This window comes from Campylobacter sp. RM16188, from assembly GCF_012978795.1.
Lineage (GTDB): Bacteria > Campylobacterota > Campylobacteria > Campylobacterales > Campylobacteraceae > Campylobacter_A > Campylobacter_A canis.
In genome coordinates, this window is the sequence record NZ_LIWQ01000003.1 from 1 (window position 1) to 115343 (window position 115343).

Here is a 115343-nt window from a genome sequence, read left to right on the forward strand (position 1 = left end):
GCATACGAGATGATAACAATCCTAAAAGCCAAACAGGAGCGTCGTAAATAACACCGCAAGCATTTGAGACTATCTCGTCATCATAAACTATACCCATAGGTACATAAATTCTATTTTCTGATGAGACACGCGGAATAATAATATTTATAGCATCATCTTTTGTTTTACTTGGTAACTTACAATGCAATCTTGTCATTCTTGTTACAAAATAATATGGTTTATCTGCATATTTTTTTGTTTGTTTATCGCTGCTTTTTAAACGTTTTTGCTTTACTCCTAAAAGTCGTGGTTTAATAAATTCATGATTAGCAAACTGTTCTATATTCTCATCATCAATCCAAACACAATACCTAGGAATAGAATTTAAAAACTCATCTGAACCAATATATCTTTTGAATATCTTTGCTAACTCTGGATAGTATTTAATAGCATTTAAGTATTCGCTATAAGTTAAAAGTAAATATCCACCATCTATTGGCTTATTTCCACCATACATTATAGGTAAATTTTTATTTATTTGCACAGAAGCAAACTTGACAATCACATTTTTAGCATTTGCCAAATATGGATTTATATTAAAAGCTTCAAGCCTATCATTATTTATAAATATGGTTTTATTAAATTTTTTATTAAGTGATTTTAGACCAATAATAATAACAGTTACTCCAGCATTATTAGCAGCGCTATTTTGCCATTTAAAAGAGGTATAAGCAAAGCTAATTTCAGCATTTTCTAAAACTGGTTTCCATAGATAAGCCACCTGTTCACCCTGGGTAATTGAGTTTGTGCTAACAAAAGCCAAAAGTGAGTTAGAATTTTTTACATATTTTCCACCTAAATAAAACCAAGCAGAAATATAATCAAGCTCGCCTATTCCATAAATATTCCCCATGATGTTCTTTAAATCAGTTTTTTGCTCTTTATCTTGTCTTCTTGCCCCTAAATACGGAGGATTACCAAAAACAAAAACTTCGTCTTCATCACTTTTAGGGCAAACTTCATTCCAATCGACTCTTAAAGCGTTAGCACAAATTATGCCGCCGATTTTTTGAAGAGGTAAGGTTTGACGGGATGCATTTGGAATTTTACTATTTAACTCGGTATTCATCTGGTGATCGCTTATCCATAAAGATAGCATTGCTATTTCGTGAGCGAAGTCATCTATCTCAATACCGTAAAACTGACTAAGTAAAACTATAGGATCGTAAAATAGCATCGTAGAGTTTTCATCAAGCTTGATCTTGGCTTCATAAATTCGCATTTCAAGTCGCCTAAGCTCTTTATATGCAATGATAAGAAAATTTCCCGATCCGCAAGCCGGATCAAAAAATTTCATATCGCGAATTCTGGCTAGCAAAGAATTTAGATTTAAAATTTTAGTTTCATTTTTAAAGTTTGATGACAAAATACGATCAATTTCGGCTTCTAGTTCGTCTAAAAATAGCGGTCTGATGACTTTCATAATATTTTCAACACTAGTATAGTGCATACCTAAGCTTGACCTTACTCTTTTATTTGAAGCTGTTTGAAGCATGGAACCTAAAATATCCGGGTTGATTTGTGACCAGTTTAGCATCGTTCCGGCTTCAATGATAAGATTTTTAGCCTTTGAGCTAAAATTTAAATGAGTATGCGGATCTTTAAAAAGATTACCATTGACATATGGGTATGCTTTTAACCAAGCCGGATCATTTACAAGCTCTTTACGAGAAAGTTTATCAAAAATTTGCGATATTGGAGTATTTAGATCGGCATTTGACATTTGGCTAAAACGTTTAATATCGGATGTAAAAATATCTTTTGCAAAGATGCCGGTATCTTCCGCAAATAGACAAAATAAAAGTCTAATCAAAAATAAATTTAAAATTTTATTATCAACATTTGCATTTAAAGCAATCAATTCATCATAAACACGCAAAAACCGTAAAGCCGCCTTTTGATCTAACGGATTTTCTTTGTCGTATTCAACTTTTTCAATACCCATAAGAGGCAAGAAAAAGTCAAAATACAAAGCCAATTCATTAAAATTTATATTAAGCGTATCGCCGGTCTTTGTGTCTTTTGCATTTATATTTACAAAATCTGTCACAAAAATAAACCTAGTCTGAGTATTGTCCATTACGGAAAGATAACGCTCAAGAATAGTGCCTTCTAGAGCCTGAATAAATAAAAGCTTGTTTCTAAACTGCTTTGTATCTTTATCACTACTACTTTGTTTTAGCTTGGTTATGGTTGCCTTTGGCACTCTAAAAATTGCTAAAAAATCATAAATAAACTCTGCAGGGTTTGGATTTTTAGTTAACTCTTCTAATTTGTCTTCTAATTCTAATGCGTGCATTTGTTGGCCTAAATTACTATCTAAAATGAAAATTATATCTATTTAGGCTAAGAATGCTATAAAAATTACTGTTAAACTCTCATGTATTGTCGGAAAAATTAGAATTCCAACTCATATGATTGTGATGGTTTGACTTCACTTTCAAGCTCAGGTAAGTAAGCACTGATTAAGTCTGAAATTTTAAATTTTTGGGCTACTTTTTTAATGAAATTTATTAGGTTTTCTTTTGTTGTTTCTAAAAGACTGTTTTTAATTTTTAAGTTTTGGTTTTCTGTGGCTAGGATTAAATTTGTGTTTTTTTCAGAATTTAAACTGTTTTGCATCTTTGTGATTTGATCACTTTGTTCAATAATTTTGTTATTTAATTTTATGTTTATTTCATTTTGAATTTTTAATTTATTTTTAGTATCTGATAAGCATGTTTTTAAGTCGTTAGCTTCAGATTGTAAATTCTTAATTTGTTTAGTTGCGTCGGCTAAATTTTTATTTATTTTCTCTTTATCTTTTCTTTCAGTTTCTAATTCATTGATAAGCTCAACACTATCTTTTACTTGTTCAAGAATTGTTTTCATTTCTTTGTTTTGAGCTGAGAGTGTTTGTAATTGTGTAGCTTGCGTGGTTGTTTTTTGGATCAAATTTGATATTGTTATAGCTTGTTCTTTAGTAGTTTTACGAATTTCTAACAAATTCTGCTCTAAAGACTGATTTTCTGTTTTAAGCTCGTCATTTTCACTCATAATAGCCAAATTTTGAGTTTTAATTTTATCTTGATCTAACAATTCTTTCGTTAATTGCTCGACTTTTGCATGTAGCTTTGTATCTGAATAAAGATAAATTTTATCTGCAAATTCTTCCTTTGCTGCTTTAAAAATTGTATCCATAAGAGGTATGACATTCTTTTTTTCAAATCTATAAAATTCCTCTCCAAAAAATGGTTTTTCTTTGGTAAAAAACTTACCGATCAAACTTTTTATTTTCTTTTTTAATGAATTTTCAAACTCTTTTTCTTGCTTGTACTCTCGCTCGGTCTGGTGCATTTCTTGTAAAGTTTTGTGCTTACTCTTGGTGCCATTGACACCGCGTATAGCAATACCGGAAAAAGCCTGAGCTAATAAATCCTGCAAACTAGAACCAAATTTTGACATTTCTTTTTTGCCACTAAAACGCAAATTTGCATGTTTTTCCATGTCATAGTTTGTAAAAATAATTTGGAAATGCTTAGTCTTTTCATCATTGTGTTCAGCTACAAGCAAACAATCAACTTTATATTTTGCTGAGTACATGTTAATAAATCTAGTAATTTCTTGGGTAAAATCATGATTGTTTATTACATTAATTTCAGCTTGGCTTAACCCCTCTTTTGCATCTTTTCTTCTTTCACTTCCAAAGCTGACTACTATCTCACTAAATGGTGTCATATCCTTTCGCCAAGATTTTTTCTTAACATTTCCGTTTTTAGTAGTATAAGTTTGCTTTTCATAGTCGGTTTTAATGTTTTCAAAATAATAATCAACTACTTCATTTATGTGTTTTTCATTGCTATAAATTTGATGGTTAAACTCTTTGCTATTTTTACTCAATAAAGACATAACCCCATAAGGCTCCGTGCGAACCCAATATCGATTAAATTTAGGTTCATGTCTTAAATATCTTATGTTTTTTAGTTGATTACTTTCACGGATATTATGACGATACCTTTCACATGCTTTTTCTTTTGTAAGAAAGTCACATCTGCCGCATAAATTAATATTAAAACCGTTAACAACTAGCATTTTTAATCTCTGTTATAGTTGGTACCGTATGAGCTTCAAGCCATGCATCAAGCAGCATCCTGTCATATCTTATTATACGGTTGATTTTTACATATGGTATTATGCCTTTCATTCGATATTTTGCTTGAGTGTTTATAGCTATTCCATATTCGTCTACAACATCTGTTGGACTTAGCCAACGTTTAGTTTTTTCAATATTAGCCATCTGATATCCTTTGTATTTTATTTGCGGATATCTTACTAAATATGAAAAAATTAAAAGCACAAATTTATATCTAAAATCTAAAGTATTTTGTGAAAAATATTAGTTTGGATAAATTAGTATTTCCTTGCATTATGATAAATTATTATCATCAAAAGTATACTCTATTGCGCTATTGAGTGCTACTATATATGAGTTTCGCTTGATTTGTTGAGAAATTTTTAAATTTCTAAAATTTGATATTGTATCAAGACTTTCATTTATATTTTTTATGTGCTTATTGTAATGTTTAGAAAAACAATCTTTATACTTTTCCTCTACATAATTGAAAGGAAAATCTTGTTTTTTAAGTATTTCAAGCGAATCAAAAAACTTTTTAAATTCCATATTCTTACTATACAACATACTATTAAGTTTTGTGGTTATATATAAAAATGTATGAAAAGCTAAATCGAGAATAAATATATCTTCATTATTAAAGTCGGGTGCGAATTTTAATATTTCAATATCTCCGTCAAATAAGCCTTTGATCTTATTTATTTTTTCGGCATTTGCAACTTTGCTATGTTGTATAACTTCTACAACACCGGTATGCATATCCATGCTTAAGCTTGGAGTAATAATATCAAGAAATTTATCTTTATCAAAATCAATTATCGCAAAGTTTTTAAATAAATCTAGTATATATTCTTTAGCATTATTTATAACTTGATTAGCATAAAAAGCGCTTATGAAAAATTTTTCATTAATATAAAACTCGCAAATATGCATAGATATTTCAATCCTTATTTGATCAAACGCTTTATGTGGATCATAAACAGCCAGTAAGACATCTTCAATCGATATGGTTTTCATTGATTTTTCCTATATTGTCTAACATCTCAAGTGCCTTGCAACTATTATTATAAGTATCGTATGTGACGTAGTGTTTGTATGTCACGCCGTCTCTTTTGTGCGTTAAATGATCTTTAATTGTATCGCTGTTTGCTCCTAATTCCTCAAGCGCAGAACTGCTTATATGTCTTGTCCCATGCAATTTAAAGTCATCAAAACCTACAAATTTATCAAGTTTAGCCTTTTGTCTATCTGTATTCTGAATAGGTTCGCCGGTTTTAGGATTTCCAAATACAAGACCGTGTTTATCGGCTGGTATTTGCAAAATAGCCTCTTTTACGAGTTGCGGAAGCGGCTTTTTATAGTCATTTCCATTTTTAGTATCCAGCAGATAATATACATCATTTTGCAAATCAACGTTTTCCCACTTAAGACTAGTTACTTCGCCTTTTCTGCGACCATACAAACAAAACAGGAAAAATCCTCTCCAAAAAGGATCATCTTTATATAGTTCCATAATCGCCATTTTTAGCTTATAGAATTTGTCAACTGCATCTTTTATTATCATTTTTTTTGTTTGTGAAGTTACTTTCGTAAGTAAGCTGCAAGGGTTTACTGCTATTAGCTGATTTCTCAGTGCTATATCAAACATTTCTCCCAAAATTCGTCTTGTGTTGTCATATGCGGTGCGTTTTGACGATATTTGTATTTTTCCTATTGCTTGATTAAATTTTCCTACATGCATTAAATTATATATGATTTCATCTATCTGTGCAGCTATAACGTCTACAACAATCTCTTTACCAATACCATCTTGTAAATAATGCAATATCACTAGCGACTGACTTTTTGCTGCTATCCTTTTTGCTTTTCCATATCTCAAATAGATCATTGACTATGGTAGTGTCTTTAAATTTTAGACCTTTTGCTTGCTTATTTATATTTTCAAACCACTTTACAAGCTCTTTTTTGGCTTCATTCTTATACTCTCGTTTGCTCCATCCGCCACGCAAATCCAAAATAAGTACTTTCGTAAAGTATTTGCCATTTATAACTTTTCTCAGCAAAAATACATTTGGTCTTGCTTTATGTATAAATAAGCAAGTTTCGACTTTTTCGTAATCATGTTTATTAATCGCCATTTTAACACCTAATACAATAATCCAAACAGCCAAAGCGGTATCTTATTACCGCTTCCAACCTCTATCTCATCGGTAGCTATATATGAGTTTGCAATATCCTTTATCTGATCAAATCCTTTATTTTTCCCACCAACTTCAAATATAAATTTGTCATCTACGATAAAGTCTCCTTGTTTTGGGATATTTAGTCTATGTTTTACTTTTAGTTGATTAGCAAAAAAAGTTTCTCTTATAGTGCCTACCTTACAATCATTGCCGTAAGCATAAATTAAATTTGTGTTATTCATATATATTTTTGCAGGTTTTACTAACTTACTAAGTCCTCTGCTTTGCTCATCTATCATATTGACTAATCTTGCATCGTTTAAATAGGCAATATAATCATATAGTTTAGCTCTACTTATCTCAGCAAGAGCTGCGATTTTAGTATAGTTCACTTCAAATGGCTCGCTTTGGCAAACTACTTCAAGCAGTTTTTTAAGCTTATAAGTATATTTTTGCTCAACCAGTCCTAAAGATGTTAGATCGACATCTATGCTTAGGTTAATAGTATTTAACAAACTTTCATAGTATGAACTTTGTTTATTAAAGTAAAATGGATAATAGCCAAATTTTAGATATTTTTTAAATTGATTTAGCTTTATTTTTAAGTCATTCGCGATTACCTGATGATCTTTTAGTATAGTTTCTAAACTAAATTTATCTATTGTCATACCGCTTTCAAGCTCTAAAAACTCTCTAAGACTAAGACCTTCTAGACTAAATACACTAACTCTACGCGATAAATCACTCTTTGCATTTAGTATGCTTACTGCTGAAGAACCCGTAAAAATTACGCTCAAAGGACTCATGTCGTATATGGTTTTTAAGTGTGCAGCAAAATCTTCGTATTTATGTACTTCATCCAACAAAAGATATTCTCCGCCGCTGTCTACAAACTCAAAGGCAAGTTCACTGAGGCTAGTAGAGCCTAAAAACGGATAGTCAAGACTTATGTATAGAGCTTTTTTGTTTTGAGCTTTTAATTCAAGTAGCCTTTGAAAAAGCATTGTGGTCTTACCTGTGCCACGGGCTCCTACTACACCGATAAGCTTTTCGCTAAAATCAATTTCACTATATAAATAACGCTTGTATGTCGTATTAAAATTCTTAAGAAATCTATCTTGATACTGCTCTATTAAATTTAACATTTTTATCCTTTTATGTAATCGTCTATAAGTGTAGACAATATTAAGGCATGGTAGCATGAAAATTTTAAATTGTCAACGTCTATGAACGTTTATGATATAGTATTTTATTTAAAAATTTATGCTTAAAATTTAATATGTGATGTAATACGGTTATATTATAAAAATATATGTAATAAAATACAATGAAAGCTATTTTTAAATATAAAAAATTATGTTATTTGAAATGGCTATATATTTATACTTAGAAGCATATCAATGCATTTTATAGTTGTCAATGATTATAAACAGATACAATATGCTTATTTCAGATTAGCAATTTCAGACAATATGATATTCAATTTCATTTTTTAAACTTGAAAATCTTATAATCAATACTTTATTTTAACAGAGCCTTTAAAAAATATAAACATACAGATTTAAAATCTGCATGTCGAAATAAAACACACAGATATACAATTTAAAATGGGTGCCATATTGGGTGCCATTTATTTAAGCATTTTTAGCAATTATTATAAATTAATATAAACATAATACCTTGTATTTTAGGGCTATATACAACATTATAAACTTTAAGAAATACTCAATAATTCGATTCTGCCTCTAACCACCATTTTCTTTTTAATCCCTTTATCTTTATACCTCAAAACTTGAAATTTTAGTCATACACTCTTTTAAATATGGTTTGTATATTTAAACAATTTTTTCTAATTATGGTTATCTTATTTGAAAGAATCTATGTTAGCTAACTTACCTTGCATATAAATTTAGGCAAGGTAAGTTAAAGATGATAGTTAAAATTTATTTTTCTTTACATCGGCAAGAATGTGTTTAGACATATTTTCAACTTCGATAGTGATAGAGTTTGTGTTGTTCACTATCTCGACATTTTGTTTTGTCAAGTTATCCACATTTACAACGGCTTCATTTATCTGATTTATAGCATCGGTTTGCTCTTTTATACTCTCACTCATCTCGTTTATGCCTTGAGCTAGCACATTTGTATTTGCCTCTATCTCGCCAAGACTCTTTTGAGTTCGCTCGGCTAGCTTTCTAACCTCATCTGCAACAACCGCAAAGCCTCTTCCGTGCTCTCCTGCTCTGGCCGCTTCTATGGCTGCATTTAGTGCGAGTAAATTTGTCTGATCGGCGATGTCACGGATGATAACGATGATATTTTTTATATCTTCGCTTTGTCTTATTACATCTTGTGTCTTTTGAGATATTGCAGACATTGACGAGCTCATCTGCTCTACCGCGGCTGCACTCTCTTGCAGGCTGTTTGCTTGCGATCTTGCACTTTTATTTAGAGTATCGACATACTCTTTAAGAGTATTTGATTTTTGCTGCAATAGATCAGATTGATTAAGATTAGAGCTAAGCATTTTTGAAATTTCGTCTCCAAGATGGTTGATTTTATCTATCATCTCTTTTGTGTCGCCGACTAACTCGCTACTATCTAATCTTTTTGTAAAGTCGTTAGTGCTATATGTATTAAGGGTATCTACTATGCGGTTTATATTTTTAGCAAGTCCTTCCAGCATAGCGTTAAGAAGCGATTTCAGCTCGTCTAATTTTGGATCGTTTGCATTGGCTTTGATAAGCCCTCCTAAAAGTCCGCTCTTAACCTCTTTAACGATCTTAGAAACATCCTCCGTAAAGACCGCATCCTGCCTAATTCCCGCCTCAATGGTTTTGATATTATCATTAATCATATCGGACATAGCGCCAAATTCATCTTTGGATTTTATGCCTATAGTCTCAACCTTGTCTGTTTTATGATTGATAAATTTGAAAAATTCCTCAAGACCTTTTTCGATAACGCTAAGCGGTTTTAGCTGATTTTTTGTATAAAACCAGATAAGAACTAAACATACTACAATGATTGGAAATACGATAGATAGTATAGATGTCATTATGTCAGTCGCCAATGCAGTGATATTTTCTTGTGGAGTTACAAGACCAAGCGTCCAGCCTGTTTCTTGCATTTTTAAAAGCGTTATACTGCTTTTATTTTTTAGTATCTCGTCATTATTAACCGAGACATTCGCGATATCTTGCAAATTTAATACATGTGGTTTTATCTGCTCTAAAAATTTAAATTTACTAGCTAGCGTATCAAAATTTATCAGCTCTTTATCCGCTAAATTTGGAAAATACAAGACATTATTGTCGCTATCAAGCATAAAAAGATAGGCTATTTTAGACTCAGTTCCGCTTGTTAAATACCCCTGCTTAGCTAAAAAATCCTCTATGCCGACCAATGAGTAATCAACAGTAACCACACCCTCAAAATTCGAGTTTTTAAAATAAGCAACACTACAAGTTACCATATTTACTTTTGAGACAGGGTCTTGATAAGCGCTTGACCATGTGCATTTGTTTTGCCTAACGTTTACCACATCTTTATACCAGTCATCATTATGATAATCCGGAGTCTGATCGCTATTATAGCCCTCGTCATAATCCAGCTTATTTCCGTTTCTAACCCAGAAAAAGCTTCGTTTTTTCTCGCTAGGGCTAAATTTATATGGCTCAGGCCAAATTCCTCCTCCTGCTATAGCTAAATTTCCGTCATTGTTTATTACATTTTCTCCGACTAGTTTAAATGTATCTATATCATGAGGGAGTTTTTCGACGGCTTTTGCAAGATTTGTCGTCACCCCTTCGATATTTTTTAAAGATAGAGCGATATCGCCGATTGTCGATCTACCTATCTCGTTTATGAGGTTCAGACTCTCTTTTTGCACCTTCGGAACAGCAACAAGCTGTATGATAAGCACGATACTAATGGCAATTGCTATCAAAGTAGTAGCAATCGCTACGCTTAGTTTATTAAATACACTAAATTTCATAAATACCCTTTTTATAACAAATATCAAATTTTACGTGATTCCTAATTATAGCAGATAAATAAAAAAAGAGTTAGGCTGTTGCTATTATATTATTTTTACCATCTTTTATCGTATTATTCTTGAACCCTAAAATACGGGTTATATTTATTTCATACTGTATATTTTTTAAAATTTATTTTAAATTTATATTTAATTTTTAAAAATTATTTTTAAATCAAATTTAGTAAAAATTTACAGTTAATTAAGAAATAAAGAGTTAGAATTAACTTAATATTTAATATTCATTATTAAAAGAAAATTTCATGAAAATTTCAACAAAAATAATGATGCTATTTGTTGTATCAATGGCTATTATTAGCACGGTTTTGTCGGTGTTAAATGCTAAATTTTCATCAGATTTGACATCGTTTTTTACTCAAAATCATATAACGACATGATGCAGGCTAAGAGAGATTGGCTAAAAGATACGGTTCATACGATAAATAAGATTATGCATGAAATTTATAACGACGGCAAACAAAAAAACTTAAGCGATAGCGAGATAAAAGCCGAAATAATTAAAACCGTCGATCGCATTAGATTTCTTGAAAATAAAACAGGATATATATTTTTATACGAACAAGATGGAACCGTCGTCATAGTGCCCGGAGCTCCTTCGCTGAGCGGTAAGAACCTCACGCAAAACAAAGATAGCAACGGCGTATTTTACGTTCAAGAACTTTTAGACAACGCCAAAAAGGGAGGAGATTTCGTTGGGTATTTCTTTCCTAAAAAAGAGGGGGAGCCACCGCTTGAAAAGCTGGCTTACTCAATGGTTTTTGCGCCATACAACTGGATGATGGGAAGCGGAATTTACGTAGATGATCTTCAAGAAGAGTTAGAAAAAACAAGAAGCGTCTTAAACGATACGAATTCAAAAAACAGCCTTGCTTTTATAGGGGTTTGTGCGATATTTACGGCGGTATTTATCTTGCTAGTTCTTGGTGTATTAAACAAAATCATAATCAAGCCAATGAGGAATATCTCTGAAATTTTGCATAAAATGTCAAGCGAAATCAAATCAGGCAGAGGAGATCTCACGACAAAATTGCAGACAAAAGGACGTGATGAGATAGCTCAAATTTCAATATCCATAAATGATCTTACGAGCGAATTTAGAGCCGTTATAGAAAAAGCCAAAGAGCTATCAAACGAAAATTCATCCATAGCCCAAGAGCTATCTTCTACATCGATTGAGACAGGCAAAAGAGTTGATAATTCAACCCAGATTATAAACGAAACTACAAAGATGGCTAAAGACATAGGCGCAGAGATCAAAGACTCTCTTGAAGAGGCGAAAACAAGCAGGCAAAATTTAGAAAAAACCGCATCTTATATCAGCGAGGTTGCAAGCTCGGTACTAGAGCTTAGCCACCACATAAATATCAATGCTCAAACCGAGATTGAGATGGCTCAGGGCATGCAAACTCTCTCAAAAGATACAGAAAACGTAAGAGAAATCCTAAATGTCATTAACGATATCGCCGATCAGACAAATTCACTCGCACTAAATGCCGCTATAGAAGCAGCCAGAGCGGGAGAACACGGGCGAGGTTTTGCGGTTGTCGCAGATGAGGTTAGAAAACTAGCCGAGCGAACTCAAAAGAGTCTAACCGAGATAAACGCTACCATAAATGTCATAGTTCAGGGCATATCGGATTCAAGCGAGCATATCAGCGAAAATGCCGACAAAGCTCAAAATTTGATAAAAATTTCAAGCGGAATAGAAGAAAAGATATCGCACATGAACGAACTTATGAGCGATACAATGTCGCTTAGCAAAGTAGCTACGCAACACTACATAAAGACTGCGGGCGGACTTGAAGCGATGGTAAAAAGCATAACAAACATAGATTTAATCTCATCCCAAAACGCAAAAAGCGTAGAAGAGATAGCATCATCGGCGGCTCATCTGAATAAAATGACGGAAAATCTAAATCAAAATTTAAGCAGATTTCGCACTTAAGAAACTTAAATTTGCTAGATAAACTCTAGCAAATTTAGTCTTTATCTAGGCAAAATTTAAGATCAAATTTATAGCTTTAAATTCTAAAATTAAAAAGCAGAAATTTAAGCCATCAAGCTACTACTACACCCTACTCCACTCTATCTTCTTGCCAAAGCCAAGTGCGTTGTTGGTAAATTTTATCCAGTTTAAATTTATAGCGTAAATTTGCGGATTCATAGCAAGTGCATAAGGAAATCGCTTGAAATAAATTTTGCGCTCATCTTCGCTTGCTTTACTCATCACACCCTTAAATTGCACGCCTTTTATATTGCCCACTATCTTCGTATCAAGTGCAATGGTGCCTGCAACTTCACTTGAAATTTCAAGTGCTTTTATGTGCGTAGTTTTATCATCTCCGGCTACGATAAGGCTAAAATTCTCTCTATCAAAGGCATAAAAACAGCTTGCTGCGTAGGGTTTAGCATCGCTTATCACCGCAAGGCTAAGCAGGTGCATCCTACTTATAAATTTTAAAATTCTCTCATCCATTAGCTTAAAAATCCCGCAAAAAATGCCGAAACTTGAGTGAAATTTAGCGTTATGTAAGATACGATCAATATCCAAAAAGCAAGTAAAACAAGCTCAATTTTTAAGAAATTTCCATCAAATTTTTTAAATACTAAAGTCGCAGCCAGTCCGGCTAAAACGCCGCCGATTAGCGAAAAATAATGAATCGCGGAAGGCTTTACAAATTTAGGCAAAAGATCTTTAAAAAATAGCGCAAACATAACAAACGCAAGCAAATTTGCAAGCAGTAGATAATAAGCGATAACCGGAATTTGCGGATAGAATTTATGCAGGATAAAACTCAGACAAGTTATCGCAATAAGTGCAAAAACTCTCGCTCCAAAGCAGCACATTTTAAGCCTTTTTTGTTTAATTTTACAAAAATCGCTATTAAGTTTGGTTGAGATTTGACGATTTAAAAAACAAAAAGGATTTTTATGCAGATTAATTCAAGTTACGCGAATTTCAACAATTTCGACTTTAGCTTTAAAACTAGCAGCGGAGATGAGATCAAATTTTCGATGTACGACAATAAAAGCGTTGAATACGAAAGCTCTCGCTCCTCAAACGCACAAAGTCGCTCTTTAACGCTAACGCACGAGTATGGATATAGCTTTTCTTATGTCGGAAACGGGCTTGATGAAAACGATAAAAAAGAGCTAGCCAAGGCGCTTGAAAGTATTGCTCCTAAAATAGACGAGTTTATGAAAAATGTAAAAGCGGGCGAAACTCCTGCATTTACCAAACTCACAAACCTTGCAAACAGCCTTAAAAAAGAGCTTCCTACCATCAAAGATATAAATCACAAAAATTTCGTCAGCGAAGGCACTCTAAGGCTATTTGACGAACTGCTAAAGCAAAACAAAGCTGACTTAAACCTGCTTGAAACTTCCAAAAAGCTGTTTGATAATTTAATCGAGCAACTTGATAGCTTCAAACTATACGTTTAGTCTAAATTTAGCATTTTGCAATGTAGCTGTTATTAAATTTTAGTTATAATCTCGCAATTTGAAAATAAGGAAATTCTTATGAATGCGCAAGAGATGATAACTCAAATGCTAAATTTACAGCAAATTTTAAACGACGAAACCAACGGCATAGGCTGGGAAGAAGGCATAAATAAAAACGGCAAGCTTATAAACTGGAGACGCTGCATATATATGGAGTGCGCCGAGCTCATAGACAGTTTTGCATGGAAGCACTGGAAAGACATAAACGCGCCTACGAACAAAGAAAATTTACGCGTTGAAGTTGTTGATATATGGCACTTCTTGATGAGCCTTATGCTTGAACAATACAAGATAAAAAATTTAGGAGATATAACTAAGCTAAGCGAAGATATCTGCGCTTCAAGCGGATTTAACGAATTTTGTAAAGACGCTTACAATATCGAAGACGAAAGCATTTATGAAGTGATGAACGATATAGAGATGCTCATACACAAATCAAGCGGATTTGAATTTCAGCTGTTTGACCTGCTTAAAGTGTATTTTGCGATGAGCCTAAAATGCGGCGTAAATTTACACTCGCTATATGAATGCTACATCGGCAAAAACGTGCTCAATCGCTTCCGCCAAAACAACGGTTATAAAGACGGCACTTACAAAAAAGTCTGGAACGGCAAGGAAGATAATGTCGTCATGAGCGAAATTTTAAAGCTAAATTTAAACGGCATAGACGAGATATATGAAGCCCTTGAAACAGGGTATAAAAAAGTAAAATGATAAAGAATTTTAACCTCGCCGTTAAGGACTTTTTAACGGCTAAATTTCTTATCCTTTCGACACTGCCGCTTGTGCTTAGCATTATCATTTTAGGTGCGCTTATGATATTTGGCGGCAAGGAAATTTACACAGCCTTAAGCATGGGTGCCGCAAGCGGGGATTTTAGCTTTTTAGACGAAAGTGCTCATCCTTATATCACCGCGATTTTATCATACGGCGTTACGAAGTGGGTAGTTTCTGCTCTCTTTTATCTTACAGGTACATTTTTCGTGCTTATACTTTCGGTTTTTATAGCGCTCATCGTGGCCGGGTTTTTAACTCCGGTAGTAACTGACGAGATAAACAAAAGGCACTACAAACTGCCCAAATTTGAAACCATATCACTAGCCAGATCACTAAAACTTATGGCAATTGCGATAGGCAAATTTAGCCTGCTTTTTCTCATAAGCCTCCCGCTTTTATTTGTGCCGGTCTTAAATTTATTCATCATAAACGTGCCGTTTTTTTATCTTTACTATTCGCTTTTATTTATCGATATCGGCTCAAACACGCTTAGTAAAAATCGCTTTGAGATAGCTCTGCTTGACATGGGAGGATACGAGTATAAATTTACCGCTCTTATATTTTATCTGCTTTGTTTGATACCGCTTGTCGGGCTGTTTTTGCAAATTTTCTTTGTGATTTACTTTTCGCACTTTTTCTTTCAAAAAGAGCAAATTCATCTTTAAATTTGCTACAATTTGAATTGACTTAAGTCATCTTGGCTTTTTAAATTTCAAGTTAAAATAAGCAAAATTTCAAAAAGGATTTATAATGAAAATAAACGGAATGTATGTGTGTAACGTCTGCGGAATAACCAGCGAAGAAAACTCAAACGCCGTATTTATCCATGCCCACAAAAACGGTCAAGAAGTTGAAATTTGCGCTGCTTGCATTCCAAGCGTAGTGCATGGCTCAGGAGTAGTCGTTAAGTCAAACGAAGAGTTGCTTGACGATATGGATTAATTTTAGGATGAAAGATGGCAACTTGCACTACCACCTCAAAGATAAACTGCGATATCAAAAGAGTTTGGGCAAGTTGTCACCTCTTTTAAAGAGTGTGCGTGGCGCAGCGATCTAAAAGAGACTAAAATTTTAGATGAAACTCACTTTGTAGAAATTTCAAAAAACTCTCGCTGAACAAATTTTAAAATCACTCTTTTTAAGCCTCACGAAAGGCTTGAGCTTAAGATAGAAAATGAGAGTATAAAGGGAACCTGGATCGAAATTTTCAAGGAAGAAAACTCGCAAACCATCTTAAATTTCACAGAAAACATAAAACCTAAAAATATACTTCTAGCACCGATTTTACATCTTTATCTAAAAAGACAGCAAAATTTGTATATTTAAGACTTAAAAAGAGCTTTAAACTGCTAGAATTTGGCTTTTAAATTTAAAGCGGATAAGTTAAGCAACAACTTCGCTTTACGCTCTCAACAAAGCTCACATCAAGCGCAGTATCGTAAAGCCGGCTTAAATTTTCGCTTTTGATTATCTTATTTACACACCCGCACTCGACCTCTCCGCCGTTTTTCACAAGGGCAACAACTCCGCCAAGCAAGATAGCAAAGTCGGGATTATGCGTGGTTAGGATTATCGTGTAACCCTTTTCAAGTAGCCATTTTGCCATCTTTAAAAACTTATACTGGTTGCCAAAATCAAGCGCTGACGTAGGCTCATCAAATATGATGAGTTCAGGCTCGGCCGTAAGAGCTCTAGCAATAGAACTCATCTGTTTTTCTCCTCCGCTCATTTGAGTTATAAATTTGCTCTCAAGATGACCGATACCAAGCATTTGGATATATTTTTTAGCCGTTTCGTAGTCCTCTTTTGCAGGCTTAGCAAAAATTCCAAGATGAGCCGCCCGCCCCATTGTGATGTATTCAAGTGCGCTGTATTCGTACTCGCAAACCTCGCTTTGCGCCACATACGCCATGAACTTGGCTCGCTCTTTGTTGCTCATATCAAGCACGTTTCGTCCATTGAGCATAACCTTGCCCGAATTTGGCTTAAGAGCGCCACTCATGAGACCAAGCATAGTTGATTTGCCAGCACCATTTTTACCAAGCACGGTTAAAATTTCACCTTTTTTAAGGCTTAAATTTACGTTTTTAAGACGCCCTGCACCGTTTGGATAGGCAAAATTTAGATCGATTATCTCAAGCATCAAACAACCCTTTTGTTTTTAAAAAGCACCCAGATAAAAAAGGTAGTGCCGATAAAGCCCGTAAGCACGCCAAGCGGCACTTCGCTAACACTCATCGTGCGAGCCAAAGTATCAACGATAACCAAAAAAATTGCGCTCATAAATATGCTTGCCGGTATGCTTCTTGAGTTATCGGCACCTACTAGCATGCGCGCAAGATGAGGCATCAAAAGCCCTATCCAAGCCACTATACCGCTTATGCAAACGCTACTTGCGGTAAGCAACGTCGCGCAAACTATGATGATGCCTCGCTCAAGTGCGACATTTACACCAAGCCTAGCCGCGCCAAGATCGCCAAGCGAGAGCAAATTTATCCGCCAGCTCATAAGCATGAGCAAGATCACGCAAACTACCATGACAGGAGCAAGCACGTATAAATTTGACACATCTACCTTAGCCAGGCTTCCAAGCTGCCAATAAACGATGTCGGCTAGCTTAGTTTCTGGATCTGCGATGTATTTTAAAAAGCCGATTATCGACATCATGAGCCCGCTTACGATAACGCCTGAAAGCACGAGCATCAAGGTGCTTGCTCGACCCATAAGCTTTGGTATGCTTAGCGTCATGCCAACGGCGATCAGCCCACAGACAAACGCCATAGCCTGAATACCAAGCAGTGAAAAATCAAGTAGTATCGCACTGGCTGCACCTACGCAAGCGCCAGCCGAGACACCAAGTAGATCGGGGCTTACAAGCTGGTTTCTAAAAACTCCTTGATACGCGGTGCCGCTTACTCCGAGCGCAGCTCCTACTAAAATCGCCGCAATGATGCGAGGAAGGCGAATTTGCGTAACGACGTTGTAAATATTTTGAGGTATCTCAAGCTCAAATCCAAGCAAAGCCAGCATAGAACGCGCCACATCGCTAAAGCCTACGCTAAATCTACCTATACCAAGTGCTAAAATAGCCGTTATAAAAGTAAGTGCGACAAGCAAGATGAGAGTAAATTTAAAAGAAGTTCGCTTTTTCGTAATATTTAAATTCACGGCTAGCCTTTTAAAGCAAATTTAGCAAATCGAATTTGAAAAACACTAACAGCAAACATAGGCAGTGCAAGTAGTGCAAAAAGCCATGCAAAGTCATACACCATACTTCTTTCATTCAATACAAAGCAGAGTAAAACGACTATCATAAGCTCGCCAAAAGGCATTATGAAAAGATTATAAAAAACTTTTATATCCGTTTTAAAATGAGTAAATTTCAAATATAAAAACGACACGATAGAAGGAGTAAAAAATAGAGCAAACAATAATAAATTTTTGTTCAAACCAAAATAAAAATTCAATAAATTTAAATTTTCAGAGCTATAAAATAAAGAAGTCATACAAGATAGCACTACCGCTAAAATAGCTCCGCCGATTATGAAATATTTAAAAGCCGGCTTTTCGTAACCAAATTCTCGCATAAGCTTCTCATTTTTATAAATTAGGTTAAATTTGAACTATTTGCCCTCAGGACTTAGCCCTTTTAAGATGTAGCCAAACTCCTCGTCGCTTAGTTCGTAGTCCATAAATTTCTTATAAAATTTCTTCGTTTCAGCCATTATGTCGATATTTTGAAACTTCTCAGGATGCAAGGTTTTAGCCGCCCAAAGTATCTGAAGAGCACCTTCTGAGCCGTATCTATCCCAGCTAAAAACTCCGCTTGGATTTCCATAAACTCGCTTATCTTTAACCGCTTTTAGACCTGAAAATACTACGTCTTTATAGATTTTTTCAACCGCCTGCTCGTTTTTAACCCCTCCAACGATGATCACATCAGGATCTGCTTTGATGATCTCTTCAGCAGTTATTTCTATCATGTTGCCCTCTTTTTTAATAGCGTTAACTCCGCCTGCAAGCTCGATCCACTCGTTTATGATAGTCTTTTTGCCATCAACTTTTAACAAATTTGTGCCGTTTAGTATGTGAAGCACTTTTGGACGATCGGTAGCTGAAATCTTACTCGTGATATCATTTACTAGCTTAAAATTTGCGTCAAAATAGTCGTTAAACTCTTTAGCTTTTTTAACTGCTTCATCGCCGATTATCTCAGCAGTCATCATCACGCTTTTTTTCATATCGTCATAGTTTGTAAAAAGTGCGTAAAATACGTTAAATCCATGCTTTACCAGCTCTTCGCGGTAGTTTTTGTTTGAAACGATGATAGCATCAGGAGCTAGTTTTACGAGCTCTTCTATCTGGATATCGTTGCCGTTTAGTGAAGCGGGAATTTGCGCGATAGGCTTATAGATGTGGGCAAACCACTTGTTTTGCTTGATTTTGTCGGTAGTTGCTATGATCTTGTCCGCACCGCCTACCGTTAGGATCATCTGGTTGTTTGCGTGCCAAAGAGCGGCGATTTTTTTAGTTACGGCAGGAATTTTTACCTCATTTCCAGCCATATCTTTTACGCTTCTAAATTCGCTTGCATTTAGGCTTAAAAGCCCTAAAATAAGTAGAAAAACTAAGCTTATTTTTTTCATAATATCTCCTTTATATAATTCAAGATATAAAGAAATATTACAAAAATGCATATTAAAATTAGCTGTAAATTTAAAACCCGTGCAGCCTCTTTAACTCTTCATCAATCGGCTTTTTAACTCCGTCTTTTGTCACGCTTACATAGGTTGCGATCGCGCTTGTTACGTGTATGCACTCACGAAAGCCGTCTTTATTTAGCCTTTGAGCCGTTACTTCTATCTGCGTTTTTATCGATGTCTTTCCCACTGCAAGAATTTTAGCGTAGCAGCTAACCACATCACCGATAAAAACAGGCTCTTTAAAAATAACCTCTTGCATAGATATCGTCACAACTCTCTCAGGCGCTACCTCACGAGCAGCCGTAGCTCCCGCAAGGTCGATTTGACTCATTATCCAACCGCCAAATATATTGCCCGCAGAGTTTGTATCCTTTGGTAGCGCGACTACTTTTATGCGCGGTTCTCCCATAGCCTCTATCACACACACTCCTTTTTGTATATTTCGTTCGCTCTTTCTTGCCATCTTTCCCACTCGCCGCTATTATCGATCTCATTGCCGATTTTTTGGTACAAATCAAAGTAAAATTTTACAAATTCTCTTACATTTTCATCTTTTGGCAGATAGCTTTGTCCGTCAGGTTCGCAAAATTTAGCCAAAAACTCGCCCGCTTCAGCCTTTTTAACATAATGAGTTGCTAAATCCTCATAGTTTTTCATACAAATTTCTTTGAATTTCTCGTAGCTTTGCAAGCTAAAATTCACGCTTAATTTCTCATCTTTAAAGCCAAGCACACCCGCTTTAAAAAGCAAGCTAAGATGGATAAGTCCTTCGCAATAATACGCCCTGACGTCATCAACCTCACGCCAAGCTATAAGCCCCACGCAGCGCGCTATGAGCTCGTGAAATACGGGCAGCTTATACATTTCTTCTTCGTGCAAAAAGAAATTCACAAGCCCGCCGGTTGTTGCCTTATACTCTTCTATAAATTTAAACACGCCACCAGTATTCATCTCTTTTTCGCTATCTTCGCTAACAAAAAGCACGTGTCCGAATTCATGTCCGATCGTTGAAATTTCATAAACTCTTCTCCAAACTTCAGGCTTGGTAAACAAAATTTCTCTTCCGAAATTTAAAAAATCTTTATCAAAAATTTCGCTTGAAAGGCTCATGAACGGTCTTGCTTTAGCGCTTTCATAGACGTGATTTACAAAAGCAAAAATTTTCTTACCGCATTTTTTGCTTACGAATTCGTCATTTGGAACGACTTGCGCCGAAAATAGTCCGTTAAGCTCGGCACCGTAATAAATCATAGGATTTGAGATATAAAGCTGAGTTTTATTTATGTTTGAAAGCACCAATTCATGCATTTTCAGGCTATTAGCAACTACTTGTTTGTAAATTTTTTCAAAGCTATCTTTTATATCTTGCTTAAATTTATCCTCGTTAAATTCACTTACTTCAGCAAGCCTGATATCCCATTCAAGCGCGACTGCATGGGTATAAGCATCCTCATAGTATTCAAGCGGATGTCCGACTTGAAGAGGCGAGCGCACGTCCATCCATGCTATCTCCGCCTCTTGCCATGCAGAGATTACTTTGGAATTTTCTCTTTGGCAAAACGCCTCTTTAAGCTTTATAAAATAGTTTATATAAGCGCTTTGCTCCTCGTTGGTAGCTATTTTTTTAAGAGCGGCGATCATCTCGTCAAATTTGCTCTCAAGCCTATTAATGTCACTTTCAAACACTGCCGCATAAGGCTTAAACTCAAATTTTTCGACGTTTTTAACGACTGCACCGTAAGTCCTATCGCAAACTTCGCCGTTGGTATCAAGCTGAAAAAGCCCGTTTTGCGATATAAAATCTCGCGCCTCGTTCATATCCTTAAATTTAGTCTCAAATTCTTTATTTATCCCGTCTATTATATGAGCCTGCCACGACTTTTGCATATCGTTTATCACTACTCCGACGTTATGTACGCCATTAATAAGCTCAAGATAAAACTCGTCTAAAATTTGCTCTTCTTTTATCTTTTCTATAAGTTCAGTATGCAAATTTTCATGAATTTCTCTTGTGTAGTCATACATCTTTTCGCGAATTTCAAGGATCTCTTCTTCATTTCGTCCAAGCTTTTTAAGCTCATTTATCAAAGGATCAACCTTAAGATCTACAATTCGTCTTAAGATAGCTGTTTTTTCACTCTGGCTTCCTTGAAATTTAGCTATCTCAAGTCCTCTTTTTACAAGCTCGTTATCATAGTCTTTATAAAGGGAATTTAGCTTGCTTTTAAGCTCTTTATTTAACTCGTTTAATCTTTTAAAATCATTCATACATTTCCTTTTAAAAGGCTAATTTTATCACATAAGTGTTAAATGAAAATAATATAACAAGATAATATAATAAGAAATTTTAGCCCGAAAAATTCGGGCTAAAATTGTTAAAGAGATTGAAGTATGACAGGTTTTGAAAACGCCTTAATAGGCTTAATCTCACCTTTAAATTTCTCAATTTGTGCCAAAGTCGTGTGAGCGGTGTTGCTTTGAGCAAGCTTACTTGTGCCTTTATCTATAGTTAAGACGTTTACGCAACCATGTTGGCAAAGGCTCTTTTCTCCCCAAACCTCAGGATCATACCAAGCGCCTTCGCATATAGCCGCTACTTTTTCTTGGATAAGATCAGTTACTAAAACGCCTGCTAAAATTTCGCCACGGTCATTAAATACTCTTACGATGTCACCTGTTGCAAGGCCGCGATCTTTAGCGTCTTTTGGATTCATCAAGATAGGCTCTCTGCCGCTAACTTCGGCAAAGCTTCTGATGATAGAGTTGTTTAGCTGAGAGTGTAAGCGATATCTTGAGTGAGGGCTTACGATGTGAATCGGATACTTAGCCGTCTTTTTTGCATCCCCCAACCATTCGATAGGCTCGATCCAAGTAACGTGACCAGGGCAGTCTGCATAGCCGAATTTCGCTATCGTAGGTGAGTAAATTTCTATCTTACCGGACGGCGTTCCAAGGCGATTTTTAGTAGGATTTTCCCTAAAAGCTTCAAGTCTGGTGTAAAGCTCGGTCTCTTTTTTATCTTGTTCAAATCTCACAAAGCCTTTTTCCCAAAATTCTTCAAATTTAGGCATAGATACATTTAGTCCTTTTGCTTGCGCCATAGCGTCTTCATATAGCTCTTTTGCCCATCCTAGCTCGTCTTTGCCTTCTGTAAACACCTCTGCCATGCCCCAGCGTTTGCAAATTTGCTCGCAAATCCAAAAGTCGCTCTTGCTCTCGCCCATTGGCTCTACAAGCGGTCTATATGCTACGATATATTCGCCGTTTGGAGCGGTTTGGTTGATATCGTTTCTCTCAACTTCAATAGCCACAGGGAAAACTATATCAGACATCTTTGCAGTGCTGGTCCAATAAGGCTCTGCAGTGATAACGGTCTCAAATTTCTTCCATTGTTTAACGATATTATTTACGTCTTGATGGCGTGTAAACATAGAGCCTGACGCGTTAAAGGCCACTCTCATGTGCGGAAGCTTGATCTTTTTGCCATTATAATCAATCTCTTTGCCCGGGTGCTCAAGAGCCTCGATAGAGCGTGATGAAGGAATGGTTACGTTTTTAAATTTCTTCCAAGGAGCGTCAGGAGTTTCGTATTTTTCGCTAATTCTTGTGCTTAGTCCTTTTAAGATAGGAGCTATCTTATCGCCTGCACCTGCTGAGTTATAACCAAGGCTAAACTCAAAGCCAAGTCCTTGTTTGCCCACATGTCCAAGCATCGCACTAAGAGTTACTAAAGCCCAGAAAATTTGCTCTCCGTGATCTGCTCTTTGAAGTGCGCGACCTATTACGATAGTGCTTGGCTCTTTTGCCAGTTTTTCTGCAAATTTAGCGATATATTCGGGGTTAACGCCACAAATTTTACTCGCCCAATTTACATCTTTTACTACCTTATCTTCAGTTCCTAGGAAATAATCTTTAAATTTATTAAAGCCGACGGTATAAGTTTTGATAAATTCCTCATCATAAAGCTTATTTTCATATAGATAGTGGCACATTCCGATTATCATTGCGGTATCGGTATTTGGCTTAACGATGACGTTTTCAGAGCCAAGATATCTTGAAGTGTCGTTAATCATGACGTTTACGCTATAGGTTTTAATACCTGATTTTTTAAGATCCATAACGCCAAGATAGTTATCGTGTGTCGGAGGAACGGAGGCGATTTGGTTTGTAACTATCGGATCGGTACCCCAAAATACTACGTTTTTAGCGTTTTTAACGATAGCTTTCCACTTAGTAGGCGTATCATAAACCGCACTTCCGCCAACAACGTGAGGCATGATGACAAGCCCTGCACCCGTTGAATAATCCCCGCTTTCTTCAACATATCCGCCAAGAATTTTTAGCATTCTATGCACTACGGTTCTACCCCAGCTTACCTTACCGCTACCGCCCCACCAGTAGCACTCGCCGTAAATACTCTCAGGGCCGTATTTGTCGAAATTTTCTTTTAGCGCTTTTGCCGCCAAATCAAGCGCAACGTCCCAACTAACACGCACGAACTCATCCTTACCTCTTAGTTCGCTTTTTGAAGGACCTTTGGCTTTTAGATAGCTTTTTCTAACCATCGGGTAAAGCACTCTGTTTTCGTTTTGTATAACGTCAGGAAGCGAGTAGTTCATAGTATTTGGGAACTTATCGCCCTCGAATTTATCTACGGAAACAATTTGTCCCGAATTGATATTTGCCCAAAACGGACCGAATCTATTTGCGCCAAACAGCTTTTTGTTATCAAAAATCGTTTGCGTTACGCCTTCGATCCTGCTTGCGCTTAGCGTACTAGCGCCCAAAATTGCTGAAGTCTTTATAAAGTCTCGTCTCTTCACCTTTTCTCCTTTATTAAAATTGATTAGCTTTTTCAAGTAAAGAACAGTATAAAATTTGATTTTTGTGGTTGCAAACTTTATATTTTTCTATTTTTAAAAATTTATTTAAAAATAGTTTATTGAAATTTTATAGATTTTGTACTTAAAGTTATATTGGTATATTTTAAAATTTTTTTATGGGTGTCTTTAGAATTATTAATTTAAATTGTAATTTTAGCTTTGTTTTTTGAGTATAAATAAAAGCTCGTTTACATGCAAGCTTCGGCTTTTTAGATTTCTACTTCCGCGAAAAGTATTATACTTCTGCTCTTTTAATTCTACCTTGCCAAATTTCTTAAGATTTTTTTCAAAGCTCTCTTTTGAGATAAATCCTTCGGAGTTAAAAGATATGATCACAAATTTAGCCTTGAGCTTGCCAATGAGATCAAAAAACGCTTCAGCAGTGTTTGCTTTTTGATTATAAACGGAGCGATTCCAATCTTTAGCTATGCCTGAAACTTTTGAAATTTCACTTGGACGCTCGTATTTGGCAATCAAATTCAGCATAAAGTAGTTTGAGCCGTAAGGGTGCTGGTTATAAGGAGGATCAAGATATGCCAAATCGATCTTGCCAATCTCGCTTGCCAGTAAATTTGCGTCCTTTTGCATAACTTCAAATTCAACGTTAAAATTAGAAAAAACAGGCATTTTAAGCTCGATAGGAGCTAGAATTCTTTTTAGCGCATTTTTTCCTTCACCGCCAAACTGCCCTATTCTGTCTTTATTTTTATAAAAGCCCTTAAAAACACCGCTCGTATTTGCATGCACGCTGGCAGAATGCAGAAGCGGGGCTAGGAAAAACGGCCTTATCTCTTCATCCAAAAGCTCAATGCTAGCTCTTGCGGTATCGATATAGCGCGCATTATAAGGTGTGTAAAAAACCCTATCGTTTGGTTTGATACTAGCTTCATCTTTTGGAGAGTAAAGCTCTGTTATAAAGCCGCTTTTAAAATCGCTTTTTATCTCTTTTTTAAGTTTTGCTAAAGTGGTTTTGAGTTTGGCTTTAAGCTCGGGTGTTAAATTTGCAAGGTAGCATTCGTTGGTAATTTTAGAATATAGCTCAAGATCGTTTGCAATGATAAAATTTGCATGTCGCTTTAAAAATCTGGCCACAATTCCCGAACCCGAAAAGACATCCGCACAACTTAACTTATCTCGCCCCAACTCGTTTTTAGCGTGCAATACGCCCTGCTCTATAAATCCGAGCAAGGAGCGCTTATTGCCAAGATAGGTTAAAATTTGCTCGGTTAGAAAAGCCTTATTTTCGCTTGGAATTTCAGGCTTTACATCGCTAATCATCTGCGTCAAATTTAACTCACAAGCCCATAGCTTTTAGATCAAGTCTTATCTCGTCGTTGTTAATGATGCCAAGTCCGCTTTTTAAAATTTTATTTGCGATTGCATGCGCCTCTTCAAGCGAATGCATCTTGTAGGTGCCGCACTGATACTCGTTAAGCTCCGGAATTTCGCTTTGGTTTTTTACGTTTAAGACATCGCTCATTGATTTAAGCCAAGCTTGCTTTACGGCTTCTTCGCTAGGAGTTCCTATCAAACTCATATAAAACCCCGTTCTGCAACCCATCGGCGAGATATCGATGATTTCAACTCCGTTGCCGTTTAGATGATCTCTCATAAAGCCCGCAAACAAATGCTCAAGAGTGTGAATTCCTTTTTCAGGCAAAATTTCCTCGTTTGGCTTGCAAAATCTAAGATCAAACACGCTTATATCATCGCCTTTTGGCGTTTTCATCGTTTTAGCCAACCTAACTCCCGGGGCGTTCATCTTTACGTGATCTACGCAAAAACTATCAAGCAATGGCATCATATCTCCTTTTTTCCTGAGATTGTAGCGAAAATTTAATAAAATACAAAAGTTTTTAAGCTAAATTTGAAGCTAAAAACGCCCAAATTTAGCCATCTTTTTGGCTATTAAAAATTCCATCGGGAATAATATTTAAGATGAAAATATAAAGAAAATTTAAAGCAATTAAAGCCTGATAAATAGTAATTTCACTAAGCTCTTTGTATGTGCCGTCAAAGCCTGTAAGGAGGTTAAGCACGATACAAAAATCAACCATAAATATCGCAACAAAAAGCGTCAAAGCCCAAAAATAAAATCTCTTAAAAAATGTAAAAATCTTGATAAAAATATAAATAGCAAGAGCGAAAAAAGCAAATTTCATTGCCTCGCTAGACTTTGCAAATCCGCCTGAAGCAAAATCAAATTTTAGATCTATCATAGCTATCAAAGCTAAAATCATACTTGATAAAACAGCCAAAAACAAAGCCGATTTAAGCTCTTTAGTACTTATAAAATCCCTTAAATTTCTAAACATCTCTATCCAAATTTTAAATTTTAAAAGATTTTATAGATTTTGAAGTTAAATTTTTATGAATTTTAAAAAAGAGAGGCAAATTCCCCAAAAAGGGGAAAGATGTGTTATGCAAATTGAGGTTTTATCTGCTCAATCCAAGCAAGAATTCTCGGCTCTGTTTGATCGCTTTCATTATCCGCATCAAGCGCAAGTCCTACAAATTTGCCGTCGCGAACAGAATCGGAACTATCAAAGCTATATCCGTCTGTTGATACGCTACCTACGACTTTTCCACCTTGTTTTACGACATGATCGTAAAGCTTGCCCATAGCATTGCAAAACTCGTCGCTATAGCTCTCGCTGTCGCCCATTCCAAATACCGCAACAGTTTTGCCGCTAAGCTCAAGACCTTCGAAATCAAACGCATCCCAATCATCTTGCAAATCGCCACTTCCCCATGTAGAAGTTCCAAGGATCAGCTTATCAAAGCTGTTTATCTTGTCTGCATCACAATCGCTTACATTCAAAAGCTCGTTTTCAAGCCCTAAATTTTCAGACAAAAATTTTGCCGCCTCTTCAGTATTTCCCATACTGCTTCCAAAAATTATTCCTATCATAAACTTTCCTTAAATTAAAATACGTTATGAACGATGGTGTAAGGAACGAGCTTAAGCCTAGCCTCACCGCCATAGTTTCCGCAACAAGTATTAACCTCTATGTGTTTTAAGAAGTTTGTGTTGCGCGGAAAAACAACAAACATCCTATCAAATCCGTTCTCGTCAAGAGCTTTAAAAGCCCTTGCGATTTCGTAATTTGCAAGATGAAACCTATCTTTTGAAATCTCTTTAAAGCTAGGCAAAACTCCAAAAATTTTTCTGCCGTTATGCTCCGCAAAGATTATGCCGTCTTGAAAATAAACATTTTTATCAAGATGTTTTTTACGGATTTTATCATAAACAAACTGAGAAAACATTATATCCGCATCAAAACAAATTCCGTTTTGTGATTTAAGTAGCATGAGCAGCTTTGCGGCAGGGTGTTTAGGAGTGCCTGCGATAACGGAAATTTCATCTAAATTTCCATTTTTAAAAGCATGGATTATAGCGTTTGAAGCCACACAAAAGCTAGTTGGTTTTTTAAAGCTTTGATGTTTAAATTTGCATAACTCATGAACTCTTTTCAAAAAGATATTTTGCAAACTAAGCCCGAATTTATAATAATTTTTAGGGATTTTTAGCTCATCTTCTACGCATGAGTTATACAAATTTATAAAAATTTTTGCTTTTTTTACCCTATCAAGCTTTGAAAAAATATTTGGAGTTATTTCTCCAATATCTGATAAAAAGCCGAATTTCATTTAGCAATCTTTTGATTTGCATTTGAATTCCTTGTCTAGCCCAAAGACTTTGCAGTATTCGCAAAATACGCAACTAACGCTTCTTTTTGCACATACTATAGGGATATTTCGCTTTTTGGCTTGAGTTTTGATAGTTTTCATCGTATTGTGATTTAAAAAGCTCGTTAGCATCACTACGCATTTAGTATCTTGAGGGATTGGTTTGCGATTTACTCTGTTTTCGTTTCTTGCGTCCCAGTGCTCTATCTTCTCTGCGCCCAAATCTTTCAAAACCGCTCTTATCGGCGTTATCTCGTCGGCTCCGATTACTAAAACTGACATTATGAACTCCTAGCTTTTTATTTGTTTTGATATCGATTATTATAAACTATCTTTGCTAAATTATTTCTTAGTCTTGATATCTATTATCAGTTTAGTGTAAATTTGTAACATAAATTTAAGCTTTGAAATTTTAGAAATATTCTTAAGAATTTATATTTGGATTTAGCTGTTGATTTAAGCGATGTAAGCAAAACAAAAGGCCAAATTTAGCTAGTATGATAATAGCCAATTTAGTCTTCTAATTTAAACCAGTTTGTTTAATAAGTCCTCATAAGCTTTTACTCTTTTAAGTTCGACATCAAGTTCATCGCTTGATCTGGTCTGATCTTGCATCTGTTTTGATATCTTTTCGCCAGAATTTACTAAATTTTTCATTGCTTCAGATACATTTTGGGAATTTTGAGATATCTCTAGCATCTGAGCGCTAATATCTTTAGTATTTTCGCTTATAGAATTTACAAGCTCAGATACGTATTTAACAGAATTCGTAGTCTCTCCTAGTGACTTTTGCGTCCTTTCGGCAAGTTTTCTAACCTCATCTGCAACCACAGCAAAGCCTCTGCCGTATTCTCCTGCGCGCGCAGCTTCTATAGCGGCGTTTAAAGCGAGCAAATTCGTCTGATCGGCGATCTCTGAAATGATCTCAAAAATGCCGTTTAAATCATTTATGCTATTTAAAAGCTGAGAAATTTCATTTTCGATATTCATCTTTTCGCCACTAGACGCAAGCCAAATTTCAAGCTGCTTTAAGACCGTATTTACCTTATCTATATCGCTTTTAACCTCTTCAAAGTCTTTTGAAGTGTTTTTAAGAGCCAAACTTGCGCCATCTATAATCGGAAAACTTGCCTCCAGCTGGAGTAGCATGGTTTTATTTATAAGATTAATAAGCTCTAGTCTTTGTACTCTTTTCATTAAAAAATAGGCTTTAAATTCGCTATATTTATTGATAAATGAATTTACATAATCATCGCTAAACTGACCTTGTGTCTTGTAAAAAAATATAGCCGTAAGGGTTTCGTTGATATTTATACCCAAAAGCTCACCAAAAGTAGAAAACCCGACCGCAGGAAAATCGTTAAAAATTTTAACGCCGCTAAGCTCGCTTGCATTATTTAGTCTTCTTAGAATACAATCATTCAGTATCGCTCCGATGGGCTTTGGCTTGCCGCTGCTAAATTTATTGTAATTATCCACAGTTGAGCTTATAAAATCTGTTTTTTTAAGTAGATAAAGCTCTTCGGCGCTGTCTATATCGCAATACATCTGCATTAATTTGTTTTCTAAATCAAAATTTGCAACCGAGCGCACGTAAATTTCATTATTTATTTTTATGCCGAATGTGTATTGGCTCATTTTTGATCTTAACTCTGCAGGCGAGCATTTAAAAGTATCGCAAAGCGCGTCTATGCAGTTAACTCGGCTTTTTGTATTGATATCTACAAATTCTCTTACGACTCTGGTCTTTATATCAGCGGATAAAACTGTAAATTTAGTAGACGTGGCTTCAAAATTTTGAGATTTAAAGACGCCGAAACGATAGCCTTCATTAAGCTTTATATAAGCTATTACTGCACTGTCTTGGACTATCCTTGAGTTGTCATAGATGTATGTATTTTGAAAATCAAGCTTTCCACCGGCACTTCCTCCAACATACAGACACGGGTTTTTGCCAGAATTATAAATAGCCTCCATGAAAAAGCTCTCGCTCGCGCTCAGTCCGTCTATAAGAGTGTATGCTAAAGTATCTTCGTAATCTACTTTAAAAGGAACTTTTATACTTGAAATTTCTCTTTGGATCTTTTCTATCTGTTCTTTGGTTTCTTTTGTATTAGCATGCAAATTTACGGTTACTACGTACGTATCCTTGATCATATTTTTAGAAAATAGCATCAAAGCTACACCGTCGCCATCCATACCCTCTCCGTAAATTTTATCTTTGGATTTAAAGCCGTCTATACTACACAAAAGGCCTGAAGAGCTGGCTAAAATCAAAATACAATCCGAAGGCAATATGTTTTTTAGGCGATTGCTGATATTTGAAAAATCGGAATTTGGCATCACATAACCAAGAGCCAACTTGATTGGCATTTTAACGGCGCTAATTTTATTTTCTATATCGCTTGAAGATAAATATAAGCTAAGCAGGTCGTTTTCATTGACGGACACATCCGAATTTTTACTTTTTTTATTAAAAAACCCAAACATAAATCATTCCTATACAATCAATAAAATTGATTAAATTTTTTAGCATTTTAGACATAATTATCTAAATTTTTAATAAGTAAAATAATTTAATTTACAAAGAGTAACGAAAGTATCTATTTTAGGTGCTTAAGAGAGTAAATTTGACTGTACAAAAGCACAGTCAAATTTATGGATTGTTAATTTTCTGTTTGGTTTTCTTCTTTAACTTCAACCTCATCGCTAAAATCAGCCACAGATAGGCGTTTTAGCTGGCGATAGCGACGCTTAGCGTCATCTTCGTTTTTCTTTAAAAGCGCATCTGCGTGCTGTGGATTTGTCTTTTTAAGAGCGCTATATCTAACTTCGTTTAATAAAAACTCCTCATAAAGACTCCAATCAGGCTCTTTAGATGTCATCTTAAGCGGATTTTTACCCTCCTTCATTAGTCTTGGATCATAGACATAAGTTGGCCAGTAACCGCATTTTGTAGCAAGTTCGGCCTGATTGCCGGAGTAGCTAAGTCCGCCTTTGATACCGTGAGCGATACAAGGCGAGTAAGCTATCACAAGACTTGGTCCGTCATACGCTTCAGCCGCCAAAATCGCTTTTATCGTGTTTGCTTGGCTTGCGTTTGAGTTGATCTGTGCTACAAATATATTACCATAAGTCATCGCGATATAGCCAAGGTCTTTTTTCTGAGCAGGCTTGCCTGAGGCGGTAAATTGCGCGATAGAACCCGCACGGCTTGCTTTTGAGCTTTGCCCGCCCGTATTTGAATAAACTTCCGTATCAAGCACAAGCACATTGACATTCTCGCCGCTTGCAAGCACGTGGTCAAGTCCGCCAAAGCCGATATCATAAGCCCAACCGTCGCCTCCGATGATCCATTGAGATTTTCTAATGAGGTATTTTTTAAGGCTTAAAATTTCTTTTACACCTTTAACTTGCGAATTTTGCTCTAAAATCGGCACTAAAATTTTAGCTATCTCTTTGGTTTTAGCACTATCGTTTTTAAATTCACACCAGTCGGTATAAAGCGCGCTAAGTGCGTTTGGCACGATATCTTTTGTGCGAAGCATTATATCTTCTATGCGGTGACGAATAGTTTGCGTAGCTACTTCCATACCCATACCAAATTCGGCATTGTCTTCAAAAAGAGAATTCGCCCAAGCCACACCGTGTCCGTCTTTATTTGTGGTGTATGGCGTAGAAGGCGCGCTTCCTCCGTAAATCGAGCTACAACCTGTCGCATTCGCCACTATCATATGATCGCCAAACAACCTTGTGATAAGTCCTAGATAAGGAGTTTCACCGCATCCCGGACAAGCCGCATGGAACTCAAAAAGAGGCTGAGCAAAGCTTGAGCCTTTGACGCTTTCTTTACTCATGAGATCATCTTTATAAGTTACATTTTTAAATAGATAATCGGCATTTACCTGCTCATTTTTCTCTTGCTCCTCCTCAAAAGGCACCATTACAAGAGATTTTTCCTTGCTAGGGCAGTTTTGCGCACACAGCTCACAGCCGGTGCAGTCTAGAATACTAACTTGAATTTTATATTTTAGCCCTTTTAGCTCCTTGCCTTTTGCATCTAGGACATGATCTTTTACGGTTTGAGGAGCCGCTTCAAGCTCGTTATCATCTATCAAAAACGGTCTTATAACGGCATGCGGACATACGAATGCGCATTGGTTACACTGGATACAATTTTCCTCTATCCATTTTGGCACCATCACACCCACTCCGCGCTTTTCATAAGCCGTTGTTCCTGACTCGAAGTGTCCGTCTTCATAGCCCAAAAACGCAGATACCGGCAAGCTATCACCCTTAGCCGCATTTATCGGTTTTACTACCTTTTCGACAAAATCGGTTCCGATATATTGTTCTTTCGTATCGCTCTCATCGCTTAAATTTGCCCAAGCAGGGTCTACTGGTACTTTTACAAGCTCACCGGCACCCATATCGATAGCCTTATAGTTCATCTCAACTATCGCTTCGCCCTTTTTGGAGTATGCTTTGTGAGCGTATTCTTTCATGTATTTTTGCGCATCTTCAAAAGGTATGATGTCTGCAAGCTTAAAAAAGGCTGACTGCATAATAGTATTTGTGCGGTTTTTAAGCCCGATATCATGAGCCAGCTTAGTAGCGTTTATGATGTAGAAATTTACGTTTTTGCGAGCCAAAATTCTCTTAACTCTGTTTGGAATTTTAGCCAAAGTCTCCTCTGCATCCCAGATTGAGTTTAATAAAAACGTTCCGTTTTGTCTTATGCCGTCTATAACCTCGTAAAGTTCAAGATACGCCGCGACCGAGCAAGCTACAAAATGCGGGTTTGAGACAAGATATGTCGAGCGGATAGGATTTTTGCCAAATCTTAAATGCGAGCGTGTGTATCCGCCTGATTTTTTACTATCGTATGCGAAATAAGCCTGAGCGTAAAGGTCGGTCTTATCGCCGATGATCTTAATGGAGTTTTTATTGGCTCCAACAGTTCCGTCTGCGCCAAGTCCATAAAACAAACACTCTTTTACACTATCGTCACTTAATGAAATTTTCTCGCCCACATCAAGAGATGTGAAAGTTACGTCATCTACGATTCCTACGGTAAAGCCATTTTTAGGCTCATTTAGTTTTAAATTTTCAAATACGGCTATCATCTGAGCAGGATCGACGTCTTTTGAGCTAAGTCCGTATCTGCCGCCGACTATGACAGGCTTTAATTCGCTTTCATAAAATGCAGCTTTTATGTCAAGATATAGCGGTTCGCCCAAGCTTCCGGGCTCTTTTGTGCGGTCTAAAACGGCGATTTTCTTAACACTCTTTGGCATAACGTCAAACAGGTATTTTAAGCTAAAAGGACGGTAAAGATGAACTTTGATAATGCCTACTTTTTCGCCCTTTGCTCTTAAGTGATCAACAACCTCTTCAAGGGTTTGAGTTACCGAGCCCATAGCTATTATAATTCGCTCCGCCTGCGGATCTCCATAGTAGTTAAACGGCTTATAATCGCGTCCTGTTATCTTTGAAATTTCAGCCAAATAATCAGCAACTATATCAGGAACCGCGTCATAAAAGCGGTTGGTTAGTTCTCTGGTTTGAAAGTAAATATCATCGTTTTGAGCAGTACCTCTAGTCTTTGGACTCTCAGGGTTTAGCGCCTCGTCTCTAAATTTTTGAACCGCCTCTCTATCCAAAAGTCTATCAAAATGAGAATAATCCATAACTTCAATCTTTTGAATTTCGTGGCTTGTTCTAAATCCGTCAAAGAAGTGCAAAAACGGCACGCGACCCTTAATAGCCGCCAAATGCGCAACACCTGCGATATCCATAACCTCTTGAACAGAACCGCTTGCCAGCATCGCAAATCCCGTTTGGCGACAGGCATAGATATCTTGATGATCGCCAAATATAGACAAAGCTTGAGCGGCGATAGAGCGAGCGCTCACATGAATAACTCCGGGAAGAAGCTGCCCTGCGATCTTATACATATTAGGAATTTTTAAAAGCAGACCTTGAGAAGCCGTGTAAGTAGTGGTAAGCGCGCCTACTTGAAGTGAGCCGTGAACCGTTCCTGCCGCGCCTCCTTCGCTTTGCATTTCAACAACTTTAACGGGCATTCCAAATAAATTTTTCTTTCCTGCCGCAGCCCAAGCGTCAGTGTAATCAGCCATCGGAGAACTCGGAGTAATAGGATAAATTCCCGCAACCTCCGTAAATGCGTAAGAAGCGTAAGCCGTCGCCTCGTTACCGTCCATAGTTTTCATAATTTTGCTCATATTTTTCCTTGAATTTCTTTCAATTATACAATTTTTTTAATTATAAAACGAAATTTCAAAATAGATGTTTAATGCAATTAACTAATAATTATTTTAAATTTGGTTCAAATTTTCTCTATTTTACGATAAATTAAATATATTTATAAAAATAGAAAAATTAAAACAAAAATTAAATATACTTTGTTTAATTAAAACTAAAGATTTTGAATATACCTAACAGCTTCAAGAGAGTTACTAAAAATTTTATCAGAGCAAGTTTGTAAAACATCAAGCGTGCCATAACCGCAAAGTAGTGCTAAGCCATTCACTTTAGCCGCTCTTGCAGCGCCCATATCCATACAGGTATCACCTATCATAAAAGTATTAGCTCTATCTTGGAAACCATCTTTGCCAAGCCTTGCTAAAGCTAAATTTATAGGTTCAGGATTTGGCTTTGGATTTGCCACATCATTTCTTCCGATAAGAGTTTTAACATACTGCATAATGTCAAGATGCTCAAGCAATATCGCCGAAAATTTAGAAGTCTTAGTAGTAACTACACCCACATCTGCTATCTGGGAAGCTAGCTTAACTGCCTCTTTGGCAAATTTTAAAAGCGTAGTTTGATCTAAATAGATTTCCTGATATCTAGCCTTATAAGCTTCTATATAGCTATCTATGAGTTCGTTATTTACGCCTAATCTAGCAAACATAACATCAAGAGGATGTCCTATAAGCGATTTTATATCTTGGCTATTTGGCTGAAAAGCACCGTGCGCTCTAAAAGCCTGATTAAAGCCGTCTAAAATAGCAGGAGTTGAATCAATAAGAGTTCCGTCAAGATCAAAGAGTATAGTTTTATTCACTCTGCTTCTTTTGCGGATAGTGGATATTAAGTTGAGGGAAAGGTATAGAGATGCCTTGATTATCAAACTCTAATTTTACAGCTTCAAGCATACTAAACTGAACATCCATAAAATCTCCACTCAAACACCAAAGTCTAGCAGCTAAATTTACGCTATTGTCTCCAAGACTACTTACACCTACGAAAGGGGTCGGGTTTTTTAAAACTTTTGGATTTTCATTAGCTATTTTTAAAATAATCTCTTTAGCAAGCTTTAAATCATCGTTATAATCAATGCCAAATACTATTTCAACGCGTCTTGTGCCCTCTTTTGAGTAATTTATAATATTATCGTTGATGATCTGACCATTTGGAACGATAATAGTTTTATTGTCTCCTGTTTTTAAGATAGTGCTAAATATGCTTATTTCGCTAACTACTCCTAAAACACCTGAAACTTCAACGGTATCGCCGATCTTAAATGGTCTAAAAAATACTATCAAAATACCCGCGCCGATATTAGAAAAAGTATCCTTAAATGCCATGCCTACAGCAAGACCAAGGGCTCCAAATGCTGCTACAAACATAGAAGTTTCTATGCCCAAATTTGATATAGCAGCTATGATTACAAAGACTATTAGAAGAGTTTTTATTACATTAAGTATAAATCTTGAAAGAGTTTCATCGAATTTTGAAACAGTTATAACTTTAGAAAGCAGTTTAGAAACTCTATCAACAAGCCACTTGCCTATAAGCAAGATTGCGATAGAGCCTAAAATTTTAAGCGAGTATGAGGATATCAAAGACCAAATAGCATCAAAATTAATATCGCTCATACTCATAATTTCATTTAATTATTTATTAAATCTAGCTTCAACACGTCTGTTTTCAGCTCTACCTTGTTTTGTTTTATTGTCAGCTATAGGCTTAAGCTCACCATAACCGATAGTTGTGATTTTGCTTGCGCTTACACCAAGACCCTCAAGAGCTTTAGCAACGGCATTAGCTCTTTTTTCAGATAGTTTTTGGTTATAAGCCTCAGCGCCTGTGCTATCAGTATGTCCTTCTAATACAACGCGGTAGCTTGGATTTTCGCTCATAAACATAGCTACTTTTTTGATCTCCTCAAGATATTCAGGAGTTACTTTATAGCTATCAAATGCAAAATTTACACCGATATCTCTAAGAACGATAACTTTCTCACAACCTGTCTCATCAACTACAACGCCTGCCGGTGTATTAGGGCATTTATCAACGTCATTTAAAACGCCGTCGTTGTCATCATCAAGATTTACAGGTTTTGGCATCATTGGTTTTGGTTCTGGAGCAGCAGCAACTACCGGAGCATTCTTCTCGCCAAATCCTACAGCAAAACCGAGTGTATAGAACAGGTTGTGATCTCCGTGCTCAAATTTGATAGCATCAACAGCTTCTGCACGAAGTGCAAAGTTTTCTGTAACTTTATATTTTAGACCTAAGCCGTACTGACCAAATCCACCATCTTCATTGTCGACAAATTTAGCAGACACATCTTCCCAACCGGCACCAAGTAGTCCGTATAGAGATAGGTTGTTTGTAAGACCAAAATCCTTAATAACATTTACAAAATATCTTGTAGCGTTACCTTTTACACCAAATTCTTTAATATTGTTTGAATAGTTGAAGCCTAATTCAACTTGATCAAGGAAGAAATTCTCAAGATTTCTGCCAACTCTTAAACCGATAGCAGCATGATCGTTTGTTCCAAGATTTCCTTCAGGGTGAACTCCTCCGATAGTTGGAGTCAACTCATAGTTATATGCTGAATCAGCAGCAAAAAGTGCGGTAGCAGCAACTAAAGCAATAGCAATCTTTTTCATAGAATATCCTTTCTTTGCATATTTTTAAATGCAAGTCAAAATGTTATCACAAATTTTATAAATGTTATTTAAACACTTTGTTTAATATTATACAAAAAAATAATTTATAATACAAATTTACTATTTTTATCAAAAAATTAAAAATATAAAAAGTGTATTTGTAGAGTCAAATTGTATTAAAAAGAGTAAATTCAAAGCCCCAAAAAGGAGCTTTGAGAAGTATAAATATTGATTAACGTTTAGAGAATTGTGGGCTTCTTCTAGCTTTTCTTCTACCGAATTTTTTACGCTCAACAACACGTGAATCACGAGTTAGCAAGCCTTTTGGTTTAAGAGTAGCCCTGAAATCCGCATCCATCTCTGCCAAAGCTTTTGAAATTCCGTGTCTTAAAGCCTCGGCTTGTGCTGAGTATCCACCGCCAAGAGTTGTAGCGGTTACGTCTATGCTGCCATCTTGCTTTGTTAGAAGAAGTGGTTGAACAACTTTTAGTTTAATTGCCTCATGCCCACCAAGCCAAGTATTAAGGTCCATTCCATTTACTATTATTTTACCGCTTCCAGATTTTATCCAAACCTTGGCCACAGCAGTTTTTCTTTTACCAGTTGCATAAACTTTCGCCATAATTATTTTCCTTCTTTAGCAATTTGAGCTGTATGAGGATGTTCGCTACCCGCATAAACTTTTAATTTCTTAATCATCTCTTTACCAAGCTTTGTCTTTGGAAGCATTCCGCGAACGGCAAGCTTAAATAGTTTTTCCGGTTTATTTGCAAGCAAATCACCGAATTTCTCGCTCTTTACGCTACCAAAATATCCGGAATGTCTGTGATAAAGCTTATCTTCGGCTTTATTGTTGCCTGTAAATTCTACCTTTGAAGCGTTTATTATGATAACATAGTCGCCACAATCAACGTTTGGAGTGAAATTTGGCTTATTTTTACCGCGAAGTATAGTTGCAACTTCGGTTAATAATCTACCAAAACGCTTGCCGGACGCATCAAGCAAAATCCAATCGCGCTTAACTTCGTTTGGCTTTGTTATTTTTGTCATTTTCTTACCTTTGCCAATAATTTTAGAGTGTGATTGTATTTAAAAATAGCTTATATTAACCTTAATTTAAGTAATATTTAAATTTCAATCCACTCTATCTTATCCTTAAAGGCGTAAAACAGTGCGGCTCTAACATTAAAATTCGGGTAAAACTGCCCTATAGCGTCTTTATAATGCGTTATTTGAGCGATATTTTCTTCAGTATTTTTCTTTGAAGTTTTATAATCAATTATACAAATTTCATCATCTTTAAAACATAGTAAATCAATCTGTCTAAGAGAGTTTTGAAATCTAATAGGCTGCTCTTTAAACACAAATTTAGAATTTGTAAATTCTTTAAATTTCTCATCTTTAATCAAATTTAAAGCGCTCTTATAAACATCATCAAGCTCGTTTTGCGTAAGAAATTTACTAAATCTATTTTGCATTGAAATTTTAGCTATCTCAAGCTCATTTTCATCAAATTTAGCCGTCATTTCAAGCAGATAGTGAAGCGCCAGCCCGACATAAATAGCATGTAAATTCTTGCTACTTTGCCTTTGGGATTCATCAACTTCTTGCTTTGAAATTTTAACTATATCAATATGATCGTGTGATATTTTCTCATTCGCACTTTCACTTTTACTATGCAAAATTTTTCCAAAACTAAAGTCATTTAAATTTAGATACTCTACACTTTTTCCGCTTGATTCATACGCGCTAAAAAAGCTAGGATTTTTGCCGTTTGCTTCCAGTTTTTTTACAACCACAAGCGAACAAATAGCGCGTGTAAAAGCGACATAGAGTTTATTTATATCCTCTGCGTATTCAAGCTCTTTAACTCTTTGTTTAAGACTTGCAAATTCATCATCAAAACTCTCTTTTTTAACATTATGCTTTATCTGCCAACCGCTATTTATATCGTATTCGGTGATAAAATTTGAACTATCGTTTTTATCTCCGCCTATCTTATCGCATACTATCACATGCTCGAACTGAAGCCCTTTTGACTTATGCACGGTCATTATTTTTACGCCGTTTTTACTTTTTGAACTAGCTTTTTCTTGGGTTCTTTCAAGATTAAATATAAAATTAGCCAAATTTCCAAACTCTTGCGCCATCTCATAAAGCCTTAAAACATCGCTATTATCGCTACTTACTCCAAGTTTATCTGCTAAGTATTTTAAGCTTTGAAACGCCGGTTTAGCTTCATCTATTTTTAGCCTTACGGCTTTTACGTCCAAAATCGCTTCCGTATTTAGCTTGTAAATTTCATCGCCAAATAGGCAAAATTTAGCATATTCCAAGAGTGCGCCCACATAAGAGCTTTTGATTAGCTCGGTAGCTCCTTCACCTAGACTTTTTATGCCGCTAGATTCAAGTGCTAGACTAAGGCGATCTATGTCTTCGTTTTTCCAGCAAAGTATCGTTATATCATCTTCTTTTACTCCGTTTGCAAGCAGGTTTTTAGTCTGCTCTACCGCCTCGCTTACGATATCTTCACTGCTTACTACACGCAAAAATCCATGATCATTAGACTCGCTTTTAAAATACTCGCACTCATCCAAAACCTGCACGCCATCTATACGCTCATCATTTTTTACAGATGCTTTTTGCTCTATAAAATTTGCGATCTTATCCTTAAAAACCGCATTTGAAAATTTCACAAGAGCCTTAAAACTTCGGTAATTAGTATCTAAATTTTCATTTTCTATCTGGATAAAATCGCTCTTTAACTTATCAAAAAGCTCCTTTTTCCCACCGCGAAATCGGTAAATACTCTGCTTGGTATCACCCACATAAAAAAAGCTTCCAAGACCGTTTTGTCCGTATCCTGAGACTATTTCGGCAATTAATGGCTTCATAATCTCATACTGCGTTACGTTTGTGTCTTGAAATTCATCGATCAATAGGTGATTTATCCTGCCGTCAAGCCTAAAATAAAGCATCTGGTTATCAAGCTTGCCGCAAAGCAGCTCATAAACAAGTGCGTTTATATCGCTAAAAGTAAGGGTATTTAGCTTTTGATTAAGCTCAAGTTTTACTCGTTTATATATTTCTAAAAACCGACCAAGCTCATTTATCTTATAAGCTTCAAGTTCGTCAAAATAGCTCTTTAGCTCATTTTTAAGCTCAAAAAACAGCTCGTCAAGCTTAGGTGTATAAATTTTAGAGTAAGTGCGGTATTCAAGGCTTTCTTTGCTTACAAAAGAGCGCTTTATAAGCTCTATGGGCTCAGCCTCGCTAAAGGAATCAACCGCCGTTTTTGAACCGCCATTATTTTCAGCATATTCGCGCAAATTTAAAAGGACTTTTTCGACTTTATCAGGTCTTGGGAATTTAGCATTTTCGTCCCGTTTTAGCGAGCTAAAATTCTCATAAAACATCTCAAGCGTTTCAAAGAAGTTGTTTTGGCTCTTTTGTGCAGTTGCGATTGAAGCGGCAAGCGCTTTTAAAAGCGTGCTGTTTTTTGAAATTTGAGCTATAAATTCTGCCCTTTGAAGCTCTTTTAAATTTGAGCTTATATCAAAATCGGAGCTTAACCCCAAATTTAAGCTAAACTGCCTTAAGATGCTAGCAAAAAACGAATCAAAAGTGCCTATTTTAAGATTTGATTCTAAAAATTTAGCCTTTTGCTTGTCGCGCATTTTTAAAATTTCTTCTTCGCTTTTTTTAAGCATTTTTGATAGTTCGGCAAGCTCCGCTACGTGAGTTTCAAGAGCTAAAAAAGTCTTGATGATACGCTCTTTCATCTCGTTTGCAGCTTTTTTAGTAAATGTAAGCGCAACTATCTCGTTTGGGCTTGCTCCGTTTAAAATCGTAGCGATAAATCTCACGCTAAGCGCAAATGTCTTGCCGCTTCCCGCACTTGCTTCAAGGGCTAAAAACGGCTTCATAGTTCGCCCTTGCAAATAGTTTTAAACTCACAGTATCTACACTCTGCGGAGATATTTTGAGCGAAATTTATATGAATATTATTTATGCTTTTTAGATTTTCCATCTCTGCTTGAAGTTCGTCTAAATTTGAGCTATTTTCAACCAAATTCATCTCGTTTTTAAGGTCATAATACCTTGTTTCGCATTCTTTGCCGATAAGCGCTTGATAAAATGGAAGCTGTAAGGACTTTTTTTCTATCAAGCCGCTTTTATAATCAATGAGCATCATCTGCTCATTTTTAACGTCAATCCTATCTATAACGCCGATTATATGCACGCCACAAAACGTATTTTCAAGCCTCTTTTCACACTCCAAAACTCGCCAACCCTCTTTAAATCTAGCCTCCTCAACCTCGCTAAATTTTTCAAATTTAACCATCAAAATTTCAAAATCAAGCGGGCTGATATCTTTTTGCAAAAGGATATTTTTAAATTTGCTTAAATCAAATTCCTTAAAATTTTGATAATACTCGCAAAGTGCGGCATGAAGCTTTAATCCTACTTCAAAGCCTCTTTTTTCATAAGGCATATTAGCAGTCTTAATGCCCTTAATATAAGCATAATAATACTTTCTGGCGCACTTTAAAAATGTGTTAAGTCTTGAAAAAGAAAGCGGTCTAGCAAAAAAATCATGCCTTAAAACAACCTCTTCATCAAAGCCCTTAAGAGTAGCCGAATTTGAACCGCCAAGCAGTTTCATATAGCTTTCGTCAATAAATTTAACGTCCTCAACCACACTAAATTCGTTTAAAAATCTCGAAGCTATCTTTTCTTCGTTTAAGACATAACCGATCGCTACTTTTTTGGCTGAATTTATAAGACTTTCATAATAAAACCTCTGCAAATTTTCACGCTCGGCGTAGCTTATAAGACCTGCTTTTTCTCTAACGCGAGAGTTTAAAAACATCTCATTTACACTTCTTTTTGGTATCAAATCATCGTTAAAATCAAGCAGTATGACGCCCTCAAATTTCATACCGCGACTTTCAAGAACGCCGATCACGCTAACCTTTCCGCCGCCTACGTCATCAAGGCTAAGCGCTCTTAGACGCATTAAAAATATCTCACAAATTTGCCTTAAACTAAAGCTAAAATAGCGCGATAAATTCTGCACGAAAAAGAGCTCTTCAAGTACCTTTTCTTCTACTCTAGTATCATTTTGCAAGGCTAAAATTTCATCTATCAGCTCTTTAAATTTTTCAAACGAACAAGCACTTTCATAGCCGTTTTTAAATTTATTAAAAAGCTCGTCGCTAACGCCAAATGAGTTTAGCACAAACTCGAATTCACTAAATTTTAGGCTGTTTTCGGGACTTAAATTTATGCTTTTTTTATCGTTTATCGCGTCGTTTATATAGCTTAGCGTCTGAAAAATTTTAGTATGCGTAAAGCTCTCGCCCATTGCGAAGTTAAACAGCCTGTTAAAATCATGCAGTTTTAAAATCTCGCTAAAGCCCTCATCAGGTAGTATGACAGCTATCTTTTCAGGTGCTATACCTTCGCGCACAAACTCGCTAACTTTAGCCATAGCGTAAGCGCACTGCAAGCTTCTAACACTAAACGAGCGAGCCTCTATAGCTTTTTTTCGCTCTATTTTTTCAAGACTTTTGAGGCTTTTTGCGCTGAGATTTAGCTCAAATTTTGTATAAGGGGTGAAATTTTCTATCTCGATGCTTGAAATTTGAGCTATCTTCTCAATAAGTTTTTTATTAAATTTACTTGTTTGAAAGATGATTTTTAGAGTTGTTAAATTTGAAATTTTACCGATGAGCTCCCATTCAAATTCGCTTAAAAATCCGTCTATTTCAATTATAATTTCACTATAAGAGCTTATAAACCGAGTATTTAGTTCATAAATTTCACTCAAAGTTATCTCATCGTATAAATTCTCGGCTTCAAGCAGAGCTTTATACTCTTTAAAAACCGCTTCAAGAATATCAAGGTGCTCCTCAAAATCAGCGTATATATCGCTAAATTTGATGTCTGAGATAGCTCTTTTTTGAATAGCAAGCTCTTTAAAAAAGCTAAAAAGATAGTCGTTATTTTTTAAAAAAGCAAAAAATTCATTCGGGATTTTTAGCTTTAAATTTGCTTCTTTTACGCTTGATGTGGCTCTTTGCATCAAAACAAGCAGATAAGTAGGATCAGCCTCAAATTTATCTCTTACAAAAACCGCCTTTTTCTCAAATTCGGATATTGTAAGAGCTTTTGGTATGAGTTGATTTTCAAAATTTGAGTTAAATTCGCGAATTTTTCGTGAGTTTGTAAATACAAAAAGCGAATTTTGTCTATCTATCACGCGCAACCCTTTTTAAATCTAAAAAGCGCAGTTAGCTATCTAGTGGCGTTTATATCGAATTTATAAAATCCCGTATCCGCACCGTCATTTATCTTAAGCAAAATTTGCCATCTGCCCTCTTTGGCTAATTTTACCTTGGCTGTTTTTAAAACTTCCTTTTGTTGGGTGAGGCTTAGCTCCTCGTTAAATTCGTTCGTTTCAGGTTTAGTAAGTAAAATTTGTGTTTTAAAATTTGGCACTTCGGCGCTTTTAGGAGTGATTTTAAACTCAAATTCGCCTTCTAAAGCTCTTGGGTTTGGATTATCAAACGCAACTGCGTATTTGGCTTCAAAGCGTTTGTGAGCATCTCTTATCTCGTTTATGTTTTCATCGACATTTTGGTATCTATCCATATAAAAGTTATCCATCTGCACCGGGTTTTTAAGCGCTATGACGATGGTTGCGATACAAGCGAACACGATAGCGATGATGGAAAGCACTATCGCGTGAGGCCAAAACGTCTTTGTGTTATTTTGCATTTTTTCTCCTAAATTTAGCAAACATTATCACGCCTATAACCAAAATAACCGACCCGTAAACGGCAAATCTTAAAATATCAAGCGTGATTTTATTTGAGCTACCGATAGCATTTTCTAGTTTAATGCCTTTTGATTTTGCGATCTGCTCGGCTATATCGGCATAACCATTTAACATAGAAGCGTTATAAATATCCTTGCCGTTTTTTGAAGTAAGTATCGGAAGTATCGATCCACGAGCTGGATAAGGGCTTAAAATTTGCTCTTTATCAAAAAGCTTTAGCGTATCTTCATCGGCAAAAATTTCAAGCTTATGCTCGCTCTTTGCAAGCATTAAAAATGCATACGGCGGCTTTAAATTTAGCTCTTTAAATTTCTCGTTTATGCTTTTACCGCCCAAATTTTCAAAAATTCCAAGCCCGACATAAATGCCGGTTTTTTCGCGTAACTCCTCACCGATAGTTGCAATTTTACTCTCAACTTTATCGCTTAGGATGTTTTGGTTAATAAGGACGATTTTATTTGCAAAAATAGGTGATAAAAAGAGGATAAGGGCGAAGAAAACGCCCTTAAAATTTAAAATTTTCATCCTACGAATAGATGATTTGGAGTTAGAACCGACCACGCGCAAATCGCCGCTGCGACGATAAGCAAAACAAGTATAGCTTTTTCTAAAATTGCAGACATAACCTACTCCTTAATCTTCACGTGCTTGGCGTTTTCAACGCTTTTCATCTGAATACCGCTTGGGTTTTCTAAGACATAAGGTTTTTGTGCGACCTCTTTTTGAGCCGAAATTCCAAGACAAGTAAGCACCGCCAAGATAGTAAGCAAAAGCACCGTGGCTATAAGCATACCAGTTACGCCATTTAGCGCAAAAACATTTCGATTTGTATTTTCCACTTGCCGCCTCCTTATTTGCTAAGCGAGAGTATATACTCGCCTACAGCTTTTTGCTGAATATCGTTTAGCCTACCGTCGTCAAATTTAGGCATAGCACCGATCGCGCCTTTTTTGCCACGTCTTAACACGTCCATCACAAACTCGCTCGTGCCGTATTTTGTAAGATCGGGACTCATGCCGTCCATTCCTTTGCCGTCATCTCCATGGCATGACGCACAGACCGCAAACTGCGCTCTGCCGACCTCGACTAAATCTTCGTTAGATGTTTTTTTAATACCCGAAAGCTCTTTGGCTATGTAAGCTGCGATAGCTTTTGCACCCTCTTCATCGGACATTCCTCCGGGCATTTCACCCATAGGATAGTCAAGTCCTTTTGAGCCATTCAGTATCACATCGACAAGTGCTTTTTCACTTCCCCATACAGTTAGATCAGCTGCTTTGCCGTTAATACCGTCAGCTGTTATACCGTGACACGCAGAGCACTGGACTAGATAGATACTCTCGCCCATTGCGTGAAGAGTTTTTAGATCAGGATTTGCCCACTCTTTTTCAAATTTGGCGTTCATAGTCTTAACCTCTTCGTTGTACTCGCCGATTTGAGAATACGAGTTAAGCGGATAACCCACCAAATAGTACCAAATCGCCCACACAAGAGTAAGCACAAACATCACCGCCCAACCTATAGGAAGAGGGTTTTTATACTCGCCTATGCCGTCCCAATTATGCTCGCTAAGCTCTCCTTCGGATTTGCTCTCTTTCATCTGTTTCATATATTTGCCAACCACAAAAACGGTAAGCAAGATGATAGCCAATGCGCCGATGAGAGAGAGGAGATTGATATTGTCTTCTAAATTAAACCATTGCATTTTAACTTTCCTTTTTTGTATTATCCGAGGATACAGACTCTAAAATTTCGCTATCAAGGTTGTCGTTAAGTGCTAAATTTGAGTATTTTTCATAGTTTCTTCTGCCCGTTTTTTCCGATTTATAAAGATGATAATAATAGCTATAAAGCACGATTACCAAAAAAACCGTAAAGAAGAAAAATCCATAGCCTTGAAGCTCTCTTATAGTCTGCATATCCATCGTTTTTCCTATTTCAAGCTGTTTAAGTATGCGATTATTGCGACGATTTCTTTGATCTCGCCTCTTGCAAACGCATCTTTTACGCCTTGATCTTTCATCTCATCAACTATAGCCTGAGCCTCTTCTTTTACGATTGCTTGAGTCTCTTCCCAAGAACCAAGTTTAGGCATGCCTTCAGTATCATAAGGAACTCCAAATACTTTTTTTATAGTAACCGCTTCGCCGTAAGCCGTTTCTATGTCGGCATTGTTTTTAAACATATGCTTATAAGCAGGCATGATAGAGCCCGGAACTACGGATGTAGGATCTAGCATATGGTTTTCATGCCAATCGGTAGTGCGGTAGTTACCTACGCGTTTTAGATCAGGTCCTGTTCTTTTTGAACCCCAAAGATGAGGACGATCATAAGCGTACTCACCGCTTAGAGAATACATACCGTATCTATCTGTTTCAGACTTAAACGGACGGATCATCTGTGTATGGCAGGCGTTACAGCTGTCTTTCATGTAGATATGCTTGCCTGCAAGCTGAAGCACCGTAGGGGGCTTAACTCCATCAAGTGGTCTTGCACGATTTGCAAAATCAGGCAAAATTTCGATAATGCCCGCATAAGCGATAACTATAAAAACAGCAACAGCAAAAAAGAATGGATTTTTTTCTAACCAACTAAACATTTTTTGCCTCCTTTACGCCACAGCAAATTCCTGCCGGGCTTGCATTCGCAGGCTCTTTATCAAGCACTCTTGCAGACATGGATTTGTAGATATTGTAAGTAAATATAAAAAATCCTATCAAGTAAAGTAGTCCGCCAACCGCTCTAATCCAATAATAAGGGATAAGAACCGTAACCGTATCTATAAATGAATAGGCTAAATTTCCAAACTGATCGGTTGCTCTCCACATCATACCCTGAGTGATACCTGCTACCCACATTGACGCGAAATATAGCACGATACCCGTAGTTTGGATCCAGAACTGAACTTCCATCAAGGATTTTGAGTAAATTTCACGCTTTATAATGCGCGGAGTCATATGATAAAGTGCCGCCATAGTCATAAACCCAACCCATCCAAGAGTACCGTCATGAACGTGTCCCGGGATCCAGTCAGTAAAGTGAGCAAGAGCGTTTACCGATTTGATAGAAAGGATCGGTCCTTCAAGCGTTGAGAACATATAAAACGTAGAAGCTAAAATCATAAATTTGATTAATGGATTTTCGCGAAGCTGAACCCACTCGCCCTTCATCGTAAGAAGCATGTTTATCGCAGAGCCCCAAGACGGAAGGATAAGAACGATAGAAAATATCGATCCCATAGTCTGCATCCAGTCAGGAACGGTCGAGTAAATAAGGTGGTGTCCGCCCGCCCAAAGATAGACAAACATAAGTCCCCAAAATGCAAAAAGCGATAATTTATATGAAAATACAGGCTGCCCGCTCTCTTTTGGAAGGAAGTAATAAATTTGAGCGATTATCGCAACGGTAAATACGAAAGCAACCGCGTTGTGCCCGTACCACCACTGAACCAAAGCGTCGTTTGTGCCTGCATACATGGAAACCGAATGCCACCAGTCGCCGTATCCTGAAATAAATTTCGTAGGAACCGCCATGTTGTTAAACAGATACAGCATAGCAACACCAAGAAATGTCGCTATATAATACCAAAGCGAGATATAAAGCGTCTTTTCGCGGCGAATTCCGATAAGTCCAAATATACTAACACCCCAAAGAACCCACACGACAACTACACCTATATCAAGCGGCCACTCAAGCTCGGCATACTCTTTTGATGTGCTAACGCCTGCAAAAAGGCTAATCACTGCAACTATCATCAAAACCATATAGAGCCAAAAATGAAGCTTGCCGATAAACATCAAAAACGGCGATTCGTTCATAGAGACCTTTAAAACTCTTTGTCCGATGTAGTACCAGGTCGCAAAAATTCCCGAGAGCATAAATCCAAAGATAACGCCCGAGGTATGAAGCGGTCTAAGACGGCTGAAAGTTCCATATTCACCCGCCAAGTAGTTTAGGTCAGGATATGCCATCTGAAACGCTATAATCACGCCGATAGCCATACCGATGATACCAAACAATATGGTTGCAAACATAAAATACTTAGCTACCGTGTAATCGTAGTTTAATGCATTTGATGGTCGCATTAAAAACCTCCTTTTCAAATTTATCACTTTAACGTAATTTTATAGTGATATTTTAAAGTAAATAATATATAAATATTCTTAAATTAAGCAAATTTTTATAAATTTATTTCAGATCTATCTTATATCCAAGTCCAGGGATGTTTTTGATAAATTCGGCTCCAACTTTATCTCTAACACGCTTTACAAAGGTTCTTATAGCAGCTTCGCTTACTTTTTCGCCAACCCAAACGACATTTTTTATCTCTTCAATCAAAACAAGAGTGCCAAGACGCTTAACAAGCAAAGATATAAATGCAAGCTCTTTTTTCGTAAGGGCTATCTCCACTCCGTCTTTAACTAAAACCCTTTTGGTCTGATTGAAAAAATATCCATCCGCAATATCTATCAAATTTGCGCTTTCTATCTTTGATTTTGCTATGTTTTCAAGCACTGTAAAAAGCTCATCCATATCAATAGGCTTCATCAAATACTTATCTATGCCCACATCTATGGCTTTTAGCAGTCTTTCTTTCTCGCTAAATGCGCTTAGAACGATTATAGGAGTATTTTTAGAAATTTCTTTTATCTCTTTTGACATATCAAGCCCGTCCGTGATAGGCATGGCGATATCCGTTACCACGATATCAGGACTAAATTTCTTAAATTTCTTAAGTCCCTCATCTCCGTTGCCAGCAGTTATTACCTTCTTAAATTCACTTGCAAAAACCTCGCCCATAGACTCTCTTACTCTATGTTCATCCTCTACCAAAAGTATTGTTAGATCTTTTAAATTTCCCATTATCCCTCTTTCTTAATTATCTTCGTCTGCAATAGGTAATCTTATCTCAAAGCAAGCTCCAAAGGGTTCGTTTCGCACACTTATACTTCCACACATGTTCTCAACTATAGTCTTAAGCATATATAGTCCTATACCTGTTCCTGCGCTTGGATGCTTAGTAGTAAAATAAGGCTCAAAAATTTTATCTATAATCTCATCTTTGATGCCGCCGCCGTTATCCAAAACCTGAATTATTACAAATTTATCCTCTATATTTATTGAAATGGTAACAACTTTATCATAATTTTTATCCTTCATCGCATCTTTTGCATTACTAAGCAAGATGATTATAGCTTGAGCAAGTTGCGAGTGAAAGCCTAAAATTTCAGCTTCATTTTCCAAATTTAACTTTAGCTCAATGCCCTCTTTTTGATAGGTCTTTTCAACCATCTGCATAGCGTTTTTAACCGAAATCGAAGGCAAAAAAAGCTCCTTATCCCTATCCACATTAAAGAAATTTCTAAACTCTTCAATAGTATGAGACATATCCTTAATAATCCGCTTTGAGTGCTCATAGCCACTCTTAAACTTCTCATCATCCTTGCCCGCAGCCTCTTTGAGTTTAAAAAGCGTGATGCTGAGCTCATTTAGCGGCTGCCTCCACTGATGGGCTATGTTTGAAAGCATCTCTCCCATACTCGCAAGACGAGATTGCACTATAAGCATCTTGGTTTTTTCTTCGTTTTTCTTTATCTCTTCTTGCACGAGTCGCTCTAAATTTTCATTTAGATTTAAAAGCTCTTTGGTCTGTTCTTTTACCCTTTTTTCAAGCGTTTTATTAAGATCCTCAAGCTCTTGTTTGGTCTTTAAAAGCTCGTTATTTAAATTTATCGTATCGGTTATATCATGGCGAATCGCGACAAACTCCTCTATTTCACCATTTAAATCCAAAATAGGAATTATAGTCGTATTTAGATAGACGTCTTTGCCGTCTTTAGTGCGGTTTCTGACGATAGCTTTATGAACTTTTTTGGCTAAAATCGTATTCCAAAGCTTTTTAAATGCACTTTCATCAACTTCGGGATGGCGAACTATGTTGTGATTTGCGCCGATAAGCTCCTCTCTTGAAAAGCCCGAAATTTTACAAAATTCATCATTTACAAAGGTAATAATGCCGTTTATATCGGTCTTTGATACGATATTACTAGCCTCTATCGCCTCTTGATACTGCTTGAATTTCTTTTCTATTTTATTCATACCCTTAAACTCTACTTTAATTTACTTCGTCGCCATAAATCCCAAAAACGCCAAATAAATGCCGTATCCTACTATCAAAACACCGGATACGTAAAGCATAAAATTCCTAAATTTATCACTTAGCAGTTTAAACAAAAGAGCATACGTACCCATCATAACCAAACTAACAGCGCCAAAAAGCCCCATCACAAGAGCTCCTTTTATCGCACTTCCTGAAGCTATAGCAAGCGCTAGGAAATAATACACCACGCCGCAAGGCAAAAAACCGTTTAAAAACCCAAGTATCAAAAAGCCAAATTTGCTCTTCTTGGATATCACAGCTCGTATATTTGAGTTTATAAACTTATAAAACGGCGAATTTGCTTCGATGAAATTTAAAATTTTCCCGCGACGAATAAGCGCAACCCCTAAAATAACTAAAAAAACTCCAATGGCAAAAAACAGATATCCTCTTGCATTTAAAGAGAGTACAAACACTCCTCCAAACGCACCAAAAATAGCACCTTGCAGGATATATGCGCTAACTCTTGAAGCATTATAGCCTATAATGACAAATATATTTTTTACTGATTTTTTTTGATCTAAAAAGCTTGAAAGTGCGATTATAAAGCCTCCGCACATTCCTGTGCAGTGAGCCAGTGAGCCAGATAGCGCAACGGTTATGATCGAAAAAACAGTCGCACTATCCATAAATTTTATAAAATTTCAACAAATTGCTTAAATATATACTTGCTCTCATTTGGTCCTGAACTAGCTTCAGGGTGATGCTGGACAGAAAATACGGGATAGTCTTTGTATTTAACCCCTTCGATAGTGCCGTCAAATAAATTCTTGTGAGTTATTTCGGCAACCTCGCAAATGTTTTCCGGCACGTTGTAGTTGTGATTTTGCGCGGTAATTTCAACGCTTTTTGTGTCTAAATTTATAACAGGGTGATTTGCGCCGTGCTGTCCGAATTTAAGCTTGTAAGTCTCATAACCAAAAGCATTGCTAAGCAGCTGATGTCCAAGGCAAATTCCAAATATCGGCATTTTAGCTTCAACTAAAATTTTTATCTGTTCTATCTCGGTTTTTAAGCTCTTTGGCTCGCCCGGTCCGTTTGATAAAAATACGCCGTGAATTTCGCCTTTTTTAAACTTGTCTATTAAAATTTCAGCCTTCGTATCATAAGGATAAACCTCGACATCAAGACCAACCTCACAAAGCTCGTTTAGTATATTTCTTTTAACGCCAAAATCAATCACCGCGACTTTTTTGCCGATATTTTTTGAAGACTTAAAAGGTTTTTGTCCGTATTTGCAAGGTGATTTTTCATAAGAGTAAATTTCTTTTGTGCTAACCTCTTTGACATAGTTTATTTCGGATATATCAGGTGACGCTTCAAGGCGTCTTTTAAGCTCGTCTTTATCGCTAATTTCAGTTGATATGAAGGCTCTAATATTGCCGTTATCTCTTAAAATTTTAGTAAGATAGCGAGTATCCACGTCATAAACGCCGAATTTGCCTTTTGACTCGAAAAATTCGGCTAAATTCTTTTGAGAGCGGAAATTTGAGGTCATCTCGTTATAGCTTCTCATGATAACGCCGCTTGCATAAATATGAGAGCTTTCCATATCGTCGTCATTTGCGCCGACTATGCCGATTTCAGGCATGGTAAATACTATAAACTGCCCGGCATAGCTTGGATCGCTCATTATCTCTTGATAACCGCTCATGGATGTGTTAAAGACTAGTTCGCCAAATACGCTTCCGCCCTTACCAAAAGCTTTAGCTTCTAAAAATACGCCGTTTTCAAGATAGATATAGGCTTTCATTAAAACATTCCTTTTTTTCTTAGCTCTTCTTCATAAAGCTTTTCAAACACGATATCATACTCTTCGGTACCCGGTATCAGCTTGCGCTTATAGTTATCAATCTTTGCGATAACCTCATCTTCAAGCTTTTCGTAGGTTTTAATATAGTTTTCTATCGAACCGTAAATTATGTTTTTAATTCTATTTTCAGAAACGGTATAGTCCATCAGGCTTTTTTTCCAAGCGGCCTCAAGGATAAGGTGAGCAACGTTATTAAAACGATCTTCATAAGCAAGTATTACGTTATACTCTTTTGCGAGTTTTTTCTTAACGAGCCAAAACATATTTTTTCTATCCACTTGCATAAATTCCATCTCGTTTTCATTCTCTTCCAAAACCTCATTAACTCGCTCTTCAAGCGCTCTTTCGCGGTTTAAATCATCATCTAAAATTTCTTTAGCAAGAGCTGCAAGAGGCTCAACACCTTTATTTAAAGTAACAAATCCGGATTTTAATAGATCAATTGCGATTTTTTGTGCAATATAGGGAGTGTGTGGTAGTTTAATACGCATATTTACCTCTCTTTTTGGCTGAATTTTAGCCAAAAAAAGGTAAAAGTAGGTTAAATTTAAAAATTTAGCAGATTTCCCGCAGGTCCTTCGGGCGAACTCTCACTGCCTGAAGTCGCGTTTGATTCGCTATGCATAAACGGCGGACCCTTTTGAAGCAGTAATGTTATCTCCGAAGCTATATTAGGCGGCATTTTAGCCATGATAGTTGAAATTTTTTTAGGAGCTAGCGCATACATTATAGTAGCAGCATTTGCTCTATCCATAGCACTTAGCACGTCGGCGGCGGATTGATCCTTCATCTTGCCGTAAGCTTCGCTAACCTTATCGGTAGTCATCGTCTTAAGCTCGGCTAAAATTTCATCGTTTCTCTTGAGCAAATTTTCGATATCTTTCTTTTTCGCTTCGATTTTTTCCAGTGTCGCGTTTATCTCGGCTTCTTTTTTAGCAAGTTGGGTATTGCGCTCGTTAAATAGAGCTTTTGACGAAGCCTGAAATGCCTCAAGTCCTTGTTTGGCTTCATCTATCTTTTCAACTTCTTTTAAAAGCTCGGCTTTTCTGGATTCAAATATAGAAACACAATCAACCGGCACTTCAAAACCAAAAAGAGCCAAATTTAACAGCAATAAAATTAAAATTTTTTTCAATTCCCACTCTCTTTAAGATAGGTGTGTCTGATAGAGCCGAACTCGTCAAGCATATTTTGCTCGGCTCTTTTTATCTTGGCGATTTGAGATTTAAAATCCTCGCTTTCAAGATACTTGATCTTTTCATACTCTAAATTTGCGTTTTTATATTGGTGCTCATAGTGCATTATGCTTTTTTTGGTAAGCTCAAGCCTTTGAGTTAAAATTTCTTTTTCCCTGCGAGCCAAATTTAAAAGTTCCAAAGAGCTTTTCATTTGCGAAATTTGACCACTTTGAGGCAGTTTTATAGATGCTATCTGCTCGTTTGCTTCAGCGATAAATCCCTCTATCATCACGGCTTCAGCCCTACTTCTTGCAAGACGCATGCCTATTTTATCCAAATTTTGTTTTTTTACTTTTATGATTTGGCTAAATTTGCTCTTCATCTTATGATAGTATCTTCTCTTTCAGGGCTCGTAGAGATGATGCCTACTCTGACTCCTGTTAGCTCCTCTATGCGTCTTATGTAAGCCTTTGCATTTTCAGGAAGGTCTTTAAATTCACGCACGCCGACTACGCTATCCCAACCGTCAAGCTCTTCGTAAACAGGCTTTACGTTTTCCAAATCGGTAGGAAAACAATCCGTTTCCCTGCCCTTGTATTCATATGCTCTGCAAATTTTAACCTTACTAAATCCATCAAGCACGTCAAGCTTCATAAGCGCAAATTTATCCACTCCGTCAAGTCTGGCAGCGTATCTTACGGCAACCGCATCAAACCAACCACAGCGTCTTCTTCTGCCTGTCGTAGTGCCGACCTCTTTACCCACATCACACATGCGATCGCCATCTTTTCCAAAGTCTTCAGACGGGAAAGCTCCGTTGCCAACGCGAGTAGTGTAAGCTTTGATGATACCGATTACCTCTCCTACTTCTTTAGGGTTTATGCCTATACCTGCGCAACTACCTGCGGTTACGGTGTTTGAACTAGTTACATAAGGATATGTGCCGTGATCTATATCAAGCAAGGTTCCTTGCGCACCTTCAAGCAATATTTTTTTATTATTGTCAAGCTCTTTCCAAACAAGCCTCGTGGTGTTGGTTATAAATTTCGCCAGTTTCTCTTTATAAAATTTAAGCTCTTTTAAAAGCTCCTCTTCGCTTGGAATTTCTATTTCAAGTGCGTCAAGAAAGCACCTGTTTTCTTCAAAATCGCTCATTATAGCCTTGCAAAGTTTATCAGGATCGTTTAATTCGCCCATTCTATGACCGCTTCTGCTTATCTTATCGCTATAAGCAGGTCCTATGCCTTTTCCTGTAGTTCCTATGGCGTTTTTGCCTTTTAAGCGTTCCTTAGCTTGGTCGATAAGCGCGTGATGAGGTAAATTTAAATGTGCCTTGTCGCTTATAAAAAATCTTCCCTCAAGATCCTCAAACTGCTCAAGCTCTTTGATCAAAAATTCAGGACTTACTACGACACCGTTGCCGATCACGTTTATAATATTTCTATGCAAAATTCCCGAAGGCACAAGGTGAAGTGCGTATTTTACGCCGTTTGTCCATATGGTGTGACCGGCGTTGTGTCCGCCTTGACACCTGCAAACCACATCATACTTGGCACTTAGCATATCAACTATCTTGCCTTTTCCCTCGTCTCCCCATTGAACTCCGACTACAATATCAGCTTTAGTCATCTTAAATCCTTGATTAGTTTTTATTTCAAATTTTCTAATAAAGCGTCGGTATAAACACCAAAACCGCTACTTTTAATGCCTTCTATATCGTAATTTCCGCCACCGCTTAAAATTTGATTACCGCTTAAAAATCTAAAAAACAGATTATCGTAATATCTCATTTTAGAGTAGTATAACGGCACTATTCTTAAATTTTCATATCGCGACAGACTAGCAAGCTCTTTTATCTCGCAAAGAGGCTCTTTTAACTCATTTGGCACAATGCTTAAAATTTCATCGATGTCTTTAATAGAATTTACAAAAACAAGCTTTCTTAGCCACTCTTTATCCTGATTTAGAATTTTCTCAAGCTCGCCATGCTCAAATATACTAATAGGTAAATTTAAAAGTTCGCATACGATATGAGGTATCTTTATGTGGCTTATTTGAAGATAGGGTTTTAAATTTAACCTTTCAAAGAGACTTTTAGCGATATTTACGCTTGTTATAAGATCTTTTTCGCCTATTAACTCAGCTCCTATCTGATAAAATTCGCTACTTGGGTATTTAAAAATCGGCTGGATATAAAACCATCTTTTCGGCTCGCTGTCTTTTAGTCTTCTTAGCACTATCCTTACGACATCAACCGTACTATCGGCTCTTAAGCTTACTTCGTGATTTGCATGATCGCTAAATCTAAGAAGTTGGGTAGGAGCTACGCTTAAGTGCTGATGGTGCGAAAAATAAGGCGTTACTATCTCATTAAAGCCGTTTTGGGTTAAAATTTCACTGGCTATACTTTCAACCTCTCGCTTAAGAGATGCGCTCTTGCCGAAATAAAGCCTGCTTCCTACCGGGATCTCATGCTCAAATATATTTGCGTCAAAATTTTTAAACTCCACAGCCCATCCTTACTCTAAATCAAGCAGCTTATCTCGCTTGGTTTTTAAATTTAACACAAGTTTAGAGATATCTTGCTTGCTGTCAAGATTTGTCAAAATATTCATGATTATATCGCTTATCTCTACATGAATGGCTACTTTGTGCGTATCTTCTATATGTTTTTTATAGACGTTTATCATCATAGCGGTATATTCTTTGGCGAATTCTTTGGTATCAAGTCTGCCTAAATTTGAAGCGCTTAGCATATCAAGCAAGCTTCTTATCCAAACTCTATGCATAACGGCTAAATTACACCACATCATATCATCTTCACTCAGTGCTCTTAGTTCTTTAAACTGCTCTGGAATTTGATAGTTATCCGACCATTTTTTAATGCTTTCAATCTTCATAGGAGGAGCTATATACCCGCCTTGAAGCTTTTGGTATCCGGCTTTTATGAGCAGTCTCATATTGCTTGAAGTCTCAACTCCTTTTGCAACCACATCCTTAGAAAATGCGTTTGAAAGAGATAGTATCGCACGAAGTATAATAAGACTATCGGCTCCGTTTACCGCACTTAAGCTTAAGTATTTTGAGACTTTTAGCTTATCGGCGTGAATGTCTTTTAAAATTTGAAGTGAAGCGGAATTTGAGCCGAATTCATCAAGCGCAAAGGTAACACCTTGTTCGGTATAAACCTCCAATGTTTCATCATCATCAGGCTGTTTAAAGGAATTTGAGTTGTTTATATTAAACTCAAGCATATGCAAATTCTCATATCCTTCTTCGACGATAATCTTAAATTTATCTATAAAATTCATCTTATAAAGAAGCTCAAGCGTTACATTTACGCTGACTTTTAAGTTAAGTCCATGCTCTTTTGCTAAAAATTCCTGATCTCTAAGCGCATTTTTTATATTCCAAATGACCAAATCATCGTATATATAATCTTTTGAAACAAGAGGCAAGATCTCTTCATGTAGTATGGAAACACTACTTGATTTCCATCTGACAAAGGACTCAAGAGCGGAAATTTTGCCGGTTTTTATCTCTATGATAGGCTGGTAAGCTATTTTAAACTCATTGTTTGCAAGGCTGGTTGAAATTCTATCGGCAACCGCGTATTTGTCTCTAAAATTTCTATCAGATTCAGAATCAAATATATAAAATTTGTTTTTGCCCGATAATTTTGACTGATACATCGCCCAATCGGCCTGCTCGATCAATGTCTCTTGCCTTATGTCCGCCTTTTGAGGATACAAGCTTACGCCTACGCTAACGCTTACTTTTAATTTTTTGTAATTTATGTATATATCTTTATTTGCCGCTTTTAGTATGCTGTTTAGTATCTCTTCGGCTTGCTTGTGATCGTATATGTCATTTACGATGGCTACGAATTCATCGCCACCAATTCTAGCTAATGTATCGTTTGCCTTTATTACGCTATTTATATTTCTGGTAACTTCTATAAGGAATTGATCGCCTATGCTATGTCCGTAAAGGTCGTTTATAGGCTTAAAGTCATCTATATCGATGTAGATAAGGGCTAATAAATTTTCAGACTGCGCCGCCGTTTTCATAGCCTCTTCAAGACGCTTTGAGAATAAAAATCTGTTTGGAAGCTTGGTAAGCGGATCGTAATAAGCGATTTGCTCTAATTTATCCTCTTTTGCCTTCATACTTGAAATATCTGAAAAAATAGCCAAGAAATACTCGATACTTCCGTTGCTGTCGTAAATTGCGCTTATGGTTAAAAACTCGAGATATTTCTCGCCGTTTTTGCGCTTATTCCATATATTACCGCTCCAATAACCGTTTTCAACGGCTTTTTTCCATAGATTGGAATAAAATTTATTATCATGCACGCCCGATTTTAATACGCTTGAAGGCTTGCCGATGATCTCTTCTTTAGAATATCCGGTAATATCACTAAAAGTATCGTTTATGTCTATAAATTTGCTATCCGTACCGACAAGCGCTATACCCTCTTTTGAATGCAAGAATAAATTTGAAACTATATTTTTATACTTATCGGCAATTAGCTTATAGTCTTTTGACTCTTTTTGAACGCTTATAGGAACGGATTTGTTTATATCCGCATACTCTACGCTTACCTTTTTAATAAGCTCGTTATTTATAAAATACCCTATGATTTCGCTGACGTTCTTGCCGTCATTTGAGATAAATTTAATGAAGATATTACAAGTAATGATCTCTAAATTTTTCTTTATAAGTCTGCAAGCTTGCAAAGACTCATACTCTTTTTTAGAAAAGTTAAGCCCAAAGAGTCTAAATTTGATGTTAAACTCGTTAAAAATTTTAATAAAATCCTCAGGATGAATAATATCTTTGAAACTAAAATTGCTATCAAGCATCTCTTCGATCTTGTATCCAAGTATGCTTTGCGTGTTTGAGGATACATTTATAATATCTTCTAAAAAGCCGTTTTTCCAAGATATGGTAAATACCGGAGAGTAGAAATTCGTCTCGTTTTCTTTCTTTAAATTCTCTCTCATCATATTTTCGTAAGTAACGTCTTGGATGACGCAAAAACCTATCTTGTAATCATTCACATCGATATTTTTTCTGCTTATGATGACATCTTTGATATCGCCGTTTGAAACTCTTTGCTTAGTTTCATAAACTATCGTATCGTCGATATTTCCGTGAGAGATGATGTTTATATCTTTTGACTCTATGGCATTTAAGGAATTTAAATTCTTACCAATCATCCCCTCTTGCTCAAGTCCGTAAAATTCCAAAGCTTTTGCGCTTGCTTCTATGATATCGCCTGTTTTAGCGTTGATTAGCAATATAACAAGAGGACCCTTCTTAAATAGATAGCCAAATTTCTTATCATGCTCAAGATAAGCTGTCTTTTTAACGTCAAAATCCTGATAAATTTTAATAATGCCGTTTATTATCTCGTTAAAATCGGTTATATGCTTAGTACTTACATACTGCTTAATATCCTCTTCATTTTCCATCTTTTTAATGAGTTTTTTAATCGAAAGAATAGGCTTTATAACCTTGTCTTTAGTAACTCTTACGTCGATAAAAATGAGCAACAGACAAGAGAATAAAAATGTAATTGATATCAGCAAAAACAGCCAGTTTGTGCCAAAAATGCTATCAAAAGAGCGATAAGTAACTATCGCCATATCCTCTTCAGGTATATATCTAATAAGATAAATATCGAAATTTTTTGAGCCAAAATCGCTGGTTTGTATTTCATTATTCGTAAGATAATCAGCCCTTACGCCGTAAAGATCAAATATGGTCTTTTGCTCAAGTACAAGATCTATATTTTGATGAAATAAAATTTTACCGTTGCCGTTTATGATAAAAGAGTTAGCCCCCTTATCGTCATAAGCTTGCGTAAGCTCTCCGTAGATAAAATCAAATTTAATCTCGGCAACTAAAATTTCGCCGTTTCCAAGATCTTTAGCGATAAATCTAGTCGGAATATCGCTTGTCGCAAAGCTAAATTTGGATTTATAAATTCCATCTACGAATTTACCCTCCCACGGCTTTGAAGCAAAAAATACTCTATAGTCTTTATTGATCTCGTTGCTTTTTAGAGTTGAAAATTCGACATTTCCATTAGAGTCAAGCACGTAAAAAGCGTGATACTCCTGTCTATTGCGAAAGGCATAATCAAGTATGGTTCCGGTATCGGAGCTATCAGAAACTATGTATTTTTGAAGTAGATCAAGCTCTGCGGCAACCGCTCTTGAGTGGGCGGTAATGACGTTTCTGAAGTATCTGTTATTAGCATATACGTTATCTTTTACATCGTCAAATTTCAGACTCAACCCAAAAGCGATAATGCAAAATATAGCAATAGTGGTCATAAAATTTGCAAAATAAATTTTATTTAAGATGTTAAAAGATAAATTTTTATTCTTGTGTAAAAACATTATTTTATACCAAATGCCCTAAAAACTATAATTAAATTTAATAAAAGAGTATTATATCGGATTTTTCTTTTTTTAATATAATTTAAACATTAAAATAAAAATGTAATTACTTAGGAATTGGCGAGAGGATGAGAGAATCGAACTCCCCACGAAGCGGTCAACCGCCCCGTCATCGGATTTGAAGTCCGCGAGCGCCACCAGATCGCTTTATCCTCCAAAGACTATCTGGATTATATCAGATTTATATAAATTTTAGTTTGAATTTTATACGATTTCAGGCAAATTATTAACGAGTTGTTTATGAAATTTAGATTTGTATTTATAAATTTATTTTTTGCACTGTTTTTAAACGGATGTTTAGAAATTTTTACTAGCATTCCGTCTCCGCTTACAGGACTAAACGTCTATGACGCATATCTCATCTCTCAAGACGAGCGAGGAATTTACGCAATAACAAAAGACAAAGTTATCAAAACAAAAATTCAAAGCAAAATTTTAGCCTCTTCAGGACTTAGCAACCTTGATATCGACGTAGAGAGCTTTTACGGCAACGTCTATCTAATAGGCATAGTGCCTGATATAAATCATAAAACAAAACTTATAAATTTAGCCAAAGACACCGCCGAGGTTGAAAAAATTTACACTTATATAAGATTTCCAAGCGACGAAAAAGAATGCGAAAGCAACCTAAACATAATGCTTGCGCTTAAAAATAACCTCTTTAGAGATAGCAAGATAAGCGGCACTAGCGTAAGGGTTAGCGTAGTGCAATGCAATGTCGTATTTACAGGCATAATAACCGATATCGAGCAAGAAAAACACGCCATCTGGTATGCTAAGCATATCGAAGGCGTAAATGACGTTTATTCTTTTTTAAGAGTTATGAAGTAAATTTAGCTTAACTCAAAAGCTAAATTTACTTACTTAACAACACTTTTTGCATAAAACGTATGAATAAGCGCAGGTAAAAGCACAAGCGCTCCAAGTAGCATCATAACCATAACCAAATCGGTAAGCAATCCAAAATAAATAGTCGGGATAAAGTTACTCGTAACCATCACGCTAAAGCCTAAAAATATCGCAAAGGAAGTATAATACATCGCGTAACCTATGCTTGCGTGCGAGGCTTTTATACTCTCCGCCACGCTCTTGCTTCGGCGTTCTTCGCGGTATCTATGGATATAATGAATAATATCATCCACACCGATACCGATACTTATGGAAGCTATAGTAATACTCATGATATCAAGCGGAATCGCTGCCGCGCCCATCACTCCAAAGACTACACAAAGCGGGATGATATTTGTGATAATGCTGATAATCGCAAGTTTTACACTCTTAAAAATAACGCAAAATATCATAAAAAGAGTTAAAACGACAAAACCGAAAGAATCAATCTGCGAGTAAATAAGGCTTTGAAGCATATTGTTATAAAGCACCATTGCGCCGCTTATCTCGACTTTTACGTTATCGTCCTTGGTTAAATTTACGATCTCGCTTTCAAGCGTTTTTAAAAACTCGTCTCGTCTAAGCCTCTCATCAGAGTCAATAGTCCTAAGCGAAAATCTGACTTGATTACCCGCGATGCTAACATAAGGGCTTAAAATGATATCTTTATAAATTTCAGGCATCTGCTCATACATAACGCTTAGCAAGAAATCATCAATCACTCCGTCGTTTAAAATTTCAATGATCTCTAAAAGCGTGCCAAGACTTGAAACCTTTCCGACAAATTCCTTGCCTTCAAGATGAGTATGCACTTTTTTTACGATGTTCATCTTATGACTGTTAAACCAATACTTAGCCTCGTTTTCATTAGCCTTAAACTCATCTTCAAATTCATCTTTCGCTTCGTTTACGCCTTCGTCTTTACTTGTGTCTTTAAATGTTATAAGCACATCCACAGGCACCGTGCCGCCGAGTTTAGTGTCGATTATCTGCATGCCTTTGTTGATCTCGGTTGAGCTTTTAAAATACTCAATAAAGCTATTTTCAACGCGAAGTTTTGAAATTCCGTAAATTCCAAAAGCAAGCATAAGTCCGCTTACGGCAAAAACGGCAAATTTGGATTTCAGAGCAAAATTTGCACAAATTTTAGTAAAGTTAAATTTGCTCTCAAACGTCCTAACGGGAGCGAGCTTATCAAGAAGAGAGACTACGCTACCAAATAATAAAAATGCAAGCACAAGCGAAATGGATATGCTTGTACTCATCATCACGCCAAGCATTATAACGGGTTTTATGTCGGAAAACGCAAGCGATAAAAAGCCGATAACGGTCGTAAATATTGCAAAGAAAGATGGCTGAAATTTATCCCTAAGCGTTAGATATACAAGCTGGTGCTGATTTAAGCTCGGCTTGGTTATAAAAAACTCCCTGTAGCTAACCGTTAAGTGAATCACAACCGAGATAGTAATGATAAGCTGAAGAGCTATGAAATTTGACGAGATAACCGTTATCTCCCAGCCCAAAAAGCCAAAAAGCCCTGTCGCAAAAATCACACTAATCGCGCATATAAATATAGGTAGCACGATCCAGCGAATTTGCCTAAAAAAGAGCCAAAGGCTAAATATCAAAAGCAAGGCGACGCTTATACCGTAAGTATAAAGATCTGATTTTACAAAGCTTACCATGTCGCTTGCGATCATATTTACTCCGCCTAAAAACAGCGTCTCATCGCCTCTAAATTTATCTATCACGCCTCTTATATGCTCTATACTAGCCTGCTCTTTTGCGCGCAATGAGTCTCGATAGGATTTAAAATCAATATTTACGCTTTTTAAATTTTGCTTATCGCCTTTGCTTAAAGTACCGTTTAGTTCTTTATTTAAGAGCAAATTTCTAGCGTTTAAAAGCTCCGTGTATCTTTTATCGTCTTTTAAATTTAAGATGATTGCCGTTGTTTTTAGATCCTTGCTTACAAGGGCGTTTGTATATAGCGGACTGCTTGCAAATTCCTGCTTCACGGCGGTTTTATTTATATCTTGATCTTCAAGAGTAGGAACTCGCTTTACGATATCGCTAAGCGAACCGCCTGAGCTTTGAAGCAAAGGGACATTTAGTATGGATACGACATTTTTAACAAGCTCGTTTTGCTCAAATTCGCTTGATAAATTTCTAATCTTTTCAAGCGTAACGTCATCTAAAAGCTCGTTTTTTGGAGTGTATGCTACAACTAAGTAGTTAGGGCTTGCATATCTTTTAGCAACATCCCTAAACAAAGCTAAGTCTTTATCGTTTTCAAGCAAAAGCGTCTCAGTGGAGGCATCAACGGCAAGTTTTGTGGAAAAATATCCAAAAACAAGTGTTAAAAGCAAGACTGAGACAATAACTCGCTTAGGATAAAAAACGATAAATTTAAAGATGGATTTCATTAAATTTACTTGCTATCCTCGGGTAAATTTACGCTTTCTAACCTTTTTAGCAAATCATCAAAGCTTCCGTTTTCAAGCAAGCTTCCAAACTGACTTCGATAAGTCTGAACTATACTAACGCCTAAAATATCAAGGTCGTATATAAGCCAACCGCGCTCTTTAGCGTCATAAAATTTATAGACAAAAGGATAGCTTTTGCCTTCGCTTACAACCTCGCCGTTTAGCCAGTATCTTTTATCGTTTGGTTTTGTGTGCTCTTTTAGATTTATCTCTTGGTCGTTATAGCTTAAAAGCTTATCTACATACGAGCTTTTAAGTCTTGTTTCAAACGCCTTGTCAAACTGCTGCTTTTGAGTATGACTTAAGGCGTCGTATCGCTTTGAAAGGCTTATTTTAGCCATTTGTTTATAGTCAAAAAATGGATCAAATATAGCAAAAATTTTATCGGCTTTTTGATCGTTGTTTAAACCCTTATCCTTTAAAATCGAAATAGCGTTTTTTGTTGCCGCCTCAACACTTGGCTTTATCTCACTCTCGGTTATAGCATAAAGTGAAACGCTTAAAAACAAAGCGCAAATAATTTTAAAAAATTTCATCTTATTCCTTTATCAAATAATTACGACGCTGTTCGTATGCATCGCGTAAAAACGGATATAAATCAACTGCGTCTTTTTTTAAATTTTCATAAGCATCAGGATCAAGCGACCATGAGTTGCCCCTTCTGTAAATTTGAATAACGCTCGCCCTTGAACTAGGATTTATATAGCTTATAGGATCGGCGAAATAATCTCCGGCTAAGCCCACTATATCGCGTAAATTTGAAGGTCCCAAAATCGGCAAAACCACGTGAAAACCGCTTCCGACACCCCAATATCCAAGAGTTTGTCCAAAATCTTCATCATGTCTTTGCAAATCATAGTATTTAGCCCCGTCGGTTAGTCCGCCAAAGCCTATTATCGTATTTGCGACAAACCTAAGCGTCTCTTCGCCCGCTTCTTTAAATTTAAATTGAAGCAAGTTGTTTACAAATCTAAGAGGAAATAAAAGATTATCAAAGAAATTTCCGGCAGCTTCTCTTGCGGGCTGCGGAACTACGTAGTTGTAACCTCTTATGGCGGGATTAAAAATATTTACGTACAAAAAGTCATTTACGTTTGTCATTACTCTATTGTATCCCGAAAGCGGATCAAACACCTCAGTCTTATCTTTGAATTCATCGTCGAATTCATCAATTTCATTTCCAAAAACCAAAACAAAACCAAGCATTAAAGATATAAAAATTTTCATAGCTTCCTTTCAAACTGCTAATATTAGCAAAATAATTATAACAAAATCAAAAATATTAAATTTTAAAGCTATACGAATTTATAAAATCTTGTTTAGATCGAAGTATTTGAGTTTTGCTTTAAGTTGCTTTTTATATATACTATTTTATACTTAAAAGCTTTTTTATATATAAACCGATTAAAGCTAGGATTACAATTAAATATATAAATATAATATAAGGGATAAGAAATGAAAGCAGATATAAGTTTAGAGTTATTTTTAGATAGCGGAGTGCCTGTTTTAACAAAGCATATAAATTTGCTAAAAGCGATTGACGAGACAAAAAGCATAACTAAAGCAGCCGAATTCGTAGGCATTTCATACAAAAACGCCTGGGATAGCCTAGATGCGCTAAACAACCGCTCGGATAAGCCTCTAATAGCCCGCATGCAAGGAAATAAAAAAAACAGCGGAAGCGAGCTAACCGAATACGGCAGAAAGATGATCAGCCTATATGAAGCTATGCTTGAGTCGCAAAAAATATTTTTAGAAAAAGTATGTGCAAACATAGATATCTCTACTGCCGAAATAGCAAATTTACAACGTATGAGTATGAGTTTAAGCGCTAGAAACCAACTATCGTGCGAAATAATTGAGATAAAAACAGGAGCGGTAAGCTCTGAAGTAGTAGCAAAACTCTCAAATGATGAAATTTTAAGAGCAGTCATAACCGTAGAATCCGAAAAGAGCTTAAATTTGCAAGTCGGCAAAAAAGTAGTATTTATATTTAAAGCCCCAAGCGTTATGCTTGCCAAGGACGAAAATCTAAATATAAGTGCGGCAAATCAGCTAAAAGGCAAGGTGATAGAGGCCAAAATCGGCTCGGTAAGCGCTGAAATAGTCCTTGAGATAAACGATCATCAAACCATCACCGCAATCATAACAAAAGATAGCGCAATGGAGATGAAAATAGGCGTTGGCGACGAACTAACAGCCTTAATTAAATCAAGTCAAATCATAATAGGAGTATAAAAATGAAAAAAACTTTCTTTTCGTTAGTTTTAGCGGCAATCGCGACTTTTAATCTAAACGCTGGCGAGATCAACGTCTTTGCCGCAGCAAACGTAACTTATGCGTTTGATGAGCTAAAGGCTGAATTTGCCAAGACAAATCCGGACACAAAAGTAAACGTAACGCTTGGCGGAAGCGGCGCTTTGACAACTCAGATCAAAAACGGCGCACCTGCTGACGTATTTATGGCGGCAAATATGAAATTTGTTGAAACTCTCGATGAAGCTGGCTTTTCTGCGACTCGTCCGATAGTTTATGCTCAGGGTGCGCTTGCGCTATTTAGTATCCGCGACATAGATTTTACAAAAGGCATCAAAGCGGTTGAGGGATTAAAAGCCGTTGCTATCGCACTTCCCGAGTCAGCTCCTTACGGCAAGGCAAGTATTGAAGCGCTTAAAAAAGATGGAATTTTTGATAAAGTTGAAAAAAACATCATCTACACAAAATCGATTTCAGAGGCTCTAAGCTCGGCTCTTAGCGCAGCAGACGCCGGATTTATCGCAGCTAGCGCGATGTATGATCCAAAAATGGCCAAGTATAAAGAGGGTAAAAATTTCATCCTAGTTAATCCTGCTCTTTACACTCCGATCGATCAAGGCGTAATCCTTCTAAAACGCGGCGAAAACAACCCTGAAGCCAAGGCGTTTTACGACTTTATCCTAAGCGAAAAAGCAAAAGAGATCTTTAGAAAATTCGGATACAACATATAATGATAAAGGCCCAAGTTTCAAATATAACCGGTAGCGAGGATGTAAATCTCTTTGAATTTACTTCAGGCGAGATGAAATTTTATATGCTTGGGCTTGAAAATTTAGATGAGTTTAAAATAGGCGATAGCGTAAAACTCGCCTTTAAAAGCTCAGACGTCATCATCGCAACGACTCCTTTGAAAAACTGCTCGCTTACAAACGAGATAAAAGCGACAATCTCAAATTTAACCAAAGGCAATATCACAAGCGTTTTGCATTTAAAGTCTTTAAATTTCGAATTTGAAAGCATAATAACGACAAAATCTTGCGAGAGGTTAAATCTTAAACAAAATGACGAAATTTACGCTTACGTAAAAGCCACTTCACTTTATATCAGCGATAAAAACCGTGATTGAATTTAGATGCAAAAAGACCTTAAACGGGTCTAGCGGACAGTTTTGCCTTGACATTGATCTAGATATCAAAAAGGGCGAATTCGTAGCACTTTACGGCAAAAGCGGAAGCGGCAAAACTACACTTTTACGCTTGCTTGCAGGCTTTGAAACCCCTGATAGCGGAGTGATAAAAGTTAAGGACAAATTCTTTTTCAATGCTGGCAAATCATTGCCGCCTCAAAAGAGAAATATAGGATTTTTGTTTCAAGATTACGCTCTTTTTGAAAATATGAACGTGCTTAAAAATTTGCTTTTTGCAAACAATGATTTAAAGCTTGCAAACCACTTGCTTGATCTGGTTGAGCTAACATCGCTTAAAAACGCTCAAATTTCAAAGCTCTCAGGCGGTCAAAAGCAGCGTGTGGCGCTTGCAAGGGCACTTATGCGAAAGCCTGAGATCATGCTGCTTGACGAGCCGCTTTCCGCGCTTGATATATCTATGCGCGAAAAGTTGCAAGACTATCTGCTTAAAATTCACCGCGAATTTGATATGACGACCATCTTGGTAAGCCACGACATAGCTGAAATTTATAAACTTACTTCAAAGGTATTCGTCCTGAGCGAAGGTGTAATAGAGCGCTGCGGAAGCGCCGGCGAGATATTTTTAAAGCACTCAAATTCTCAAAAGCTTAGCTTTCATGCCAAAATTTTAGAAATTCAAAAGCGCGACTGTATCTATGTTGCGATCACTCTTGTCGGACAGCAGCTTTGCGAAGTAGTCTTAAGCCATCAGGAAGCGGCAAATCTAAAAGCGGGCGATGAGGCTACGCTTAGCGCAAAAGCATTTGCGGCAACTCTTAGAAAAAGCAAAAGCGATGTTTGATATATCAAGTATTGATTTTACACCGTTTTATCTATCGTTAAAACTTGCTTTTGTCACGACGATTATATTGTTTTTTGCCACTCTGCCGCTTGCCTACTGGCTAAGCAGATCAAATTTCAAAGCCAAACCGATAATCGAGTCTATAGTGGCTCTCCCGCTTGTTTTGCCACCATCGGTGCTTGGATTTTACATGCTTGTATTTCTTTCGCCATACAATTTCTTTGGCAAATTTATGGAAGAAAATTTCGATATACGCTTGGTTTTTAACTTCTCAGGACTTGTTATAGCAAGCTGTATCTACTCGCTTCCGTTTATGTTTCAGCCGTTGCAAGCCGGGTTTTCAAGCCTACCAAAGAGCCTTTTTGAGGCAAGTTATTCACTGGGTAAAGGCAAATGGGCTACGCTTTTTATGGTTGCATTGCCAAATATCAAGCCTTCGCTTTTAACTGCGCTTATCGTTAGCTTTGCCCATACTTTGGGCGAATTTGGTGTAGTACTGATGATAGGAGGAAGTGTCGGTGATAAGACAAAGGTCGCAAGCATAGCCATTTACGAAGCGGTCGAGCTGATGGATTATCAAAAAGCGCATATTTACTCAGCGCTCATGCTCATAATCAGCTTTGCCGTGCTGTTTTTGGTTTATTTCTTTAACGCTAAACAGAAAAAAGCCTAAATTTTAAGCTCAAATTTTACTAATTGCAGCTTTACCCGCGCAGCTTTAGCGCAAATTTATGCTATCATAAAATCAAATTTAACAAGGATAAAGCATGAGCGTAAAAGATATAAACGGAAACGAAATTGATTTTTTAGAACTGATTAAAAATAAAAACTGCGTTTTAATCGTCTATCCCAAAATGGGCGAGAGCGGCAAATTCCTACCTGAAGAGCTAAAGCAGACAAAAGGCTTAACGGGTTGTACAAACCAATGCAAAGCTTATGAAGCTAATTTAAAAGAGATTGAAAAATTTGGATTTGAAGTTATCGCGCTTGGGGCTTTAAACGTAGCAAAAACGAAAGAATTTAAAGAGGCTTTAGGCGTGAATTTCAGCTTTTTCAGCGATGAAAATTTTAATCTTGCGGATAAATTAAATTTAAAAACCTTTAGCACGGGTGACGGAAAGAAATTTTATCACCGTCAAACTCTAATCATAAAAAAAGGCAAAATTTTAAAGCGATTTGATCTTGTAGCAAACCCCGAAGAAGACGCGCTAAATACTCTAAAAACTCTAGCTGAAATTTAAGAGGCGAACATATAAATCGCCTCTTTGTTTCTTAAGCTATTTTATCCAAGTAACCACATCGCTGATTTTGCGGCGATATTTTGGTGGTTGAGGATTTAGACGATATCCAAAAGGTATCATCACGGCGACACGCTGTTTGGTCGTATCAAGATTTAATACTTTATTTAAAGCGTCCGCGTCAAATCCTTCTATAGGGCAACTGTCTATACCGAGAGTTGCGGCTGCGGTCATCATATTTGCAGCGGCGATGTAGCACTGCTTGCTTGACCAGTGATATGTAAGTTCGTCGTCATTTTTGAAATTTGCAGTTAGAAAATCTTGATAAAATTTCTCTCTTTGAGCGATTAGCTCAGGTTCCTTATCAACTCGTCTTGCGATGATCTTTTTTATGTATTCGTTTCCCGGTTTTACTTCAGATATCTTTGCCAGTATCACAAGAAGGTGCGAGCAAGAGGTCATCTGAATCTGATTCCAAGATACTTCACGGATCTTTTGTCTTAAATCCGCATTTTGCACGACAAGAAAATCCCACTGCTCAAGCCCTGTCGAGCTTGGGCTAAGCCTTCCGGCTTCTAAGATAAGATCAAATTCATCATCGCTTATTTTTTTATTTTCATCAAAAATTTTGCAAGCGTGGCGAAAATTCATAGCTTCTAAAAAATCCATACAAACTCCTTTATAAAATTTACAAAATCATATAAAAAAGGTATTGATTTCTAGCTTAATGCTAAAAGGCTAAATAGATGAAAATTAAGTTTAAGAATATAAATTTAATCTATCCATTTGACTACATCGCTCATTTCACGGCGATATTTTGGCGGTTGAGGATTTAGACGATATCCAAACGGCACAATGATAGCAACGCGATGTTTAAGTGGATCAATTCCTAAAATTTTACCCACCTCATCACGCTCAAAGCCCTCCATCGGACAACTATCTATGCCGATACTTGCAGCGGCATTCATCATATTTAGCGCAGCGAACAAGCACTGCTCATGAGACCACTGAAAAATTATCTCGTCGTTGTTTTGAAGCTTTTGATGAAGTCTCATCTTGTAAAATTCCTCTTTAGCCATACGATCTTGCTCGGAACTAAAAGCAAGACGATCAATCATCTTATCGATATACTCGCTTCCGCTTTTTAATTCGGCAATCTTAGCAAGCACGACAACAAGATGAGAGCAAGTAGTTATCTGAGGCTGACCCCATGATTTTTCTTTTATCTTTTCACGCAAAGCTTTGTTTTGCACTACAAGAAAGTCCCACTGCTCAAGTCCGAGCGAGCTTGGACTAAGTCTGCCCGCCTCAAGGATGAACTCAAAATCAGCTTTTCTGATCTTTTTATTTTCATCAAAAATTTTGCAAGCGTGGCGAAAATTTATGATTTCTAAATAGTCTTTATTGTTCAAAGCGTCCATGTAGTCTCCTTATCGTAGATAAATTTACGCGATGAGTTGATTATCTTTTAAAAAGTTTAACCAAGGCAGGCATGATTAAATTTCTATCTATGAAGCTTATCAATGCGTCAGCGATTCTGCCTTGGTTTATAAATTTAAGCTCGTTTGAGACATCAAATCCGGGATCGTTTAAAAGCAGTCTTAATTTAGCCTCTTCAAGCCTTAATCGTTTTTTATTGCTATCTCTTCCTTCAAGCATAGATACTACTACGCTTAACTTTTCTTTTGTCATTTTGTTTTCCACAGCGCAACCCTATAAAAAATAAATGCCGAAATAAAAGCTATACAAGCGGTAGTCAAATATGCCGCAACTTCGTTAAACATCGAAACTAAGAGTATGTTTAGCCCTATGAGGAAAAACACAAATCCTATTATCGCTAAAATATGCGCCACCACAAGTATCAAAAAGCTATCGGCACTCTTAAAAAAAGAGTGCCTGATATCATCTGCTTGGGCTTCTACTAGCTCTGCGACAGAGACTAGGAATTCAGATATATTTGCCATTATTTTTTAAGTATCCAACCTATTAAAAACCCAACACCTGCGGCTATCGCAACGCTTTTAATCGGATCTTCTTTGATCGTATCATTTACGGTTTCTATACCGTCTTTGCCTTTTGCCTTAAGATCGTCGATGTATTTTTTGATCTCTTCGGTATCCAAGTGATCTAAAATTTTATCTTTGCCGGCTTCAATCTGCTTGGCTCCGATATCTTTTATAGACTTAACTATATCTTTTAGATCCGTTTTTAGCGAATCGATATCTTTTTTTAAACTCTCTAAATTTAAATCTTGTGCAGCCATTTTACATCCTTTTATTTGAAATCTTTCAGACTTGCCGTGCATTCAAAACAACAAATCCTTAAGTTTCACTTTACAATAGCTTTGATAACACTTATTAAATCAAAACAAAATTTGAACATATTCTAACCGCAATTTAACAAAAAGAAACAAATTGAAAATTTAGGATTTTAAAAGAGGGATTTGAGCGGTCAAAATTCGCCGCTCAAATTTAAATTTTTAATTACATTAAAGGATTGTCAAGCTCGACAACTTCTACTTTGCCGTCTTTATGAGCTAGAGTAAATAAGCTATCTCCCTTTATGGCAAGTCCTGATATATCACCGATCTGAGGCATCTCATAAGCGTCAATAATCTTTGCACTTGCAAGATCGATCACAAGCAAGGTGTTGTAGTTTTTAGAGTATGCTAAGAATTTACCGTCAGTTATATCACCTGCCGTTACGTAATAATCCTTAATATCACGCTTTTCTTTAAGAGCAAGCGAGGAAGTGATGATAGTTTCGCCGCTTAGCAATCTATCTTTAGTATCAACTTTTATAAGTATCATGCCTTTAACACGATCATTTGGCACGGATATCATATACATAAAATTGCTGTTTTGATCCTTGCTTAGAGTTAGAATGTATTGTTTTTTGGCTCTTATAGTAAGAAGTGCCGGACGATCGGTATGCCAAGGCATCTCAAGTCCTCCGGTGGTCTCGCGGAACGTTACCCACTCTTTATAAGGATCAATCTTGTCTTTTGATACTTGTTTCACTGCAAAAATCGTCTTATTAAACCCTGAAGTTACTAACATATCGCCTACGAAAGTTGAAGCGACTGATTTTTTGATATTTCTGCCGTTTGGCTTATCTATGATGGCATGAGCTATCTCTTTGAAATTCGCATCGGTAAAATAAACACTTCCTTCGGTGTTTGAGATACCGAATACATCGTCTTTAGCGTTATAAGCAAGTCCTGATGTAACACCCTTGCCAAAAATTCCTTTTGTAGTAAACGGAAGCGGGAAGCTATTTTTAACAGCTATGGCAGGTTTTATATCCATAAAAGCACCGTCTTTAGCGTTTACGCTAAATTTAATGCTCTTTTCTTTTGGTTCGCCAGCTATAAACGGATCCTCAACTACGTTTGAGCCTGTAAATGAAAACGGCTTTTCAAATCTCTTCCAAACGCCTGCAGTCCAAGTGTTATTTAGGCTTATTCTTTCAGGGCTTCCCTTACCGCTATATGGAGGGTATCCTGCCGAAATAAGCGCTTGAACCGCGTTTGAAAGAACTACGATAAGGCTAAGTGCGATAACGAAGCTTGAGTATTTAGAAAGCGGTTTTATACGAGTATGCTCTCTTGATATATCTTCGGCTACTACTTTATCTTTTGCAAATAGCATGAAAATTCCCATTACGACAACCACAACCCAATATACTAAAATTCCCCAAGTATAGGTGTGAGCGCCGAAAATATCTCCGCCAAAGCCCATACCGACATCTCTATACACACTAAAGCTTGCATGACGAAGCGTCATAAATATACCGTAAGCCGCCGCAAATAAAATAGCCGCGATATATCTTGCTCTAAGTCCGTATCTAAGTATCAGGATCCCTGCTCCTCCTACTACCACCATACCCATTCTCTCCCACCAGCAAAGCGTGCACGGACCTTCGCCGATCACATATCCAAGATAAAAATTTGCGATTCCAACAGGTATAGCAAGCACTAAAAGTACTGCCGTCGCCATAAAAAAGTCAAAATTCTTTTCGTTAAAAAATCCCACTTTTCACCTCCTAATAAGCCGCATAAGGTAGCAACGACGGCCAACTAGCGATAAAAAACATAATAAAGCAAACCGCCGTACCAAGCACGAACGCACCAAACGCAAGCCCCTCTTTTTCAGGCTTCTTCCAAGCAATAAAAATAGAAAGAGCAAAGAATAAAAATCCCAACAATTCCATATTTATTGTCTCCTTTCTTAATATTTTTAAAATTAACTTGCTGATTTTATTTTAAATTTATTTATATCTTTCTTAAAGAGCTTCTCTTGTAAAAGATATACTTTAATTTCATATTTTAATATCATAATCTTGTATCATTTTATAATAAAATACGCACTAAAAAGAGTATTTTATAATATAAATTTCAGATATCAAGACAAAATTTATAAGCATTAACGGTTTTAAAGTTTATATTTTGATTATGAATATCAATAGTTTTTAAATAATAGTGGGGTATGATATATATTTTAAATTAACATATTTATTTCATAAATTTTATATTATATTTCATATTAAACTTAAAATATTATATATTAGTTACTACTTTTCCGAGTTAAATTTGCCACAAGACCGACAAGAGGATAAATTTATTTCAGGATACCAAAAGCGATAAAGATATATACAAAGTCTAAAGTGGCATTAAACCAATCTGATACCGCAACTGCCGCTTTTTACTACGCCAACTGTTTGGCTCATCTCATATCCTGCTTCTTTTAGTCGTTTAAGAGCCAAAACTGCATGTTTTTCACTAACTGCAAGCAAAAGTCCGCCTGAAGTTTGAGCGTCGTAAAGCAACATATCAGCCTCCTTGCCGCTTACAAATTTACTAGCAAATTCGCGGTTTTTATAACTTCCCGCAGGCAAAAGTCCCATCGCTGCAACATCCTTGGCACTGGATAAAATCGGGACTTTATCAGCAAGAATTTCAAAGCTTATATCAGCTCTTAGCATCTCGCTCAAATGCCCTAAAAATCCAAATCCCGTTACATCAGTCGCCGCATTAACGCAAATTTCGCTCATCGCCTCTACTGCATAAAAATTTAGCTGAGCCATATAGCTAGCAGCCTCTTTGATTTGATCCAAATTTAGCATATCGGCTTTTATAGCTGTGCTTAAAGCTCCCATTCCAAGCGGCTTTGTAAGGATCAGCAAATCACCCTCGCAAGCCGTATTATTCGCCCAAAATTTATTCGGTCTAACGCTTCCTGTTACGCTAAGTCCGTAATACATCTCTTTGGTCTCTATCGTGTGCCCGCCCACAAGAGCGCCGCCGCACTCACGCACTTTACTTAACCCGCCTTGCAGAATTTCGCTTAAAATTTCAGGCTCAAGGTTGCAACTATCAAAACCGACGATATTTAATGCGTTTATTACCTTTGCGCCCATTGCAAATATATCGCTTAGCGAATTTGCCGCGGCAATCTGCCCATAAAGATACGGATCATCCACAACAGGAGTTATAAAGTCAAGTGTCTGCACAAGCGCAAGCTCGTCGTTTATCTTAAATACGCTTGCATCCTCGTTGGTGTCTATGCGAGTAAGCAAATTCGGATGGGCCAGATCAAGCTTGCCGATACTTTTGTTGAGACCCGACGGGTCCAGTTTGGCAGCTCAACCCGCAGCGGATACGAATTTAGTGAGTCTTTTATCGTTATACATCATAGCTTTATCACATCGTATTTATCAAGCAAACTCACGACTTCATACGCGTTTGTCATCTCGCCGATACTTAATTTATCAACTAGTTTATAAGCCTCCAAACAGCTTCCGCAACTTAGAATTTTTACGCCTGCTCTTTCAAGCTCTTTTAGAGGAGTAAAGCTGACGTGTCCGCGGTCAGTCGTCATTTTAACTGCGTTATTTACGCAAATCACCGCATAAGGCTTGGTTTCAAGCTGAAGAAGAGCGCCTATAAATTTACTCATAAGTCCTACGCCCACGGCTCCGCTTCCTGCGTGCTCTTCGTTTATATACACAACTTTGCCTGCCTTGCTGGGAGTTTTGCAAAGAAATTCATCAAAATTTTCACTCTTTATCTCAGCCCCGCTTTTAACGGCTCTAATTATCACTTCATCATTATCTTCGGTCATAGTAAATTTGATATTTTGAGAAGTTAAAAAGCGACTGATATTTTCTTTTGGAGCTACGGCATTTACTAAAATTTCTAAAATTTCGCCGTTTTTTAGCTCATTTAGCGCGTTTTTCGTGTTTATAACAGGCTGCGGACACTCTAAATTTCTACAATCTATTTGCATATTTTTCCTTTTTACTGTCTCTTCAAACCGGCTCTAGCCGATAAACCTTGAAGCTTAGAAGTGATTATAACATTTTAAATTTTAAATAGTTAAAAGAGATTTGTGAATTTTATTAGAAATGATTTTAGAAGTGACGGCGCCCGGGTTTATTGAGCGCCTTTTGTGGTTGTTATTTGTTGATAAAGTTTTTCTCAAGCCATTCGATAGCTTTTGCTTCGCTTTCGAATTTTCCGCTCTTTGCAACTTGATTTTGACCCTCATAGAAGCGAATTCTGATACCGTCTTGAACGCTATCAACTTTTACTCTGGTGATCTTATCTTTGTTAAGATAGACTCTGTCGTTTAGTTTGATATACATATTTTCTCCCTTGTATAAATTTGGTTATTATTTCTCTTCTTTTTTTATAAACAGCTCTTTAAAGCGCTTGTTTGCATACTCTTCGATATCGGCTTGAAGCTGCTTATAGGCGTTAATAAGCTCATAAGCTCTTTCATTTAGCGTAGTTCCCGCGTTATCCCCGCCGCCTTGCTTTGTGTTTACAAGATCTTCTTTCATATTTTTTTGTAAAATTTGCAGGTGATTCCAGCATTTTTTATAATTCATTCCTAAAATTTCAGCCGCTTTTGAGATCGAGCCCACTTGAGCTATTACTTCAAGAACTTCGGTTTTACCTTTGCCAAAGATTAATTCGCCTTCTGCGTTTTCTATCCATGTTTTAGTTTTTACTACCATTTTCTTGCCTTTTTTTTCTTTAAAACAGCCTAGTTTGCAGTACTTGACATCTATTTTATAATCTTTTAAAGTTGAGCGAATTTTCTTTAAGCCGACCCCTTGCGCCGCATTTCTTCCATCGGCGCAAAATATTCTTCTTTTATCATCCAAAAACGGCTCAAGCTTGGACAAAACCTCTACGCTTCCACTATCACAATCAAGCTTTCCAAACTGTCCAAGCTCGCAGTTATCGATCTTAACACCGATATCCGTAGCTATCTTGCCAACTTCTTCTATAGGTGTGTTTGTCTTGGCTGAAATTTTAAAAGCCGAACCGCAATCAAGTCTACCGTTTGAATTCAGCAGATCATTTATCAAATTTTCGACCTCTTTACTCATCCTATAATCCTCTCAAGACCGCTATAAACGTTCATATTTTCACCCCTTGCAAATCCGCAAAGAGTAAGGTTAAATTTACGCGCTATCAGCACTCCAAGGCTAGTCGGAGCCGTTCGAGAAATAAGTGCCGGCACTCCATGCATAACGGCTTTTGCCACCATTTCAGAGCTTAATCTTCCGCTAACCATCAAAAACGTCTTGCCAAGATCAACTCCTGCTAAACAGGCCTTGCCTACGGCTTTATCAATAGTGTTATGCTGAGCGATATCCTCTCCGATAAAGAAAGTATTTTCATCCACATAAAGCTTTGCCGTATGCACACAGCCCGTCATCTCATAAAGCTCGCACTGCGTGTAAAACTGTCCCATCTGCTTTAAAATTTCATCTTTTTTAAATTTGACATCGGCTTTTACGACTCTTGCCGCCATCGCCTCTGGATCGATGTTGGCGGTTTGTCCTCTACCGCATCCGCTTATGATGATAGCTTCTTCATCAAAGCGCTCCATACTCTTTTCATTTACTTTTGCGGCTATTTTGACCATAAGTCCGTCATCCTCAAGCCTAACTTCGCTTATATCTTTTGGACTAGCTATTATATTCTCGCTTATAAGATAACCTACGGCAAGTGCTTCTTGATCCACAGGTGTCGCCATCATAGCACCGAAGCGTTTGTCGTTGATCTGAATTTCAAGCTTGATCTCACGAACCAAAATATCATCTTTTAAAATTTGCTCATCACCTTTAAATTTAGTGATTTGCGTAGTATAAATCGGTTGCATCGACTTCCTTTAAATTTTAATAAAACATAGTTATTCTATTAAAATTTACATTTGAATTGTATTAGATTTTAACTTAAATAAAGCATAAAACTTAAACTTATTTTATATCGTAATATTGGGTATCTTGAAGCTATTTGTTATGATTTTTTAGCACATTTCTTAAATTTTAAATTTAAAGGGAATTTGAATCCAAATTCCCCTGTTTATAAATTTTAAATTTGACCTTTACTTTGAAGCTCTTTATACCAATAGCTATGAAGTATAGCCACCTCTTCTTCCTCTTTATAGCCCGTAACCATAGACCAAATCGCTCCGTGAATAGCGATTGCAGCCATATAGATATGCACAAAGAAGAAAGTAGCGCAAACTATACCAAGTATGTTGTGGATGATAGCTGAAAGTCTAAGAACCTCTATCTGACTCATTCCAAGCCAGCCTGCAACGTTTGGAGTTGAGAAGTCTAGGAAATACATCGATGCTCCCGTTGCTATCATGACAAGACCGCCGGGAATCGCTATCCAATACCACGCCTTTTGACCGGCGTTAAATTTACCCGCAGGTACAGGTCGCTTAACCTTTGAAAGATAACCGCCCACTATCATCATCCATTTGATGTCATAGATCGCAGGAAGCATTCTTTTTGTCCAGTAAATCATCATCGGAGGCACGGAAACCGCAAAGATAATAGTTGCTATACCGTGCAAATTCTTACAGACTCTAACAAAAGTTCCGCCACCAAACAGATCGCCCCACATCATGATTATGCCCGTTGGGACAAGCACTATCCAAGATACCGCCGCAAGAGCGTGAGATACGCGCTCAATCACTCCAAAAGCGTAAATTTTCTTTCCGTCATGGCTAAAATGCTTTGGACCTATGATCAAAAAGTGAAGAACAAAGGCAAACACAACGGCGGCAAGTATAGCAACTACGCCAAACGCGAAATAGTCATTTCCTTGGATAAAAGTAAAAAGCGGACCGAAGCCGTCTTCGTAAGGCTTGATGTTTTCTACTCTACCAGCAGCCCATATGTTGCTATCATATTGATTGGTGCTGGTTGCAGAACTAGCCATCAAAGCTCCAAAAGCCATAGAAAGAAAAACAAAAATTCTTGTCATACTCTATCCTTTGTGTAGTAAGCGATCTTCCAAGAAGGCGATTCTTTGATATTTTTTACACCGTATCCTCTTGCGCTTACTCTATCTTGATAAATTTGCTCAATTATATCAGATTCTCCCACAAGCAAAGCTTTAGTAGAACACATAGCCGCACAAACAGGAACTTTACCCTCAGAAATTCTGTTTTGTCCATACTCTTCGCGCTCATGTTCGCTATTTGTAGGCTCAGGACCTCCGGCGCACATCGTACACTTATCCATAGAACCCTTAACGCCAAATACGCCGCTTTTTGGAAACTGAGGAGCACCAAAAGGACAAGCATACAAGCAGTATCCGCAGCCTATGCAAATTTCTTTATCATGAAGAACGATTCCGTCATTTCTTATATAAAAACAATCAACAGGGCAAACCAAAGAGCACGGAGCGTCTTCGCAGTGCATACAAGCAATAGAAGTCGAAACCTCTTTGCCAACTACGCCCTCGTTTAAGGTTATAACACGGCGGCGGCGAACTCCCATAGGAAGCTCATGCGCTTCGTCGCACGCTACCGAACAACCGTTACAATCGATACATCTATCATCATCGCAATAAAATTTAAGTCTTGTTATCGCACTCATCTTACGCCTTTTCTATGCGGCATAAACCGCCTTTTGTCTCTGGAATTTGAGTAACTATGTCATAACCATAGTTTGTTATCGTATTTGCGCTTTCGCCCCAAGCGTATGGTTTGGTTCCTTCAGGGAAATTTCCCGTCATATCAACACCTTGCATAACGCCTGTAAAGTGAAACGGCAAGAATATCATACCAGGAAGAACCGAATGTACAAGTCTGGCCTTAACCTTGATCTTAGTTCCTTCAGGAGAGTGTATCCACATCATATCGCCGTTTTTAAGCTGATATTTTGCCGCAAGATCAGGGTGTATATCACAAAACATCTCAGGGGTTAAACGAGCCAAATACATACTGGCTCTATTTTCCATTCCAGCACCGTTTAGGTTTACAAGCCTTGCGGTGATCAAATTTATAGGGAATTCTTTAGCAAAATCCTTGCTTTGTTGTAAGCTCTCGTATTTTGTAAATACGCGGTAGTGATTTGGCTTATCTTTAAAGCTTGGATACTTCTTAGCAAGATCCGTTCTTGGAGAGTGAATCGGCTCTCTGTGCATAGGAATTTGATCTGCAAATGTCCACACGACAGCTCTTGCTCTTGCGTTTCCGTAAGGAGCGATGCCTTTTTGCATACACTTTTCAGCTATTATATTGCTATCGTCAGTCGCCCAAGTAGCTCCCATCTTGGCTTTTTCTTCTTCTGTTAAAGTAATACCCAAAACAGACTCTATATTCTCTTTGGTAATCTGAGGATATCCGCCTTTTACTACCGAATCCACAGGCGCAGAGCCGTCGGCTGCAAGTTGATTTACGCCGTTATGTTCTAAACCGAAGCGATTTCTAAAGCCCATACCGCCTTCGGTTACAGACCTGTTTATATCGTACAAATTTGGACTTCCGCAGTGACTTGTAGTCCAGCAAGGCCACGGTAACCCGTAATATTCGCCCTCTACAGGTGTGCCCTTTTTACCCATAAGAGTTTTTTCATCAAATTTATCCCAGTTTTCTTGATGTTTTTTCAGTCTCTCAGGAGTCCAGCCTGTAAGTCCGATACTTTTTACTATGCTTGCAATTTCTCTAGTAGCAGCTTCAGGCCACTCGATATTACCGTTTTCATCACGGATAGTTCTGGTTAGTTCGTCATAAAATCCTATGCGCTTAGCAAGCTCAAATAAAATTTCTTGATCCTGCTTACTTTCAAACAGAGGCTCAACCGCTTGAGATCTCCATTGACCGCTTCTATTGGTAGCTACAACCGAACCGCTTGACTCAAACTGAGTTGCAGAAGGAAGTAAGAATATATTATCTTTTTTGTTTGTTATGATACCCGCTTCATTTACGAAAGGATCGGCTAGTATTAAAAGCTCAAGATTATCAAGTCCTTCTTGAACCTTTACTTGCTGAGCGGTAGATGTGATACCGTTTCCTATTACAAACAGCGCTTTTAAACTGGTTCCTGCATTATCTATCGGATCGTTTCCGTTCTTTCCGTCAAGCGGTCCCGCCCACCAGCGAGCAAGAGTAAAGCCCGGTTTAAACATCCACTCAGGTTTTACGAAATTTCCTTGCAGCCACTCGTAATCAACCTTCCACATCTTAGCAAAATATTTCCAAGAGCCTTCATTCTTAGAATAATATCCAGGCAAGCTGTCAGGAGCGTTTGCCATATCGCTTGCGCCTTGAACGTTATCATGTCCGCGAAGGATGTTACATCCACCGCCGCTTACGCCCATATTGCCAAGTATTAGCTGAAGTATAGGAGCTATACGAGTGTTTGAGCTTCCTATAGTATGCTGAGTTAGACCCATAGCCCAGACAACAGAGCCCGGTCTGTTTTTAACAAAAACTTCCGTTATCTCTTTTAGCGTGCTAGCTTTTACTCCCGTTACATCTTCAACAACTTCAGGAGTCCATTTTTTAGCCTCTTCACGGATAAGATCTATACCGTAAGTTCTATCTTCTATGAATTTTTTATCTTCCCAGCCGTTTTCAAAGATTAAATGCATCATTCCATACATAAACGGTATGTCCGTTCCTGGACGAATTTGAGCGAAATAATCGGCTTTTGCCGCAGTTCTTGTATATCTAGGATCTACAACTATTAGCTTAGCTCCGTTGTTTTCCTTAGCTTTTAAAAAGTGTCTAAATCCCACAGGGTGATTAACTGCCGGATTTGAGCCTATTATAAATATAGATTTCGCGTTTTGGATATCTCCAAGGTGGTTTGTCATAGCGCCGTAACCCCAAGTATTCGCCACACCGGCGACTGTTGCACTATGTCAAATTCTAGCTTGATGATCCAGGTTGTTCGTTCCAAACATAGCAGCGAATTTGCTTATATAGTAGCTTTGTTCGTTGCTAACTTTGGCAGAACCAAGAAACATCACTTGCTCCGGATTTTCCTCTCTATATTTTTTAAGTTGAGCACCTATTCTGTCAAGCGCTTCTTCGTAGCTTATTCTTTTCCACTTTCCGTTTTCTTTAACCATAGGGTATTTAACGCGACAATGAGAGCGAACCATATCGATCATATCGCTGCCCTTACAGCAGTGTCCGCCTGCACTTACAGGGTGGTCTTGAGCTACTTCTTGACGAACCCAAACGCCGTTTTCAACTTCTGCTATAACTCCGCATCCTACAGAACACGCCGTACAAACGCTTTTTACAATTCGAGAATTAGAAAATGGATTTTTCATCTCCTCGTTGCTTGCCTCTCTAGTTACTCCGCTCGCGGCAAGTCCGCTAACAGAGCCAATAGCCGTAGCAAGCGATGCCATCTTGAGAAACGATCTACGACCGATTCTGTTTGGCGCAAGTGTGCTAGGTGTATTAGCTTGCGACATATATTTTCCTTTTTTAAAATTTCTTAGATTTTATTAGTTTGCTTGTTTATAATAAAATTCCCAAGTTTTGCTTCTTGTATAAAGCACCTCGTTTTTCTTACTCTTTCCGCTTTTTAAATTTGAGCCGGCTGCATATGCCGCCCCTGCGGAAGCTACGGCAACGCTACCTGCAACGCCGAGCTTTTTTAAAAACTCTCGTCTGTTTTTCTCCATCAAATCTCTCCTTGTGATTTTAGTTTTCTAACTCTATTTTTCTCTCGTCTAATCATCTCAGAGCGTGCAAGCCCTGAGCTTTTTTTACTAAGTTCACTATCGTTGATAGGTCTTGGCACATCATAGTAGATTCTTTCAAACTCTATGAAATTTCTAAGCAAAATTGCAACGTCTTTATAGATTTCAGAAGCATCATGCATAAATAGCTTATCGCAAAATTCATCTATGCAAGGGTTTATAATATCTTTAAAAAGCTCAGCCGAAATCTCTTCATACTCGCTTTTTCCACCTATCACTCTTTGTATAAATTCGCTCATAAGCGTAAATACAAACCCTACGCTATCTTCGTTTTCTTTAAATTTCTTCTCATCTCTTCTAATATCCGTTTTTAGAAGCAGTTTTTTGATCTCAACACAGGCGTTTCCGACCTCATAGCCCTCATCATAATACGAAAATGTATTTCTAAGCGGTCTTGGCGGAGAGTGAAATATATCATCATACTCCTGCACTACGTTTTGCGGATTAGGCTTACTAAAATTTAAGCTAAGCCTCATAGCTGCGGCATTTGACTCCTCGTCCAAACTGGCTGTGCTAATAAGCCCAAGCATCTTGCTTACGCCGTCAAACCTATCCTCTTTAAAGCTAAATGCAAAAAGCCTTGAAAACAGCGAATAGTAAAGCGCTCTAGCAGCAGCTATATCAGAAGCGTTCGCCACAAAAAATCCTTTTAAATCATCTAGTCATCGAGCTCTCACGCTTTTTGACAATGAAACTATACTACCAAAAAGCTTAGCTAATATACTTAAAAAAATATAAATTATAAAAATTAAAGTTGCCTTAAATATGCCTTAACAGCATAATGTTTAAATTGCGAATTTTGGGTAATCTTTATAAAAATTTAAGGAGATAGGATATAGTGTATTTTGATAACAACCAAAGCAAAATTTAAACTTTGGCAGTTATCAAAAAATGTTGAATTTGAAAAAATTTAAGGACTAATTTCGTCTTTTATACTCTTCGTAACCAAATTCTCTAAGCGTTTTTATCTCGCCGTCTTTTGTCAAAAGGAGCAAATCAGGCAGCTTAATGCCGTTAAAAGTCGTATTTTTTACGATAGTGTAGTGAATTTGATCTTCAAATATCACTCTATCGCCAATCTTAAGCTCTTCATCAAATTTATATTCGGCATTGCCGGCATCAATTCCGACGATATCGCCTGCAAGACAAGTATTGCCGCCAAAGCGATAGCTAAATTTGCCGTTTTTACTCTCGTTTCTAACGGCGGGTCGATAAGGCATTAGTATAGTATCTGGCATATGCGCTTCTGCGGAAGTATCTAAAATAGCGATATTCTTTTCGTTTTCTACGATATCAAGCACGCTTGAGATCAAAAATCCAGTCTGCCAGCCGACCGCTTCTCCGGGCTCAAGATAGACCTCAACGCCGTATTTTGCACGGAAATTTTTAATCAAATTTACAAGAAGTCGGGCATTGTAATCTTTTCTGGTTATGTGATGTCCGCCGCCGAAATTTATCCATTTCATCTTAGGTATAAACTCGCCGAATTTCTCCTCAAACGCCATAAGCACAGTCTCTAAGCTCTCGGCGCTCTCCTCGCAAAGCGCATGAAAATGAAGTCCCGTGATGCCATCAAGCAGATCCGCTCTAAAATTCTTAGCCGTTATGCCTAAACGGCTAAATCTACCGCATGGATTATACATATCAGTAGGCGCAACCGAACTTTCAGGATTTACTCTAAGTCCGCATTCAACTCCGCTTCTTAAGGCTTTATCTTTAAATTTTTGCCACTGATTAAAGCTATTAAAAACCACATGCTTTGAGATAGCCAAAATTTCATCAAATTCCTCATCTTTAAAGGCCGGGCTGTATGTGTGAATTTCGCCTTTTACAAAATCATTTGCAAATTTCGCCTCATGAAGTCCGCTGCAAGTGGCTCCATCAAGATACTCGCTTACGATATCCATCACTCCGCTTAATGCAAAGCCTTTAAGGGCTACTAAAATTTTAGCTCCGCTTTCATCTTTAACACGCTTTAAAAGCTCTAAATTTTTACGCAACAAAGCCTCTTCGCAAACATAAGCCGGAGTTTTTACGGTATTTAAAATTTCATTCATTTTTATCTCTGGTTTTATAAATTTTTGATTATAAGTATATCCAAATTTAATAATTTTAAGTAAAATGGCGAAAATTTTAAAAAGGATATTTATGGTAGAGGTTGAATTCTTAGGACCTATAAAATTTGAAAACATAAAGCTTGAAGCCTCAAATTTGGGCGAGCTAAAGGACGCTTTAAAAGGCTATCATGAGCTTGAGCTTAGCGAGTGGCTTAAAATTTGCGCAGTAGCCGTAAATGACGAGATAATTAGCGAGCTTAGCACTCCTCTTAAAGACGGGGATAGAATTTCTATCTTACCGCCTGTTTGCGGAGGCTGATATGCAAATTTATGAAGGAAGTTTGGACGTAAATCAAATCACAAATTCTTGGTACGATGAGTTTAAGGATAAAAACTGCGGAGCTTTGATAACTTTTGTGGGTATCGTGCGCGAAGAATGCGGTATAAGCGCGCTTAGCTTTGATATATATGAGCCGATTTTAGCTAAATGGCTAAAAAAATGGGAAGAAAAAGCCGCAAAAGAAAACGCTTATGTCCTCTTTGCTCACTCAAAGGGCGATGTAGCGGTACATACAAGCTCGTATGTAGCAGGAGTCGTAAGCCCTCAAAGAAAGGTGGCGCTAATGCTAATCAACGAATTTGTCGAGGACTTTAAAGCAAACGCTCCTATCTGGAAATATGACGTGATAAACGGCGAGAGAATTTACGCTAAAGAGCGAAGTCAAGAGATAAAAGGTGCAGGGCTTTTGGCTTAAAATTAAAAAATTTAAAAGCTAAGCTCTTTGGCTTAGCTTATTCAAAAAACTACACTCAAATTTTACTTTCAATAAATTTTAGATCAACCAAGATGGTATAATTAACAAAAAATTAAGGAGTAAGCAGATGAAGAAGATAGTTTTACTTAGCTTAATGGCAGTCGGTTTGGTTTTTGGAGCGCAAGCTGGAGAAAAAGCGGAGCAGGATTTTTGCAATAGAATAAAAATTTACCCTAAAATCAATATGAAAGCTGGAGAGTGTGAATTCAAAGACGGTAAATATATTTTACACTGGGGTTCAGATTTTAAAAAAAAAGGGGGGGGTATAGAAATAAAGAGGCTTTTGATACAGCAAAAGAGAGAAGCGACTTTATAAAGCGTATGGATTTATTAGGTAAAACGCCAGGCTATGATATGCCGGGCGGAAAAGGTAGTATGGAAAAAATAATCGGCACGAAATACGTAACTTTTGAGGGAAATAGCGAAAGTGGTATGACCGCAGAAGAGCATAAGCTATCAAAGGCGAAAGAAACCTACAAAGAGGCAGTAAAGGAAGAGGCAGAGGCTAGGGCAGAATACGAGATCAGCCCTACCGATGAAAACAAAGTTAAGCTAGACGAAGCAAAAGTAAAGCTGGATAGTGCTAAAGGACAGCTGGAGCAGGCTAAACAAAAAGCAGAAAAGAAGAAGTAAATCCAAAATTCATCAAGTATAAATTTAGCAAAGTATTTAAAGACACAATGCTTTACGACTGCGCTTTTAACTTAATCTTAGACGGCTTGAGCGTAGTTTGGATAATTTTAGCGGGGTGCGATATGAGAGTATTAAAATACATGATTAAGCACCCGGCTAAAATGATTTAAAGTCCTTTTGGTATGACAATTTACCTTTTAAAAAGCCCGACATAAACGGCAAAAACAAACCCCGCTATCACGGCATAAGGCGCATTTGCGGTTATTCCGCTTGGAGAGCTTGTCAGCATAAAGTTATGAGCAAAAGCAGCTCCCGTCATCATCCCAATAACAAATATAACAGAGTTTAAATTTCCCGTTCCCATCTGCACTAAATGCTTGCCCGGACACCCTTCGCTAAGGCTAAAGCAAAGCCCCGCAAGCGCCATTCCTAAAAAATTCCATATATAGTCATTGTGCGCGATAGGCTGATCTTCAAAGCCGAATTTATACTGCCCAAGGGCTAAATTTGCAACGCTTGCAAAAAATATAATACTAAGCAGCCCTGCAAACATAGAAAAATCGCCCTTGTAGATGTGCCCTATCGCTCCTACGCTGCAAAATTTGCTCTTATGCATCAAAATTCCTATCAAAACTCCCGCACCAAGCGATATCCAAACGGCTGCGTGCATTGAGCCGGGACCCTTTACAGAGGCAAAAAGCGCACCGCTTTCGCCCGCTTTAAAGCCAAATATCAACGCAGCAAATAAAGCCACGGCAATAACCACAGGCAAAATTCCAAATGCCTTGCTAGTAACTGCTCCGCCATCAAGCTTGTAACCCAATTTCTTAAACATCACTCCAAAGCTAACTCCTACTATAAGTCCGCCAAGGCCTGCCAGTGCGCTTAAATCGCCTCCGCCAAGACGCAAAAACGCCCTCCATGGGCAACCAAGAAATACAAGACATCCGATCATCGCAAAAACGCCCAAGAAAAAGCGCAAAAACGGCGAGGATCCCGTAACAGGAGCAAATTCTTTCGTCCAAAGCACGCTTGCTATAAACCCGCCTATGACAAGTCCCATGATCTCGGGACGCATATACTGCACGACGCTTGCTCTGTGAAACCCAAGCGAGCCCGTTATATCGCGCAAGAAGCAAGCTGCACATACGCCCATGTTGCCTGGATTGCCAAAAAATACAAGAAGAGCTGCCACCACGCCAAGCGCTCCGCCGGCTACGATTTGCCATTTTAAAGTGTTCATGAAATTTCCTTGAGGATAGGTAAAATCAGCCTGATTTCTTAAACTTTATTTTAGCTTGTGAAAAATAAAAAGGTGATAAATTCCATAGCCATTTAAGGCTAAGATGATAAAATATGCAAAATTTGCGCTTTGCGTAAATCAACTCGTTATTTAAGACAAAAACGAGGTTCTAAGACTATTAATGCGACCGCCGGAAGGAAAAAAATGAAAGAATTTATGAGCTATGAAGCAAGCTTGGACATACTGCGCTCCACGATCACGCCTTGGGATAAGATTCAAAAAGTAGCCATTACCGAAGCGCTTGATCGCCATATCGCCACAGATGTAGTTGCAGCCGATAACTACCCGCCAAAACCGACTTCGGCTATGGACGGATATGCGTTTGCTTGGAGTGAAAATTTAAATGAGCTTGAGCTTATCACCGACCTTCCGGCAGGAACCGATAAGGGCATAAACGTAAGCGGCACAAAATGCGTAAAAACCTTCACGGGCTCGCTTATGAGCGAAGGAACTGATACTCTTATACCTGTCGAAAACGTCGAAGTAGCAGGCTCTAAAATAATTATAAAAAAGCCCGTAAAAAAGGGCTTTGCCGTGCGAGAAGTGGGCGAAAGCTATAAAAAAGGCGAAATTTTAATCAAAAAAGGCACCAAAATCAGCTACGCAGAAATTGCATTAATGGCCGAACTTGGGATGTTTCACATAAGCGTATTTGTGCGTCCTAGAGTTGCGATACTGGCTACAGGAAGCGAGATAAGAGATCTTGGCGAGCCGCTTTTAAACCCTGCTCAAATTCACAGCTCAAACCATATAGCAATCGCCCAAATGGTACGCAAAATGGGTGCCGAGCCGATCATCTGCGAAATCGCAAAAGATAATGCAAACACCGTAAAAACAGCCATCATCAATGCCTTAAAAAGTGCAGATGTGCTGGTAACCACGGGTGGAGTCAGCATGGGGGATTACGACTTCGTAAAAGGCGCGCTGAATGAAAATTTTAAACTAATAATAGATGGAGCGGCGATTAAACCGGGCAGACATATAAAAGTAGCAAAAAGTGAAGATAAATACATATTTGCGCTTCCCGGATTTCCGTATTCGGCGATGGTTATGTGCGTGCTTTACGTGCGAGTTTTGATAAATTTGTGGTTTAATCTGCCCGAGCCAAAAATAACTGCGATAATGGATGAAGATTATAAAAAACGCTCTCCGTTTTTGGAATTTACGGCTGCAAATTTAGTAAATCGCGACGGCAAAATTTACCTAAATTTAGAGGGCAAGAAGCTTGGAAGCTCCGCGATCGTAAATAACCTACTAAATGACGCCGCGCTTTTAATCATCCCAAAAGAGACCGAATTTATCGCTCGTGGCGAAGTAGTCGAAGTTCTAAAGATGGTTTAATAAAATTTTGCGCGAGGTTAAATTTGGCTCTTGCGCAAATTTGCTTGAAATTAATTTTTGGATTTCAAAAGACTCTATGGAAGTCTTAAATTTAAATGATTGGCTAAAATTTTCGCGCTTGTAAAAGCAAAATGCAAATTATATCCCCCAAGCATGCCCGTAACGTCTAAAACCTCGCCGATGAAGTATAGGTTTTTAACGCTTTTACACTCAAAATTTTCATCTATTTCATCTGTGCTAACGCCGCCTTTAGTAACTTCTGCGCGTTCAAATCCAAAGGTTCCCGCAGGTGCAAACGGATAATCAAACAACTTTAAAATTTTAGCCTTTTGTTCTTCGTTATATTCGCCAAAAGCCCTATCCTCTAGCTCGTTTGCCTTTAAAAATTCAAGCGTAAATCGCCTTGGAAGCGGCAAAATCGTAGAAAGTTGCTTTTTTGTACGGCTTAAACATCTCGTATCAAAATTCGGTAAAAAATTGATCCTAACAGCGCCTTTGCTCCAAAACAAAGATGCGCTTAATACGGCAGGTCCGCTAATGCCTTTGTGAGTAAATAAAACGTCCGCGCTAAATTTTCGCTCGCTTAAAGCCGTTTTTTTATCTGAATTTGGCTTATCTTGGTCTTTAAATTTTAAACCTAATATATTTTTTGTATTTAAAGAAATTTCGGCATTTAGGCTAACACCGCTTAAATTTTTAAACCAAAATTCATCCTTTTGAACCGTAAAACCGACTAAAGCCGGAGCGGTTTTGGTTACTTGCAAGCCGAAATTTTGAGCGACAAGATAGCCTATATCGCTTGCACCAAGAGCTTTATAACTAAGTCCGCCGCTTGCTACTACAAGACTTTTGGCTCTAAATTTCTGCCCGTTGTGGGTTAAAATTTCAAAAATTTCATTTTGGGATTTTGACAAGTCGCCACAAACGCCGGCTTCGCAATTTTTAGAATTTGAAATTTTAGCAGCACTCTTTACATCGCAGTTATAAAATATCTTCGCTTTGTTTTGCTCACACGATCTTAAAAGCACTCCCAAAACGTCTCTGGCGGAGCTTGAACAAAAAAATTGATTTTGCTTTATCTCTTTAAATTTAAGCTCTGCGAAGAATTCAAGCACATCGCGAAAACTCAAATTTAAAAGCGCTTTAGCGATAAATTCTTCATCGCCAAGATAGTTTTGTGAGCTTATGTAGCGGTTTGTGATGTTGCATTTGCCTCCGCCGCTTGCTAGAATTTTTTTGCCTGCGCAGGAGTTTTTTTCTAAGATCGCAACTTCCAGTCCGTGTAAATTTGAGGCTAAAAACAGTCCGCTAGCGCCTGCTCCGATAATTAAAACATCGTAAATTTTACTCAAATTAAAACCAAAATTTAGTTTTTGATCCTATCAAATAAGGCGGCTTCATCTATCATTTTAGAGTTGTATTTGATAACATAGTTGTTTGCGGTTTTGTAGCACTCAACGACTTCGTCGAAATTTGAAATAGCCTCTAAATTTACGTTATCCTCAAGCCCAAAATAGATATTTTTAAAAATAACGGGATTGTCAAGCCATCTTAAAAGCACAAGCCAGATCACGCAAAGCACGATAAAAACGATGCAAAGCACGTTTAAATCATAATATTTCAGCAAGGCCCCCGCCCCTATGCCGCCTATGAAAGTTCCCATAAAGCCAGAAGAGTTAAACACACCAAGAGCGGCTCCTTTTTCGCTTACTTTGGCAAATTTTGAAGCGATTGACTGCATGATAGGCTCGTGAAGGTTAAACCCTACGAAAAACAGCACAACGCCGATACAAAACACAAGCGTGCTTTTTGCCAATGCAAAAAAGAGATAAGAGGCTATGAAAAATACAACTCCTACTACCAAAAGATGCTTGCCAAGACCTCTTTTTTCGCCTATTGCTCCGCCAAGCCCCATCGCGATGAAACCAAACACGGTAGAAACTGCGTAAATTTTCCAAAGCTCGTCTTTAGAACCTCCAAAATCATGCACTAAAACGACCGGAATAATGAAAAAAGCCACAGACATAAGCATTTTTTGCATGAAATTTGTTAGATTCATCAAAAATAAATTTCTATTTGATATGAGCTTAAAAAATGGCGTTTTCTCTTCATAATGCTGAATTTTAGGGTCTTTTGGCACAGCAGTATATAAAAGCACTATACAAAACGCAGTAAGCGCCGCACTTAAATAAAAGAGGCTTGAAAGACCAAATTTCGCACTCATGCTAGGAGCTATCAGCATCGAAAGAGCGAAACTTACGCCGATAAATACGCCCATTATCGCCATAGCTTTGCCTCTAACTTCTTCTTTTGTATTATCGCTTATCATCGCGGTAGCAACGCCCCCGATAGCGCCCACACCCTGTATAAAACGTCCCAAAATCATCGTGTAGATATCGGTTGCCTGCGCGCAGATTAAAGCTCCGATGATAAAGATCACAAGCCCTAGACAAAGAGTGATCTTGCGCCCGAATTTGTCCGAAAAATAGCCAAAAGGTATCTGAAAAATCACCTGAGTTAGCGCATAAACGCCTATTAAAACTCCTACAAAAAATTCGCTTGAGTGTTCAAGCTCCAAAGCATAAACGCTGATAACAGGCAGTATGATAAATATCCCAAAAAATCTGCTTCCGATGATAAAAGACAGAGGCAAAACGCTTTTTAACATAAAATTTCCTTGATATAAAAGAGTGATTTTACCCTAGATAGGCTTAAATTTTTTATCAAAATTAGCTAAAATATGAAAAATTTTGCCGATTGCTATAGCCTACTTGCAGGAGGATAAAATTTAAATTAAGCCTTGAAATTTCGCGTAAATTTGAGCGATTTACCGTACTCGCACGGCCAATAAAAGGCTAAATTTATAATACGCCAAAAGATAAGTCGCAAAAAGGATAAAAAAGTGAAAATAGTTCTAGCTACGTCTAACAAAGGCAAGGTTAAAGAGATAAAAGATTTCTTAAAAGAGTATGAAATTTACTCGCTTAACGAGATTTGCGAGCCTTTTGATATAGCTGAAGACGGGACGAGCTTTAAAGAAAATGCGCTTATCAAGGCAAGAGCCGTTTATAATAAAATTTGCGAGCTAAATTTGCAGGATGAATTTATAGCTCTAAGCGATGATAGCGGCATTAGCGTTGATGCGCTCGGCGGAAAGCCCGGAATTTACTCGGCCAGATTTAGCGAGCTTGCAACGAACGAGGCAAACAGAGCCAAACTGATATCCGAACTAAAAGCGCTAAATTTACCTAGCTCACGCGCTTACTACACCGCTTGTATCGCGATAGCTAGTAAATTTGGGGAATTCAGCGCGCATGGTTTTATGCACGGAACTGCGCTTACCGAAGAAAGAGGTGAAAACGGCTTTGGCTATGATGCGCTATTTATACCAAACGGCTTTGATAAAACTCTTGGCGAGCTTGATGATAAGATAAAGCTTGAAATTTCTCACCGATCAAAAGGGCTTGAGCTAATTAAATTTGTGCTAAGAAGCATTGAGAGGAAATTTAATTAGTCTCTATCAAATTATTAAAATTATGTTCGCTTAACTTTAGATCGGCTCTAATTTTTAAAAAAATTGCTTCATAGTTTCTAGTGTCAGAAAATTTGATGACTTTACTATTTACTATTTGAGGATGAGTAGAAACGGCATAGCTAGTCCTTCCACCAACTAAAACTCCACCATCTAAAGCAGGAGATAAAACATTGACGACAGGATCTTCTCCGATGTTATGCATATCTTTTTGATCTATAATTTTTCCGTTGTTATCTAGCTCAATCATTTTTACAAAATTCCTGCCTTTTTCTTCAGTGTTTATAGCAACTAAAACATTGTCTTTCCTGTATTTGGCTAATGAAAATGCAAATGCTCTGCCACTTTTACTTTCAAAAATTTGCTTTTCCCAAATGACTTTACCGCCGCTTGCTATATTCATTATATTAATGCTTTTTGAATTTTTTAGAACTTTAGAAAACAGCACATTTAAAGAACCATCACTCATCTCAATCATATCATAAAAATATTCATCGTTTTCATCATGCTGAATGTTAAAAAGCATTTTGCCATTCATATCAAATTTAAATATTCTTAAATTTCTAACAGCCAAAATAAAATTTCTGTCTTTAGTCTTTATGATCTTTTTAATCACATCTGCAGGTCTTGTATGCTCAACTACGGTTGCATCTTTATTTAAATCTTTTGGGTCAGAAATATACTCATAATGAATATCTTCAGGGATATGCGATGCATCAATATTTTTTTGCCAAATAATTTCTCCGTCTTTACCAAATCTATAAAGTTTATTATGATAGTCGCATGCTAAAATTTCATCGTTGTTTATTGATATTGCTTTTTTTAATACATAAGGAAACTTTTTAACAATCTGATGACTGTATTTATCTATCATATAGGCATCTTCTTCATGACTCAGTATAAAATGCCGCCCTATCTTTACAGCAGCTAAACTTAAAATTCCTGAAATATTTTTTGTAAATTTTTTATTCCAAATTTCTTGTCCGCTTTCGTCTACTTCTACAAAAAAAGCAGGACGACTATCAAGTTTATGCTCTCCTGCTATCAAATATCCATTATCGGTTTTAACAATATCAACAATGGATACAAAGTTATTTTTAGCAAATGGCAGCCCCCAAAGAGGTTTCGGTTTTTCATAGCTCTTATTAAGAGGCTCTTTTATAATTTCTGTTTTTATCTCAGTTATAACTTTTGCTTCTTTAGGCTTTTGTCTTATATCTAATTTTTCTCCAAAATTATAAAATACAATAGACAAAACAATAATAATTAAAGATAAAAATACAAATATTTTATCAGCAAATATCTTGTTTGGGTCATTGTATTTATCTTTGATAAACACCTATAAATCCTTCAAATTTCACTTCAGTAGAAACTATCATATATTTTTCATCCGGAGATAAGAGCATTACGACATCTTCTGCCTCAGGAGCATTGCGCTTTATCATCCTAATCGGCTCTAGCTCATTGCTCAAATTTACTATATCTACACCTGATAAATTTATACTATTTTTACCACCTCTACTGATAGCCAGATAAGCCTTGTGCCTATCTTTTGATACATCAAAGTTATATAATCTACCATCTGCAATGTATTTACCCAGTGGTTTTATAATACCGAATTCACTGATATCGTAAACATCTAAACTTTCAAGCTTGTTCATATAAAGTCGTTTTTTATCTTCTGAAATTTTAATGCTTATGATGGCTCCGGCGCCCTTTTTACTTGCAACTTTTTTGATATTTTTTGGATCGCTTATATCAAACATATATAAACCTTCAAAGTCAGACATAAAAATATACTTATCAGAATATATAGCTATATCGCCCTTTTCTATAGGAGCGGCACCACGAAAACCTTTAAACTCTCCGACTTTTTGCATAGATCCTTTAGATAAATCAAGTATAGCCATACCGTCAATAGTTTTAATAAAAGCTAAATTTTCATCATTGCTTAATTTGATTCTAAAACAACCTTTCATATCAAATTTTGCAATTACTTTTATATTTTTAAAATCTCTAATATCAAGCTTTAAAACTCCGATATTAGGGCTTACGACATATAAACTTTGTCCATCTTTACTCTCGGCTATGTCAATATCTTCAACATAATGCTTTGCTTCGGGAAAATAAAAAAGTCCAAGCAACTTGATTTTTTCTATATTTGATATATCTATGATGCTTATACCGTCTCTATCATGCCCCAAAGTGAATAATCTTTTTTTGTCATTAGATATTTTCATATCACGAACTTCAAATGGAATTTGAATTACGCCGCCTATAGAGTCCTGTCTGTAGATAGTAGCATCCGAGCTTTTGATCTCTTTTATTTGAACTTCTTTTATTACTTTTACGATAGGCTCATTTTTTTCTTCGACATTCAAATATTTCAGATAAATAAATACAAAAGGAACAAAAATCAGTATTAAGCTAAGATATACTGTAATTTTTTTCTTTTGTCTATTATTTGGATCCAGCATATAAATTCCTATCACATATCCATCAAAAATGATTCTTTGATGGCTTCATTTTTTTGGCTATTTTTTATCTTTTCATCAAGCTTTAAAGTAACTTCTTTTAGCGCTTTAACTTCATTTTTTACTTTTTTTAATGCTTCTGATTTAAGGCTATCCATTTTACTCATAGCTTCATCTATTTGTGTAAATGCTTGCTTTAGCACTTCTATATCAAGAGTCCCGCTTGAAGACATCTCATATACATCAACTGCTTGAGAGTTCATTCTTTTGGCATTTTCAAGCAAAATTTCATTTGCAAGTGTTTTTGTTTTTTCGGCTGTCTGTATGACATTTTTTTGATTTTCTAAAGATACGGCTAGAGCAACACCTATCTCTATCGCCCTTTTAGTGACTAATTTTACATTTGAGATATTATCTATAAGCTCCCAGTTTGTATTTATTATAAAATCACTTGACAATAATCCTTGCTGAGTAACAGCTAAAATTTCATATATACTTCTTGTTTTTTTATTTAAATTGAGCAAAACATTATTCTCGTAAAATTCTCTTTCTTTTGGTTCTAATTTCAATAAATTTTGCTCTATGGCTTTAATAATTTTTTCGAACACAATAGCTTTTTTTTGAAGACTTATTGCTCTATTTTTATAATACTCTTTGTCATCTTGCAATATAGCATTATCCTGCCTCAAAACTTGCTCACCGTCTTCTATATGAGATAGTGTCTCATTTATTACATCTTTTGAATTTTGAAATTTCTTTAAGTATCTATTGATAGGTTTTCCGATAAATGGCATAGAAGATAGAAAATTATTTTTACTAAAATCAAATTTATAAGGATTTATCTCCACGAGTTCTTCGTTTAGTTTAGTCAAAGAACGACTTATGCTTTGAGTTTGATCACTTTCTATACTATCAAGCTTGCCAAATTTAGTCATAAGTAAAGATGATGAATTTTCAAGCTGTTTGACATCATCAATTGTGATATTTTCTAATATCTCTCTAATATGTGAAGAGTCTTTTCCTGATAAAAATTCCAACAACTCCACAGCCTTATTGGATATTTTTTCTTCATCTTCTTTACTTAAATCATTTTTAAAAATAAGCTTATCTTCATCTATAAAAACATTTAAGTCATTACTTTTTAGAGTGTCTACTACAAGATCATTTTGCACCATATCTCCTTATTTTTTATTCATATTTTTCAAAATTTCAAGCATTCTTTCAAGTTGCATTTTTATAGATACAACTTCCTTATTATTCTCGCTTTTTACACTAAGTTCGTTTATATAACTATCAAGCAAATTTAGCAATGTATCGTTTTGATCTTTATTTTTCTTAATTTCTTGCAAAATGTTATTTTTCTGTACTAAACTACTTAAAGCACTTACTCCTTTTTCAAGGCTTTTTATAAGACTCAAATTATCAATATACAAAAATAGAGTTTTGTTGATAAGAGTTAAAATTCTAGTTGATGCTAAGCTTTGTTTTGCAAAATTTTTATTTACGAAAATTTGCACAGCCTCAATCTTCTTAAAAATATTTTCATCTTGTGATAGATCAAAATCTTTAACAACTCTAGCTTCAAAAAGATGAAATTTCTCTTTTTCTCTTTCAAATTTAAATTGCTCTTTGGTATTTATAAAACTAATATAGAATGCAAAAAACCACACTATGCAAAGACCAAAAAGTACGGTAAAAACATCCTTTTGAAATGAAGACCACTCAAAAAACAAAAGTGCTAATATAAAACTGTATAAAGAAGCAAAAACAGCCAAAAATGAGTAGAAAAAATAAGGTTTTTTCCTTAGAAAATATAGTATTTGTTCAGACATTTTATCAACTTTGAATTTAAAATTTTTAATTGTAATTGTATCTAAAAAATATAAAATTACTTTTTTAATAGTTATAGTTGACTATTAATGTCATGAAATTTAACTTAAAATGATTTTTAAGTTAAATTTTCAAATTTTAATATAGCAATTTATTAAAAATATCTTCTTCTGCAACTTTAAGTCTTATCTTACATTACATAATTTTTTGATAAAATCAAAATAAATTTCAAAACTAAGGAAAAACATGGCACATATTTTAATTATCGGAGCCGGCGGAGTAAGCCAAGTGGCAACCGTAAAATGCGCGATGAATAGTGATGTATTTACAACTATCACGCTTGCAAGCCGTACAAAGAGCAAATGCGACGCTATAGCAAAATTTATCAAAGAGCGCCTTGGGGTTACGATAAATACGGCTCAAATCGACGCTGATGATACCGATGCGGTTGTAGATCTCATTAAACAAACCAAAGCCGATCTGCTACTAAACGTGGCGCTTCCGTATCAGGATTTGACACTTATGGACGCTTGCGTAAAAGCTAAAATTCCTTACATAGACACCGCAAACTACGAGCATCCCGATACTGCGAAATTTGAATACAAACTCCAATGGGCAAAAGACGGCGACTTTAAAAACGCAGGAACGATGGCGCTTCTTGGAAGCGGATTTGATCCAGGCGTAACAAACGTATTTTGCGCCTATGCACAGCAAAATTTGTTCGATGAAATCCACGAGATAGACATCCTAGACTGCAACGCAGGTGATCACGGATATCCTTTTGCGACGAATTTCAACCCTGAGATAAACCTGCGCGAAGTTAGCTCAAAGGGCAGGTATTGGGAAAAAGACGAAAGCGGCGAAGGCAAATGGATAGAAACCGAGCCTATGGAGATAATGTTTAAGTGGGACTACCCGAAAATCGGCGTAAAAGACAGCTACCTGCTATATCACGAAGAGCTTGAGAGCCTAGTTAAAAACATCAAAGGACTTAAGAGAATTCGCTTCTTTATGACTTTTGGACAAAGCTATCTAACTCACATGAAATGCCTTGAAAATGTCGGCATGCTGCGCATAGACGAGGTTGAGCATAACGGAATGAAGATAGTGCCTATCCAGTTTTTAAAAACCTTGCTTCCAGACCCTGCCAGCCTTGGCGCAAGAACAAAAGGCAAGACAAACATCGGCTGCGTCATAAGAGGCATAAAAGACAGCAAAGAGCGCCAAGTCTATATCTATAACGTATGCGATCATGAAGAGTGTTATAAAGAGACGGGCGCGCAAGCCGTTAGCTACACGACGGGAGTTCCTGCTATGATAGGCTCTATGATGGTTGCTAAAGGAATTTGGAATGGCAAAGGTGTATTTAATATGGAAGAATTTGACGCCAAACCGTTTATGGATGAGCTTATGAAGCAAGGTTTGCCATGGGAGATAATAGAGATGAAACCCGGCGAGAGATATGAGGTTGAGAGAAAAATATAACCCACAAAATATTTTATAAATATATCGCGCAGTGTATTTATTGCTACCAAACGAAGCACACTGCGCCTATTTAATATTCTGTACTAAAACTAAATTCTAAACATTGATTGATTTTAATATAATTAAGATTTATCTAGCTTTTATTTTTAATTTTTCTTGTCGCTTCGGATTCTTCTTGAGGGTTTAAAATTTGCAACTTCTCTCTTAAAAGATTAAAAATTTCATATTTTGATTTTTCGTATTTATCTAAGATTATTGCGTCGTTTTCACCGATTGGCTGGATAAGCCCGTCAGCGGCCTCTCTATCAAGCTTTCCTCTTTTAAATTTCACGTTTAAAACCTGAATATCTCGCTTTTTATCCACAACGCGAGTGCTGATCTCATCGATATCTTTAAAATAAAATTTATGCTGTTTAGAACCCTTTTTCACGCCAAATCCGTCATCAAAAATTTCTATAAAGCTCTCTTGAACTATCTTTTTCACGCAAAAAACGGCACATACTAAAGTTACTATCATGGTAAAAATCGCAGAAGCCGCAAGTTCATAATAAACATATCCTAAAAAACCAGCCGCAAATAGCAAAACCGACATGATAAGCGATCCTATAGCGCCCTTTTTATTCTCTTTTATCTGCATATTTTTCCTTTTTGTTTCAAAAATTTCGTACCTAAAAGCTAAAAATTTAAAAATGATTATATCAGAACAAGCCCAAATTTAAAGATTTCAAACCGATACTAAAATTTGGCCGCTAAGCTAAATTCCGCTATAATGATATCGCTTTTAAAAAGCTGTTTTTAGCATTTGCACTCTAAATTTAAGGAGTAAAAATGAATGCAAAATTTATAGTTTTATCTCTTTTTTTGCTACTTGCCGGTTGCGACAAGAAAGCGGACGACACTCATTTTAACGGCTATTTAGAAGGTAAATACATCCACATATCGCCTTATTTTAGCGGACGCATAGTAAAAATTCACGTAAAAGAAGGAGAGATTATTGATTCGGGCAAGTTGCTATTTGAGCTTGAAGATACTTTGCAAAAAGCGAATTTAAACATAGCTAAAGCGAATTTAGCCTCACTTGAAGCAAAGCTTGAGGATCTAAATTTAGGCATGCGAAAAGAAGAGATCGAGCGTATCAAAGCAAAGCTAGACGAAGCCAAGGCGGCAAGTTGGCTTGCTGATAAAAACTGGCAGCGAACTAAAAAACTAATAGCCAAAAACTCGGTTTCTGACAAAGAAGCGGATATCGCAAAAGCCGAATTTGAAAGAGCAAGAGCCGTAGTAAGCGAGCTTGAAGCCTCTTTAAAGATCGCAAATTTGCCCGCCAGAGTTAATCAAATAAACAGCCTAAAAGCGGACATAAATGCACTCAAAGAAGATATCAAAGCCAAAGAGTGGCAGCTAAATGAAACCAAAATTTACGCCCCAAAAGCTGGCAAGATCGAAGAAATTTTTTATAAAGAGAGCGAGTGGGCGTTAAACTCAAAGCCCGCTATCCTACTACTTCCCGTAAACGAGCTAAAAGCCAAATTTTTCGTGCCGATCGCTTATATCGGCGAGTTTAAAGAGGGACAAAAGATAAAAATCGGCTGCATTGGATGTGAAAATTTAACCGCAACCGTTAGCAAGATAGCCTCCAAGCCCGAATACACCCCGCCCATCATATACAGCGAAAACACTCAAGATACGCTTACGTATCTCGTTGAAGCCCTGCTTGATAACCCAAGCGAGTTTTTGCACCCCTCACTTCCCATTAGCGTAAGGCAAAATCAATGAGCGAGTACGCCATAGACGTGCAAGGGCTTTCAAAGAGATTTGGCAAGCGCGTCATCATGAATAACGTCGATATCAGAGTACGCAAAGGTAGCGTTTGCGGATTTTTAGGGCCAAACGGAAGCGGCAAGACGACCACGATAAGAATGCTTTGCGGACTTTTAAAAGCCGATAGCGGAAGCGGGCAGTGTCTTGGATATGATTTTTTAACCCAATCTGACGCCATAAGGCTAAACACGGGCTATATGACACAAAAATTCGGCTGGTACAGCGACCTTACCGTTAGAGAAAACTTAGAATTTGTAGCGAAACTTTTTAAGATCAAAAATCAAAAATTTGAGATAGACAGGACGCTTGAGGAGCTTGGTCTTGCAGCTAGACAAAACCAAAGTGCAGGCGCTCTCTCAGGCGGCTTAAAGCAACGCCTTGCGCTTGCGATGTGCCTTGTGCATAGCCCTAAACTACTCTTGCTTGATGAGCCTACCGCAGGCGTTGATCCAAAGGCCAGAAGGGAGTTTTGGGATATCATACACCGCCTTGCAAACGACGGCGTAACGGTGCTAGTTTCAACCCACTACATGGATGAAGCCGAGCGCTGCCACGAGCTTATCTACATAGCTTACGGCAAAATTTTAGCCCAAGGCAGTGAAAATGAAATCATCTCCAAATACAAACTTGACATCTGGGATCTAAGCGGCTCGCGCGCAGCTGAAATTTCAAGGCTAATAGCCTCAAGCAGAGCGGTTCATACAGTTTCTGCCTTTGGAAACAGCTATCACATCGTAGTGCGAGATGCGAATTTGCTCCAAAGCGAGATAAAAAATCTTGGATACTCAAACGCTCAAGCAAATTTAAAGCCGATAAAAACGAGTTTGGAAGATATATTTATCCATCTTTTAAACATTTTTGAAGATGAGCGTGCGTAGGAAAAATCATGCAAAAATTCTCAATCCTTAGAATTCACGCCGTAGTTATCAAGGAATTTCGCCAAATTCTAAGAGATAAAGGCACACTAGCTCTTATCATCATGATGCCGCTTATGCTTATGCTGCTTTTTGGCTACGCGATCAACAACAATCCAAGAAATTTGCCAACCGCACTTGTCATAAATTCGCAAGGAGAGCTTAGTAGATCGCTTATTAAGGCCATGCAAAACACGGGATATTTTCATATAAAAAGCATTACGAGGGATTTAGAGCTTGCAGATGAATTGATGAGAAAAGGCGATGTGCAGTTTATTATCCACTTCCCGCATGATTTAGAGCGCGATCTAACAAGAGGCTTTGTGCCAAAAATTTTAATCGACATTGACGCTACCGATCCCGCCTCATCGGCTCAGGTTTCAAGCGCGCTTATAAGAGCTTTTAACCAAGCCATCTCAAGGGATAAATTTAGCATAGAGCATCAAAACAGCGAATTTGAGCTGATAGTTCATACCAAATACAACCCTGAGCTTTTAACAAGATATCAGATCATCCCGGGGCTAGTGGGCATACTTCTTACGCTTACGACTATCTTGCTGGCGGGAATTTCGATGACTAAGGAGTATGAGCGCGGCACGATGGAAAATTTGCTCGCGACACCGCTATATCCGACCGAGGTGATGCTTGGTAAAATTTTGCCCTATCTTTTTATCTCGTATCTGCAAATTTGCGTGCTTTTGTTTATCGCGCGATATCTTTTTGAGCTTCCCGTCATAACGAATTGGGGCTCTCTTATAGCCTGCTGCACTCTTTTGATGCTTGCAAATTTAGGAGTTGGATTTACCTTTAGCACGCTTGCTAAAAATCAGCTTCAAGTTATGCAGATGACTTACTTTTTCTTTTTGCCTTCACTGCTACTTTCGGGGTTCATGTTTCCGTTTTACGGCATGCCAAAATGGGCGCAAATTTTAGGAGAATTCTTTCCGCTGACGCACTTTTTACGTATGATTAGAGGAATTTGGCTTAAAAACGCTCTTATAACAGACTACGTCTATGACGTGATAGCTATGTTTGTGTTTTTATGTGCTAGTACCGCTTTATCGCTGTATAGATATAAAAGGACGCTTGATTAGATTAAAGCCCGAATTTGGGCTTTAAATCATTTTTCTACGGCAAGCTTTAGGCTAACTTCAGTTTCGCTCCAAGTTTTACCTGCGTGAAGAGCCTTACACATCTACTACTTTAGTCGTTATCGGCTCTTTTTTCAATATCTCTATACTCTTTGCAAAATCGGCAAATTTATCGCTTTTAGTCGATTTAAACTCAAATTTCTTACTCGGGATCGTCGCTAAATTCATTATTTTTAAAAATTTTATAAAAATCAACAAACCATAAAACAAAAGCGATTGCGATCAAAGTAGCCGGCAGATGTATATAAAATCCACTCCAAGCATAGGCAAAAAACCCTCTAAAAATTCCCGCAGCCACGACCAAAACAAAAGCTATCTTGCTAAGAAGCAAAAACTCAAGCTCCTGTCCGCTATGACGAAGCCCGGCGATATTAAAGATAAGCATAATGCTAAATATCATGCCGTTAAGCGCGAGGATGTGAATCATGTTTGCTTCAAGTCCAAGACCCAAAATTCCGCTTATGCCAAAGATGGCGTAAGCAGCCGCCACAAGAAGCTGCATAAGGTAGTAAAAAACGATGAAATTATGCCTTAAGAGCTCTTTATAATGCCACTCCTTAAGCTTGGCAAAAACCGCAGCACCGCAAGCTAACGCCGCATAACTTATCGCGCCGCTTGATTCAAAAAACACGCTTAAAATCAAAAAAGCACAAACGCAACAAATGGCGATATTTTTATAGACCAAATTTGGAACAAACACAGCCTCATCCATATCGCTTTCGCGCTTTATCGCCTCGCGTCCAAGCACCATACTAACGCGAAATGATATAAGCAAAATCGCGATGATATGCAGATGAATTTGCAAATTTAAAAACTTCTCTTCGCCACTTAAAAGATAGCAAATTTCAAAGAGCAAAATTCCAAGCAAAAAGCCCATAACCCCAAATTGATCGTCGTTTTTATCAAGCCAGATCATATAAGCGCAAAGCATCACCAAATACGCCCAAAAAATCGCCATAAAAAGATGAGCAAGCCACAAATTTACGAGCGAGGCAAAGAAACTAAGAGCAAAAATTCCAAACAAAATATAGGCATGAATTTTAAGCGATTTAGTAAAATTCGTCCAGTCCGTAAGTCCCGTAAGCAAAAATCCCGCATAAGCAAGCGCGCCTACAAGGTGTAAAAATATAAATTTATGAAGGCTTATAAAATCAACCGGCGCAAAAAATACAGCTCCGCCAAGTGCCGCACAAATAGCGCTTGAAAGGAAAAATATCCGCATAGGATAGGTAAAAAAATCATTAATCATAGTAAATTTTCCCCTTGAAATTCTCGTTTATCACGGCGTTTAAGTAATCAAAATTCCTATCTTCAAAGCGCTTTTCAAGCTTTAGCCTACGCTCGATGACAGCACCTTTGCTCTCAAGGAAGCAAATTTCATCGCTCATCTTAGCCGCCTCCATCCTGTCATGTGTCACGAGCACTACGCTCATGCCGTTTTTCACGCGGTCTGCGATCATCTCCATCAAAATTTCTTTCATGTCATAATCAAGCCCCGAAAACGGCTCATCCATCAAAAGCAAATCAGGCTGAGTCACGATAGCGCGCACAAAGGCGACCCTTTGGCGCATTCCGCCGCTTAGCTCATCTGGATATTTTCTAGCGTCCTTTTTACCAAGACCAAGCCTTTCAAAGTAGCTAAGCACTAGACTTTCATCGGGTTTATCCATAACCAAAAGCACGTTTTCAAGCGCGTTTTTCCACTCTAAGAGGCGGTTTTCTTGAAAAAGATAGGTCGTGCGGGCGAATTTGTTGATTATGCGCCCTTTTCTTGGCTCTATGATACCGGAAATCAGCCTAAGTATCGTAGTCTTACCGCACCCGCTTGCGCCAAAAAGAGTTATAACCTCGCCGCTTTCAACATCTAGGCTAAAATTTCTCACGACCTTATCGCGCAAAATTTCATATTCTACATTTTTAAGTTCCAACATTATCGCTCCTTAACGCTTCCAAGGCATGAGTGCTATCTTTAAAGGCTCGATGATTAGGTATTCAAAAAGCATGATAAGCGTGATAACAAGCACCACGTAAGCCATCACCTCGGTCGTATCAAGCATGACGCGTGCGCTTGCTATCTTTGCGCCCATTCCTTCGTTCGCCCCCAAAAGCTCAGCCATGATGACTATCTTAACACCCATCGCCACAGCCACACTTAAAGAGCTTATGATGTAACCCGTAAGATGTGGGATATAAAGATGGCGAATTTTCCTTGCAAGCCCAAGATGATATGCGTCAAACATCTCCTTTAGCTCCTCGCTAACGCTCATCATACCTACCGCCGAGCTTGCAAACGTTAGCGGCAAAACAGTTATGATGATGGTAAAGATAGTGCTAAAATTTCCAAATCCGAACCAGAATATCGCCATCACTATCCAAATGATCGGCGGCATGGCTAAAAGCACCGTTATAAGCGGCTTTAAAAGCGCGGCAAAGCTCTTATAAGCACCGGCAATAAGCCCAAGCGTGATACCGATGATACATGCAGTTCCCACGCCTACAAGCGATCTGAACAGCGTTACATCAATCTCACTTGCCTTGTATTCAAGCAGAAGCGAATACGCCTTAAGAAAAACGACCTTTGGAGCAGGCAGCATAAATTCGCCGAATTTTTCACTACCAAGCTGCCAAAGAGCGATCAAAAGACATATCGTGGCAAATCCGCTAAATCCGCCCCAAAGATAATCAACCACGCGGTTTATCGCCGCGCGATCTTTTTTAACGTTATCGATTAAAATCATAAAAATAGACTCTTATCAGGCATTTTTCCGCCTAAAATTTTTGGATTTAGCTCAAACAACACTTCAAAAAAGCTCATCAGCTCATCAGCCAAATCGCTTGCTTTAGTTACGGTTAAATTTGAACGCTCAAATGCGTTTGCAAGAGCGGGTTCCGGTGCAGGAAGATACTGAGCGCCGATCTTAGCGGCACTTTGCTTGTTTTGTAAAATCCACTTAAGAGCGTTTTGCAAGTCGTTATGAAACACCTCAAAAACCTCTCTGTTAGCATTATAATAATCCAAACTCACTATAAGACCCGCTTGCGGGATATATGGCTTCACGCCAAAGCTCTCGCCCCAAATTTCAGGCAGTTCAAAGCCCACGCTTACATCCACGCCCATCTTTTTGCCCTTAAGTATGGCAGCCGAGCTCATAGGCTCGATGGATAGTGCAGCGTCATAGTCCTTTTGTAAAAACAGTCCAACCGACTCAGGCGGAGTTTGCACGTAGGTGATGTCGATCTTTGAGATGTCTATGCCGCGCTTTTTGCAAATGGCGCGAAAGACGAGATCGGGCATATCGTTTTTAAAAGGCATGATAAGCTTTTTACCGACCAAATCCTCTATGCTTTTTATGCTTGCGTCTTTAACAAGGACGTTTTGAAGTCCGTTTGTCATGATGTTTAGCATGCCAAATTTTATGCCTTGGTTAGCTAAATTTACGCCCACATTACTTGGCGCCGCGGTTAGCTTCATATCTCCGCTTGCCACACCCGCACGAAGCTGGTCGGGGTTGCTCCAAATTCGCAGTTTCATATCGTGAGTTTTATTAAGCTCTCCTTGCATAGTCGCAACCGCAAGCATAGTACTTGGGATGGCAGGCATTCCCCAAATATCAAACCTCTCTTTTGCAAACAAATTTGGAGCAAATGCCGTTACTCCAAGAGCTGCGCCTAAACCTAAAAAATTTCGTCTTTTCATTTTTTATCCTTTGTGTTGATCTGAATTTTTAACTAAAATAAAGTCGTAAAAGCAAAGTATCGCGAGATGATTTTTTGAGCTTTGAAGCAAAATTAAGCAAAGCTAGGCAAGATAGCCTGCTGCAGTGCAAATTTTGCAAAATCTCAAAAAAGCGCTTGCGAGACTAGCTTTTATCAAAAGCTTGAGTGAAAACTCACAAACACCACCCTACCCGGCGCATTTACTCTCCTTGGATCAAGAGCTGCGACATGATCGCCGCTTATAAACTCCGCATACTCCTTATCAAAGATATTATTTATGCCAAATCTTAAGCCGAATTTATTTCTAAACTCAACCGCACCGTAAACGTCTATGAGCGTAAACGCTTTTGCTTCTTTGCTGTCTATGCCAAGTCCGGTGCTTTTATCAAAATCGCCTCTGTTTTGCTTGGCTACATATCTAAGCGCACTGCCTAAACTAAAGCTTCCAAAGCTTGCGTAGCTCTTGTAATCAGCTGCTAAATTCGCTTCAAACGGACGAATTTGATAAAGGGCTCTGCCGTCTGTTTTGTTTTGTCCGTAGTTGTAAAAAAGCGCCGCTTTTAAGCCAAAATTTTGTAAGAAGTTATAGCTCGCACTTAAATTTGCGCTGTAAATTTCAGCATCCACATTGCGCGAGATAACGGCATTTTTATTCATCGGCATAGCCGCTTTTGAGTGCCTGCGATCATAGATGATGAGATCTTTTACGTCGCTTGCGATAAGATGAGCTTTGATAGCGAAACTATCCTCGCCCTGCTTTGAGCTTAGATACTCTTTGAAAAACTCGCTTTTATACTCAAGTCCCAAATTCACGCGGTTGTGGCGCTCAGGTTTTAAGAACGGATTTGATATCCAGCCGTTATCAAGCGGTCCGTAAAGGGTGTTAAAGCGCTCCATATTTGAAGGCATCCTGCTAATGCTCTCAAGTGCCGCGTAGTAAAGATCCTTTTCATTCGGGCTAAATTCGTATTTCAAGCTCGCGCTTAAAACCTTATGCTTGATGTCGCCGTCTAAATTTTCGCCATAAATTGACTTAACCAGCCCTTTTATAGTTGAAATTTGAGGCATAGGAGCTGAGTATGAGCTGTTTGCCGCGCGCAAATTCGAGCTCATCCACTCGTAGTTTAGCGCCAAATTTAGCTTGTTTGCTTCGTTAAATTTATAAGATATCTCGTCAAACACTCTCACGCTTTGGTTCTTAACATCTCCGAAGCGATATCCGTTAAACACCCATTTGCCACCCACAAATCCGTACCTTTTGCCCTCGTGTAAGTCGTGCTGATAGCTAGTGCCTATCATGTTGTGAAAATTGCCAAAATCAACGTCATAGCTAAGCTTCGCGTCAAAAATTTTCCTCTCTACTTCGACTTTTACTTTTTGAGCCGAATTTCTTAGCTCATAGTTGTTTGCGTCGCGGTTGATATCTCTTAGCATAAGCTCTAAATTTAGCGTATTAGCAAGACTTTCTTCGCCTAAACGAGCGTTAAATTTCGCTATCTTACGCTCGGTTTTAACTGCGTCCATCGCGTGATGAGGTTCTTTTTCGTTATCTATATTATCACGCAAAAATGTAAAACGAAATTCGCTTATATCGTTTGGTACAAAGCCCAAAATAGCGCTTTGACCTTGTCTTGAGTAGCCAAAATCAACTTCATTGCCGCCACCGTCTTTGTAGCGGTTGCCCTTTGAAAAATTTGCGTTTAAGATGGTGTAGAAATTTGCCCCGCGATATTTAAAAAGAGCCGAGCTATAAAAATCTCTACCGTAAAATCCGCCCGAAATGTGAAATTTATCCATCGAATCATCAAGCAGGTCGGTTACGAAAAAATACTCATCCCTATTCGTGCGATCAAACTGATGTGCGGGAAATGCGCTTTGAGCGATATTTGGCGTATATGGCTTAGGTGGCACGAAATCTTTTAACGGAGCGATATTATCTGGGTTTGCACTATTTGCTACAAGCAAGCTAGCCAATGCGGCACAACTTAAAACTACTCTCATCTTACATCCTTTTTGTATGAAATTTATGAGAAATTTGATTTCTTTTGATTTTGATTAAGTATATCATTATTAAGCAGTTAAAGATATTGATATATATCAACCCTAAAATATATATCAAAAACAAATTTGAAATTTAGCTCGATAAATTATAAGCATGGTTTAAAAGGATAAAGGCTTGTAAAGAGAGCTTGCCCGCCCTCTTTACAAACAAAATTAATAAAAGAAGTTGATTATCTGAGTAGCTATCTTATCTTCTACAAAAGGCATTATGTAGCTTGGAGAATATACGTTTTTATCACTTTGCACATCAAGTATGGTGCGTTGCTCGCGCTCTTTTGTAGTGATTGAGACACTAACCGTTGCCTTGTAGATGTAGTGGCGAGTATCGTAATAATCATCATAAAAAGGATCTCCAAACACCATGCCCACTCCCGCTGAACTCCTACGTCCAAACGAGCCAAAGCCGTAGCCTAAATTTATAAAGACATTAGGATCCTTACGCTCCACTCTCTCAAGCATCATAAAATCCCCAAGCAAGACGATATCCGCACGCTTTTTATCAGCTACGGGCACAAAACCCTTACTTACAAATTTCTTCCTAACCGTCTCTTCAAGAGTGTTTTGATGTCCTGATGAGTTTTTAAAATTTATAAAGACCGTTTGGTTTGCGTCTAAATTTGTAATAAATACGGGTGCACTGGAGTTTAAGTATAGTTTTGGAGTGCTATTTGTGCTGCAAGCCGCAAAGAAAAAGGCTATAAATAAAAGGAGTAAAATTTGAACATACCTCATCTCAAATCCTTTAATTTTATGATTTTACATAAAATTATAACTCGCTGCGATTAATGAAAGATAAAATAAAAGCTAAATTTTAAAGAATAAAAGAGAAGAAAAAGGGGCGAATTGCCCCCTTAAATTTAGATAGAAAAGCCTGTATTGCGAAGTGTGACGCGTTTGCGATATACATTTGCAACTTCGGTTGCATCTCCAACCAAAAGAGCGTTTGTCGCACAAACCGCCGCACACATAGGCACTTTGCCCTCTGCAATACGGTTTTGTCCGTATAGCTCACGCTCTTCGTGAGAATTTGTCTCCGCAGGACCACCCGCGCACATCGTGCATTTATCCATCTCACCTTTAATGCCAAACGCCCCGTCTCTTGGAAACTGCGGCGCACCAAACGGACAAGCATATAAGCAGTATCCACAGCCTATGCACTTGTTTTTATCATGAAGCACGATACCGTCTTCGCGGATATAAAAGCAATCCACAGGACAAACTTGCTCGCAAGGAGCGTCCGTGCAGTGTTGGCATGCGATAGTTGTTGAAACCTCCTTGCCTTCAACGCCGTCATGCAGCGTGATAACCTTACGGCGGTTAATGCCCACAGGAGTTTCGTGCGCCGAAGAGCAAGCTACTTGACAACCGAAACAACTTATACATCTGTTGTTATCTACGAAAAATTTCATTCTTGCCATGGCTTACTCCTTACGCTTTTTCCAGACGGCATAGACCTGCGTTATACTCTGAAATTTGAGTAACAGGGTCAAATCCGTAGTTTGTTACGATGTTTGAAGGCTCGCCTATCGTATATGGCTTAGTTCCTTCAGGATACCTATGGCTTAGATCAACGCCTTGCATCACGCCCGCGAAGTTATAAGGCAAGCAAATTCTATCGGGCGTAACGCTTCTGTTGTGATAGCATTTTACCTTTATCTTAGTGCCTTGCGGAGAGTGAATCCACATCATATCGCCGTCTTGTATGCCGTATTTAAGCGCTAGTTCAGGGTGAACATTAGCAAACATCTCAGGCGTGATAGCCGCTAGATATTTACTTGTTCTTTCAAGCATTCCCGCACCGCTTAAATTCACCAAGCGCATTGAGCTGATGATAGTAGGGAAATCCTTGCTCCAATCTTGCTTTTGCTGCTCTGATTTAAATTTCGTCTCAACGCGGAAATTTCTAGCTTGATCGTCGATAGCAGGATACTTTTGTACCAGATCCCATCTTGGCGAGTGTATCGGCTCTCTGTGTTTTGGAATTTGATCTATAAATTCCCAAACTATAGCCCTTGCTCTTGCGTTTCCGTAAGGAGCAACGCCCGCTTCGCGGCATTTTTGATTTATGATACCGCTATAATCCATCGTCCAGTTTTCACCGATCTTAGCCTTTTCTTCCTCGGTTAAAGTTATGCCAAGCACCTGCTCGATATTGTCCTTAGTGATTTGCGGATAGCCGCCTTTAACTTTAGAGCCTTTTAGCTGGACAGCTTCAGATGCGATTTGAGAAACGCCGTTATGCTCTAGACCAAATCGATTTCTAAATCCGCAACCGCCCTCGGTATAAGGCTTATTTAGATCATAAAGTATAGGAGTTCCAGGATGCTGCTTATCCCAGCAAGGCCAAGGCAAGCTATAGTATTCGCCTTTTACGTCTCCGCCTATTCCTATTAGCGTATCAGGATCGAAATTTTCCCAATTTTGCTGATGCTTTCTTAATCTTTCAGGCTGCCAACCTTGAAGCCCGATAGTCTGACCCATTCTGGCTAGCTCTCTTGTAGCGTCATCAGGCCACACGAAGCTATCTTTTACTACTTCAAGATCATCGTTCATCTTTAAGGATTTTGTGTAATCCTCATAAAAGCCCCATTTTTTAGCAAATTCAAACATAACCTCTTGATCAGGCTTGCTCTCATAAAGCGGCTCGATAACTTTCGTTCTCCACTGCGCAGCTCGGTTTGTAGCCACAACGATGCCTTCATTTTCAAACTGAGTCGCAACAGGAAGGATATAAATTCCGTCTTTTCTGTCGCTTAAGATCGCAACTTCATTTACAAACGGCTCTGCGATAACTAGCAAATCAAGCTTATCTATCGCCTCTTGAATTTTTGCCAGGTGAGCCATAGAGGTAATTCCCGTTCCTTGAACCCAAAGCACCTTAAGCTCGCCGCTTGTAAAGGTATTTTCCTCTTTTAAAACGCCCTGCCACCATTTTGAAAGCGACCAGCCTTTTTCATTTCTCCAGTTTCTATCTTCAGGATTTTTAGGATCGTGGTAATAATACTCCTCAAATTTCGTTCCTTTGATAGGAGCGCCGCCCTTTTTAGGCTCTTTGGTTGAAACGGCAAATCGTTTTACAAATTCGTCAAATTCTACACCCCAGCCCTTACAAAAGTGCTTCCAAGCCTTATCGCCAAGCCCGTAGTATGTAGGCAAGCTGTCGGCTAGGTTGCCCATATCGGTTGCGCCTTGAACGTTATCGTGTCCACGGATAATGTTACATCCGCCGCCTTCTACGCCCATATTTCCAAGCACAAGCTGAAGGATAGGCAAAATTCTCGTATTTGAGCTGCCGATACTGTGCTGAGTCATTCCAAGAGACCATGCGATAGAAGCCGGCTTTGTATGGGCGTAAATATTTGCTACCTGCACAATCAAATCGGCAGGAACTCCCGTAACGTCAGATGTTACTTCAGGCGTCCAGTGCTCGGCCTCTTTGCGAACTTCATCTATGCCGTAAGTTCTATCGGCGATGAAATTCTTATCCTCCCAGCCGTTTTTAAATATGATATGAAGCAGCCCGTAAACAAAAGCTATGTCCGTTCCCGGTCTAACACGCACGTATATATCGGCTTTTGCCGCTGTTTTTGTGTAGATAGGATCTACAACTATCAGCTTTGCGTTGTTTCTATCTTTAGCTTGAAGGAAGTGCTTCATGCCTCCGACTGGATTTGCAACTGCGGAATTTGCTCCAAACACCATAATGGCTTTTGAATTTGCCGCCACGTCTCCAAAGTGGTTTGTCATCGCGCCATAACCCCAAGTATTCGCCGCTCCGGCGACTGATGCGCTATGTCAAATACGTGCAACGTGGTCTATATTGTTTGTGCCCCAAAATGCCGCAAATTTTCTAAAATAAAACGACTGCTCGTTGCTAAATTTCGCAGAGCCTAAAAATTCGACACAATCAGGTCCGTGCTCTTTACGAATTTCAAGCATCTTATCGCCAATCTCATTAACGGCAGTCTCCCAGCTTATACGCTCCCACTTGCCGTTTACCTTTTTCATAGGGTATTTGATGCGTTGCTTGCTCTTGGTTAGATCGATTTGATCTATGCCCTTACAGCAGTGACTGCCTTGAGATACGGGATGATACATCGCCATATCTTGACGAACCCAAACGCCGTCTTTTACCTCCGCCTCTATACCGCATCCGGCAGAACATATCGAACAGATGGTTCTAACTTTTTTTGAGCCCTCAAACGGATTTTTTATCTCTTCGTTCGTAGCTTTTCTAAAGACTTCATTCTCTCCAAAAGCGACCGTGCTACCCGCTCCAAGGGCTGCAAGCTTAAGGAAAGAGCGTCTTCCTATACGTGAATCACTCATAGTATTCTCCCTTAGTAAGCGATTTTATAGTAGTACTCCCACTCTTTGCTTTTTTGATAAAGCACCTCTTTTTTGCTTGACTTACCAAGCACTACACCGTTAGAATCAGCTTGCAAGCTAGCCTTGTTGCCGCTATTTGCGATAGCAGCGGTAGCCATCATCGTGCCGCCCACAGCGCCAATCTTTAAAGATTTTTTTAAAAAATCTCGTCTTGAGCCTTCCATCTTTTCTCCTTTCAGCTTTTAAATATATAAAAGCAACTTATCTATATTAAAAAGCAAAATTCAATTTAAAATGTTCAAAATTAGCATATTTCTAATTGGAAATCGCTATCAAATAGCGTTAAATAGCTAATTTGAGCTATATAAATATAAACTATGCAAATTTAGCATATCTTATAATTGGAAATCGTAAAGAACTGATATTAAATAATATTTTTTAAAAATTTTTAAAAATATAAAAAAATAATAATATTTCTTCAAAAATGAAATTTAAAATGAGAGATTATAAAATTTAAGTATCAATGCCAAAGCGGTTAAGCGGACGAAAAAGAAAATTTAAAATTTAAGGTGGCTAAATTTGACAAAAGCCCTCAAAAAGAGAGCTTTTGTAATGAAGTATTATTTTTTAAGATCTTGCAAATTTATTATATAAGGCACGCTTCTAACGCCTGCCGCAAGGTATTTCGTGCGAAGATCATCCATCATTTTAACCTCATCGTCGCTTACCGCATTATCCGCTACTTTATAATCCTCAGCGAAATATTTTCTTAGAATTTTGATCTTTTCGCTATCGGTTTTTGCCTTAATCGCATCTTTATATATCAAAAAGCTCTTTTGAAGAGCTGATTTATCATGTACAGGAGTTAGGATTATATGGACATTTGCCTCTTTTAGGGTTGTCTCGATCTTTTCAAGCTCCATTCTGCAGTATGGGCACTCAGGATCTGAAAACATAACATAAGTAGGCTTTTTAGAGTCGTTGCCAAGCATTATGATATTTTTCTTTTCTTCTTTATTAAACTGAGCTGCGATATTTTTAGCAGTTATCTTCTCTTTCATCTCGGCTTTATAAGCTTTTTTATTTTTTAGATCGATGATATCTGGAAGAAGCAGATCGCCCTTAGTAAACATTATCTCATCTTCGCTAAGCTTGCCGTTGCTGATATTTACTACAACCATCTCATATTCAGGGTTTTCGGCCAGTTTTTGACGCTCCGTAACCTTAAACATAAGTCCCGGCTGAGCAATTGACTTATAAAAATCGATTATCTGCTCATTGCTGGCAGCAAATAGACTTGTAGCCGCAACTACGGACGCTAATATAACTTTTTTCATTGTTTTACCTTTGTTGAAATTTGGCTCGATTATAATAACTTTTTTTAAACGGATAGAAAATCACCCCTTCATCACTCTATCATTGCCGTTTTTTACGATATCAGGCATAGTATCGAGGTATTCAAGATATGCGATTATGTATTTTCTGCTTAAATTTAGATGATCTTTTGCATTCGTTACGTTTACGAAGCCTTCGGTTCTTATTATCTCTTTAAGCTTACTAGTCGCCTCATTTAAAGCCTTTGAAGTTATGAAAAGATTATGCGCAAGCCTTACTACTCGCTTTATACCCGTTAGTTTTTTAAGCGCGTTATCTCCGCTAAGCCTGTCTATCTCAAGCTCATCATAGATGTTATAAGGCGCGGCAGGAGCTAAATTTGAGCTTTCCAAAATTTGATAAATTTGCTCTTCAAGCCTTACTTTAAGCTCTTTGATATCAACCCCTGTTTTTGTATAAACACCTTCGTTTTGAGCTATGAGGCCGCTTTTGCAAAGCTCATCGATAGCCTTTTGGCATAGCTCCTCGCTCGCCCAAGTTAGCTTTAGACTGATACTTGAAGCCGAAAATATCGCATAAGGATTTTTTTCTATCATAAATTTTATAATCTCTTTAATGCGAGAAATCGCGCTTATATCGTAGATATTTAAGGCTTTTTCATCTACATAAACGCTTGGAATTTGCTTTGCTATATTAACCGCTTCTTCGTGTGTTAAACCAAATCTTTGATAAGAGGAGATAATGCCAAAGCCGTTTTTATGCGTGTCTTTAAGCAAAGTAAAGGCGCTTATGAAATCTTTTTTAAAAAGATGATTTAAAAATATAATTTTTTGCGCCTTTTTAAGCGGTTCATTTACCGAATTTAAAACCTTACCGCCGCCTATCACGCGCGAATTTGCAATCAAGACGAAAGGCTCGTCAAATTTTAAAAACATATCCTTTTCAAATTTAAAAGTTACAAAACAACTATCATCTTTTTGGCTCAAAATAATCGCTTTTGCACTTGCGGTTTGCGCTCCCACGCAAAAAGTCACGCTTTCATTGTGAGTTAAATTTTTTGCATTTACGAAGCAGTCAGCCTCCCTAAATCCCCTAAAAAAGCCTTTTTTGCTTAGAAGTTGCCCTTTTTTAAGCTCATTTAGCTCAATACCTGTTAAATTTAGCGCCATACGGCTGCCTTCATACGCGACATCAACGAAACTATCGTGAATTTGCACGCTTCTTACAATCGCTTCTTTGCCTGAGCCGTAGTTATAGATCTTTTCGCCTTTTTTTACGCTTCCTTCTATGATAGTTCCGGTTACTACGCTACCGATTCCTTTTAGACTAAAGACCCTATCGATATAGTAGCGAAATACGCCGTGTTCGCTTTTGGTTTTTGGCTTTAGGGTAAAGAGATAATCTCTTAATTCGGTTATGCTTTGGGCGTCTTTTATACTAACTGCAAAAAATTCTAAAATTTCAAGATTTTTTAGCCTGCTTATAGCCTCTGTAACTTCAAATTTAACCTGCTCTATCCTGCTTTCATCTACCAAATCACACTTTGTTACGGCGATAATCAAAGACTTTATTTGAAGCAAATTTAAAATTTGCAAATGCTCTAAACTCTGAGGCATAAGCCCGTCATTTGCGGCAACTACAAACAAGCACGCATCAAATCCATACGCTCCGCTTATCATCGTCTTAACCAAGCTTTCATGTCCCGGAACGTCGATAAATGCGATATTATCTTCGCCTCGCCTTAAATTTGAAAAGCTAAGATCGATAGTTATGCCACGCTTTTTTTCCTCTTCAAGCACGTCGCCTTCAAAGCCGTTTAGCTCTCTTATAAGTGCTGTTTTACCGTGATCGATATGTCCTGCGGTTCCGATTATGAGGCTATTCATCGCACTCTCCTAAAATTTCGTTTATCGAATTTATGAGTCTCGTTTCATCCTTAGGCAAAACGCTTCTTAAATCAAGCAAAAACGCCCCGTTTTCAATCCGTCCGATGATATTTTTAGCTCTAAATTTCGCCTCGTTTAAATTTGCGTTACCGCGCACTTTAAGAGCAATGCTCGGTATAGCCTTATTTGGCATAGTGCCTCCGCCCACAAATGTCTTGGTTTGCACCACTTCAAGCGGTTTTTCAAGAGCAAAATTTATCCTAGTCGCGGTATTTTCAAGCTCGTTAATGTCTTTATAGAGCTGATTAATTGTGGTTATGAGACTGAATTCTTTATTTATGTAAGCCTTTACCGATTCGCTTAGAAGCGATATTATCACTTTATCCACTCGAAGCATTCTAAGGAGTTGATTTTGCTTAAGCTTTGCTACTAGTTCGCGTTTGCCAAGGATTATACCGCACTGAACCGAGCCAAACAGCTTATCGCCGCTAAAGCTTAGTAACGAAACATCGCTAAATTCCCTCGCATTCGGCTCATTTTTGCCTAAATTATAAGGAAGCTCGCCGACATATCCGCTTCCAAGATCGTAATAATCAATCACTTCATGCTTTTTAGCCAAATTTGAAAGTTCGTTTATACAAACATCCTCGCTAAATCCGACTATATCGAAATTTGAGCGGTGCACTTTTACGATCATCTTCGTGTTTTCACCGATAACCGCTTCGTAATCTTTTAAATTTGTCCTATTTGTAGTGCCGACCTCGCGCAATAAAGTTCCCGAATTTGCCATCACTTCAGGCACTCTAAAGCTTCCTCCGATCTCAACAAGCTCACCTCTGCTGATAACTGCTTCACCGCCTTTTGCAAAGGTATTTAGCACGAGAAAAACGGCGCTTGCGTTATTGTTTACGACGATCGCGTCCTCAAAGCCAAAAAACTCCGCTAAAAGCGAGCCGACGTAATCGTATCTGTTTGAGCGAGTCCCGCTTTCAAGGCTGTATTCTATGTTAGAATACCCCGTAATGACGTCCTTTGCACGCATCAAAATTTCTTCGTCTATTACGCTTCTGCCTAAATTTGTATGCACGGCAACGCCTGTTGCATTTATCACGCTTTGCAAAGATGAAATTTCAAATTTTGCGTAGCGTTTTAGGATATTTTTTATAATATCTTGCAACTGATCGCAAGTTTTATTCGCTATGATTTTTTCGCGCTGAAACTCAAGCTCTTGTCTGGCAAATTTGGCTACAAAAGCTGGAATCTTATCTTTAAATTCGGGCATTTTTAAAATTTTATCTATCTGCGGTAGGCTTTTAAATTCGCTCATTTCAATTCTCCAAGTAATTTTGTTTTACTACGAGGATTGTATCATAAATTTTGCAAGAGATTTTAGCTTATATATTAAAAATAGATTTTTAAATTCAG

The 115343-nt window shown here is 37.5% G+C and carries 115 protein-coding genes and 1 tRNA gene; 23 read left to right on the forward strand and 93 right to left on the reverse strand.

The window, feature by feature from the left end; translation table 11 throughout:
* From CDOM16188_RS02035 to CDOM16188_RS11410, 8 genes are all read right to left on the reverse strand, one after another.
* Positions 1 to 2338, reverse strand: a 2338-nt coding sequence (locus tag CDOM16188_RS02035; RefSeq protein WP_172197974.1) for a class I SAM-dependent DNA methyltransferase, incomplete at its 3' end; no start/stop codon positions are given.
* 98 nt (positions 2339 to 2436) lie between these two features.
* On the reverse strand, positions 2437 to 4110 hold the full coding sequence (locus CDOM16188_RS02040) for a hypothetical protein (protein ID WP_172197976.1): 1674 nt from the start codon (positions 4108 to 4110) through the stop codon (positions 2437 to 2439).
* Positions 4097 to 4315: a helix-turn-helix domain-containing protein gene (locus tag CDOM16188_RS02045; protein WP_172197979.1), complete on the reverse strand. Its 219-nt coding sequence runs from the start codon at positions 4313 to 4315 to the stop codon at positions 4097 to 4099. Before CDOM16188_RS02045 ends, CDOM16188_RS02040 begins: the two co-directional genes overlap by 14 nt.
* Positions 4316 to 4444: 129 nt before the next feature.
* On the reverse strand, positions 4445 to 5167 hold the full coding sequence (locus tag CDOM16188_RS02050; RefSeq protein ID WP_172197982.1) for a hypothetical protein: 723 nt from the start codon (positions 5165 to 5167) through the stop codon (positions 4445 to 4447).
* Positions 5148 to 5663: a tyrosine-type recombinase/integrase gene (locus tag CDOM16188_RS02055; protein ID WP_172197985.1), complete on the reverse strand. Its 516-nt coding sequence runs from the start codon at positions 5661 to 5663 to the stop codon at positions 5148 to 5150. The genes CDOM16188_RS02050 and CDOM16188_RS02055 overlap by 20 nt, the downstream gene beginning before the upstream one ends.
* 283 nt (positions 5664 to 5946) lie before the next feature.
* Positions 5947 to 6288, reverse strand: coding sequence for a hypothetical protein (locus tag CDOM16188_RS02060; RefSeq protein ID WP_172197988.1), 342 nt, complete (start codon positions 6286 to 6288; stop codon positions 5947 to 5949).
* An 8-nt stretch (positions 6289 to 6296) separates the two neighbouring features.
* Positions 6297 to 7478, reverse strand: a complete 1182-nt coding sequence (locus CDOM16188_RS02065) for an ATP-binding protein (RefSeq protein WP_172197991.1) — start codon at positions 7476 to 7478, stop codon at positions 6297 to 6299.
* 791 nt (positions 7479 to 8269) lie between these two features.
* Complete coding sequence (locus CDOM16188_RS11410) at positions 8270 to 10330, reverse strand: methyl-accepting chemotaxis protein (protein ID WP_172197994.1); 2061 nt, start codon at positions 10328 to 10330, stop codon at positions 8270 to 8272.
* A 302-nt stretch (positions 10331 to 10632) separates the two neighbouring features.
* Here CDOM16188_RS11410 and CDOM16188_RS11415 point away from each other — a divergent pair, with 302 nt between their 5' ends.
* Positions 10633 to 10767, forward strand: a complete 135-nt coding sequence (locus tag CDOM16188_RS11415) for a hypothetical protein (RefSeq protein ID WP_301538598.1) — start codon at positions 10633 to 10635, stop codon at positions 10765 to 10767.
* Positions 10767 to 12335, forward strand: coding sequence for a methyl-accepting chemotaxis protein (locus CDOM16188_RS02075; protein WP_172197997.1), 1569 nt, complete (start codon positions 10767 to 10769; stop codon positions 12333 to 12335). The genes CDOM16188_RS11415 and CDOM16188_RS02075 overlap by 1 nt, the downstream gene beginning before the upstream one ends.
* 123 nt (positions 12336 to 12458) lie before the next feature.
* On the opposite strand, the gene CDOM16188_RS02080 is transcribed toward CDOM16188_RS02075, so the two are convergent.
* Together CDOM16188_RS02080 and CDOM16188_RS02085 are read right to left on the reverse strand one after the other, a co-directional pair.
* Positions 12459 to 12866 (reverse strand): hypothetical protein, encoded by a 408-nt coding sequence (locus CDOM16188_RS02080; protein ID WP_172198000.1) that lies wholly within the window; start codon positions 12864 to 12866, stop codon positions 12459 to 12461.
* Positions 12866 to 13237, reverse strand: coding sequence for a hypothetical protein (locus CDOM16188_RS02085; RefSeq protein ID WP_172198003.1), 372 nt, complete (start codon positions 13235 to 13237; stop codon positions 12866 to 12868). The genes CDOM16188_RS02080 and CDOM16188_RS02085 overlap by 1 nt, the downstream gene beginning before the upstream one ends.
* An 84-nt stretch (positions 13238 to 13321) precedes the next feature.
* Here CDOM16188_RS02085 and CDOM16188_RS02090 point away from each other — a divergent pair, with 84 nt between their 5' ends.
* From CDOM16188_RS02090 to CDOM16188_RS02105, 4 genes are all read left to right on the forward strand, one after another.
* Entirely contained in the window at positions 13322 to 13834 is a 513-nt protein-coding gene (locus tag CDOM16188_RS02090; protein WP_172198006.1) for an ATP/GTP-binding protein, read from the forward strand.
* A gap of 78 nt (positions 13835 to 13912) precedes the next feature.
* Positions 13913 to 14608, forward strand: a complete 696-nt coding sequence (locus CDOM16188_RS02095) for a dUTP diphosphatase (RefSeq protein ID WP_172198009.1) — start codon at positions 13913 to 13915, stop codon at positions 14606 to 14608.
* A complete protein-coding gene (locus CDOM16188_RS02100) occupies positions 14605 to 15336 on the forward strand; it encodes an EI24 domain-containing protein (RefSeq protein WP_172198012.1) in 732 nt (243 codons plus the stop codon). The genes CDOM16188_RS02095 and CDOM16188_RS02100 overlap by 4 nt, the downstream gene beginning before the upstream one ends.
* Before the next feature lie 85 nt (positions 15337 to 15421).
* Positions 15422 to 15613: a hypothetical protein gene (locus CDOM16188_RS02105; RefSeq protein WP_169939813.1), complete on the forward strand. Its 192-nt coding sequence runs from the start codon at positions 15422 to 15424 to the stop codon at positions 15611 to 15613.
* Between the two features lie 427 nt (positions 15614 to 16040).
* Here the strand turns inward: CDOM16188_RS02105 and CDOM16188_RS02110 are convergent, their stop codons facing one another.
* The 41 genes from CDOM16188_RS02110 to CDOM16188_RS02305 all read right to left on the reverse strand — a co-directional run bounded on the left by CDOM16188_RS02110 (position 16041) and on the right by CDOM16188_RS02305 (position 59495).
* Positions 16041 to 16814, reverse strand: coding sequence for an ABC transporter ATP-binding protein (locus tag CDOM16188_RS02110; RefSeq protein WP_172198015.1), 774 nt, complete (start codon positions 16812 to 16814; stop codon positions 16041 to 16043).
* Entirely contained in the window at positions 16814 to 17839 is a 1026-nt protein-coding gene (locus CDOM16188_RS02115; RefSeq protein WP_367649330.1) for a FecCD family ABC transporter permease, read from the reverse strand. The genes CDOM16188_RS02110 and CDOM16188_RS02115 overlap by 1 nt, the downstream gene beginning before the upstream one ends.
* A gap of 2 nt (positions 17840 to 17841) precedes the next feature.
* Positions 17842 to 18258, reverse strand: a complete 417-nt coding sequence (locus CDOM16188_RS02120; RefSeq protein ID WP_172198018.1) for a hypothetical protein — start codon at positions 18256 to 18258, stop codon at positions 17842 to 17844.
* 36 nt (positions 18259 to 18294) lie between these two features.
* Positions 18295 to 19317, reverse strand: a complete 1023-nt coding sequence (locus CDOM16188_RS02125; protein ID WP_172198021.1) for an ABC transporter substrate-binding protein — start codon at positions 19315 to 19317, stop codon at positions 18295 to 18297.
* A gap of 70 nt (positions 19318 to 19387) precedes the next feature.
* Complete coding sequence (locus tag CDOM16188_RS02130; RefSeq protein WP_254064969.1) at positions 19388 to 19792, reverse strand: acyl-CoA thioesterase; 405 nt, start codon at positions 19790 to 19792, stop codon at positions 19388 to 19390.
* Positions 19792 to 21642, reverse strand: a complete 1851-nt coding sequence (gene ciaB / locus CDOM16188_RS02135) for an invasion protein CiaB (protein WP_172198024.1) — start codon at positions 21640 to 21642, stop codon at positions 19792 to 19794. The genes CDOM16188_RS02130 and ciaB overlap by 1 nt, the downstream gene beginning before the upstream one ends.
* Before the next feature lie 107 nt (positions 21643 to 21749).
* A complete protein-coding gene (locus CDOM16188_RS02140) occupies positions 21750 to 24197 on the reverse strand; it encodes a molybdopterin-dependent oxidoreductase (protein ID WP_172198040.1) in 2448 nt (815 codons plus the stop codon).
* Between the two features lie 213 nt (positions 24198 to 24410).
* Positions 24411 to 25535 carry a DNA adenine methylase gene (locus CDOM16188_RS02145; protein ID WP_172198503.1) on the reverse strand — a complete coding sequence of 375 codons (1125 nt, stop codon included), beginning with the start codon at positions 25533 to 25535 and terminating at the stop codon, positions 24411 to 24413.
* 16 nt (positions 25536 to 25551) lie between these two features.
* On the reverse strand, positions 25552 to 26058 hold the full coding sequence (luxS, locus tag CDOM16188_RS02150) for an S-ribosylhomocysteine lyase (RefSeq protein WP_172198042.1): 507 nt from the start codon (positions 26056 to 26058) through the stop codon (positions 25552 to 25554).
* An 88-nt stretch (positions 26059 to 26146) separates the two neighbouring features.
* Positions 26147 to 26572: a hypothetical protein gene (locus CDOM16188_RS02155; protein WP_172198045.1), complete on the reverse strand. Its 426-nt coding sequence runs from the start codon at positions 26570 to 26572 to the stop codon at positions 26147 to 26149.
* 104 nt (positions 26573 to 26676) lie between these two features.
* The gene (fldA, locus tag CDOM16188_RS02160; protein WP_169941313.1) at positions 26677 to 27168 is read right to left on the reverse strand and encodes a flavodoxin FldA; all 492 of its coding nucleotides are present in this window, start codon (positions 27166 to 27168) and stop codon (positions 26677 to 26679) included.
* Positions 27169 to 27182: 14 nt separating this feature from the next.
* Positions 27183 to 27908, reverse strand: a complete 726-nt coding sequence (locus CDOM16188_RS02165) for a hypothetical protein (protein WP_172198048.1) — start codon at positions 27906 to 27908, stop codon at positions 27183 to 27185.
* Complete coding sequence (locus CDOM16188_RS02170; protein ID WP_172198051.1) at positions 27909 to 28229, reverse strand: DUF2325 domain-containing protein; 321 nt, start codon at positions 28227 to 28229, stop codon at positions 27909 to 27911. It lies immediately after the preceding gene.
* 243 nt (positions 28230 to 28472) lie between these two features.
* Positions 28473 to 30437, reverse strand: a complete 1965-nt coding sequence (locus tag CDOM16188_RS11420; protein WP_172198054.1) for a methyl-accepting chemotaxis protein — start codon at positions 30435 to 30437, stop codon at positions 28473 to 28475.
* A 176-nt stretch (positions 30438 to 30613) separates the two neighbouring features.
* Complete coding sequence (gene nifJ / locus CDOM16188_RS02180) at positions 30614 to 34192, reverse strand: pyruvate:ferredoxin (flavodoxin) oxidoreductase (protein WP_172198057.1); 3579 nt, start codon at positions 34190 to 34192, stop codon at positions 30614 to 30616.
* Between the two features lie 194 nt (positions 34193 to 34386).
* Complete coding sequence (locus tag CDOM16188_RS02185) at positions 34387 to 35037, reverse strand: HAD family hydrolase (protein ID WP_172198060.1); 651 nt, start codon at positions 35035 to 35037, stop codon at positions 34387 to 34389.
* Positions 35030 to 35851 carry a mechanosensitive ion channel family protein gene (locus CDOM16188_RS02190; RefSeq protein ID WP_172198063.1) on the reverse strand — a complete coding sequence of 274 codons (822 nt, stop codon included), beginning with the start codon at positions 35849 to 35851 and terminating at the stop codon, positions 35030 to 35032. The genes CDOM16188_RS02185 and CDOM16188_RS02190 overlap by 8 nt, the downstream gene beginning before the upstream one ends.
* Before the next feature lie 18 nt (positions 35852 to 35869).
* Positions 35870 to 36874, reverse strand: coding sequence for an OmpA family protein (locus CDOM16188_RS02195; RefSeq protein ID WP_172198066.1), 1005 nt, complete (start codon positions 36872 to 36874; stop codon positions 35870 to 35872).
* Positions 36875 to 37106: 232 nt separating this feature from the next.
* Positions 37107 to 37496 carry a 30S ribosomal protein S9 gene (gene rpsI / locus CDOM16188_RS02200; RefSeq protein ID WP_169941284.1) on the reverse strand — a complete coding sequence of 130 codons (390 nt, stop codon included), beginning with the start codon at positions 37494 to 37496 and terminating at the stop codon, positions 37107 to 37109.
* Positions 37497 to 37498: 2 nt separating this feature from the next.
* A complete protein-coding gene (rplM, locus tag CDOM16188_RS02205; RefSeq protein WP_169941281.1) occupies positions 37499 to 37924 on the reverse strand; it encodes a 50S ribosomal protein L13 in 426 nt (141 codons plus the stop codon).
* A gap of 77 nt (positions 37925 to 38001) precedes the next feature.
* Positions 38002 to 40800 carry a RecB-like helicase gene (locus CDOM16188_RS02210; protein WP_172198069.1) on the reverse strand — a complete coding sequence of 933 codons (2799 nt, stop codon included), beginning with the start codon at positions 40798 to 40800 and terminating at the stop codon, positions 38002 to 38004.
* The gene (locus CDOM16188_RS11460) at positions 40797 to 43139 is read right to left on the reverse strand and encodes a PD-(D/E)XK nuclease family protein (protein ID WP_367649331.1); all 2343 of its coding nucleotides are present in this window, start codon (positions 43137 to 43139) and stop codon (positions 40797 to 40799) included. The genes CDOM16188_RS02210 and CDOM16188_RS11460 overlap by 4 nt, the downstream gene beginning before the upstream one ends.
* A gap of 35 nt (positions 43140 to 43174) precedes the next feature.
* Positions 43175 to 43657, reverse strand: a complete 483-nt coding sequence (locus CDOM16188_RS02220) for a FixH family protein (RefSeq protein ID WP_172198072.1) — start codon at positions 43655 to 43657, stop codon at positions 43175 to 43177.
* Positions 43647 to 44243, reverse strand: a complete 597-nt coding sequence (locus CDOM16188_RS02225) for a hypothetical protein (protein WP_172198075.1) — start codon at positions 44241 to 44243, stop codon at positions 43647 to 43649. The genes CDOM16188_RS02220 and CDOM16188_RS02225 overlap by 11 nt, the downstream gene beginning before the upstream one ends.
* Positions 44240 to 44341 (reverse strand): hypothetical protein, encoded by a 102-nt coding sequence (locus CDOM16188_RS11260; protein ID WP_249934677.1) that lies wholly within the window; start codon positions 44339 to 44341, stop codon positions 44240 to 44242. Before CDOM16188_RS11260 ends, CDOM16188_RS02225 begins: the two co-directional genes overlap by 4 nt.
* 3 nt (positions 44342 to 44344) lie before the next feature.
* A complete protein-coding gene (locus tag CDOM16188_RS02230; protein ID WP_169941274.1) occupies positions 44345 to 44557 on the reverse strand; it encodes a DUF4006 family protein in 213 nt (70 codons plus the stop codon).
* Positions 44558 to 44568: 11 nt separating this feature from the next.
* Positions 44569 to 45423: a cbb3-type cytochrome c oxidase N-terminal domain-containing protein gene (locus CDOM16188_RS02235; RefSeq protein WP_172198078.1), complete on the reverse strand. Its 855-nt coding sequence runs from the start codon at positions 45421 to 45423 to the stop codon at positions 44569 to 44571.
* Position 45424: 1 nt separating this feature from the next.
* Positions 45425 to 45643 carry a cytochrome c oxidase, cbb3-type, CcoQ subunit gene (locus tag CDOM16188_RS02240; protein ID WP_172198082.1) on the reverse strand — a complete coding sequence of 73 codons (219 nt, stop codon included), beginning with the start codon at positions 45641 to 45643 and terminating at the stop codon, positions 45425 to 45427.
* Between the two features lie 8 nt (positions 45644 to 45651).
* Complete coding sequence (gene ccoO / locus CDOM16188_RS02245; protein ID WP_172198085.1) at positions 45652 to 46317, reverse strand: cytochrome-c oxidase, cbb3-type subunit II; 666 nt, start codon at positions 46315 to 46317, stop codon at positions 45652 to 45654.
* Complete coding sequence (gene ccoN / locus CDOM16188_RS02250; protein ID WP_172198088.1) at positions 46310 to 47803, reverse strand: cytochrome-c oxidase, cbb3-type subunit I; 1494 nt, start codon at positions 47801 to 47803, stop codon at positions 46310 to 46312. The genes ccoO and ccoN overlap by 8 nt, the downstream gene beginning before the upstream one ends.
* Positions 47804 to 47906: 103 nt before the next feature.
* A complete protein-coding gene (locus tag CDOM16188_RS02255) occupies positions 47907 to 48581 on the reverse strand; it encodes a response regulator transcription factor (protein WP_172198091.1) in 675 nt (224 codons plus the stop codon).
* A gap of 12 nt (positions 48582 to 48593) precedes the next feature.
* Positions 48594 to 49817 carry a PAS domain-containing sensor histidine kinase gene (locus tag CDOM16188_RS02260; RefSeq protein WP_172198094.1) on the reverse strand — a complete coding sequence of 408 codons (1224 nt, stop codon included), beginning with the start codon at positions 49815 to 49817 and terminating at the stop codon, positions 48594 to 48596.
* A 21-nt stretch (positions 49818 to 49838) separates the two neighbouring features.
* A complete protein-coding gene (locus CDOM16188_RS02265) occupies positions 49839 to 50507 on the reverse strand; it encodes a sulfite exporter TauE/SafE family protein (RefSeq protein ID WP_172198097.1) in 669 nt (222 codons plus the stop codon).
* A 5-nt stretch (positions 50508 to 50512) separates the two neighbouring features.
* Positions 50513 to 51631 carry a glutamine-hydrolyzing carbamoyl-phosphate synthase small subunit gene (gene carA, locus CDOM16188_RS02270; protein ID WP_172198118.1) on the reverse strand — a complete coding sequence of 373 codons (1119 nt, stop codon included), beginning with the start codon at positions 51629 to 51631 and terminating at the stop codon, positions 50513 to 50515.
* Entirely contained in the window at positions 51631 to 52182 is a 552-nt protein-coding gene (locus CDOM16188_RS02275; protein ID WP_172198121.1) for a DUF507 family protein, read from the reverse strand. Before CDOM16188_RS02275 ends, carA begins: the two co-directional genes overlap by 1 nt.
* Before the next feature lie 56 nt (positions 52183 to 52238).
* Entirely contained in the window at positions 52239 to 52826 is a 588-nt protein-coding gene (locus CDOM16188_RS02280; protein ID WP_172198124.1) for a MotE family protein, read from the reverse strand.
* Complete coding sequence (locus CDOM16188_RS02285) at positions 52823 to 53251, reverse strand: flagellar export protein FliJ (protein ID WP_172198127.1); 429 nt, start codon at positions 53249 to 53251, stop codon at positions 52823 to 52825. The genes CDOM16188_RS02280 and CDOM16188_RS02285 overlap by 4 nt, the downstream gene beginning before the upstream one ends.
* Entirely contained in the window at positions 53248 to 54498 is a 1251-nt protein-coding gene (locus tag CDOM16188_RS02290; RefSeq protein WP_172198130.1) for an adenylosuccinate synthase, read from the reverse strand. Before CDOM16188_RS02290 ends, CDOM16188_RS02285 begins: the two co-directional genes overlap by 4 nt.
* A 20-nt stretch (positions 54499 to 54518) precedes the next feature.
* Entirely contained in the window at positions 54519 to 55379 is an 861-nt protein-coding gene (locus tag CDOM16188_RS02295) for an ATP phosphoribosyltransferase regulatory subunit (protein WP_169941247.1), read from the reverse strand.
* Positions 55380 to 55388: 9 nt separating this feature from the next.
* Positions 55389 to 59213, reverse strand: coding sequence for a diguanylate cyclase (locus CDOM16188_RS02300; protein WP_172198149.1), 3825 nt, complete (start codon positions 59211 to 59213; stop codon positions 55389 to 55391).
* A 184-nt stretch (positions 59214 to 59397) separates the two neighbouring features.
* Positions 59398 to 59495, reverse strand: a tRNA-Sec gene (locus CDOM16188_RS02305).
* An 84-nt stretch (positions 59496 to 59579) separates the two neighbouring features.
* Between CDOM16188_RS02305 and CDOM16188_RS02310 the strand changes: the two genes are divergently transcribed.
* Positions 59580 to 60170, forward strand: coding sequence for a BON domain-containing protein (locus CDOM16188_RS02310; RefSeq protein ID WP_172198152.1), 591 nt, complete (start codon positions 59580 to 59582; stop codon positions 60168 to 60170).
* A 29-nt stretch (positions 60171 to 60199) separates the two neighbouring features.
* Here the strand turns inward: CDOM16188_RS02310 and CDOM16188_RS02315 are convergent, their stop codons facing one another.
* From CDOM16188_RS02315 to CDOM16188_RS02325, 3 genes are read right to left on the reverse strand one after another with little or no spacing between them, the layout of a single operon-like run.
* Positions 60200 to 62653 carry an RND family transporter gene (locus CDOM16188_RS02315; protein WP_172198155.1) on the reverse strand — a complete coding sequence of 818 codons (2454 nt, stop codon included), beginning with the start codon at positions 62651 to 62653 and terminating at the stop codon, positions 60200 to 60202.
* Positions 62654 to 62658: 5 nt separating this feature from the next.
* Complete coding sequence (locus tag CDOM16188_RS02320) at positions 62659 to 63249, reverse strand: ABC transporter substrate-binding protein (RefSeq protein ID WP_172198158.1); 591 nt, start codon at positions 63247 to 63249, stop codon at positions 62659 to 62661.
* A gap of 1 nt (position 63250) precedes the next feature.
* Positions 63251 to 63940, reverse strand: coding sequence for a VacJ family lipoprotein (locus CDOM16188_RS02325; RefSeq protein ID WP_172198161.1), 690 nt, complete (start codon positions 63938 to 63940; stop codon positions 63251 to 63253).
* 228 nt (positions 63941 to 64168) lie between these two features.
* Between CDOM16188_RS02325 and CDOM16188_RS02330 the strand changes: the two genes are divergently transcribed.
* The 6 genes from CDOM16188_RS02330 to CDOM16188_RS02355 all read left to right on the forward strand — a co-directional run bounded on the left by CDOM16188_RS02330 (position 64169) and on the right by CDOM16188_RS02355 (position 68198).
* Positions 64169 to 64951, forward strand: coding sequence for a TOBE domain-containing protein (locus CDOM16188_RS02330; RefSeq protein WP_169941235.1), 783 nt, complete (start codon positions 64169 to 64171; stop codon positions 64949 to 64951).
* 2 nt (positions 64952 to 64953) lie between these two features.
* Positions 64954 to 65700 (forward strand): molybdate ABC transporter substrate-binding protein, encoded by a 747-nt coding sequence (gene modA, locus CDOM16188_RS02335; protein WP_172198165.1) that lies wholly within the window; start codon positions 64954 to 64956, stop codon positions 65698 to 65700.
* Positions 65700 to 66095, forward strand: coding sequence for a molybdopterin-binding protein (locus tag CDOM16188_RS02340; RefSeq protein WP_172198168.1), 396 nt, complete (start codon positions 65700 to 65702; stop codon positions 66093 to 66095). Before modA ends, CDOM16188_RS02340 begins: the two co-directional genes overlap by 1 nt.
* Positions 66088 to 66957 carry an ATP-binding cassette domain-containing protein gene (locus CDOM16188_RS02345; protein ID WP_172198171.1) on the forward strand — a complete coding sequence of 290 codons (870 nt, stop codon included), beginning with the start codon at positions 66088 to 66090 and terminating at the stop codon, positions 66955 to 66957. Before CDOM16188_RS02340 ends, CDOM16188_RS02345 begins: the two co-directional genes overlap by 8 nt.
* A complete protein-coding gene (gene modB / locus CDOM16188_RS02350; protein WP_172198174.1) occupies positions 66950 to 67630 on the forward strand; it encodes a molybdate ABC transporter permease subunit in 681 nt (226 codons plus the stop codon). Before CDOM16188_RS02345 ends, modB begins: the two co-directional genes overlap by 8 nt.
* 94 nt (positions 67631 to 67724) lie before the next feature.
* Positions 67725 to 68198 (forward strand): redoxin domain-containing protein, encoded by a 474-nt coding sequence (locus CDOM16188_RS02355; protein WP_172198177.1) that lies wholly within the window; start codon positions 67725 to 67727, stop codon positions 68196 to 68198.
* Positions 68199 to 68234: 36 nt separating this feature from the next.
* On the opposite strand, the gene CDOM16188_RS02360 is transcribed toward CDOM16188_RS02355, so the two are convergent.
* The 18 genes from CDOM16188_RS02360 to nspC form a co-directional block, all read right to left on the reverse strand.
* The gene (locus tag CDOM16188_RS02360; RefSeq protein ID WP_172198180.1) at positions 68235 to 68864 is read right to left on the reverse strand and encodes an NAD(P)H-dependent oxidoreductase; all 630 of its coding nucleotides are present in this window, start codon (positions 68862 to 68864) and stop codon (positions 68235 to 68237) included.
* 104 nt (positions 68865 to 68968) lie between these two features.
* Positions 68969 to 69616: an NAD(P)H-dependent oxidoreductase gene (locus CDOM16188_RS02365; RefSeq protein WP_172198183.1), complete on the reverse strand. Its 648-nt coding sequence runs from the start codon at positions 69614 to 69616 to the stop codon at positions 68969 to 68971.
* A 40-nt stretch (positions 69617 to 69656) separates the two neighbouring features.
* Positions 69657 to 69887: a hypothetical protein gene (locus tag CDOM16188_RS02370; protein WP_172198186.1), complete on the reverse strand. Its 231-nt coding sequence runs from the start codon at positions 69885 to 69887 to the stop codon at positions 69657 to 69659.
* Positions 69884 to 70159 (reverse strand): hypothetical protein, encoded by a 276-nt coding sequence (locus CDOM16188_RS02375; protein ID WP_172198189.1) that lies wholly within the window; start codon positions 70157 to 70159, stop codon positions 69884 to 69886. The genes CDOM16188_RS02370 and CDOM16188_RS02375 overlap by 4 nt, the downstream gene beginning before the upstream one ends.
* Positions 70159 to 70458: a YqjD family protein gene (locus CDOM16188_RS02380; RefSeq protein WP_172198192.1), complete on the reverse strand. Its 300-nt coding sequence runs from the start codon at positions 70456 to 70458 to the stop codon at positions 70159 to 70161. Before CDOM16188_RS02380 ends, CDOM16188_RS02375 begins: the two co-directional genes overlap by 1 nt.
* Positions 70459 to 70678: 220 nt before the next feature.
* The gene (locus CDOM16188_RS02385; RefSeq protein ID WP_172198195.1) at positions 70679 to 72229 is read right to left on the reverse strand and encodes a disulfide bond formation protein B; all 1551 of its coding nucleotides are present in this window, start codon (positions 72227 to 72229) and stop codon (positions 70679 to 70681) included.
* A 10-nt stretch (positions 72230 to 72239) separates the two neighbouring features.
* On the reverse strand, positions 72240 to 72407 hold the full coding sequence (locus tag CDOM16188_RS02390; protein ID WP_169941209.1) for a hypothetical protein: 168 nt from the start codon (positions 72405 to 72407) through the stop codon (positions 72240 to 72242).
* Positions 72408 to 72866: 459 nt separating this feature from the next.
* On the reverse strand, positions 72867 to 73886 hold the full coding sequence (selD, locus tag CDOM16188_RS02395) for a selenide, water dikinase SelD (RefSeq protein WP_172198198.1): 1020 nt from the start codon (positions 73884 to 73886) through the stop codon (positions 72867 to 72869).
* Positions 73886 to 74482 (reverse strand): sulfurtransferase-like selenium metabolism protein YedF, encoded by a 597-nt coding sequence (gene yedF / locus CDOM16188_RS02400; RefSeq protein ID WP_172198201.1) that lies wholly within the window; start codon positions 74480 to 74482, stop codon positions 73886 to 73888. The genes selD and yedF overlap by 1 nt, the downstream gene beginning before the upstream one ends.
* Before the next feature lie 169 nt (positions 74483 to 74651).
* Positions 74652 to 74840, reverse strand: a complete 189-nt coding sequence (locus CDOM16188_RS02405) for a sodium-dependent tyrosine transporter (RefSeq protein WP_169941203.1) — start codon at positions 74838 to 74840, stop codon at positions 74652 to 74654.
* 27 nt (positions 74841 to 74867) lie between these two features.
* Positions 74868 to 75593: a winged helix-turn-helix domain-containing protein gene (locus CDOM16188_RS02410; protein WP_169941201.1), complete on the reverse strand. Its 726-nt coding sequence runs from the start codon at positions 75591 to 75593 to the stop codon at positions 74868 to 74870.
* A complete protein-coding gene (gene fdhD / locus CDOM16188_RS02415; RefSeq protein WP_172198203.1) occupies positions 75590 to 76372 on the reverse strand; it encodes a formate dehydrogenase accessory sulfurtransferase FdhD in 783 nt (260 codons plus the stop codon). Before fdhD ends, CDOM16188_RS02410 begins: the two co-directional genes overlap by 4 nt.
* 212 nt (positions 76373 to 76584) lie before the next feature.
* Positions 76585 to 77490: a formate dehydrogenase subunit gamma gene (locus tag CDOM16188_RS02420; protein ID WP_172198206.1), complete on the reverse strand. Its 906-nt coding sequence runs from the start codon at positions 77488 to 77490 to the stop codon at positions 76585 to 76587.
* Positions 77487 to 78107: a formate dehydrogenase FDH3 subunit beta gene (fdh3B, locus tag CDOM16188_RS02425; protein ID WP_169941195.1), complete on the reverse strand. Its 621-nt coding sequence runs from the start codon at positions 78105 to 78107 to the stop codon at positions 77487 to 77489. Before fdh3B (CDOM16188_RS02425) ends, CDOM16188_RS02420 begins: the two co-directional genes overlap by 4 nt.
* A 1-nt stretch (position 78108) precedes the next feature.
* The gene (locus tag CDOM16188_RS02430; RefSeq protein ID WP_172198209.1) at positions 78109 to 80943 is read right to left on the reverse strand and encodes a formate dehydrogenase subunit alpha; all 2835 of its coding nucleotides are present in this window, start codon (positions 80941 to 80943) and stop codon (positions 78109 to 78111) included.
* Between the two features lie 33 nt (positions 80944 to 80976).
* Positions 80977 to 81156, reverse strand: coding sequence for a twin-arginine translocation signal domain-containing protein (locus CDOM16188_RS02435; RefSeq protein ID WP_169941191.1), 180 nt, complete (start codon positions 81154 to 81156; stop codon positions 80977 to 80979).
* Positions 81156 to 81872: a molecular chaperone TorD family protein gene (locus tag CDOM16188_RS02440; RefSeq protein ID WP_172198212.1), complete on the reverse strand. Its 717-nt coding sequence runs from the start codon at positions 81870 to 81872 to the stop codon at positions 81156 to 81158. Before CDOM16188_RS02440 ends, CDOM16188_RS02435 begins: the two co-directional genes overlap by 1 nt.
* A 279-nt stretch (positions 81873 to 82151) precedes the next feature.
* Entirely contained in the window at positions 82152 to 83291 is a 1140-nt protein-coding gene (gene nspC / locus CDOM16188_RS02445; RefSeq protein ID WP_172198215.1) for a carboxynorspermidine decarboxylase, read from the reverse strand.
* Between the two features lie 91 nt (positions 83292 to 83382).
* On the opposite strand from nspC, the gene CDOM16188_RS02450 reads away from it, so the two are divergent.
* The 4 genes from CDOM16188_RS02450 to CDOM16188_RS02465 all read left to right on the forward strand — a co-directional run bounded on the left by CDOM16188_RS02450 (position 83383) and on the right by CDOM16188_RS02465 (position 84739).
* Positions 83383 to 83610 carry a MoaD/ThiS family protein gene (locus CDOM16188_RS02450; protein WP_172198217.1) on the forward strand — a complete coding sequence of 76 codons (228 nt, stop codon included), beginning with the start codon at positions 83383 to 83385 and terminating at the stop codon, positions 83608 to 83610.
* 1 nt (position 83611) lies between these two features.
* Positions 83612 to 84046, forward strand: coding sequence for a molybdenum cofactor biosynthesis protein MoaE (locus CDOM16188_RS02455; RefSeq protein ID WP_172198219.1), 435 nt, complete (start codon positions 83612 to 83614; stop codon positions 84044 to 84046).
* A gap of 127 nt (positions 84047 to 84173) precedes the next feature.
* Positions 84174 to 84422 carry a hypothetical protein gene (locus tag CDOM16188_RS02460; RefSeq protein WP_172198221.1) on the forward strand — a complete coding sequence of 83 codons (249 nt, stop codon included), beginning with the start codon at positions 84174 to 84176 and terminating at the stop codon, positions 84420 to 84422.
* Positions 84423 to 84427: 5 nt separating this feature from the next.
* A complete protein-coding gene (locus CDOM16188_RS02465) occupies positions 84428 to 84739 on the forward strand; it encodes a hypothetical protein (RefSeq protein WP_172198223.1) in 312 nt (103 codons plus the stop codon).
* A 190-nt stretch (positions 84740 to 84929) separates the two neighbouring features.
* Here CDOM16188_RS02465 and yedE read toward each other — a convergent pair whose 3' ends face one another.
* Positions 84930 to 85982 carry a YedE family putative selenium transporter gene (gene yedE / locus CDOM16188_RS02470; RefSeq protein WP_172198225.1) on the reverse strand — a complete coding sequence of 351 codons (1053 nt, stop codon included), beginning with the start codon at positions 85980 to 85982 and terminating at the stop codon, positions 84930 to 84932.
* Between the two features lie 204 nt (positions 85983 to 86186).
* On the opposite strand from yedE, the gene CDOM16188_RS02475 reads away from it, so the two are divergent.
* On the forward strand, positions 86187 to 87383 hold the full coding sequence (locus tag CDOM16188_RS02475; RefSeq protein ID WP_172198227.1) for a molybdopterin molybdotransferase MoeA: 1197 nt from the start codon (positions 86187 to 86189) through the stop codon (positions 87381 to 87383).
* A gap of 74 nt (positions 87384 to 87457) precedes the next feature.
* Here the strand turns inward: CDOM16188_RS02475 and CDOM16188_RS02480 are convergent, their stop codons facing one another.
* Both CDOM16188_RS02480 and CDOM16188_RS02485 read right to left on the reverse strand, forming a co-directional pair.
* Positions 87458 to 88735: an aminoacetone oxidase family FAD-binding enzyme gene (locus CDOM16188_RS02480; protein ID WP_216656218.1), complete on the reverse strand. Its 1278-nt coding sequence runs from the start codon at positions 88733 to 88735 to the stop codon at positions 87458 to 87460.
* Positions 88736 to 88749: 14 nt separating this feature from the next.
* Positions 88750 to 90051 (reverse strand): MFS transporter, encoded by a 1302-nt coding sequence (locus tag CDOM16188_RS02485; protein WP_172198229.1) that lies wholly within the window; start codon positions 90049 to 90051, stop codon positions 88750 to 88752.
* A gap of 234 nt (positions 90052 to 90285) precedes the next feature.
* On the opposite strand from CDOM16188_RS02485, the gene rdgB reads away from it, so the two are divergent.
* Positions 90286 to 90897, forward strand: a complete 612-nt coding sequence (gene rdgB, locus CDOM16188_RS02490; protein ID WP_172198231.1) for an RdgB/HAM1 family non-canonical purine NTP pyrophosphatase — start codon at positions 90286 to 90288, stop codon at positions 90895 to 90897.
* On the opposite strand, the gene CDOM16188_RS02495 is transcribed toward rdgB, so the two are convergent.
* The 4 genes from CDOM16188_RS02495 to CDOM16188_RS02510 form a co-directional block, all read right to left on the reverse strand.
* Positions 90890 to 92254 (reverse strand): hypothetical protein, encoded by a 1365-nt coding sequence (locus CDOM16188_RS02495; RefSeq protein ID WP_172198233.1) that lies wholly within the window; start codon positions 92252 to 92254, stop codon positions 90890 to 90892. The two genes, rdgB and CDOM16188_RS02495, sit on opposite strands and share 8 nt — an antisense overlap.
* On the reverse strand, positions 92238 to 93296 hold the full coding sequence (locus CDOM16188_RS02500) for a hypothetical protein (RefSeq protein ID WP_172198235.1): 1059 nt from the start codon (positions 93294 to 93296) through the stop codon (positions 92238 to 92240). Before CDOM16188_RS02500 ends, CDOM16188_RS02495 begins: the two co-directional genes overlap by 17 nt.
* A gap of 107 nt (positions 93297 to 93403) precedes the next feature.
* Positions 93404 to 94561: a toxic anion resistance protein gene (locus tag CDOM16188_RS02505; protein WP_367649332.1), complete on the reverse strand. Its 1158-nt coding sequence runs from the start codon at positions 94559 to 94561 to the stop codon at positions 93404 to 93406.
* Between the two features lie 9 nt (positions 94562 to 94570).
* On the reverse strand, positions 94571 to 95122 hold the full coding sequence (locus tag CDOM16188_RS02510) for a hypothetical protein (RefSeq protein WP_172198239.1): 552 nt from the start codon (positions 95120 to 95122) through the stop codon (positions 94571 to 94573).
* Positions 95123 to 95465: 343 nt separating this feature from the next.
* On the opposite strand from CDOM16188_RS02510, the gene CDOM16188_RS02515 reads away from it, so the two are divergent.
* Positions 95466 to 96704 (forward strand): saccharopine dehydrogenase family protein, encoded by a 1239-nt coding sequence (locus CDOM16188_RS02515; RefSeq protein WP_172198241.1) that lies wholly within the window; start codon positions 95466 to 95468, stop codon positions 96702 to 96704.
* A 133-nt stretch (positions 96705 to 96837) separates the two neighbouring features.
* On the opposite strand, the gene CDOM16188_RS02520 is transcribed toward CDOM16188_RS02515, so the two are convergent.
* Positions 96838 to 97341, reverse strand: coding sequence for a molybdate transport repressor (locus tag CDOM16188_RS02520; RefSeq protein ID WP_172198243.1), 504 nt, complete (start codon positions 97339 to 97341; stop codon positions 96838 to 96840).
* A gap of 191 nt (positions 97342 to 97532) precedes the next feature.
* On the opposite strand from CDOM16188_RS02520, the gene CDOM16188_RS02525 reads away from it, so the two are divergent.
* Genes CDOM16188_RS02525 through CDOM16188_RS02535 form a run of 3 tightly spaced genes read left to right on the forward strand, consistent with a single transcriptional unit; the run spans position 97533 to position 100533 of the window.
* A complete protein-coding gene (locus CDOM16188_RS02525; RefSeq protein WP_172198245.1) occupies positions 97533 to 98480 on the forward strand; it encodes an HlyD family secretion protein in 948 nt (315 codons plus the stop codon).
* Complete coding sequence (locus CDOM16188_RS02530) at positions 98477 to 99403, forward strand: ABC transporter ATP-binding protein (RefSeq protein ID WP_172198247.1); 927 nt, start codon at positions 98477 to 98479, stop codon at positions 99401 to 99403. Before CDOM16188_RS02525 ends, CDOM16188_RS02530 begins: the two co-directional genes overlap by 4 nt.
* Positions 99404 to 99411: 8 nt before the next feature.
* Complete coding sequence (locus tag CDOM16188_RS02535; RefSeq protein WP_172198249.1) at positions 99412 to 100533, forward strand: ABC transporter permease; 1122 nt, start codon at positions 99412 to 99414, stop codon at positions 100531 to 100533.
* A gap of 93 nt (positions 100534 to 100626) precedes the next feature.
* Here CDOM16188_RS02535 and CDOM16188_RS11425 read toward each other — a convergent pair whose 3' ends face one another.
* The 13 genes from CDOM16188_RS11425 to selA all read right to left on the reverse strand — a co-directional run bounded on the left by CDOM16188_RS11425 (position 100627) and on the right by selA (position 115245).
* On the reverse strand, positions 100627 to 100758 hold the full coding sequence (locus CDOM16188_RS11425; RefSeq protein WP_301538599.1) for a hypothetical protein: 132 nt from the start codon (positions 100756 to 100758) through the stop codon (positions 100627 to 100629).
* On the reverse strand, positions 100733 to 101839 hold the full coding sequence (locus CDOM16188_RS02540) for an NnrS family protein (RefSeq protein WP_172198252.1): 1107 nt from the start codon (positions 101837 to 101839) through the stop codon (positions 100733 to 100735). The genes CDOM16188_RS11425 and CDOM16188_RS02540 overlap by 26 nt, the downstream gene beginning before the upstream one ends.
* Positions 101832 to 102521 (reverse strand): ABC transporter ATP-binding protein, encoded by a 690-nt coding sequence (locus CDOM16188_RS02545; protein ID WP_172198254.1) that lies wholly within the window; start codon positions 102519 to 102521, stop codon positions 101832 to 101834. The genes CDOM16188_RS02540 and CDOM16188_RS02545 overlap by 8 nt, the downstream gene beginning before the upstream one ends.
* A 9-nt stretch (positions 102522 to 102530) precedes the next feature.
* Positions 102531 to 103328, reverse strand: coding sequence for an ABC transporter permease (locus CDOM16188_RS02550; RefSeq protein WP_172198256.1), 798 nt, complete (start codon positions 103326 to 103328; stop codon positions 102531 to 102533).
* A complete protein-coding gene (locus CDOM16188_RS02555; protein WP_172198258.1) occupies positions 103325 to 104287 on the reverse strand; it encodes an ABC transporter substrate-binding protein in 963 nt (320 codons plus the stop codon). Before CDOM16188_RS02555 ends, CDOM16188_RS02550 begins: the two co-directional genes overlap by 4 nt.
* Before the next feature lie 173 nt (positions 104288 to 104460).
* Positions 104461 to 106308, reverse strand: coding sequence for a TonB-dependent receptor (locus tag CDOM16188_RS02560; protein WP_172198260.1), 1848 nt, complete (start codon positions 106306 to 106308; stop codon positions 104461 to 104463).
* 213 nt (positions 106309 to 106521) lie between these two features.
* The gene (gene traT, locus CDOM16188_RS02565; RefSeq protein ID WP_172198262.1) at positions 106522 to 107100 is read right to left on the reverse strand and encodes a complement resistance protein TraT; all 579 of its coding nucleotides are present in this window, start codon (positions 107098 to 107100) and stop codon (positions 106522 to 106524) included.
* A 125-nt stretch (positions 107101 to 107225) separates the two neighbouring features.
* Entirely contained in the window at positions 107226 to 107786 is a 561-nt protein-coding gene (gene fdh3B / locus CDOM16188_RS02570; RefSeq protein WP_169941147.1) for a formate dehydrogenase FDH3 subunit beta, read from the reverse strand.
* 10 nt (positions 107787 to 107796) lie between these two features.
* On the reverse strand, positions 107797 to 110697 hold the full coding sequence (locus tag CDOM16188_RS02575; RefSeq protein ID WP_172198263.1) for a formate dehydrogenase subunit alpha: 2901 nt from the start codon (positions 110695 to 110697) through the stop codon (positions 107797 to 107799).
* An 11-nt stretch (positions 110698 to 110708) separates the two neighbouring features.
* Positions 110709 to 110921, reverse strand: coding sequence for a twin-arginine translocation signal domain-containing protein (locus CDOM16188_RS02580; protein WP_172198265.1), 213 nt, complete (start codon positions 110919 to 110921; stop codon positions 110709 to 110711).
* Positions 110922 to 111317: 396 nt separating this feature from the next.
* Positions 111318 to 112034 (reverse strand): thioredoxin fold domain-containing protein, encoded by a 717-nt coding sequence (locus CDOM16188_RS02585; protein ID WP_172198267.1) that lies wholly within the window; start codon positions 112032 to 112034, stop codon positions 111318 to 111320.
* A 60-nt stretch (positions 112035 to 112094) separates the two neighbouring features.
* Positions 112095 to 113918, reverse strand: a complete 1824-nt coding sequence (gene selB, locus CDOM16188_RS02590; RefSeq protein WP_172198270.1) for a selenocysteine-specific translation elongation factor — start codon at positions 113916 to 113918, stop codon at positions 112095 to 112097.
* Positions 113911 to 115245 carry an L-seryl-tRNA(Sec) selenium transferase gene (gene selA, locus CDOM16188_RS02595; RefSeq protein WP_172198286.1) on the reverse strand — a complete coding sequence of 445 codons (1335 nt, stop codon included), beginning with the start codon at positions 115243 to 115245 and terminating at the stop codon, positions 113911 to 113913. Before selA ends, selB begins: the two co-directional genes overlap by 8 nt.
* Between the last annotated feature and the right edge of the window lie 98 nt (positions 115246 to 115343).

Coding starts and splice junctions, on each gene's coding strand:
- CDOM16188_RS02040 (WP_172197976.1), bottom strand. CDS start 4,110: ATGCTAGTTGTTAACGGTTTTAATATTAATTTATGCGGCAGATGTGAC.
- CDOM16188_RS02045 (WP_172197979.1), bottom strand. CDS start 4,315: ATGGCTAATATTGAAAAAACTAAACGTTGGCTAAGTCCAACAGATGTT.
- CDOM16188_RS02050 (WP_172197982.1), bottom strand. CDS start 5,167: ATGAAAACCATATCGATTGAAGATGTCTTACTGGCTGTTTATGATCCA.
- CDOM16188_RS02055 (WP_172197985.1), bottom strand. CDS start 5,663: ATGGAACTATATAAAGATGATCCTTTTTGGAGAGGATTTTTCCTGTTT.
- CDOM16188_RS02060 (WP_172197988.1), bottom strand. CDS start 6,288: ATGGCGATTAATAAACATGATTACGAAAAAGTCGAAACTTGCTTATTT.
- CDOM16188_RS02065 (WP_172197991.1), bottom strand. CDS start 7,478: ATGTTAAATTTAATAGAGCAGTATCAAGATAGATTTCTTAAGAATTTT.
- CDOM16188_RS11410 (WP_172197994.1), bottom strand. CDS start 10,330: ATGAAATTTAGTGTATTTAATAAACTAAGCGTAGCGATTGCTACTACT.
- CDOM16188_RS11415 (WP_301538598.1), top strand. CDS start 10,633: ATGAAAATTTCAACAAAAATAATGATGCTATTTGTTGTATCAATGGCT.
- CDOM16188_RS02075 (WP_172197997.1), top strand. CDS start 10,767: ATGCAGGCTAAGAGAGATTGGCTAAAAGATACGGTTCATACGATAAAT.
- CDOM16188_RS02080 (WP_172198000.1), bottom strand. CDS start 12,866: ATGGATGAGAGAATTTTAAAATTTATAAGTAGGATGCACCTGCTTAGC.
- CDOM16188_RS02085 (WP_172198003.1), bottom strand. CDS start 13,237: ATGTGCTGCTTTGGAGCGAGAGTTTTTGCACTTATTGCGATAACTTGT.
- CDOM16188_RS02090 (WP_172198006.1), top strand. CDS start 13,322: ATGCAGATTAATTCAAGTTACGCGAATTTCAACAATTTCGACTTTAGC.
- CDOM16188_RS02095 (WP_172198009.1), top strand. CDS start 13,913: ATGAATGCGCAAGAGATGATAACTCAAATGCTAAATTTACAGCAAATT.
- CDOM16188_RS02100 (WP_172198012.1), top strand. CDS start 14,605: ATGATAAAGAATTTTAACCTCGCCGTTAAGGACTTTTTAACGGCTAAA.
- CDOM16188_RS02105 (WP_169939813.1), top strand. CDS start 15,422: ATGAAAATAAACGGAATGTATGTGTGTAACGTCTGCGGAATAACCAGC.
- CDOM16188_RS02110 (WP_172198015.1), bottom strand. CDS start 16,814: ATGCTTGAGATAATCGATCTAAATTTTGCCTATCCAAACGGTGCAGGG.
- CDOM16188_RS02120 (WP_172198018.1), bottom strand. CDS start 18,258: ATGCGAGAATTTGGTTACGAAAAGCCGGCTTTTAAATATTTCATAATC.
- CDOM16188_RS02125 (WP_172198021.1), bottom strand. CDS start 19,317: ATGAAAAAAATAAGCTTAGTTTTTCTACTTATTTTAGGGCTTTTAAGC.
- ciaB (WP_172198024.1), bottom strand. CDS start 21,642: ATGAATGATTTTAAAAGATTAAACGAGTTAAATAAAGAGCTTAAAAGC.
- CDOM16188_RS02145 (WP_172198503.1), bottom strand. CDS start 25,535: ATGATTAGCGATGTAAAGCCTGAAATTCCAAGCGAAAATAAGGCTTTT.
- luxS (WP_172198042.1), bottom strand. CDS start 26,058: ATGCCATTGCTTGATAGTTTTTGCGTAGATCACGTAAAGATGAACGCC.
- CDOM16188_RS02155 (WP_172198045.1), bottom strand. CDS start 26,572: ATGTTTAGAAATTTAAGGGATTTTATAAGTACTAAAGAGCTTAAATCG.
- fldA (WP_169941313.1), bottom strand. CDS start 27,168: ATGATAGGAATAATTTTTGGAAGCAGTATGGGAAATACTGAAGAGGCG.
- CDOM16188_RS02165 (WP_172198048.1), bottom strand. CDS start 27,908: ATGAAATTCGGCTTTTTATCAGATATTGGAGAAATAACTCCAAATATT.
- CDOM16188_RS02170 (WP_172198051.1), bottom strand. CDS start 28,229: ATGTCAGTTTTAGTAATCGGAGCCGACGAGATAACGCCGATAAGAGCG.
- CDOM16188_RS11420 (WP_172198054.1), bottom strand. CDS start 30,437: ATGTTTGGGTTTTTTAATAAAAAAAGTAAAAATTCGGATGTGTCCGTC.
- nifJ (WP_172198057.1), bottom strand. CDS start 34,192: ATGAGCAAAATTATGAAAACTATGGACGGTAACGAGGCGACGGCTTAC.
- CDOM16188_RS02190 (WP_172198063.1), bottom strand. CDS start 35,851: ATGAGCGATATTAATTTTGATGCTATTTGGTCTTTGATATCCTCATAC.
- CDOM16188_RS02195 (WP_172198066.1), bottom strand. CDS start 36,874: ATGAAAAAGATTGCTATTGCTTTAGTTGCTGCTACCGCACTTTTTGCT.
- rpsI (WP_169941284.1), bottom strand. CDS start 37,496: ATGGCGAAAGTTTATGCAACTGGTAAAAGAAAAACTGCTGTGGCCAAG.
- rplM (WP_169941281.1), bottom strand. CDS start 37,924: ATGACAAAAATAACAAAGCCAAACGAAGTTAAGCGCGATTGGATTTTG.
- CDOM16188_RS02210 (WP_172198069.1), bottom strand. CDS start 40,800: ATGAAGCCGTTTTTAGCCCTTGAAGCAAGTGCGGGAAGCGGCAAGACA.
- CDOM16188_RS02220 (WP_172198072.1), bottom strand. CDS start 43,657: ATGCAAAATAACACAAAGACGTTTTGGCCTCACGCGATAGTGCTTTCC.
- CDOM16188_RS02225 (WP_172198075.1), bottom strand. CDS start 44,243: ATGAAAATTTTAAATTTTAAGGGCGTTTTCTTCGCCCTTATCCTCTTT.
- CDOM16188_RS11260 (WP_249934677.1), bottom strand. CDS start 44,341: ATGTCTGCAATTTTAGAAAAAGCTATACTTGTTTTGCTTATCGTCGCA.
- CDOM16188_RS02235 (WP_172198078.1), bottom strand. CDS start 45,423: ATGCAATGGTTTAATTTAGAAGACAATATCAATCTCCTCTCTCTCATC.
- CDOM16188_RS02240 (WP_172198082.1), bottom strand. CDS start 45,643: ATGGATATGCAGACTATAAGAGAGCTTCAAGGCTATGGATTTTTCTTC.
- ccoO (WP_172198085.1), bottom strand. CDS start 46,317: ATGTTTAGTTGGTTAGAAAAAAATCCATTCTTTTTTGCTGTTGCTGTT.
- ccoN (WP_172198088.1), bottom strand. CDS start 47,803: ATGCGACCATCAAATGCATTAAACTACGATTACACGGTAGCTAAGTAT.
- CDOM16188_RS02255 (WP_172198091.1), bottom strand. CDS start 48,581: ATGGGAAATTTAAAAGATCTAACAATACTTTTGGTAGAGGATGAACAT.
- CDOM16188_RS02260 (WP_172198094.1), bottom strand. CDS start 49,817: ATGAATAAAATAGAAAAGAAATTCAAGCAGTATCAAGAGGCGATAGAG.
- CDOM16188_RS02265 (WP_172198097.1), bottom strand. CDS start 50,507: ATGGATAGTGCGACTGTTTTTTCGATCATAACCGTTGCGCTATCTGGC.
- carA (WP_172198118.1), bottom strand. CDS start 51,631: ATGAAAGCCTATATCTATCTTGAAAACGGCGTATTTTTAGAAGCTAAA.
- CDOM16188_RS02275 (WP_172198121.1), bottom strand. CDS start 52,182: ATGCGTATTAAACTACCACACACTCCCTATATTGCACAAAAAATCGCA.
- CDOM16188_RS02285 (WP_172198127.1), bottom strand. CDS start 53,251: ATGAAGAGCAAATTTAGCCAAATCATAAAAGTAAAAAAACAAAATTTG.
- CDOM16188_RS02290 (WP_172198130.1), bottom strand. CDS start 54,498: ATGACTAAAGCTGATATTGTAGTCGGAGTTCAATGGGGAGACGAGGGA.
- CDOM16188_RS02300 (WP_172198149.1), bottom strand. CDS start 59,213: ATGACCACTATTGCTATATTTTGCATTATCGCTTTTGGGTTGAGTCTG.
- CDOM16188_RS02310 (WP_172198152.1), top strand. CDS start 59,580: ATGAAATTTAGATTTGTATTTATAAATTTATTTTTTGCACTGTTTTTA.
- CDOM16188_RS02315 (WP_172198155.1), bottom strand. CDS start 62,653: ATGAAATCCATCTTTAAATTTATCGTTTTTTATCCTAAGCGAGTTATT.
- CDOM16188_RS02320 (WP_172198158.1), bottom strand. CDS start 63,249: ATGAAATTTTTTAAAATTATTTGCGCTTTGTTTTTAAGCGTTTCACTT.
- CDOM16188_RS02325 (WP_172198161.1), bottom strand. CDS start 63,940: ATGAAAATTTTTATATCTTTAATGCTTGGTTTTGTTTTGGTTTTTGGA.
- CDOM16188_RS02330 (WP_169941235.1), top strand. CDS start 64,169: ATGAAAGCAGATATAAGTTTAGAGTTATTTTTAGATAGCGGAGTGCCT.
- modA (WP_172198165.1), top strand. CDS start 64,954: ATGAAAAAAACTTTCTTTTCGTTAGTTTTAGCGGCAATCGCGACTTTT.
- CDOM16188_RS02340 (WP_172198168.1), top strand. CDS start 65,700: ATGATAAAGGCCCAAGTTTCAAATATAACCGGTAGCGAGGATGTAAAT.
- modB (WP_172198174.1), top strand. CDS start 66,950: ATGTTTGATATATCAAGTATTGATTTTACACCGTTTTATCTATCGTTA.
- CDOM16188_RS02355 (WP_172198177.1), top strand. CDS start 67,725: ATGAGCGTAAAAGATATAAACGGAAACGAAATTGATTTTTTAGAACTG.
- CDOM16188_RS02360 (WP_172198180.1), bottom strand. CDS start 68,864: ATGGATTTTTTAGAAGCTATGAATTTTCGCCACGCTTGCAAAATTTTT.
- CDOM16188_RS02365 (WP_172198183.1), bottom strand. CDS start 69,616: ATGGACGCTTTGAACAATAAAGACTATTTAGAAATCATAAATTTTCGC.
- CDOM16188_RS02370 (WP_172198186.1), bottom strand. CDS start 69,887: ATGACAAAAGAAAAGTTAAGCGTAGTAGTATCTATGCTTGAAGGAAGA.
- CDOM16188_RS02375 (WP_172198189.1), bottom strand. CDS start 70,159: ATGGCAAATATATCTGAATTCCTAGTCTCTGTCGCAGAGCTAGTAGAA.
- CDOM16188_RS02380 (WP_172198192.1), bottom strand. CDS start 70,458: ATGGCTGCACAAGATTTAAATTTAGAGAGTTTAAAAAAAGATATCGAT.
- CDOM16188_RS02390 (WP_169941209.1), bottom strand. CDS start 72,407: ATGGAATTGTTGGGATTTTTATTCTTTGCTCTTTCTATTTTTATTGCT.
- yedF (WP_172198201.1), bottom strand. CDS start 74,482: ATGCAAATAGATTGTAGAAATTTAGAGTGTCCGCAGCCTGTTATAAAC.
- CDOM16188_RS02405 (WP_169941203.1), bottom strand. CDS start 74,840: ATGTATATCAAACTAAACGACAGAGTCTATCTTAACAAAGATAAGATC.
- CDOM16188_RS02410 (WP_169941201.1), bottom strand. CDS start 75,593: ATGAGTAAAGAGGTCGAAAATTTGATAAATGATCTGCTGAATTCAAAC.
- fdhD (WP_172198203.1), bottom strand. CDS start 76,372: ATGCAACCGATTTATACTACGCAAATCACTAAATTTAAAGGTGATGAG.
- CDOM16188_RS02420 (WP_172198206.1), bottom strand. CDS start 77,490: ATGACAAGAATTTTTGTTTTTCTTTCTATGGCTTTTGGAGCTTTGATG.
- fdh3B (WP_169941195.1), bottom strand. CDS start 78,107: ATGAGTGCGATAACAAGACTTAAATTTTATTGCGATGATGATAGATGT.
- CDOM16188_RS02435 (WP_169941191.1), bottom strand. CDS start 81,156: ATGGAGAAAAACAGACGAGAGTTTTTAAAAAAGCTCGGCGTTGCAGGT.
- nspC (WP_172198215.1), bottom strand. CDS start 83,291: ATGAATGAAATTTTAAATACCGTAAAAACTCCGGCTTATGTTTGCGAA.
- CDOM16188_RS02450 (WP_172198217.1), top strand. CDS start 83,383: ATGGTAGAGGTTGAATTCTTAGGACCTATAAAATTTGAAAACATAAAG.
- CDOM16188_RS02455 (WP_172198219.1), top strand. CDS start 83,612: ATGCAAATTTATGAAGGAAGTTTGGACGTAAATCAAATCACAAATTCT.
- CDOM16188_RS02460 (WP_172198221.1), top strand. CDS start 84,174: ATGAAGAAGATAGTTTTACTTAGCTTAATGGCAGTCGGTTTGGTTTTT.
- CDOM16188_RS02465 (WP_172198223.1), top strand. CDS start 84,428: ATGGATTTATTAGGTAAAACGCCAGGCTATGATATGCCGGGCGGAAAA.
- yedE (WP_172198225.1), bottom strand. CDS start 85,982: ATGAACACTTTAAAATGGCAAATCGTAGCCGGCGGAGCGCTTGGCGTG.
- CDOM16188_RS02475 (WP_172198227.1), top strand. CDS start 86,187: ATGAAAGAATTTATGAGCTATGAAGCAAGCTTGGACATACTGCGCTCC.
- CDOM16188_RS02485 (WP_172198229.1), bottom strand. CDS start 90,051: ATGTTAAAAAGCGTTTTGCCTCTGTCTTTTATCATCGGAAGCAGATTT.
- CDOM16188_RS02515 (WP_172198241.1), top strand. CDS start 95,466: ATGGCACATATTTTAATTATCGGAGCCGGCGGAGTAAGCCAAGTGGCA.
- CDOM16188_RS02520 (WP_172198243.1), bottom strand. CDS start 97,341: ATGCAGATAAAAGAGAATAAAAAGGGCGCTATAGGATCGCTTATCATG.
- CDOM16188_RS02525 (WP_172198245.1), top strand. CDS start 97,533: ATGAATGCAAAATTTATAGTTTTATCTCTTTTTTTGCTACTTGCCGGT.
- CDOM16188_RS02530 (WP_172198247.1), top strand. CDS start 98,477: ATGAGCGAGTACGCCATAGACGTGCAAGGGCTTTCAAAGAGATTTGGC.
- CDOM16188_RS02535 (WP_172198249.1), top strand. CDS start 99,412: ATGCAAAAATTCTCAATCCTTAGAATTCACGCCGTAGTTATCAAGGAA.
- CDOM16188_RS11425 (WP_301538599.1), bottom strand. CDS start 100,758: ATGAATTTAGCGACGATCCCGAGTAAGAAATTTGAGTTTAAATCGACT.
- CDOM16188_RS02540 (WP_172198252.1), bottom strand. CDS start 101,839: ATGATTAATGATTTTTTTACCTATCCTATGCGGATATTTTTCCTTTCA.
- CDOM16188_RS02545 (WP_172198254.1), bottom strand. CDS start 102,521: ATGTTGGAACTTAAAAATGTAGAATATGAAATTTTGCGCGATAAGGTC.
- CDOM16188_RS02550 (WP_172198256.1), bottom strand. CDS start 103,328: ATGATTTTAATCGATAACGTTAAAAAAGATCGCGCGGCGATAAACCGC.
- CDOM16188_RS02555 (WP_172198258.1), bottom strand. CDS start 104,287: ATGAAAAGACGAAATTTTTTAGGTTTAGGCGCAGCTCTTGGAGTAACG.
- CDOM16188_RS02560 (WP_172198260.1), bottom strand. CDS start 106,308: ATGAGAGTAGTTTTAAGTTGTGCCGCATTGGCTAGCTTGCTTGTAGCA.
- traT (WP_172198262.1), bottom strand. CDS start 107,100: ATGAGGTATGTTCAAATTTTACTCCTTTTATTTATAGCCTTTTTCTTT.
- fdh3B (WP_169941147.1), bottom strand. CDS start 107,786: ATGGCAAGAATGAAATTTTTCGTAGATAACAACAGATGTATAAGTTGT.
- CDOM16188_RS02580 (WP_172198265.1), bottom strand. CDS start 110,921: ATGGAAGGCTCAAGACGAGATTTTTTAAAAAAATCTTTAAAGATTGGC.
- CDOM16188_RS02585 (WP_172198267.1), bottom strand. CDS start 112,034: ATGAAAAAAGTTATATTAGCGTCCGTAGTTGCGGCTACAAGTCTATTT.
- selB (WP_172198270.1), bottom strand. CDS start 113,918: ATGAATAGCCTCATAATCGGAACCGCAGGACATATCGATCACGGTAAA.
- selA (WP_172198286.1), bottom strand. CDS start 115,245: ATGAGCGAATTTAAAAGCCTACCGCAGATAGATAAAATTTTAAAAATG.